We start from the raw sequence: 112,636 nt of genomic DNA, 5'->3' as shown, positions 1-112,636 counted from the left end.
TGAAGCTGGTGCTCGCGAACGGTGAGGCCGTGCAGTGCACGGAGTTCGAGCGGCCGGAGCTGTTCGCGGCCGCGCGGCTGGGCCTGGGCGCGGTCGGGGTGATCACGGAGGTGACGCTCCAGTGCGTGCCGGCGTTCCGGCTGCACGCGGTGGAGCGGCCCGAGCGGCTCGGGGCGGTCCTGGAGGGCCTGGACGAGCTGGTCGCGGAGAACGACCACTTCGAGTTCTACTGGTTCCCGCACACGGACCGGACGCTGACGAAGCGGAACAACCGGCACGCGATGTCGGAGCCGTCGCGGTCGCCGAGCCGCCTGTCGTACTGGTGGAACGAGACGTTCACGGAGAACGCGCTGTTCTCGGCGAGCAACCGGGTCGGGGTGCGGTTCCCGTCGATGGTGCCGGGGCTGAACCGGGTGGCGGGCCGGGTGTGGAGCGCCCGGGAGTACACGGACCGGTCGCACCGGATCTTCACGTCGCCGCGGACGGTGCGGTTCCGGGAGATGGAGTACGCGCTGCCGCGGGAGGCGCTGCCGTCGGTGCTGCGGGAGCTGCAGGCGCTGGTGGAGCGGGAGGGGCACACGGTGTCGTTCCCGGTGGAGGTGCGGTTCGCGGCGGCGGACGACATCTGGCTGTCGACGGCGCAGGGGCGGCGGACGGCGTACGTGGCGGTGCACCAGTTCCACCGGCACGACCACGTGCCGTACTTCCGGGACTGCGAGGCGGTGTTCGACGCGGCGGAGGGGCGCCCGCACTGGGGGAAGATGCACACGCTGGGCGCGGAGCAGCTGTCGCGGCGGTACAAGCACTTCGAGGACTTCCGGCGGGTGCGCGACGAGGTGGACCCGGAGCGGCGCTTCGCGAACGCGTACCTGGACGGGGTGCTGGGGGCCTGACGGCGGCGGGGCCGCCGCCAGGCGGCCCGCTAGCAGGAGCTCTGGGTCATGAGGCTCTCGGCGTCGTCGTTGAAGCCGACCTCTTTGAAGTTCTGGATCGGCTGGTACGCGTGGATGCAGTACGAGTCGCCCTGGGCGCCGTCGTCGGCGTAGACGACCACGGCCCAGCCGGTGCGGTTGAGGGCGGAGCTGATCTCGTTGTCGCCGTTCCAGCCGCCGATCTCGAAGATCTGGCCGGTGCCGGAGGGCTGCCAGTTGACCCACTTGTCGCCGCCGTACCCGGCGTCCTCCCACATGCAGACGTACCCGGCCTCGCAGGTCCCGGCCTCGGGGACGGGGGCGGCGGCGGCCGATCCGGCGGTGAGCGCGGTGGCGGCGGCCACGGCGGCCCCGGTCGCGGCGAGTCCGGTCCTGATCCGTCGTGCAGTGGACATCTTCGTCTCCTTCGTTCGGATGCGGTTGCGCCGGATGGCGACTCGTCGCTTTCCGCGATCGGGTCATGACACAACGCGAATGAGTTTACGGATTCCGGGGGGCGCCGGGCCGAGTTCGGGGATTCCGCTGTCGGAGGGGTGGGCTAGGTTTCAGCGGTGGCAGACGTGCTGTACCGAAAACTCGATGAACTGACCGATGACCAGGTCTACGAGGCGTATGCGCCGCCGGAGCCGGATTGGCTGCGGGTGAACTTCGTGTCCAGCGCCGACGGCGCGGCAACCCTGGAGGGCCTGTCGGGCCCGCTCTCGGGGGCGGAGGACAAGCGGGTCTTCAAGGTCCTGCGGGCGCGGTGCGACGTGCTCCTGGCCGGGTCGGGCACGGTGCGCGCCGAGGGGTACGGGCCGCTGGTGCTCTCGGAGGACCGGATGGCGTGGCGGCGGGCGCAGGGCCTGCCGGAGGTGCCGGTGATGGCGATCGCCTCGCGCACGGCGAGCCTGGACCCGGAGTCGGGGATCTTCACGGAGGCGCCGCGGAGGCCGATCCTCATCGTCCCGGCGGACCTGCCGGAGGAGGCGGTCGAGCCGTTCAGGGACGTCGCCGACGTGATCGCCGTCGGCACCGGCGAAGTGGACTTCACCGCGGCCGTCGCGGCGCTGCGGGCGCGGGGACTGCGGCAGGTCCTCTGCGAGGGCGGGCCGCACGTGTTCGGATCGTTGATCGCCGCGGGGCTCGCCGACGAACTGGACCTGACGGTCTCGCCGCTGCTCGTCGGCGCGGGCCCGATCCGCATCGCGGAGGGCGATCCGGCCGCGGAAGCGGTGCCGCTCCGGCTGCGACACGTCCTCGAAGCCGGGGGCAATCTCATCCTGCGCTATCTGCGAGGATCGTCAGATGAGTGAATCGGTGGGCCGCGTGCTGGGCACGGAGGACGCGACGCCCCTGTCGTTCTGGGTCGGGGTCGGGCCGGAGGCGTACGCGCAGCTGGACGACGTGCTCACCACCGAGCGGCAGGTCCCGGGGGTCGGCACGGTCCGCATCTCCGGGGTGGTCACGTCGGTGCGCAGCCGCCACGAGGGCGCCCAGTTCGACTCGGACGTGTTCGACATCGCCGGGGGGCTGCTCCCCGCGCAGGTGCAGGAGGCCGCCGAGGTCACGGTGACCCGCGTCGAGCCGGAGGTGTTCGTGCCGCCGCGGCCGGGCGCCGAGGTGCAGCGGGCCTCCGGTGAGGACCGCGACCGGGCCCTGTACTTCGACGGCATGGCCCGCCAAGTGCCCCTCGGGTTCTCGCGCGACGGCCAGCCGGTGTTCCTGAACCCGGACTTCCTCGACGGCACGCGCGGCGCGCACGTGTCGATCTCGGGCATCTCCGGCGTCGCCACGAAGACCTCGTTCGCGACGTGGATGCTGTACTCGCTGCTGCACTCCGGCGCCCTGGGCGCGGAGGCCGCGAACACGAAGGCGCTCATCTTCAACGTCAAGGGCGAGGACCTGCTGCTCCTCGACCACGACAACACGAAGATCGACGACACGGTGCGCGACTCGTACCGGCGCCTGGGCATGGAGCCCGGCGCGTTCAAGTCCGTGGAGGTGCTCGCGCCGCCGCGCGAGGGGGACTCCAACGGCATCCCGGACGTGGCGTGCCGGTCCACCGGCGTCGACGCGTTCTACTGGACGCTCGCCGAGTTCTGCCAGCTCAACCTGCTGCCGTTCGTGTTCGCCGACGGCGACGACGACCGCCAGCAGTACACGATGGTCGTCCACCAGGTGGCCGCGCGGCTGCGCAAGGAGGCCCGCCCCAAGGACAACGGCGCGATCAGCGTCGACGGGCGGCTCCTCACCAGCTACCGGGACCTCGTGGACCTCATCTGCGAGCGGCTCGCCGACGACGACACCCGCACCGAGTGGGCCGGGTCGGCGATCGGCCTGGGCACGGTGAACGCGTTCATCCGGCGGCTCATCGCCTCCGGGCGCGACATCGGCCGGCTCATCCGCGGCGACCTGCCGCCCCGCGGCGCGGCGCTCTCGTCGGACGCGCAGGTGACAGTGGTCGACCTGCACAACCTGCCCGACCGGGCGCAGCGGTTCGTCGTCGGCGTGGTGCTGCGCAGCGAGTTCGAGCGCAAGGAGAAGGCGGGCACGGCCCGGCCGCTCCAGTTCGTGGTCCTGGACGAGCTGAACAAGTACGCGCCGCGCGAGGGCACCAGCCCGATCAAGGACATCCTGCTCGACATCGCCGAGCGCGGCCGCTCGCTGGGGGTCATCCTCATCGGCGCCCAGCAGACCGCGTCCGAAGTGGAGCGGCGCATCGCGTCGAACTCGGCGATCCGCGTCGTCGGCCGCCTCGACGCGGCCGAGGCCACGCGCCCCGAGTACGGGTTCCTCACCCAGGCGCAGCGCATGCGCGTGCTCATGGCCAAGCCCGGCACCATGTTCGTGGCCCAGCCCGAGCTCCCCGTCCCCCTCGTGGTGAACTTCCCGTTCCCCGCGTGGGCCACCCGCCCCGCCGAGGCCGGGTCCGCCCCGGCCGCCACCGCACGGTCGGTTACCGCCAAGGTCGACCCCTTCGACCTCGCCGGAGACGACGAAGACGACATTCCGTTCTAGGGGTTCAAGCAATGCGGATTCTCCACACGTCCGACTGGCACGTCGGCGTCACGTTGAAGGGCCGCCCGCGGCTCGACGAGCAGCGCGCGGTCTTCAAGCAGATCGTCGACGTCGCCAAAGCCGAGGACGTGGACCTCGTGATCGTCGCCGGGGACCTGTTCGACACCGCCTCGCCCTCCAGCGAGGCGCAGAAGCTCCTGACCGCGGCCCTGTCCGCGCTGCGCCGCACCGGCGCCGAAGTGGTCGTCGTGGCCGGGAACCACGACAACGGCAAGGCCCTCGACGCCCTGCGCGAATGGGCCCACGCCGCTGGCATCCACCTGCGCGGCAGCCTCGGCAAGGCCGCCGACCACCTCATCACCGGGGAGACGAAGGACGGCGAGCGGTGGAAGTGCGCGGCCCTGCCGTTCATCGCCCAGCGCCACGCCGTGCGCGCCGCCGAGCTGTTCGAGCTGGGCGCGGCCGGGGCCGAGGCGAACTACGCCGACCACCTGCGGCGCCTCGTCGCCGCGCTCACGCAGGACTTCGGCGCCGACACCGTCAACCTGTTCACCGGGCACCTGACGGTGGTCGGGGGCAAAGTCGGCGGCGGCGAGCGCGAGGTCCACACCGTGGCCGACTACGCCGTCCCCGCCGCGATCTTCCCTCCCACCACTTCGTATGTGGCCCTGGGGCACCTGCACCGGGCCCAGTCGATCGTCGGGCCCTGCCCGATCCGGTACTCCGGCGCCCCGATCGCCGTGGACTTCGGCGAGGAGGACCACACGCCGGGCGTCGCGATCGTCGAGGTCAGCGCCGGGGTCCCCGCGAAGGTGCGGACCGTGCCGCTCACCGAGGCCGTGCCGCTCCAGACCGTGCGCGGGAACCTGGAGACCCTCGCGAAGACCGAGGCGGACGAACGGGCGTGGCTGCGCGTGTTCGTCACCGAGCCCGCCCGGGCCGGGCTGCGCGCCGAGGTCGCCGACCTGTTCCCGACCGCCGTCCAGATCCACATCGACCCGGTCATGCGCCTGGAGCAGAAGACGCCGCGCGAGCGGCGGTCCGGGAGGAGCCCCGGCGAGCTGTTCGGCACGTACCTGACCGAGAACGGGCACGACGACCCGGCGGTCGCCAAGCTGTTCTCGTCGCTGTACGAGGACACCCAGACCGTCTCCGAGGAGGCCTGATGCGCCCGATCCGGCTGGACCTCAACGGCTTCGCGTCCTACACGGGCTCGGAGACCTTCGACTTCACCGACGTGGACTTCTTCGCGCTCACCGGGCCCACCGGGGCCGGGAAGTCCACCGTGCTCGACGCGATCTGCTTCGCGCTCTACGGGCGCACGCCGCGGTGGCGGGTGAACACCACCCAGAACGCCCTCGCGCCGTCCGCAGTGGAGGGACGGGTGCGGCTCGTGTTCGCCGCCGCCGGGACCCACTACGTCGCCACGCGCATCCTGCGCCGCGACCGCAACGGCAAGGTCAAGACCACCACGGCCGCACTGGAGCAGCTCCCCGAAGGCGTCGACCCCGCCGACGACGAGTCGCTCGTGGAGGGCCTGGGCCGCGCGCTCGCGGGCAGCCCCAGCGAGGTCTCGAACGCCGCCGAGCGCGTCATCGGCCTGCCGTTCGAGCAGTTCACCAAGTGCGTGCTCCTCCCCCAGGGCGAGTTCGCGGAGTTCCTCCACGCCTCTCCCGCCGACCGCCGCAAGATCCTGGAGAACCTCCTCGGGCACAGCGTGTACCGGCGGGTCCAGCAGCTCGCGGGCGCCAAGCGCGACGCCGCCACGACCGCGATGAAGACCCTGGAGGCGCAGCTCGCCCGCGTCCCGGCCGTGGCCGACGCCGAACTCGCGGCCGCCGCCGAACGCGTCGAGCAGCTGGAGAAGCTCACCGAGCCCGTGCGCGACAAGGCGAACGCCCTCGACGGGCTCGCCGCCGCCGTGGACACGGCCCGCAGGCGCCTCGCCGAGGCGGAGGCGAACCTCGCGTCCCTCACGTACATCAAGCGGCCCGACGGCGTCGCCGACATCGCCGCGCAGGTCGCCGACGCCGCGACCGCGGTGGCCGCCAAGGCGGCCGAGGTGGAGGCGACCGAGACCGAGGACGAGCGGCTCCGCGGCGAACTCGACGGCCTCGACCTCGCGCTCATCGAACGCCAGCTCAAAGCCTGGGCCGAGCTCGCCGAGACCCAGTCGAAGCTGAAGACCGGCCTGGAGCTCACCGAGGAGCTGCGCGACCAGTACGCCGAGGCGAAGGAGCTGGAGGAGGCCGCCGGGGAAGAGGTCGAGATCCAGCACGCGTCCCTCCACAAGGTCCGGATGGCCGAACTCGCCGGGACCCTCCGGGCCGGGCTCGCCGTCGGCGACGAGTGCCCCGTGTGCGACCGGCCCGTCGAAACGGTGCCCGAGCACGACCTCTCCGAGTCCATGCAGCAGGCCGAGGAGGCCTCCCGCACGGCCACCATCGAGCACCGCGACGCGCAGGCCGCCGTCGTCGCGCTCCAGACGAAGCTGGAGAACTACGAGGAGCGGCTCACCGAGCTGCGCCTCGCCGAAGGGCGCCTGAAGAAACGCCTCGAAGGCGTCGACGAACCGCCTGCGCTGCAAGCGAAGCGCTCGTCCTCCGAGGAGGCGCGGCAGCAGCTCGCGGGCACCGGCGCGGCCCTCAAGGCCGCCCGGCGGGCCCTGCGCGAGGCCGAGAAGCGCAAGCAGGCCGCCGACGAGCGCCAGCAGCGGGCCTGGAAGGAGTTCCAGCACGCCCGCGACCAGGTCGGCGCGCTGGCCCCGCCCGCCGCCGGGGACGAGCTGGCCGCGAGCTGGGAGGCCCTCGTCGGCTGGGCCGCGGCCTCGCTGGAGCGGGCCGGGACCGAGCGCGAGGCGGCCCGGACCGAGCTGACCGGGCTCGACGGCCGCGCCGCGACCCTCCGCGGGGAGCTGCGGCTCTCCTTGGGCGAGTTCGACATCGACGTGCCGCGCACCGGCACCGGCGGCGACTACGTCGGCAAGCACGCCGCCGCCGTCGAATCCGCGAAGGCCGCGTCCGCGCGGCTGCGCGACGCCCGCGCCCAGCGCGTGGACCTGGAGGCCGAGACCCGCCGCTTCGCGCACGAGGCCGAGGTCGCGAAGGCCCTCGCGTCCCACCTGGAGGCGCGGCGGTTCATGGAGTGGCTCCTGTCGGAGGCGCTCGACGAGCTCGTGGCGGGCGCGACGGTGATGCTCAACCAGATCACCGCGGGCCAGTACGACCTGATCTACCGGGAGCAGGACTTCTGGGTCGTGGACCACCACGACGCGGACATGGCGCGCCCGGCGCGGAGCCTCTCGGGCGGCGAGACGTTCGCGGCCTCGCTGTCGCTGGCGCTCGCGCTGAGCGACCAGCTCGCGAGCCTCGCGCGGCACGGCGCGTGCCTGGAGTCGATCATCCTGGACGAGGGGTTCGGGACGCTCGACCCGGAGACCCTCGACGCGGTCGCCACGACCCTGGAGGCCCTGACGCTGTCGGCCGGGCGCACGGTGGGCCTGGTGACGCACGTGCCGGAGCTGGCCGAGCGGGTGCCCGTGCGGTTCCGGATCACGAAGGACGCCAAGGGGTCCCACGTCGAGAAGAGCTTCACCTGAGCGGCCGCGCGCACGTGCAGTAGGCTCATGTCCGCTAATTCGACAGCGACGGAGGGCACCGGATGACCGAGAAGCCGCACGGCCTTGAGCGGATGATCTTCTTCTCCGACGCGGTCATCGCGATCATGCTGACCCTCCTCGCACTCGAACTGCCCGTCCCCGAAGGGGACTCGCTGAAGGTGCTCCTGGCCTCGCTCGGCGGGCACGGGGACGAGTACCTCGCGTTCGGCGTCTCGTTCGCCGTGATCGCGGCGACCTGGGTGGCCCACCACATGCTGTTCTCGCACGTGGTCCGCGCGGACCAGGCGCTCATCACCCTGAACCTGGTCGCGCTGCTCGCGTACATCCTGGTGCCGTGGGCGAGCAAGACCCTCGCCGAGACCGACGGCGGCGCCGGGGTCGCGGTCTACTCCGCGGTCATGGCGTTCCTGGGTTTCGCGATGCTGATGGTGGTGCGCCACGTCGACAAGCGCGGGCTGCTCGCGCCCGACACGCCGCGGCCGGTGATCGCCGGAATCCGGGCCTGGACGCTCACGACGATGGCGATGTTCGCCGTCTCGATTCCGCTCTCGCTGCTCGTCAGCAGGTGGATCACGGTGTTCTGGGCGGTCGGCTACCTGGGGCTGCGCCTCGCCGCGGCCCTGTACACGCGAGCGGGGAGCAAGGCGGAGCCCGCCGCCGGGTAGCGGCCGGGCCCCGCGTGCCGGGGGCCACATCGGATTCGTTCATCTCCCGTTCGCTTGCGCGGCAGGAGTATCCCTGAATCGTGAAATCACTCCACGTTTCCGGCAATCGCCGCAAGCTGCTCACCGGCACCGCGTCCATCGGCGCCGCCTCCGCCCTCGTGCTCGCCCTCGACGCCTGCTCCACCGACTCCGGCGGCGCCGCCGCCTCCGAGACCGCCACCACCGCGACCGAAGTGCCCGACTTCAAGAGCCTGGAGACGGCCGAGGAGATCTGGGACGCCCTCCTCGAAGGGAACCAGCGCTGGGCCGCCGGCGAGTCCGCCCACCCCGGCGCCGACGCCGAGACCAGGCAGTCGCTCGTCGAGGGCCAGGCCCCGCGCGCCGCGGTCTTCACCTGCGTCGACTCCCGCGTCGCCCCCGAACTGGTCTTCGACACCGGCGTCGGCGACATCATGGTCACCCGCACCGCCGCGAACACCTTCGACCCGCTCGTGTCCGAGTCCGTCTCGTACGGGCCCGCGGCCCTGGAGGCCCCGCTCCTGGTCGTCCTCGGCCACCAGAAGTGCGGCGCCGTCACCGCCGCCCACGACGCCCTCGCCGCCGCCGAGAACGGCGAGGAGGCCGAGGACCACGGGTACGACCTGCCCGAGATCGTCGCGTCCCTCACCCCCGCCTACGAGGCCGCCAAAGCGGAATCGGGCGACCCGGTCGACGCGATGATCAGTGCGAACGTGGCCCTCACCGTGCAGGCGCTCAAAGAGCACCCGAACCTCGCCGAGCTCGTCGCCGACGGCGCGCTCACCGTCGTCGGCGCCGTCTACTCCCTGGAGACCGGCACCGTCACCGAGATCGAGGTCTGACCCGGGGCCGGGGCCCCGCGCCCCGGCCCGCCATGCGGCCCGCGGGTCTCGACGGCGGGAAGTAGGCTGGGCCGCAATCGACCTGAAAGCAGGTGCGCCTTGCAGATCACCGTCGACGCGTGGGACCCGTCCTTCGCCGACAACCCCGAGTCGCCCTCGCGCACCGGCGGGACCGTGCGCACCGAGATCGAACTCGACCCCGAGGACTGGCGCCCCATCGACGCCCCCGCGAAGGGCCCGCGCCGCATCGTCGTGGTCGACGGCGTGCGCCGCATCGACGCCCGCGTGGAGCTCCTGGACGGCGGGGAGCGCTGGCCGGGCCTGTGCGTCTCCTGGGCCGCCGGGGCGGTCGCCTGCGACCTCGACGGGCACGTGTCCGCGGTCGCCGAGGCGGACGTGGAGCGCGGCCTGTTCGCGGCCGTGGACCCCGGCGCGGACTTCGGGCGGTACCCCTACCGCAAGGTCGAGTCCGCGGACCCGGGCGAGCTGATCTCCGCGGCCCAGCACGCGATGACGTCGCTGGAGGCCAAGGTCGCCTCGATGGTCGCGATGGACGCCGAGCTGGCGGTCCTCGACGGGCCGCTGCGCGGGCGCGACCAGCTCTCGAACTCGGTGGGCTACATCAAGAGCCACTCCCGGTCCTACCTCAAGGGCGAGCAGAACGCCGTGGTCGAGAAGCTCGCCCCCGGCCAGCGCACCCCCGTGTTCCACCTGGTCTCGGGCTGGCCCCGCTACACCTGGTACCTGCGGCTGCCCGGGACGAGCTCCCGCGGCTGGTCGGGCGTGGCGCGCCTCGAAGCCTCCGACGACCTCACCGACGAGGCGGCGATCGCACTCGCGGACGCCACCGCGGCGGCGCTCCCGCCGCTCGGCTCGGCGGCCCACAAGGACGCCCGCGCGCCCCAGAACCTGACGCCGATCGCCGGCCTGGAGCGCCGCCTGAAGCGGATGCTCGGCGACCCGCGGCTGCTGCTGCGCTCGGTGCGCGCGGCGTCCATGGAGACCGGGGCCTAGCGACGACGGGAGGCCCCGGCGCGGATGCGCCGGGACCTCCCTGGGTCAGCGAACTCCGGGTTCGCGTAGTGGATCGAGACTAAGCGGGCGCTAGTACCAGCCGACCGACTCGCTGTGCGACCAGGCGGAGCAGGGGCTGCCGTAGGTGCCGTCGATGTAGCCGAGGCCCCACTTGATCTGGGTGGCCGGGTTGGTCTCCCAGTCGTCGCCCGCGGAGGCCATCTTGCTGCCGGGGAGCGCCTGCGGGATGCCGGTGGCGCCGGAGCCCGAGTTGTAGGCGTTCTCGTCCCAGCCGGACTCGCGGTTCCACAGGTCCACGAGGCACTGGAACTCGTTCATGTCCCAGCCGTAGTCGAGGGTCATGGTGCAGCCGATGGCCTGGTTGCCGGAGTAGTCGGAGCACTCGGCCGAGATGTCGACGCTGGTGCCGGAGGACTCACTGGAGGACTCCTCCTCGGCGGCGGGCTCCTCTTCCTCGGCAGGGACCTCGACGGGGTCGGACTGCGCGGTCTCGGGAGCCGCCTCCGCCTTCTCGGGGAGGATGCTCGTCATCGTGTCCACGTCGTCCCACTGGCGGTCGGCGTCCCCGGCGTCGGCGACGATCTGCTCGGCGAGCTGCTCTTCGGCCGTGGGGTCGTCGGTCGCGATGATCGCGGCGCTCGCGCTGCTCGCCGAGCCGACTGCGAGCAGTACGGCGGCCGAGGACACGAACACCCGGGTGCGCACCACGTGCCGGAGGCCGCGCGGGCGGGGCTCGTCGGACCGGTGCTTGGCTCGGGTCGTCTTCATGCGGGTAAACATCGGGGGTAACCCTAAGAGGCCCCGGAGCCGTTCCCGTACCGCTCGGTAACGGCGACATTACGGCACATCGACGCCTGTACCGCAAGGGCTTCCGTGCCCGTCTCGCCCGATAGCGCGAGTATCGCGACGCCCGCCCGAAAGGCCGGGAACCCCGGCCGTCCCGCTCATCCGAACGGGCCATTGACACCGGCCGGGCCGCCTTCACTTTCTTCCACTTAGGTCCACCGAGAGCAATGTCACACGAGGCAACGCACCGGCCCCGCCGCGGTGCGGACGGGGCCGGTGTGGCGGTTGTGGACTACTCGGTGGTGGGGTCCTGCGTGGTCGTCGGCTCGTCGGACGGGTCGCTCGGGCCCTCCTCCGGCGTCGTGGGACTCCCGCCCGCCTCGTCGGTGGGCGCCTCGCTCGCGGACTCGGAGGGGGCGGCGGACTCGTTCGACGAACCGGGGACGCAGAGCGGGTACTGGTAGCCGAGGTCCGGGTCGGGGCCGTACGGGTCGCTGCGGGAGTCGTTCAGCGGGTCGCCTCCGGCGCAGTAGGACGGGTCGCCGAGGTATATGGGCATCCCCCACTCGTCGAGCAGGTACACGTCGGTCAGCAGCTCGCCGTCCTCGTCGTACGGGTAGACGTCCGAGATGCCGCCGTACGGGTTCTCGTCGACCCCCGAGGCGTACGCGTCCGGGTACTGCACGAGGTAGGCCCGCAGGCCGACCGCGTCGACGGCGCTCCAGACCGCCCACAGCACGACGAGCGTGCCGCCGGCGGCCAGCGCGTACCGGTAGCCGGGGCGCCAGCGGGTCGAGGCGGTGCCCAGCCGCAGGGAGGCCCAGGTGCCGAGCAGCGCGACGGCGGCCACGGCCCAGAAGGTCGCCGCGAAGTGCCCGACCGAGGCTCTCGCGAACGCCGGGTCGGCGCGGAGCACGAGGTAGCAGAGCAGGACGCCTGCGGTAGCGCCGCGCAGGACCCACCAGCCGGGCCGGACCTTCTCGCGGAACTCGGCGAAGGTCCCCATGCCCGCCGAGCCGGTGATCCTGTCGGCGGTCCGGACCGCTGCCGCGCGCGCGGCCGCGAGCGGGTTCCGGGGCGGTGCGGCGCGCGGCGCGTCGCCCTCGACGAAGACGGTCTCCCGGAGTTCGGCGGCGTAGTCCTGCGGTGAGCCGAGGCGGCCGGCGAGGGTGGCGCCCGGTTCGAGGTCGGCGGCGACCTCGTTCAGGTGCGCTTCGAGGTCGGCGAGCAGGTCCTCGCGGGCGGCGGGCGGCAGGTCGGCGAGGTGGCGGCGGACCTCCGCGAGGTAGGTCGCCGCCTCGGGGCCGCGGGGGGAGTCGGTCATCGTCAGCCTTTCTCGGGGGGGTCGAGGAGGGCGCGCATCTTGGTGCTGACGTCCTCCCACGCTTCGCGCATGCCGCGCAGGTGGGTGCGGCCGGTCGCGGTGAGCGCGTAGTACTTCCGGTGCGGCCCGGCGTCGCTCGGCATCACGTAGGTGGACAGGTGCCCGGCTTTGAACAGCCGCCGGAGCGTCCCGTACACCGTGGCGTCCCCGAGCTCCTCGAACCCGGCCTTGCGCAGGCGGTGCAGGATCTCGTAGCCGTAGGCGTCCTCGTCGGCGAGGACGCGCAGCACGATGATGTCGAGCAGTCCTTTGAGCAGTTGCGATCGGTCCACACATGGAACAGTACCATGCATTGCACAGTAGTGCGCTACGCGGAGGTCCCCGATACGGCACCGGCCCCGCCCGAAGATCGAGCGGGGCCGGTTGCGGCGCTTGGGATTACAGGGTGGCGCGGGCGGCGCGCAGGCGCGCCAGGCTCACGTCCTTGCCGAGGAGCTCCATGGACTCGTACAGCGGCGGGGAGACGGTCTTGCCGCTGATCGCGACGCGGACCGGGCCGAACGCCTTGCGGGGCTTGAGGCCCATGCCGTCGACGAGGGCGGCCTTGAGGGCCTCCTCGATGCCGGCGGTGGTCCACTCGATGCCGTCGAGCGCGGCGATGGAGGCGTCGAGGACCTGCGCGGCGTCGTCCTTGAAGGTCTTCTTCGCGGAGTCCTCGTCGATGGCGACCTCGGTGCCGCAGAACAGGAAGCGGAGCATCTCCACGGCCTGCGCGAGCGTCGAGCAGCGCTCCTGCACGAGCGGCACGGCCACGTCGAGGACGTGCGCCTGGTCCGGGGTCGGGGCCTCGCCGATGAGCCCGGCGTCGCGCAGGCGCGGCAGCAGCAGGCGGGTCAGCTCCGCGGTGTCGGTCATGCGGAAGTGCTCGGCGCAGATCGCGTCGAACTTCTTCTCGTCGAACCGCGCCGGGTTGGACTTGACGTCGTGCAGGTCGAACGCCGACAGGAACTCCGCGACGGTGAACGTGTCGCGGTCGCCCGAGATGGACCAGCCGAGCGTCGCCACGTAGTTGAGGACGCCCTCGGGCAGGTACCCGGCCTCCTTGTACTGCAGCAGGTTCGAGCGGGGGTCGCGCTTGGACATCTTCTTGCCGCGCTCGTCGACGATGAGCGGCAGGTGCGCGTACTCCGGTTCGGCGTCGGCCAGGCCCAGCTCGATGAGCGCGCGCCACATGACGATCTGGCGGGGCGTCGAGGGCATGAGGTCCTCGCCGCGGGTGACCATGTCGACCTTCATGAGCGCGTCGTCGACCGGGTTGGTGAGCGTGTACAGCGGCGAGCCGTCGCCGCGCGCGATCACGTAGTCGGGGACGGTGCCCGCGGGGGTGCGGACCTCGCCGCGCACCGCGTCCTGGAACACGATGTCCTCGTTCGGCATCCGCATGCGGAACACGGGCTTGCGGCCCTCGGCGCGGAAGGCGGCCTTCTGCTCCTCGGTGAGGTCGCGGTCGAAGTTGTCGTACCCGAGCTTCGGGTCGCGGCCCGCCGCCTTGTGCCTGGCCTCCACCTCCTCGTTGGTGGAGAACGCCTCGTAGGCGTAGCCGCCGTCGAGGAGCCGCTTGATCACGTCGGCGTACACGTCGAGGCGCTGCGACTGCCGGTACGGCGCGTAGGGGCCGCCGATGTCGGGGCCCTCGTCCCAGGTCATGCCGAGCCACGAGAGCGCTTCGAGGAGCTGCTCGTACGACTCCTCGGAGTCGCGGGCGGCGTCGGTGTCCTCGATGCGGAACACGAACGAGCCGCCCTTGGCGCGGGCGTAGCCCCACGAGAACAGGCAGGTGCGCACCAGGCCGACGTGCGGGGTGCCGGTCGGGCTGGGGCAGAAGCGGGTGCGGACATTACTCACTGGCGATCACCTTGTTGGTCAGCGTGCCGATGCCGGCGACGGAAACGGAGACGGTCTCGCCGGCCTGGAGCGGCCCGACGCCCGCGGGCGTCCCGGTGAGCACCACGTCCCCGGGCAGCAGGGTCATGATCTGCGAGACGTACGCGATGAGCTGGGGCACGTCGAAGATCATGTCCTTCGTGGAGCCGAGCTGGCGCACCTCGCCGTTGACCTCGCAGCGGACCTCCGCGTCGGCCACCTCGGCGTCGGTCTCGATCCACGGGCCCAGCGGGCAGAACGAGTCGAAGCCCTTGGCGCGCGTGAACTGCACGTCCTGCTTCTGGAGGTCGCGCGCGGTGACGTCGTTCGCGCACGTGTAGCCGTAGATCGCGGACTTCGCGGCCTCGCGGTCGAGGCCGCGGGCGCCGTGCAGGCCGATGACGACCGCGAGCTCGGCCTCGTGCTCGACCTGGTCGGACACGGCCGGGATGCGGATCACCTCACTGGGGCCGATGACCGAGGTCGAGGGCTTGAGGAAGATCAGCGGCTCTTTGGGGACCTCGTTGCCGAGCTCGGCGGCGTGCTCGGCGTAGTTGCGGCCCACGCACACGACCTTCGACGGGAGGATCGGGGCGAGCAGCCGCACGTCGTCGAGCGACCAGCGCTGGCCGGTGAGCTTGATCTGCGCGAACGGGTGCCCCTCGATCTCCGCGGCGGTGGCCCCGGGCCCCTCCCCTTCGAGGACTGCGAACGACATGCCGGTGGGGTGAGCGATCCGCGCGATCCGCACAGTCGGCCCCTCTCTAAGACTGGATCCGAAACCTTGCGGGCCCAGCTTAGTTCGCGCGGCGTCCGCGGGCACGGCGCTCCCGCGCGCCGGACTCGCCGGTCACGCTAGCGCAGGAGCAGGAACAGCCCCGCGATGACGACGGCGGCGACGAGCGCGCCGACGACGATGCCCATGCCCATGCGGCGGACGCGGCCGAACATGCCGACGAAGAACCCCAGGACGCACGTGAGCGGCGCCGCGACCAGCAGCGACAGCGAGGTCGCGCCGAGGCGCACCCGGAGGGTCTCGCCCAGGCCGCCGACGAGCACGAAGCCCAGGGCGAAGGCGAGGACCACGACGATCACGAGGCCCAGGAAGAACCCGGCGCCGAAGCGGCGGCGTCCGTACACGGCCGAGTCCGCGGCGAGTGCTGCCGCGCGGGCGCGATCGGTCTTGTAGGAAGTCACACCTCAACTGTAGTACGGCGGGGCAATCCGGCGGGTCACCGCATTCGGGTGCTCCCTCCTGACGCGCCGTCACGAATCCGACGCGGCGCGCCGTACGCGTGCGAGACTGCCGCAATGCGCCGTCTGATCACCATCTCAGCACTGTTCGCGGCCCTGCTGTTCGTACAGGCGCCCGCCGGGGCGATCGACTCGAACCTGCCGCAGGCGACCGCCTCCTTCAACGACCAGGTCGTCAAGGTCGCCTACAACGGCGACACCGTCTACTCCGGCGGCCTGTTCACCCGGGCCAAGCAGACCGACGGGTCCTACGCGGACCGCACGTACCTGGCCGCGGTGAACTCGCGGACCGGGGCGCTCCTGTCGTTCGCGCCGGTCCTCAACGGCACCGTCCACGAGGTGAAGACCGGCGGCGGGTACCTGTACGTCGCCGGGAAGTTCACCGAGATCGACGGCGTCTCCATCTCCCGCGCCGCCAGGTTCAACCTGTCCACCGGGAAGCTCGACACCGCGTGGCGGCCCAACCCGAGCGCCACGGTCTACTCGATCGAACCGGTCGGGTCCACGGTGTACCTCGGCGGCACGTTCTCCAAGGTCGGCTCGTTCGCGCAGCCGCGCCTCGCCGCCGTCGACGCCTCCACCGGCGCTCCGGTCACCGCCTTCAAGCCCGCGATCTCCGAGGGCGGCGTGCGCGACGTCCAGGCCGGGCACGGCCGCATCTACGTCGCGGGCGTGTTCTCCGAGATCGGCGGCGACAAGAAGTACGGGAAGCTCGGCGCGGTCAACCCGGTCACGGGCGCGGTCGACACCGGCTTCTCCGCGAAGGTGTACGTCCTGACCCGCGAGGTCGTCGTCGCCGGGGACCGCGTGTACGCGGCGCTGGACGGGCGCGGCGGCGAGATCCGGGCGTTCACGACCACCGGCGAGACCCTCTGGTACCAGGCCGTGGACGGCGGGATGCAGACCGTCGCGGTGTGGGGCAACACCGTCATCGGCGGCGGCCACTTCGACGAGGCGTGCAACACCAACCACGCGGGCCCCTTGGGGCAGTGCGTGGACGGCGTCAAGGCGCACCGCGGGAAGCTCCTCGCGGTCGACATGGACGGGAACCTGCTGCCGTGGAACCCGGGCGCGAACGGCGTCGTCGGCGCGTGGGACGCGACGGTCCACCCGTCGGGCGCGAACATGACCGTCGGCGGGTCGTTCACGACCTTCGGCGGCGGCGCCATGGAGCAGAAGCGGATCGCGGTCTTCAACTGACGCAAGGCATGTGAAAGGGGCCCGATCCGCGGATCGGGCCCCTTTTCCTTCGCCCTCCCGCACGGTCGGCGCGGGCCGGGCAAGGGGGCGCGTCTCGTGGACCGCCCCCGGTCTGCGTGCCGCTCGTGGCGGACTAGCGGCGGTTCAGCCCGTAGGCGAGGCCGTCCGCGAGGGCGTTCCAGGACGCCTCGATCAGGTTGGGGGCGACGCCGACCGTGGTCCACTCCGCCTCGCCGTCGCTCATGGAGATGAGGACGCGGGTGACGGCGTCGGTGCCCTTCGAGCCGGCGAGGATGCGGACCTTGAAGTCCGAGAGCGTGAGCTCGGCCAGGCGCGGGTGGCGGGCGGCCAGCGCGGAGCGCAGCGCGGCGTCGAGGGCGTTGACCGGGCCGTTGCCCTGCGCGGTGGAGATGACGCGCTCGCCGTCGACGTGGACGCGGACGGTGGCCTCGGCGACGGTGGTGCCGTTCGGGTCGTGGTCGACGATGACGCGGTACGTGTCGAGGGCGAAGGGCCGGGGCAGGCCGCCCTCCACTTCATCGCGCACGAGCAGCTCGAAGGACGCGTCGGCGGCCTCGAAGGACCAGCCCTTGGATTCGAGTTCCTTGACGCGCTTGGTGATCCGGTCGAGGGCGGTCTTGTCGCCGGCGAGGTCGATGCCGAGTTCGCGGCCCTTGAGCTCGACGGAGGCGCGCCCGGCCATCTCGGTGACGAGGATGCGCATGTCGTTGCCGACGCGCTCGGGCTCGATGTGGTTGTACAGGGCCGGGTCGGCTTTGATCGCTGACGCGTGGATGCCCGCCTTGTGGGCGAACGCGGCGTGCCCGGTGTAGGGGGCGTGCTCGTCGGGGATCATGTTGGCGATCTCGGCGATGGCGTGGGAGACGCGGGTGAGCTTCTCCAGGCCGCCGTCGGGGAGGACCTTGCGGCCGAGCTTGGTCTCCAGGTTCGCGATGACGGTGAAGAGGTTCGCGTTGCCGGGGCGCTCGCCGTAGCCGTTGGCGGTGCCCTGCACGTGCATGGCCCCGGCTTCGACGGCGGCGACGGTGTTGGCGACGGCGCAGCCGGTGTCGTTCTGGGCGTGCATGCCGAGGCGGACGCGCTCGGGGGCGAGCCCGGCGCCGAGGAGGCGGGCGCGCAGGTCGGTGATCGCGGCGGTGATGTCGGAGGGGATGGACCCGCCGTTGGTGTCGCAGAGGACGACCGCTTCGGCGCCGGCGTCGAGGGCGGTCTTGACGACGAGGGTCGCGTAGACCGGGTCGTGGCGGTAGCCGTCGAAGAAGTGCTCGCAGTCGATGAAGACCTGGCGGTCGTGCTCGCGTCCGGTGCGGACGGAGTCGGTGATCATCGCGAGGTTCTCTTCGGGGGTGGTGCGCAGGGCCTGCTCGACGTGGCGCATGTCGGACTTGGCGACGAGGCACAGGACGGGCGCGCGGGAGTCGAGGAGGGCGCCGAAGCCGGGGTCCTCGGCCGCGGTGGAGGCGGCGCGGCGGGTCATGCCGAAGGCGACCAGCTTGGCGTGCTTGAAGTTCAGCTCGTCCGCGGCGCGGGCGAAGAATTCGGTGTCCGAGGGGATCGCGCCGGGCCAGCCGCCCTCGATGTAGTCGACGCCGAGCTCGTCGAGGAGCTCGGCCACCGCGAGCTTGTCGGCGACGGAGTAGCGCAGGCCCTCCATCTGGGCGCCGTCGCGGAGCGTGGTGTCGAAGACGTGGAAGTCCCCGGCGCCGGTATTGGTTGCGGAGTCTGCTTGCGTCACTTGGTGCTCCAAGTCCTGTATGCCGATGGGTCCTGTGCTGCGCGCTGGACCTGAACGTTCGTTTGCCCTGAACGAAAAAGACCCCCTGCGGGCGCAGGAGGTCTGGCGTTCGGCGATGGCATCTATTGCCCCGCGGAACGCCCGCAGCTAATCATGAGCTGAAAAGTCACGAGACGAAGTATGCCACCGGCGGGCAGGCCCGCCCAGCATTTCCCGCATCGTGGGAATCACTGTGTCGTTGTGGACGATGGGTCACCACTGGCCGCGCAGGGCCCGGCGGCGCTGCCACCACAGGACGAGGGCGGCGCCCCCGGCGAGGGCGACGGCGCCCGCGCCGATGGCGGCGCCGAGCCCGGCGCCGGTGGTCGGCAGCTGCGGCTGGGCGGCGGCCGGCGTGGTCGACGGGGCCTCGGAGGAGGAGACCTCCTCCGAAGGGGACGGGGAGGGCGTCTCGGGCGGGACGGCGGCGAACAGCCACTCCTGGAAGTGGCGGCTGGGGCTCGCGCCGTCCCCGAGCGCGACGGACACGACCTCGGCGCCCTCGACGGCGTCGGCGTCGTGGGCGAGGCCCAGGTAGTAGTCGTCGGTGGTGATGAACCGGAAGTCGGAGTTGGACGGCACGTCGTCGAAGATGACGGTCCAGGCGTCGGCGCCGGAGCATTCGGCGAGGAACACCGGGGCGGTCTCGCCGCCGCCGGAGGTGTCGGTGGACAGGCACTTGCCGTCGCCGTCGTGGACGATCTGGTACTCGCCGAGGTCCTGGAGGGCCTCGACGGGGCGGAGGGTCCACAGGTCGGCCTCCGCGGTGAGGCGGATGGCGCCGTCCTGCTGGGCGAGCGGGAGGTCCTCGTGGTCCTTGAGGTACATGCGGACCGGGCCCTCGGGGACCGGGTCGGCGGCCTGGGCGGGGGCGGCGGGCACGAGGGCGGCCGCTGCGAGCACGAAGGCGGGAAGAATAAGGGCTTTCACCCGGAAATTACACCAAATTAGGCTTTTTCACGTTCGCGGACTCAGGCGCGCTGCTCGCCGATCCGGCCGCGGATCTCGCTCGCCGCGTCCCCGGCGGCGCGCAGCCGGTCGGCCGCGTCGGTGAGGAGGTCGAGGGTCTCGTCCGCGCGGTGCGCGGTCAGCTCGTGCTGGAGGCCGATCGACCCGGCCAGGCACTCCCCCGCCGCGGTCACCATGTCCTCGTAAGCGGTCACCCCGGATTCGAGCCGCTCGACCATCCGGTCGAGGCCGTCCTGGAGGCCCGTGCGCTTCATCGACGGCGAGACCGCGAGCGCCTGCTCGACGTCCTTGACGCTCAGCGCGAGCTGGTACAGCTCCTGCCCGGCCCGGCTCGCACCGGCCAGGATCGCCACCGCTTCCTCGTTGCCCTGCAAGCGGTTCGCCATCTTCTCGGCCGCGATCGACGCCTGCTCCAGGCGCTCGTAGGGCCGCAGGGCGCGGCTGCGCTTGAACTGGTCCCTGATGCGGCCCCGGCGGATCGCCTCGGCGGCCTCGCCGAACAGGCCCTTCGCCTCGCTCGCGAGCCGCGCCGGGCCGTGCAGCTCCAGGGACGCGCGCTCCGACTCGGGCAGCGCCCGCGCCAGGCGCCGGTAGTCGAACCACCGGACCACCGCCATCGCGGTGGAGAACCCGGCCACGGTCACCCAGATCCCGTCCGGCGCACCGAGACCCGCATAAGGGATGAAAAAGGCACTGCCGGCGACGGCGCCGCCGGCAGTGGTGGTCCAGGACTTGGCGGAGGCCAGCCGGGACCGCAGGCGCTTGAACGCGCGCTTGCGGTCCTTGGCGTCCACCGGAAGTCCTTAGCTGTTGGTCTTGTCCGCTTCCGCGGTGCCGTCGTCGAGGGACGCGCGGATGTCGGCGAGGCGGGCGTTCGTGACCGACTCCTTGGACTCGATCTGCGCCTTCTCCTTGCCGCCCGAGAGCTGGTCGCCCTCAAGGGAGGCGCGGATCTGCTCCAGGCGGGAGGCCCCCGCCATGTCGCGGGTGGCGCGGTTCACTTCGAGGAGGCGGCCCTCGACCGAGTTCGAGGCGAGCTCGGCGCGGCCCATCGCGTTCGAGTACCGGCCCTCGATCTTGTCGCGGATCTCGTCGAAGTTCGGCGTGTTGCCCGGAGCGGCGGTCTGCGACATCTGCTCCAGGGACGAGGCGATCGTCTCCTGCATCTTCGCCTGCTCCAGCTGGCCGAGGAGCTTCGTGCGCTCCTGGAGCTTCTGCTGGAGGATCATCTGGTTGTTCTCGACGGCCTTCTTCGCCTGGTCGGCGGCGGTGAGCGCCTGGTCGTGCATCACCTTCATGTCCTCAAGGGACTGTTCAGTGGAGACCAGCTGCCCCGCGAGGATCTCGGCGGTCGACTCGAACTGCTGCGCCTTCCCCTCGTCGCCGTCCGCACGGGCCTTGTCCGCCAGCACCAGCGCCTGGCGCGCCTGCGCCTGGAGCCGCTCCACCTCGGACATCGAGCGGTTCAGCTTCATCTCCAGCTGCCGCTGGTTCCCGATCACCGAGGCGGCCTGCCCCACCAGTGCCTGGTGCTGCTTCTGCGCCTCCTCGATCGCCTGCTGGATCTGGATCTTGGGGTCGGCGTACTCGTCGATCTTCGCACCGAAGAGCGCCATCATGTATTTCCAGCCCTTGACGAACGGATTGGCCATTATCGGGGTCCTTCCGGTGCTCACGTGGCGAAGCTTGCGAGCCATAAGTTTTGCAACTGCAACGCCGACTTGCCTCTAGTGTCGGACATCGGCGCCAACCGTGCGGGACAGGGGTGACGCCTACATCGCAAAACTACATCATCGGGTACGACGTTCCGGTACGCAGTCAGGCGGCCGCGCGGACCACCGAATCGGACACCTCGCCACGGCGGTGGCGGGACCGGACCTGCGAGATGGCGCCCGCCGGACGGCGGCGCCGCGACTCCTCCGCGGCGGCCTGCTCGCGGGACGGCAGCAGCACCGGCACCTGCCTGGCCTGCGGGTTCTGCGGGGCCTCGTCGCCGCGCTCATGCGCCGCGACCTCACGGGACACCTCGGCGAGCACCTCCGACAGGCGCACCTGGAGCGCCCCGCACACCGACGCCAGCAGCTCGCTCGACGGCTCCTTGTGGCCGCGTTCGATCTCCGAGAGGTAGCCCAAGCTCACATTCGCCTGCTTCGACACGTCCCGCAGCGTCCGCTTCTGGGCGCGGCGGCGACGACGCAGGGTCTCTCCCAGCAGTTCCCTCAACAACACCATAGGGTTCTCCTCCACGCCGCGGTCGCTCATATGAGCCTAAACGGGTCCTGCAAGCCTAGCTCGACCGGTTCGGCTCGCTCTCCCTAGATTTGAATGCTTTCCAGAGGTAATCCATTCCCGTCAGGACCGTGAGGATCAGCGCCGCGTACATCAGCCACAGCCCCACCGCGTCCAGCGGCGACGGCCACGGGAACAGCATCCACGACACCGCCGTGATCTGCAGGACCGTCTTCAGCTTCCCGCCGCGGTCCGCCGCCACCACCGTCCGGTTGCGGATCGCCATGCGCCACAGCGTGATCCCCAGCTCCCGCGCCAGGATCACCACCGTCACCCACCACGGCAGCGCGTCGTAGTAGCTCAGCAGCACCAGCGCCGTCCCGATCAGCGCCTTGTCCGCGATCGGGTCCGCCAGCTTGCCGAAATCGGTCACCAGCCCGCGTGAGCGCGCCAGCCACCCGTCCACGAAGTCCGTCGCCGAGATGAACACGAACAGCAGGCAGGCCGCGACCCGCCACCCCGTGTGCTCCATCCCCGACAGGACCACGAACACCGCGAACACCGGGACCAGGAAGATCCGGGCCACGGTCACCACGTTCGCGATGTTCCACGGCGACACCGGGGGGTCGGCGGTCACCACGCCTCCTCGACGAGCTCCGCCACCAGGTCCACGCCGTGCGAGTCCACGACCTTCGCGGTCACGAAGTCCCCGGGCTCCAGGCCCTCGACCTCGCCGACCAGGGCCACCGTGCCGTCGACCTCCGGCGCCTGGTGGGCGCCGCGGCCGTCCACGCCGTCGTCCTCCACGGACTCGACGAGCACGGTCATCGTCTCCCCCACGCGGTCGGCGGCGCGCTGGCTCACCAGCTCGTCGACGAGCATCGCGACGCGGGTGTGGCGGTCCTGGACCTCGTCCTCGGGGACGTGGCCGTCGAGGGCCACGGCCTCGGTGCCGTCCTCGTCGGAGTACGCGAACACGCCCGTGGAGTCGAGGCGGGCCGCTTCGAGGAAGCCCATGAGCTCCTCCACGTCCTCCTCGGTCTCGCCAGGGAAGCCGACGATCACGTTGGTGCGGGCGCCCGCGAGCGGGGAGACCTCGCGGATCTGGTCGAGCAGCGCGAGGAAGTTCTCGGTGGAGCCGAAGCGGCGCATGCGGCGCAGGACCTTCGCCGAGGAGTGCTGGAACGACAGGTCGAAGTACGGGACGACCTTCTCGGTCCGGTGCATCGCCTCGATGAGGCTCGGGCGCAGCTCCGCGGGCTGGAGGTACGACAGGCGGATCCACTCGATGCCGTCGATCGCGGCCATGCCTTCGAGGAGGTGCTCCAGGGCCTGCGTGTCGGGGAGGTCCTTGCCGTAGGAGGTGGTGTTCTCCGAGACGAGGTTGAGCTCCTTGACGCCTTCGGAGGCGAGCCACGCGGCCTCGGCGAGGATCTCCTCGGGCGTGCGGGACACGAACGAGCCGCGGAACGTCGGGATCGCGCAGAACGTGCAGCGCCGGTCGCACCCGGAGGCGAGCTTCAGGTTGGCGACGGGGCCGTCGGTGAGGCGCTTGCGCACGACCGCGAGGTGCTGCGGGGCGCCCGCGTCGAGCGCGGCGCCGTCGGCCTGCGCGGCGCGCGAGTGGCCGGGGACGACCGCGGCGGCGGCCTGGCGGGCGGCCGGGGCGAGCGGCAGCAGCTTGCGGCGGTCGCCGGGCTGGTGCGACTCGATCTTGCGGCCCGAGAGGATGTCGTCGAGGCGCGCGGCCATGTCCGGGTAGTGGTCGAAGCCGAGGACGGCGTCGGCCTCCGGGAGGCTCTCGGCGAGCTCGCGCCCGTAGCGCTCGGCCATGCACCCGGTCGCGACGACCTTGGCGCCGGTGTTCGCGGCCTCCAGCAGGACGTCGATGGACTCCGTCTTGGCCTGCTCGATGAACCCGCAGGTGTTGACCATGACCACGTCGGCGTTCTCGCCGTCGTCGCTGATGCGCCAGCCCCCTGCGGACAGGCGCGCGGCCAGCTCCTCGGAGTCGGTCTCGTTGCGGGCGCAGCCGAGCGTCAGGAGCGCGACGCTCTTGGCGGCGCTTCCGGACTGGTCCCCGGCGGTCTGGTCGGCGGTCGAATGAGCTGATGACACCAAGAAAGCGTACCCAGGGGCGGCCGGTGAACGCCCGGGGCGGCGGGCAGCGTCACCGTGGCCCGCGGCGTAGAGTGGCCGACCCCACGTCCCGGGCCGTCCGGGGCCGGTCACGGACGGTATGCACCGATTGCGCCGCGGACGAATCCGGCCATTCGCGGCCCTCCTGCGCTGGGGCAACATCGGTTCACCGGACGTCGCACGCATACTTTAGGCTGGTTCCATGTCCCCCAAAGGCATCGCCCCAGCCGACAGGATCCCCGCAAGCAGCACCGCCCGCAGGGCCGCGTTCGCGGTGCTCGCGGCGGCGTCCGCGCTCACCGCCGCCGCGTGCGGCGCGGTGCCCACGGGCACGCTGAACACCCGCGCGGGCTACAGCCTCACCAGCGACGACGTGCCCGTCTCGATCTGCCCGAGTGAGGGCGAGACGCGCTTCGAGGGCGACGAGGGGCTGCTGCGCGGCGCGCACTTCGCGCTCCGCGTCGAGTGCGTGGCCTCGTTCGACGCCGTCCCCGAGGGCTTCCAGCTGGAGTACCTCGTGGGCGAGGCGCACCCGATCACGATGCCCCCGCCGCCCGGGTACGAGTTCACGCTCGTGCAGTTCGCGCCCGAGCCCGGCGTGGAGGCGCCGTACGCGGTGGACGACCTCACGGAGCTGACGGGGAAGCTGGTCATCGGCTCCGAGGAGTGGGAGTTCGCGGGCACCTCGCCCGTCCCCGGCGCCGCGTACCTCGCGGTGGTCGAGAAGGACGCCCCGGTGACCCTGGAGATGACCGACTCCGAGCGGACCCAGACCATGGACCTGCGGGCGCGCACCCGCGACGGGCTCGTCCAGGCCCTGTACAACGCGTCCACGGACTCGGTGACCACCGACGTCGTGGAGAACTCCGTCGACGGGTACACCTCGACCGGGTCGTACGAGTACTGGTTCGACGACTGGGTCTACTCCACGGAGTTCACCCTCACGCGTGAGGTGTACCAGCCCGGCGAGGGCTGGGTCGCCGAGAACGACGGCGCGGTCCTGGCCCTCCAGTTCGGGTGGCTCCAGTCCGGTTCGGGCCTGGAATGGGACATCGACCCGCAGGAGGCCCTTGCGGTCGCGGACGCGAACGGGGCCCTGACTGCGGCCTCGGTGGACTACACCGACGAGGAGTGGGGCGACGGGATCTGGCGCACGTACTTCCTGGAGTACGCCGTCCCGGCCGACAGCCTCGTGTTCACGCTGACGTTCCACCCCGAGGGCCCGGTCGAGTGGCCCGAGGAGGGCATCTCGATGCCGATCACCGGCGACAAGACCCACGAGCTGACCGCCAGCTTCGAGTAGCGGACAGGTCTGCTTCCGGTCACTCGCCCTGGATGGAGGCGATGACCGAGTCGAGCTCGTCGGGCTTGACGAGGACGTCGCGGGCCTTCGTCCCCTCCGAGGGACCGACCACGCCGCGGGTCTCCATGAGGTCCATGAGCCGCCCGGCCTTCGCGAAGCCCACGCGGAGCTTGCGCTGGAGCATCGACGTGGACCCGAACTGGGTGGTGACGACCTGCTCGATCGCCTGGATGAGCACTTCGAGGTCGTCGCCGATGTCCGGGTCGATCTCGCGGGTCGAACCGGGCGTCGCGGTGACCTCCTCGATGTACTGGGCGTCCATCTGCGCCTTCGCGTGCTCCACGACCGCCTCGATCTCCGCGTCGGAGACCCACGCGCCTTGGATGCGCTCGGGCTTGGACGCGCCCATCGGCAGGAACAGGCCGTCGCCGCGGCCCACGAGCTTCTCGGCGCCGGGCTGGTCGAGGATGACCCGCGAGTCCGCGAGCGAGGACGTCGAGAACGCGAGCCGCGAGGGCACGTTGGCCTTGATGAGGCCCGTGACGACGTCCACCGACGGCCGCTGCGTCGCGAGCACCAGGTGGATGCCGGCGGCGCGCGCGAGCTGCGTGATGCGCACGACCGAGTCCTCCACGTCCCGCGCGGCGACCATCATCAGGTCCGCCAGCTCGTCCACGATGACCAGCAGGTACGGGTGCGGCCGGAACTCGCGGCCCGACGCCGGGTGCTCCTTGATCTCCCCCGACCGGACCTTCCGGTTGAAGTCGTCCACGTGCCGCACGCCCGCCGAGGCGAGGTCCTCGTACCGCATGTCCATCTCCTTGACGACCCACTGGAGGGCGTCGGACGCCTTCTTCGGGTTCGTCACGATCGGGTGGACCAGGTGCGGGATGCCCTCGTAGTTGGAGAGCTCGACGCGCTTGGGGTCGATGAGCAGCAGGCGCACCTGCTCGGGCGTGGACCGCACCAGGATCGACGTCAGCAGCGTGTTGATGCACGAGGACTTGCCCGAGCCCGTGGCGCCCGCGATGAGCATGTGCGGGGTCTTCGTCAGGTTCGTGAGGACGTACCCGCCCTCGACGTCCTTGCCCAGGCCCACGATCATCGGGTGCGCGTCGGCCTGCGCGGTCGGCGAGCGCAGCACGTCGCCGAGCGCCACGTCGTCGCGGTCGGTGTTCGGGATCTCCACGCCGACCGCGCTCTTGCCGGGAATCGGGTTGATGATCCGGATCTCGGCGCTCTTGACGGCGTACGCGATGTTCTTCGAGAGCTGGATGATCCGCTCCACCTTCACCGCGGGGCCGAGCTCCACTTCGTACCGCGTGACGGTGGGGCCGCGCGTGAAGCCGGTGACGGCGGCGTCCACGTTGAACTGCGCGAACACCTCCTGGAGGGCCGCGATGACGACCTCGTTGGCCTTCGAGCGCTTCTTCGCGACCGGCCCGGTCGGGAGCATGTCGAGCGGCGGGAGGCGGTAGTCGCCGTCCATCGCGCCGTCCGAAAGGGTCGGCTGCTCGATCTTCTTCGGTGCGGGCGTGTGCTTCGGGGGCTCGCGCACCGGCTCGGGCTCCGCGATCGGGGCCGAACGGCGCGGCGGCGGGGGCTCCTCCTGGTTGAGCTCGGGGACCTCCTCGGGCGCGAGCCGCGGCAGGACCGTGGTGGGGCGGTGGACCCGGCGGGCCTCCTCCTCCTTGAGGCGCTTGGCCTCCCGGCTCTCGGCGCGGGTGAGGCGCGGCTCGGCCCCGTCCTCCTCCTCGCCGTCCTCATAGGTCTCCACCTTGCCGGTGGCGAGGCCCCACAGGTGCATGAGCTTCGTCGGCACCTGGTTCAGCGGCGTCGCGGTCACGACGAGGACCCCGAACAGCAGGAGCAGCACCAGCAGCGGGAACGCGACGTACGCCGAGACCGCGAGCGCGAGCCCGCCGCCGACGAGCCACCCGAGCTGGCCGCCCGCGACCATGCGCTCGCCCATGTCGGCGGGGAGGCCGGAGATGAGGTGGAGGAGGCCGAGGCTGGCGGCCCAGATGGCGGTCCAGCCGACCAGCGAGCGGCCGTGCGCGCCTTCGGGGGGTTCGAGGCGCATGACGCGGATGCCCCACAGCACCAGGAGGACCGGGAGCGCGCGGGTGGCGAGACCGAGGAGCCAGTCGAGGATGAACGCGAAGCGCTCGCCCACGGGCCCGGCGACGTCGAACCAGACGGCGCACGCGAGGACGATCGCGGTGGCGACGAGCAGCAGCCCGAGGCCGTCGCGGCGGTGCGCGGGGTCGATCTCGCGGGCCGTGGCGGCCTCCTTGCCGACGGAGCGGGCCATCCAGCCGGTCGTGCGCGCGGTGCCGACCCACAGGCCGCGGAGGCCCATCCCGAGGGCTTCGAGGGGGCCGGGGATCGCGTCGGCGCGGGTGCGCTTCTTGACGGCCTTCTTCGCGGTGCGCTTGGCGGCGCCCGCGGTGGTCTTCTTGACCGCGCGCTTCGCCGTCGTCTTCTTGGCGGCGGCCTTCTTGGCGCCGCCGGTCGAGGCGGCGGGCTTGCGGCGCGCCGCAGGCGCACCGGACCGGCGGGCGGTCCCGCCCTTGCCGCTCGTCCTGGCCATCATGGTGCATACGTTACCGCCCGCACGCCGGTCGGCGTTGACGCGAAGGGCTTCACGGGAGGGGCTAATGTGACGACATGTCAAAAACGATCCTGGTCACCGGCGCGGGGCGCGGCCTCGGCCGGACGCTGGCCGAGCGGTTGAGCGCGCGCGGCGACACCGTGATCGCGCACGCCCGCAGCGAGGCCGCGCTCGCGGGGGTGCCGCACGCGAAGGCCCTGGTGGCGGACCTCGCGGAGCCGGGGAGCCTGGCGGACGCCGTCGCCGCCGCCGGCATCGACCGGCTCGACGGCCTGGTCCACAATGCCGGTGTCCTCAATGTCAACGCGGTGGCGGACGAGACGCTCGAATGGTGGCAGCGGACGCTCGCGGTGAACGTGGTGGCGGTGGCGGAGCTGACGCGGCTGCTGCTGCCGGCGCTGCGGGCGGCGCGGGGGCACGTGGTGTTCCTGAACTCGGGCGCGGGCCTGAACGCGGCGCCGAAGCTGGCGTCGTACGCGGCGAGCAAGCACGCGCTCAAGGCGATCGCGGACGCGCTGCGCGCGGAGGAGCGCGGGAACGGGCTGCGGGTGACGAGCCTCTACCCGTCGCATTTCGACACGGACATGCAGCGGGGCCTGCGGGACCAGTACGACTCGGACTACGACCCGGCGCGGGCGATGAGCCCGGATTCGGTGGCGGCCCAGATCGCCGCGGTCCTCGACGCCCCTGCGGACATGGTCGTGAACGACCTCCGCTCGGAGCCCCCGAACCCGCTCCCGATCAGCCCGAAATCCTAGCAAATCCCACTTTAAGCCGATAAATCCCCCTTAAGGGACCCCTGGCGCAACAGTAGCGCGGGGGTACGACAGCGAGACGGGGCCGCTCCCTCCCGGGAGCGGCCCCGCCGCTTACATGAGACTCACTCAGACATCGGGGCGGAGCGCCCCGGTCGTTCTCTCATATGCCGAGGCCCTGCGGCCTCAAGTCCTTTCGCGCCGCGCCGAATGCACCGCCGTGGACCCACCGCCGAGGGGGACGCCTGACCGCGTCCCCTCGGACTCCGAGGCCGAACCTCGCGCGCCCTCAGACTTCGAGACTGCGCTGCCCCGTCCTCAGACTTCAAGGACGTGGGGAACGATCATAGGCCGTCGCCGGTACGTGTCGTTGACCCACTTCCCCACAGTGCGGCGCAGGATCTGCTGGAGCTGGTGCGGGTCGGTGATCCCGTCCTGCGCGGCGCGCTCCATGGCGTCGCCGATCAGCGGCAGGACCCCGTCGAACGCCTTCGGGTCCTCGGAGAACCCGCGCGCCGACACCGTCGGCCCGCCGACGACCTTGCCGTTCTCGGAGTCGATGACGACCGTGGCGGCGATGAAGCCGCCGTCGCCGAGGACGCGGCGCTCGTTGAGCACCGGCTCGCCGACGTCGCCGACCGAGAGGCCGTCCACGTAGATCAGGTTGTTCGGGATGTGCCCGACGAGGCGCGCGCGCCCGTCGACCAGGTCCACCACGTCGCCGTTCTCGATGACGATGACCTGGTCGGCCGGGACGCCCGACTCGATCGCGAGGCGCGCGTGCGCCTGGAGGTGCCGGGCCTCGCCGTGCACCGGGATCATGTTCGAGGGCTTCACGACGTTGAGCACGTACAGCAGCTCGCCCGCGGGGGCGTGGCCGGAGACGTGGACCTTCGCGACGTCCTTGTGGATCACCGTCGCGCCGGTGCGCGCCAGGCGGTTGATCACGCCGTACACGGCGGTCTCGTTGCCGGGCACCAGCGACGACGCGAGGATCACGGTGTCGTCGGGCTCCACGGTGATGTGCCGGTGGTCGCCGGAGGCCATGCGGCCCAGGGCGCTCATCGGCTCGCCCTGGGAGCCGGTGGACATGTACACGATCTCGTCGTTGGGCAGGCGCACCGCCTCGTCCATGCTCACCAGCAGCCCCTCGGGGACGTGCATGAGGCCGAGGTCGCGGGCGATCGCCATGTTGCGGACCATCGAGCGGCCCACGAACGCCACCTTGCGCCCGTGCGCGTGCGAGGCGTCGAGCACCTGCTGCACGCGGTGCACGTGGCTCGCGAAGGACGCGACGATGATGCGGCCCTTGACGTCCTCGAAGAGCTTGTCGAGGACGGCGCCGATCTGGCGCTCGGAGGTCACGAACCCGGGGATCTCCGCGTTCGTGGAGTCCGACAGGAGCAGGTCCACGCCCTGGTCGCCCAGGCGCGCGAACCCGGCGAGGTCGGTGATGCGCCCGTCGAGCGGCAGCTGGTCCATCTTGAAGTCGCCGGTGTGGAGCACCAGGCCGGCCTCGGTGCGCACCGCGACGGCGAGCGCGTCCGGGATGGAGTGGTTGACGGCGAGGAACTCGCACCCGAACGGGCCGAGCTGGAGCGTCTCGTTCTCGGCGACGACGATCCCGGCGGGCTTGATGCGCCGCTCGCGCAGCTTGGCCTCGACGAGCGCGACGGAGAAGCGGGAGCCGACGACGGGGATGTCGTTCTTGTGCTCCAGCAGGAACGGGATGGCCCCGATGTGGTCCTCGTGGCCGTGGGTGACGACGATGGCCTCGATGTCGTCGAGGCGGTCGAGGATCGGCGTGAAGTCCGGCAGGATCAGGTCGACGCCGGGCTGGTCGACGTCGGGGAAGAGCACCCCGCAGTCGACGATGAGCAGGCGGCCCTCGTATTCGAAGAGGGTCATGTTCCGGCCGATGGCGCCGAGGCCGCCGAGCGGGATGACCCGGAGGGCCCCGTCGGGGAGGGCGCCGGGTTCGCCGAGGTTCTTGGGTCGGGTCAGGCCCATCGGGCCTCCTTCAGGTCGGCGAGTCGGGCGGCGATGAGTGCGGAGAGGTCGGCGTCGGCGGGGAGCAGCGGCAGGCGCGGCTCCCCCGCGGGCAGGCCCGCGGTGGTGAGGCCGGACTTGACGGCGACGAGGCCGGGCCCGCTGAAGACCGCGTCGGTCAAGGGCAGGAGGGCGTCGTTGATCGCCTGCGCTTTGGCGGTGTCGCCGTCGTCGTAGGCGTCGAACATCGCGTTGATGTGGCGGCCGACGAGGTGGGCGGTCACGGAGACGACGCCGACCTGGCCGGTGGCGTACGCGGCGAGGTTGAGCTCGTCGACGCCGCAGTAGGCGGCGAGGCCGGTGCTGACGCGGACGCGCTGGGACTTGACGACGTCGCCGGTGGCGTCCTTGAACGCGATGATGTTCTCGTGCTTGGCGAGTCGCGCGAAGGTGTCCTCGGCGATGCCGAGCACGGAGCGCGGCGGGATGTCGTAGAGCATCACCGGGAGGGCGGCGGCGTCGGCGATGGCCTCGAAGTGGGCGGCGATCCCGGCCTGGGTGGGCTTGTTGTAGTACGGGGTGACGAGGAGGAGCCCGTGCGCGCCGGCCTTCTCGGCGGCCTGCGCGAGGCGCACCGAGTGGCGGGTGTCGTAGGTGGAGGCACCCGCGATGACGTGGGCGCGGTCGCCGACGGCTTCGAGGACGGTCTCGATGACCTGGGTCTTCTCCGCGTCGGTGGTGGTGGGCGACTCGCCGGTGGTGCCGTTGAGGACGAGGCCCTCGCAGCCCTGCTCGTCGACGAGGTGGCGCGCGAGGGCGGCCGTGCCGGGGACGTCGAGTTCCCCTGAGGGCGTGAACGGCGTGATCATCGCCGCGAGTGTTCGCCCGAAGGGGCGCGTTGCGTTGCGCATCTGCTTTCACCAATGCTGGTTGCGGCGGCGGGGGCGCTGCGCCCGCCGCTCGTTTCGTATAACTGTCTCAAGTTCATTGCGCCCGCGGCTCGGAACCGGACCCCGCGGCGACGCGGGGGCCGGAAGCTGCGGGCGGTGCGCCCTGCGGCTCTACCCCTCGGTGACGTAGGGGCTGGAGGCGACCTCGGTGCCGTCGTCGAGCTTCGAGATCTGGAAGTCGGCGAAGACGTTCGCGGCCTTGTCCTTGAGCTGCTTGAGGCACTCGACTGCCAGCGCCCGGATCTCGACGTCGGCGTGCTCGGAGGCGCGCATGGCGATGAAGTGCCGCCAGGCGCGGTAGTTGCCGGTCACGACGATGCGGGTCTCGGTGGCGTTGGGGAGGACCGATCGCGCCGCTTGGCGCGCCTGCTTTCGGCGGAGGGTGCCGTTCTTGACGTCGGCGAACTTCTTCTCCAGGCCTTCGAGGAGGTCGTCGTAGGCGCTCTGGGCGGCGTCGGCCGCGGCGAGGAAGCGGTCGTGGAGTTCGGGGTCGTTCGCGATCACTTCGGGCTCGACCATGTGCGCGTCGCGCTCGGGGACGTAGCGCTGCGAGAGCTGGGAGTACGAGAAGTGGCGGTGGCGGATCAGCTCGTGGGTGAGGGAGCGGGAGATGCCGCTGAGGTAGAAGCTGACGGTGCCGTGTTCGAGGACCGAGAGGTGTCCGACTTGGAGGATGTGGTCGAGGTAGCCGGCGTTGGTGGCGGTCTTGGGGTTGGGCTTGGTCCACGACTGGTAGCAGGCGCGGCCGGCGAACTCGGCGAGGGCCTGTCCGCCGTCGGCGTCGGTGTCCCAGGGGACGTCTGCGGGCGCCTCGAAGTGCGTCCAGGCGATGAGTCGGACGTCCATCGGTACGATTTCGGGCATCCCCGCTCCCCCTCGTTCGTGTTCGGTGGCTGTTAGTGCTGGTTCTCGACTCCCTGAGGGTACTCGGCGGGGGAGTGTGGTCCTGCACGCGCCCGGCCGCGGGTGCGTCCGGGTGTGCTCTGTGGGGCGGGCGGGGCGGGGTTGCGCGTCCCGGCTCCAGCGCGCCGCTTGACAGACGTCAGAAATGATGTCATCATGGTGTCATGGACTTGACGCCGTACATCGAATCGCTCCGCCGGAGCCTCACCGCCGCCGCCGCGCCGGGCGGGGAGGACGCCGCGCGGACCGCGGAACTGCTGTCAGAAGCGCTCGACGCGGGTGCGCGCCTGGCGCTCATGGAGGCCCTTTCTGAGGCCGCCGCCGAGATCACGGCCGGGTTGGACCAGGCCGGTTCCCCGGCGTCGGTCGATCTGCGGGTGCGCGGCAAGGAGGTCGACCTGCGCGTCAGCGGCGGCGAGACCGCCGAGGCCGCGCCGCCCCCGGCCCCGCCGGTGGACGACGACGTCGCCCGCATCACGCTGCGCCTGCCGGAGTCGCTCAAGGAGGACGTCGAGCGCGTCGCCTCCAAGGACGGCGCCTCGGTCAACGCCTGGCTGGTGCGCGCGATCAACAACGCGGTCCACGCCTCTCGCACGTCGGGGCAGCCCGCGGGCGCGAAGTACAGCCAGCGCATCACCGGCTACGCCCGGGCTTAGGAGCAGCAAGGATGAACGAGTACACCGAATTCACCCACGACGGGCCGGTCACGGCGGCGATCACCCTCGCCGACGGCTCGGTCACCGTCACCGCCCACGAGCTGAACACGGTCCTCGTCGAGGTGAAGCCCGCGCAGCGCCGCTCCGAGGGCGACTCCGACGCGGCCGACCTCGCGAGCGTGTCGTTCGAGAACGGGCACCTGCGCGTGGTGGCCCCCGAGAAGGCGCAGAACTGGTTCTTCCGCAAGGAGATCGGCGTGCACCTCTCGGTGCGGCTGCCGGTCCGGTCGGAGGTGTCGGTCAAGACGACGTCGGCGCCGATCAGCCTGCACGGCAAGCTGGGCGCGGTCTCGATCAACACGGTGGCCGGGTCGGCGACCGTGGAGAGCGCGACGAGCGTGAAGGCGAACACCGTGTCGGGTTCGATCAGCGTCATCGACGCGATCGAGGACTTCCGCGCGAACACCGCGTCGGGGCAGGTCAAGGCCGACCACGTCGGCGGGGACTTCTCGGCGAAGACGGTGGCGGGCTCGATCTCGGCCGAGCGGCTGGACTCGAACGCGAACGTGAACACCCTGTCGGGCGGGATCGAGCTGGGCGCGCTGCGCTCGGGCTCGGTCCGGGCGAACACGGTCTCGGGGCGCATCAGCCTCGGCGTGGTCCCGGGCACCGACATCTGGGTGGACCTGGACGCGAAGGCCGGTTCGGTGACGTCGGAGCTGGCGACGGGCGACACGTCCCCGGCGCCGTCGAGCGACGGGACGAGCCTTGAGGTGCGGGCGCGGTCGGTGTCGGGCGACATCTACCTGCACCGTGCGAGCGCGTTCGCTTAGGACTTCACTCAACACCCACTAGCGGGCCCGGTCGCGGAAGCGGCCGGGCCGCTTCGCGTTCAGACGTAGAAGAACGTGAAGGGCGGCCAGGGGAGGTTGCGGAGGACGAAGAACGCGCCCCAGGCGGAGAGGAAGACGGTGACGAGGCCGGGCGTGAGGTGGAACGTGGGGAGGCGCCAGGTGAGGCGGGGGAAGAGGCGCGGGACGGCCCAGGCGAGGTACATCCAGGCGATGAACGGGGCGGCGAAGACGGCCATCAGGTGGTGGCGGGCGGCTTCGGGCAGGTCGAGGGTGAGCACGTAGTAGAACGCGCGGGTGCCGCCGCAGCCGGGGCAGTCGAAGCCGGTGGCGAGTTTGAACAGGCACGTGGTGGGGCCGGTGTCGTCGGTGGGGTTCGTGGCGACGACGCCCGCGGCCGCGCCCGCGAAGCAGGTGAGGATGAGCAGGGGCGCGAACCAGGGGCGCCCGACGGCGCCGGTGACCCAGCGTTTGACGGGGTTGCCGCGCTTGCGCTGCGGCTGCTCGGGTTCGGGCCGCGACTCCAGGGTCGCCTCATCGACTGCGCACACGGGTCCTCCTCCCCCACAGACTAGCGGGCACGGCCAGAGCCGCAGGGGCCCGTTCGCGGCGCCCCACTCAAGGACCGTGACACGGGGGTATGACATTCCGGGGGTGCGGTGTGGGCGAAAGCACGGCTTCGTCCGTTTCGCGGGCTTAGGCTCCTTCCATGCTGGGAATTGCTCGCCGGGTGCTGACCGGTGCCGCCGCGGTGGGTCTGGTGGCCGTCGCCTCCGGGTGCGTCAGGCTCGACCTGGGGCTGGAGGTCCGGCCCGACGACACGGTGGGCGGGGAGTTCACGGCCGCGTGGAGCGACGAGTTCCTGGAGCAGGCGCAGGACGAGGGCCTGGGGCGGTCGGAGCTGGACGCGTTCCTGGACGCGCTCCTCGACGGCGTGCCGGGGACCGAGCGGGTGCCGTACGAGCAGGACGGGTTCACGGGGCAGACCGCGTCGTTCACCGACCGGCCGCTGTCGGACTTCGCGGAGTTCGGCGGCGACGAGTGGGGCTACCTGCGCATCGGGCACGACGGGCGCGAGTACGGGCTCGAAGGCTACTGGGACCTGCGGGCGGCCGGGTTCATCGACCCGGAGGCGTTCGAGGACGCCGAGATCCTCATCAGCGTCAACTTCCCGGCCACCGTGACCGAGCACAACGGCGAACTGGACGGGCGCACCGTCACGTGGCGGATGGTCCCGGGCCAGGACTACGACCTGCACGCGACGGCCGTGGAGAACAACGGCTGGGCGTTCCTCATCGCCGGGGTCGGCGCGGTCGTCGTCATCGGGGCGCTGCTGTGGCTGTGGCAGTGGTCCGCGCTGCGGCGCCACTCCACCGGCCGGATCAGCTGACGCCCCGGCCCCGTTAGTTCGCGCACAAACCGTAGTCGCTCCGTACACGGCCCGTATCCTGGTGAGTCCGTCCGCGTTGCGGAACGATAACGACCACGGGGAGGGCCGTTGACTCAGTACCGCTCGAAGAGCAAGGGCCGCAAGGACAAAGAGCCCGGCCTGGAACTGAGCATCGGACAGGTCCTGGCCGCCGCCGGCGCCACCGTCATCGGCGCGCTCCTTGCGAAAGTCCTCAACATCTGGGGCACCGTCGCGGGCACCGCGGTCCTCAGCATCTGCTCCTCGATCGGCGCGGTCCTCATCCTCCGGGCCATGCGCTCCACCGGCGAGCGCATCAAGTCGCAGATCGCGGCCATGGCCCCCACCGCCCGCGGCAAGGTCACCGCGGCGACCGTCGAGACCACCGTCGACGAAACGCCAGAAGGCGCCAGCGCGACCGCGAAGATCCCCGAGGCCGCGCAGCTCCACTCGACGCAGGACGAGACCGTCCCCATGGAGGTCCCCGACCTCGAACCCGAGGGCCACGTCACGGACGTGAACTCCCGCAAGAAGACCGTCCTCGCGATCGCGATCTCCAGCGTCCTCGTCTTCGGCCTCACCGTCGGCACCCTGCTCCTCCTCGGGGTCTTCACCGGCGACCCCGGACGGTTCATCCACGATGACAATCAGGCGACGGTCTCCGACGCCCCCGACGAGACCGCCGACCCCACCGAGACCACGACGGAGGACGCGGACGAGAGCGCCTCCGACGACCCCACGGACTCCGCGACCACCGATGCGCCGAGCGGCGACGCGACCCCGTCCGAGTCCTCCTCCCCCAGCGAGGAGACCACGACCCCCGGCGAGGACGCGACCACCGAGTCCGGTCAGGGCGGGTCCGAGCCGACCACGAGCGCCAGTCCGGAAGAGGAAGCGGTCTCCGAGAGTGCGAGCACGACAGAGTAAGACGACGCGAAAGGCGCCCGCCGATCCGGCGGGCGCCTTTTCGCTTGCAGTCCAGCAGGGTTCAGTCGAGGAGGTCGTCCAGGCCCACCGTCAGGCCCGGGCGCTTGACGACCTCGCGGATCGCCAGGAGCACGCCGGGCATGAACGACTCGCGGTCGAGCGAGTCGTGGGAGATGACGAACCGCTCACCGGGGCCGCCGAAGCGGACCTCCTGGCTCGCCACGTACCCGGCGGAGCGGACCGCGTGGACGCGGACGCCGTCCACGTCCGCGCCGCGGGCGCCCATCGGGTCGGTCTCGGTCGCGTCGGGCATCCCGTCGAGCCCGGCCTCGGCGCGCGCCGCGGCGATGAGCCGCGCCGTGTGCACGGCCGTGCCCGAAGGGGCGTCGACCTTGCGCGGGTGGTGCGCCTCGATGATCTCCGCGGAGTCGAAGTGCTTCGCGGCCTTGGCCGCGAACTGCATCATCAGGACCGCGCCGATCCCGAAGTTCGGGGCGATCACCGACCCCACCTCGGGGTCGGCGGCGAGGATGCCGCGGGCGGCGTCGAGGCGCTGCGCGTCGAACCCGGAGACGCCGACCACGGTGTGGATGCCGCGGTCGGTGCACCAGGCGAGGTTGTCCATGACGACGCCCGGGAGCGTGAAGTCAACGACGACGTCGCACCCGGCGACCTTGTCGAGGCTCTCGTCCCGGCCCACCGTCGCGGTCAGCTCCAGGTCGTCGGCGGCGTCGACCGCCTCGCACGCGGCCCGGCCCATGCGGCCGCGGGCGCCGAGCACCCCCACCTTGATCATCGGAAGTCCTTCTCGTCGAACGGCCCCACGGCCGCGATCGTCATCGGCTGCGACAGGATCTCCGCGGACACCGACCGGATCTGCTCCGACGTGACCGCCTCGATGTCCGCGAGCTCCCGCTCCAGCGACAGGTGCTCGCCGTACAGGAGCTCCGCGCGGCCCAGGGCGTTCATCCGCGAACCGGAGTCCTCCATCGACAGGACCATGCCGCCGCGGCTCATGCCCTTGCCGCGGAGCAGCTCGTCGTCGGTGACGCCGTCGGACGCCATCCGCTCCAGCTCCGCGAGCACCAGGTCGCGCACCTGGTGGACCTTGTCGGGGTTCGAGCCGGCGTAGACGCCGAACGAGCCCGTGTCCGCGAAGTACGACGTGAACGAGTACACGGTGTACGCCAGGCCGCGCTTCTCGCGCACGGACTGGAACAGCCGCGAGGACATGCCGCCGCCGAGGATGTTGTTCATGACCTCGAAGGCGTCCTTGCGGGGGTCGTGCCGCGAGAACAGGCGGCAGCCGACCACCAGGTGCGCCTGCTCGGTGTCGTGGCGCTCCACCAGGAGCGGCCGCGGCTCGGGCAGGACGGCCTCGTCGTGACGGCGCTGGCGCGGGACGGCCGTGCCGCCGAGCAGGGGCCGGAACGCCTCCTGCACGAGCTTCACGGTCTCGGCGTGGTCGACGCCGCCCGCGGCGCACACCGTCAGGTTCGGGGCCTGGTAGTGGTGCCGGTAGAAGTCGTTGATCTGCGCGCGCGTCAGGGCCCGCACGGTCTTCGGGTCGCCGGCGATGTCGCGCCCGAGCGCGCCGTCGCCGAACAGCGCCTGCGAGAACAGCTCGTGGACGACGTCCGCGGGCTCGTCGGCGGAGGCGGCGATCTCTTCGAGGATCACGTCCCGCTCGACCTCGACGTCGGCGGGCGTCACCAGCGACGCGCACATGGCGTCGCCGAGCACGTCCACCGCGATCGGCAGGTCGTCGTCGAGGACCCGCGCGTAGAAGCAGGTCAGCTCCCGCGCGGTGTACGCGTTGGATTCGCCGCCGACGGCCTCGATCGCCTCGGCGATCTCCGTGGCCGTGCGCTTCGCGGTCCCCTTGAACAGCAGGTGTTCGAGGAAGTGCGAGACGCCGGCGAGCTGGGGGGCCTCGTCGCGGGCCCCCACCCCGACCCACACGCCGACGGAGGCCGAGCGCATGGTCGGGACGGTTTCGGTGAGCACACGCAAACCGCCGGGCAGCACGGTCACACGGACCGTGCCGCCCAGCGGGTCGTCAATGAGCGTGCGAGTCTGGGGTCGACTCATCTACTCTTCCGAGCCTCCGGCGTCCTCGGTGCGGCGGGTGCGGCGACGGCGGCGCTCGCCGTCGCGGTCCCCGCCCTCGGAGCGCTCGCCCCGGTCGCGGCGCTCGCCGCCGCCGGAACGCTCGCCGCCGCGCTCACCGGAGCGCTCGCGGTCGCGGCGCGGGCCGCGGTCACCGCGGTCGCCCCGCTCGCCGCGGGACTCCTTGCGCTCGGCCGGGCGGCCCTTCTTGTAGCCCTCGGGCTCCTCGCCCTCCGGGTAGACCTTGTCGAGGTAGATCTTCCCGCGGTTGTCGATGTCGCCGATCTCGACCTCGATCTTGTCGCCGACGCCCAGGACGTCCTCGACCCGCTCGACGCGCTTGCCGTCGCCGACCTTCGAGATGTGCAGCAGGCCGTCGCGGCCCGGCACCAGCGAGATGAACGCGCCGAAGTCGGTGGTCTTGACGACCGTGCCCAGGAACCGGTCGCCCACGTTCGGGAGCGTCGGGTTCGCGATGGCGTTGATCGTCTCGACCGCGGCCTGCGCGGCCTCGCCGTTCTCCGCCGACACGTAGATCGTGCCATCGTCCTCGACGGTGATGTCCGCGCCCGTGTCGTCCTGGATCTGGTTGATCGTCTGGCCCTTCGGGCCGATGATCGCGCCGATCTTGTCGACCGGGATCTTCAGGGTCGTGATCCGCGGGGCGGACGCGGCCAGCTCGCCCGGCTCGCTGATCGCGTCGAGCATGACGTCGAGGATCGCGTGGCGGGCGTCGTTGGCCTGCTGGAGCGCCTGCGCCAGCACGTCCGACGGCAGGCCGTCGAGCTTCGTGTCCAGCTGGAGGGCCGTCACGAACTCGGCGGTCCCGGCGACCTTGAAGTCCATGTCGCCGTAAGCGTCCTCGGCGCCGAGGATGTCCGTGAGGGTCACGTACTTGGTGCCCTCCTCGGTCTCCTCGGAGATGAGGCCCATCGCGATGCCCGCGACCGGCGCCTTGATCGGCACGCCCGCGTTCATCAGCGACATCGTGGACGCGCAGACCGAGCCCATCGAGGTCGAGCCGTTCGACGCCAGCGCCTCGGAGACCTGGCGGATCGCGTACGGGAACTCCTCGCGGCTCGGCAGCACCGGCACGAGCGCCCGCTCGGCGAGCGCGCCGTGGCCGATCTCGCGGCGCTTGGGCGAGCCCACGCGGCCGGTCTCACCGGTCGAGTACGGCGGGAAGTTGTAGTTGTGCATGTAGCGCTTCTTGCTGACCGGCGACAGCGTGTCGATGGCCTGCTCCATGCGCAGCATGTTCAGCGTGGTGACGCCCATGATCTGGGTCTCGCCGCGCTCGAACAGGGCCGAGCCGTGGACGCGCGGCAGGATGCCGGCCTCCGCGCCCAGCGGGCGGATGTACGCGGGCAGGCGGCCGTCGATGCGGACGCCCTCGTTGATGACGCGCTTACGGACCAGCTTCTTGGTGAGCGAGCGCAGCGAAGCGGACAGCTCGCCCTCGCGGCCCTCGAAGTCGGCGCCGAGCTTCTCCAGCATGACGGACTTGACGCGGTCCAGCTCGTCTTGGCGGTCGGTCTTGTCGGCGATCTGGAGCGCCTGGTCGAGCTCCGCGGAGACCGCGGCCTCGACGGCGGCGTACGCGTCGTCCTGGTAGTCGAGGAAGCGCGGGTAGTCGGCGACGGGCTTCGCGGCGACCGCGGCCAGTTCGGCCTGGGCGCGGACCAGCTCGGCGATGACCGGCTTGACGGCTTCGAGGCCCTCGGCCACGACCTCCTCGGTCGGCTTGGTGCCGCCCGAGGCGATGAGGTTGAGGGTGTTGTCGGTGGCCTCGGCCTCGACCATCATGATCGCGACGTCGCCCGAGTCGAGGACCCGGCCGGTGACGACCATGTCGAACGTGGCCTTCTCGATCTGCTCCAGGGTCGGGAACGCGACCCAGGTGCCGTCGATGAGGACGACGCGGGTCGAGCCCAGCGGGCCCGAGAACGGCAGCCCGGCGAGCTGCGTCGACATGGAGGCGCCGTTCATGGCGACCACGTCGTACTCGTCCTTGGCGTCCACGGAGATGATCGTGCCGATGACCTGGACCTCGTTGCGCAGGCCCGACACGAAGGACGGGCGCAGGCCGCGGTCGATGAGGCGGCAGATGAGGATCGCGTTCTCGGACGGGCGGCCCTCGCGGCGGAAGAACGAGCCGGGGATGCGGCCCGCGGCGTACATCCGCTCCTCGATGTCGACGGTCAGCGGGAAGAAGTCGAAGTGGTCCTTCGGGTTCTTCGAGGCCGACGTGGTCGAGAGGACCACGGTGTCGTCCATCTGGACGATCGCGGAGCCTTGGGCGAGCTTCGCGAGGCGGCCGGTGCTGAAGTGGATCTTGCGGATGCCGTACTCGCCGTTGTCGATGACGGCGGTGGCGTGGTGATCCCCGAGGTTGAACGCCTCGGGTGTCCGGTCGTTATCGGACATAGAGTGTCGATCTCCTTGTGTAGTTCGGAACAGCGCGTCTCCCGCCACGCTTTCCGGTCTTCGATCGAAGCACTCGGATGTCCTGCCCCCTCGCGGGGTGATCCGGATGCCACTACCGAGGACCGGTGCGGTCTCAGGCGGGCCGCGCCGCGCCCCGTCCGGGGCGCTGCGGTGGAGCGTGTTGCTCTGCGCCCACCTTACGTTACCCGGCAGACGCGGCGGCAGCCGCGAAGCGAAAGTGAGGCGGGATAACGGCGGGTGCGGGTACGGCGAGAGGGAGCGTCCCGGATGCGGGGCGCTCCCTCTCGTCAAGCCGTGCTGATTAGGCGTTGTCGCGGATGCCGAGGCGCTCGATGAGGCCGCGGTAGCGCGCGATGTCTTCCTTCTTCAGGTACTTGAGGAGGCGGCGGCGCTTGCCGACCAGCAGCAGCAGACCACGACGCGAGTGGTGGTCGTGCTTGTGCGTCTGGACGTGAGCGGTCAGCTCCTTGATGCGGTGGGTCAGGATCGCCACCTGCACGTCGGTCGAGCCGGAGTCGCCCTCAGCGGTGGCGTACTCCTTGATGATCTCGGCCTTCTTGACAGCGTCGAGCGCCATGTGCGAACACCCTTCCATTTCGATTCAAGGCCAGTCCGCGGTGTCGTGCAGGCTGGTCGATTGCAACCCCGCCAGGTTAGCAGGGGCGTTAGCCCAGCTCCAAGGCCCGGCGGGTGTCTGCGACGTCCGTCTCGATCTGCTCGATGAGCGGTTCCGTGCCGGTGAACGCGACCTGCCCGCGCAGGCGGGCGGTGAAGTCGAGGCGCACGTGCTCACCGTAGAGGTCGCCGTCGAAGTCGAGGAGGTACGCCTCGACCGTGCGGGCCGAGCCCTCGAACGTCGGGTTCGTGCCGACGCTGATCGCGGCCGGGTGGCGCTGGGAGCCGCGGAAGAACCAGCCCGCGTAGACGCCGTCCGCGGGGACCGCCGTCCCCTCGGGGACGTCGAGGTTCGCGGTGGGGAACCCGAGCGCGGTGCCGCCGCGGCCCGCGCCGTGGACGACGGTGCCTTCGACCCCGAAGTCGCGGCCGAGGACTTCCGCGGCGGCGGCCACATCCCCTTCGGCGACGAGCTTGCGGACGCGCGTCGAGGAGTACACCTCGTCGTCAGCGGTCAACGTCTGCGGGAGCACCTCGAAGCCGTACTCGGCGCCGAGTTCGGTGAGCGTCTCGACGTTCCCGGCGGCCTTGTGGCCGAAGCGCCAGTTCTCCCCCACGACGACGGCCTTCGCGTGGAGGCCGCCGACGAGGACGTGGCGCACGAAGTACTCGGGGCTGAGCTGCGACAGCTCCTTCGTGAACGGCAGGACGCACACCGCGTCGACGCCGAGCGACCCGAGCAGTTCGATGCGGCGCTCCACGGACGCGAGCTGCGCCGGGACCGCGTGCGGCGCGACCACGGCCGTCGGGTGCGGGTCGAAGGTGACGACGACGCAGCGGGCCTCGCGCTCGGCGGCGGCCTTCGCGGCCGTGCGGACGAGCGCGGCGTGGCCGCGGTGCACGCCGTCGAACACGCCGATCGCGACGACGGATGCGGGCCAGCCCTCGGGAGTCGCGTCTATTCCGCGCCAGGTTTCCACGTGGACGATCCTCTCACTGCCGGAAGGCGACGGCCATCCGGACGCGACCGCAGTGAGGGTTCTCGCTCGGTGCCCGTCAGAGCATCATCGACGAGTCGGCGTTGCCGCCGGACGCGAAGATGAGGAGCATCAGGACGCCGACCGCGACCAGGAGGAGGATGCCCAGCATCAGCCAGGCGTTGCCGGCCAGTTCCGGCTGTCGGGGCTGGTCCTCCGCGAGGACCTGGGGTTCGGCGTGTTCGGGCTCCTGCTTCACCGACTCGGTGAGCGTCTGTCGGAACTCTTCTGGAAGTTCACTTGCCGCATACGAGCTCATGGGTCTCTCCTGACGACGAATTCCGGGTTGCCATTCAATTGTCGAGAGACCGTCGGCTATCCGACCGACGTTTCCCGGAATCCGCCTGACAACAACGCCATTTCGCCCTGGTGGAAATTACACGGCCGTGACCGCCCTACCTCGCCGAACGTCCTATAGCCGACAGAAGTCTCCCCGTGTCACGTAAGACGTGACATCTTCATGTCCAGTACGACCGACGGGAGTCCTGGCATGAACCGCAAGCTCCTCGCGCTGGCCGCGGCCGGCGCCTTCCTCATGGCCGCCGTCGTGCCCGCCCCGGCCCAGGCCGGGGTCACCGGGTGCGTGCGCACCGGCAGCTACACGGTGTGCCGCGCCAACCCGGGCGGCGACCGCAAGGACAGCACGATCATCGACGAGATCGTCAAGCAGATCAACGCGACCGGCAAGGGCGACACGGTGCGCGCCGCGGTCTACCAGTGGTCCCTCGACAAGCCCGTGACCCCGCTCGCCGAGGCGATGGTCGCGGCCGAGGGACGCGGCGTGGACGTGCGGGCCGTCGTCGGGCAGCTGAGCACCAAGCCCTCCGCGAACGACCCGCTCATCCGGAAGCTGAAGAACGCGGGCGTCCAGGTCAAGCAGTGCAAGGGCGGGTGCCTGCCGAACGCCGACGGGACCCGCAGCGGCCCCGACCACAACCGGTTCTTCCTCATCGACAAGGGCGGCCAGCCGACGGTGCTGGTGACGAGCCTCAGCTTCGTGCGCTCGCACACGACGCAGGCGAACAACATGCTCGGCGTCCACGGCGACCGGGAGCTGTTCGACTTCTACACGGGGTTCTGGAACCGCCTGTACTCCGGGAGCTGGGACGGGTGGACCGACAAGAACAAGGCGACCACCACCGACCTGGCGCGGGCGTGGGTGTTCCCGCGCGGCCCCGACCCCGTCGCCGAGCAGCTCGGGGAGATCACCAAGTGCGGGGACGGCGACCGGGTCCTGGTGGGGCACGCGAACTTCCAGTCGAACCGGCCCGCGGTCCGGGCCCAGCTCGACCGGATCCAGGGGCTCGGCTGCCAGGTGCGGGTCGTGGTCCTGGACGCCGCGACGAGCAGTCCCGGGTGGCTGGAGGACAAGCTCGGGGCGTCCAATGTGCGCGTCCACGACTCGATGCGCAGCAAGTTCATCGTCGCCGAGGCGTACTTCGGGGGCACGCACCGCGCGGTCGTGTGGACCGGGACGCACAACCTCCAGGGCAACGCGATGAAGCACGCCGACGACAACCTGCTGCGCGTCTCGAACCAGGAGGTCGCGGACCTGTACGCGGAGTTCTTCCAGGAGCTGTGGCGGGGGGCGGGATGACGGAGCGGGGAGGGGCCTCGGCCCCTCCCCGCTCCCAGATCCGTTCTAGCCCTTGACGGAGCCCGCGAGCAGCCCGCGCACGAAGAAGCGCTGGAGCAGCAGGAACACGACCAGGGGCACGATGATCGCGATGAACGCCGCGGCCGGGAGCCGCGTCCAGCCGAAGCCCCACGTGCCGGCCATGTCGCCGAGGACGGCGGTCAGCGGCCGGGTGGCCTCGCCGGGGGCGAACGTGCGGCCCACCAGGAAGTCGTTCCACACCCACAGGAACTGGAAGATCGCGATCGACGCGATCGCCGGGGTCACCAGCGGGAGCACGACCTTGCGGAAGATCTGCGAGTGGCTCGCGCCGTCGATGCGCGCGGCCTCCATGACGTCGGACGGCAGCTCCCGCATGAAGTTGTGCAGCAGGAACACCGCGAGCGGCAGGCCGAAGATCGAGTGGGCGATCCACACCTGGATGAGCGTGTTCACCCCTTCCAGGTCCCAGGCCGGGATGAGCGTCAGCCCGCCGATGTGGAGCCCGGAGCTGAAGATCGACAGCAGCGGGATCAGCGCCATCTGGAGCGGCACCACCTGGAGGGCGAAGATGCCCACGTACAGCACGTTGCGGCCGCGGAACTTGATCCACGACAGCGCGTACGCCGCCAGGGCCGCGAACGCGACCGGCACGACCACGCCCGGGATCGTGATGACGACGGTGTTGATCAGGTTGATGATCAGCCCGCCGCCCTGCGAGTCCGAGTACAGGACGTAGTTGTAGTTGTAGAGCGAGACCGAGCCCGGGTCGGCGAAGAAGTTCCACCACCCGGAGGTGCGGATGTCGTCGTCGGGGCGGAGCGAGGAGATGAACAGCCCCGCCGTCGGGATCGTCCACAGTGCGGCGATGAGGATCGCGACGACGCTGGCGACGCGGCTGGAGAGGATCCGCCGCAGCCGCTCGCCGCGGGTCTCGCCGATGCGGGCGGCGGACTGTGCGGCGGCCTGTTCGGCCGTGCGGGTGCTCATCGGGTCTCCATTTCCTGGCGGCGCATGTTCCGCACCTGGTAGATGACGACGGGGACGACGAGCAGGAACAGCAGGACGGCGAGGGTGGCGCCGCGGCCGCGCTCGAAGAGGCGGAACGCCTGCTCGACCATGTTGTGCGCGAGGACGTCGGTGCCGTGGTGGCCCTGGGTCATGGCGCGGACGATGTCGAACAGCTTCAGCGTGGCGATGAAGACCGTGACCGCCACGACGATGATCGCCGAGCGGATCGACGGGACCGTCACGTTCCAGAAGATCTCGCGCGGGTTCGCGCCGTCGATGCGGGCGGCCTCCACGATCTCCAGCGGGACGCCCTTGAGGGCGGCCGACAGGACCACGGTCGCGAAGCCGACCTCGATCCACACCAGGACGACCATGAGCAGCAGGTTGTTCCACGGCTGGGCGTTGAGCCAGTTGACCGGGTCGCCGCCGAGCCACACCATGATCTGGTTGAGCAGGCCGATCTGCTCGCCGCCGGCGCCGTTGTACTGGTAGACGAACTTCCAGATGATGGAGGCGCCCACGAAGGAGATGCCCATCGGGAGGAAGACGAGGGCCTTGTAGACCTTCTCGCCCGCGCGGCCGTCGATGAGGACGGCGTAGACGAGGCCGAGGGCGGTCGACACCAGCGGGACGATGACGATCCACATCGCGGTGTTGACGAGGATCTGGAGCGCGTCGGGGTCGGTGACGGCCCAGATGTAGTTGTCGAGTCCGACGAAGTTCTCGGTCTTGGAGTCGTAGAACGACATGACGACCGTGCGGATCGCCGGGTAGACGAGGCCGATGAGCAGGAAGAGCACGGCCGGGGCGAGGAAGACGAAGGCGACCGCGCGGTTGCGGTCGCGTCGCGAGGCGAGTTCGGCGAGGCCGTACAGGGCCAGCAGGACCGCCGCGAAGGCGACCAGGCCGAGACCGAGCAGGCCGAATCGGTCGAGATAAGCGGAGATGTTCACGTCGAGTGGCTCCAGTTGTGTCCGGGCAATGGGCCGAGCGGGGCCGGTGGACCCCGCTCGGCTTCTCGTTCACTTGCACGGGCCGGCTACGGCCAGGAGGCCTCGATGTCGTCGGCCATCTGCTGCGAGGTCTTGTCGCCGTCGACCCACTGGACGATGCCGGTCCAGAAGGAGGAGGCGCCGACGGCGCCGGGCATGAGGTCCGAGCCGTCGAAGCGGACGGTGACGGCCGGGTCGGTCAGGATCTCGGTCGCGAACACGTTGATCGGCGTGGTGGCGTTCGCCGGGTCCACGCCCTGGCGGGCGGTGCTCCACGGGCCGGTCTGGAGACGGGCGTTGTGGTACAGCTCGGAGGCCAGGAACTGGCGGAACGCCTCGGTGGCCTCGGAGTCGGAGAACGCGGCCACGAACTCGCCGCCGACGAGCATGGTGTTGTCGCCCTCGTTGGTCTCCGGGAAGCGGAACGCGAACACGTCCCCGTCCTCGGCGACGTTGGTGCCCGCGGGCCACATGGCGCCGTAGAAGGACGCCTGGCGCATGAACGCGCAGTCGCCGGTCTGGATCGGGAAGCCCGCCTCCTGGAACGCGGTGGCGCTGATGGTGTCGGTGCCGCCGTAGACGTAGTCCTCGTTCTGGAGGACGGTGCCGGCCTTGTCGATGGCCGCGACGATCCGCGGGTCGTTGAAGGGGATCTCGTGGCTGACCCACTGGTCGTACAGGTCGGTGCCCTCGCGGAGGACGATGTCCTCGATCCAGTCGGTGCCCGGCCAGCCGGTGGCCCCGCCGGACTCGAAGCCCGCGCACCACGGCGTGGTGCCGCTCGCGGCGATCGTGTCGGAGAGGGTGATCAGCTCGTCCCAGGTCTTCGGGACCTCGTAGCCGTTGTCGGCGAAGAAGGTCGGCGAGTACCAGATGAAGGACTTCGCGTTCGAGGAGTGCGGCGAGGCGTAGAGCGTGCCGTCGATGGTGCCGTAGTTGACCCAGTCCTCGGTCCAGCCCTCGGTGGTGAGCGCGGTGAGCTCCTCGGACGCCGGGACCAGCGTGTCGGTGAAGTTCGACATGAGGCCGGGCTGCGGGAACAGGGCCACGTCGGGGGCGTTGCCGCCGTCGACGCGGACGGCCATGTCGGACTCGAACTCGCCGGTGCCCTCGTACTCGACGGTGGCGCCGGTGCAGGACTGGAAGTACTCCCAGGCCTCGGTCATCTCGTCGGCCTCGGCGTCGCGGATGGACCCGAGGACGGTGACGGTCTCGCCCTCCAGGTCGCCGTACTGCTCGTAGTTGGCGCAGTCGGTGGCGTCGTCGGGGACGGCCCCTCGGTCGTTGTCCTCCTCCTCGGGTGCGCCGCACGCCGCCGCGGCGAGCGCGAGGACGCTGGCGGCAGCCGCTAGGCAGGAGATTCGTCGGGTCTTGCTCATCGGGGTTTCCCTCTCTTCGCAGGTTTCACGCGCCCGGCGGGCCGACTGCCTCCCTGCCCCCGGCCCTCGGTGAAACCGCTCTCATCGGTTCCACCCCAGGTAGGGGCTGCCTCACCCGCCGTGGGGGCGACGCTGGCAATGGTGCTCTGGGTAACAGTGAATGTCAAGTGTGCATTGCCGAATCGTTACCGGGCGCGATTGGATCGATATGTGTACCTACCCATTCGATGGGAGCGATTCCAATGGCGTATCATTCCGGAGCCCGGCAACTCGTTTCCATCCAGCGCCGCGCCGCGGAGGAACCCCCGGCTGCGCGGCGGAGAAAGGTGCCTTCCGATGACGCAGCTGACCTTCCCCGAAGGATTCCTGTGGGGGACCGCGACGGCCTCCTACCAGATCGAGGGGGCGGCGAACGAGGACGGCCGGGGCCCGTCCATCTGGGACACGTTCTCTGCCACGCCCGGGAAGACCTGGCGCGGGCAGTCCGGCGCCGTGGCCTGCGACCACTACCACCGGCTCGACGAGGACGTGGCGCTCATGGCCTCGCTCGGCGTCGACACCTACCGGTTCTCCATCGCGTGGCCGCGCATCCAGCCCGACGGCTCCGGCCCGGCCAACCCCGCCGGGCTCGACTTCTACGACCGCCTCGTCGACAAGCTCGTGGCGGCCGGGATCAAGCCCATGCCGACGCTCTACCACTGGGACCTCCCGCAGGGCCTGGAGGACCGCGGCGGCTGGCCCGAGCGCGCCACCGCCGAGCGGTTCGGCGAGTACGCCGCGATCGTGGGCGCCCGCCTCTCCGACCGCGTCCACACCTGGTGGACGCTGAACGAGCCGTGGTGCGCCGCGTACCTCGGCTACGGCAACGGCCACCACGCGCCGGGCCGCACCGAGCCCGCCGCCGCGCTCGCGGCCGTGCACCACCTCAACCTCGGCCACGGCCTCGCCGTGCAGGCGCTGCGCGCCGCCGGGGCCGACCGGGTGTCGATCGTGCTCAACCCGACGCAGGTCCGCGGCGAGGAGGAGGCCGTGCACACCGTGGACGGCATCGCCAACCGCGTGTTCTTCGACCCGATCCTGCGCGGCGAGTACCCGGCCGAGGTCATCGCGCGCACGCAGCACCACACCGACTGGTCGTTCGTGCAGGGCGGCGACCTCCAGGCGATCAACCAGCCGATCGACCTGCTCGGCGTCAACTACTACAGCCCGACCTGGGTGCGCGCCAAGGCGGGCGAGCCGGAGAGCCCGGTCGGCCCCGGCACCGTGGACGTGGAGACGTACACGCCGGAGGGCCTGGAGTCCACCGACATGGGCTGGGCGATCGACGCGACCGGCCTCACCGACCTGCTGGTGCGCCTGCACAAGGACTACGGCGTCGCCACGATGGTCACCGAGAACGGCGCGGCCTACCCGACCGGGCCCGGTGCGGACGGCGAGGTCGACGACGTCGAGCGCGTCGCGTACCTGCGCTCCCACATCGCGGCCGTCCACGACGCGATCGAGGCGGGGGCCGACGTGCGCGGCTACACCGCCTGGTCGCTCATGGACAACTTCGAGTGGGCCTTCGGGTACGACAAGCGGTTCGGCATCGTCCACGTCGACTACGCGACCCAGAAGCGCACGCCGAAGTCGAGCGCGAAGTTCTACTCGAAGGTCATCGCCGCCAACGGGCTCGACCGCTAGCGGCCGCGTTCCGAAGGCTCAGACGAGGGCGCCCCGGAGCGCGCGGACCGCGTGCTCCGGGTCGTCGGCGTGCATGACGGCGCCCATGACCGCGACGCCCGCCGCGCCCGCCTCCCGCGCGGCGAGGGCCCGGTCGGGGCCGTTGACCCCGCCGAGCGCGTACACCGGGACCGGGGTCGCCGCGCAGACCGAGGCCAGCGCCGCGGGCCCGATCGCGGGGCCGTAGCCGGGTTTGGAGTCGCTGGCCCACACCGGGGAGTACGTGCAGTAGTCCAGGTCCGGGTCGACGGGCTCCCCGGCGTGGACGGAGCGGCCGACGAGGACCGGGCGGGGTGCGGGGACGGGCCGGGCGGCGGAGAGGTGGGCCGCGGCGACGGGTGCGCCGGGGTCGGCGACGATGAGGACGCCGCCGTGTTCGGCGACGAGGATGCCCAGTCCGGCGGCGAGTTCGTGCCGCTCGTCCCAGGGGAGGTCCTTGTCGCGCAGGACGAGTGCGAAGGGTCCGCCGCGCAGCGCGAGCGCGACCTGGTCGGCCAGCGGGCGCGGGCACCCGTGCCGGTCGGTGACGACGATGAGCCGGTGCTGCATCCACTGAACTTACGCCCCGCACTGGAGTGCCCGGGGGACTCCCGTGGTGAACGGTCCCATTGATGTCCGACTCGCCGGTGCTGAACCGGTTTAACGCTTCTGTATCGGTCCACCCTCGAACTTGCGTAATTCACGACACAGGTGCGAAACTTCAGGGGATGAACATCGGCGACCAAATCAACGTGCTGCGCACCGAAGGGGAGCGGATCGCTGTCGCTGGTGGGGAACTCGCATTGAACGCGCTCGTGCCCACCTGCCCGGGCTGGATCGTCAAGGACCTCTTGACCCATATCGGGACCGTCCATCGCTGGGCGGCGGCGATCGTGGGCGGAGCCCTGCCCTACGATCCCCGCAAGCAGGACTTCCAGCGGATCGTGGGGCCCACGCCCCATGACGACCTGCTGGTCGACTGGGTCAGGGAGGGTCTCCTGCGGCTCGCCGCCGCGCTGGAGGCGGCTCCCGACGACCTTCAATGCTGGCAGGTGTTCCCCGCTCAGTCCTCACGGCGCTTCTGGGTCCGCAGACAGGCCCACGAGACGACCATCCACCGCGTCGACGCCGAACAGGCGCGAGGCGACGAGATATCACCGGTCGGCCCGGAATTCGCGGCCGACGGCATCGACGAGCTGCTGCTGGGGTTCCACGGCCGCCCGTCGAGCAGGGTGCGGGCACTGCGGCCTTCAGTGCTCCACATCCACGCCACCGATCTGCCGCCGGGACGCGGCGACTGGTACGTCCACCCCACCGACACGGGCCCGCTCGTGACGTTCAGCGAGGTCGAGTCCCCGCACTGCGTCATCGAGGGCCCGGTGGAGCTGCTGTACCTGGCGCTGTGGAACCGGCTGCCCTTCGACGACCTCGCCGTACACGGAGACCCGGCACTGCTCCACTTGTGGCGCAATTACTCCGCGGTCCGGTGGGTCGACCCTGTGGACGTCTGAGACCCTGACCCTCGGCGACTGGAGCGCTACAGGACGGGTCCGCAGGTGACCGGGGCGGTTCACGGCGTTTGTCCGCTGTGGGCGGCTCCGGGCGCGCTGCTGCGCGCCCGCGAGGGGGCGGGACCGTAAGCTCTCGGACGTGAACGACGATCCTGTGAAGCACGACGAGCCGGTGAAGCACAGTCACGGCCACGTCATCCCGAACGACGCCGTTCCCCGTGCGGCGCTGTGGATCCTGATCCCGGCGGCGATCGCGACGGTGGTCGGCATGCTCCTGCTGTGGCCGCAGGGGGTCGAGGACGCGGCGATCGACGAGTACGGCACGGAGGTCGACGGGCGGGTCATCGCCGTGACCGAGACCGAGTGCAGCGCCGAGGAGGCGGAGGTCGTCGACGCGTGCGGCGAGGTGGTCGTGACGATCACCAGCGGCGAGCTGTCGGGCGAGGAGGCGGTGGTGGACCTCCCGAGCGGGCCGGGCGCGCCGGTGGTGGCCGCGGGCGACGACGTCATCCTCATCTACACGCCGGAGTCGGTGTCGGGCCAGCAGTTCCACATCATCGACCACGACCGGGCCGGGGCGCTGTGGGCGCTGGTGATCGCGTTCGCGCTCGCGGTGGTGGCGTTCGGGCGGTGGAAGGGGCTGCGGTCGCTGGTGAGCCTGGGCCTGACGTTCGCGGTGGTACTGCTGTTCATGGTGCCCGCGGTGCTCGACGGGTCCTCCCCCGTGCTGGTGGCGATCGTCGGCGCGGCCGCGATCATGCTGGTGTCGCTGTACCTGGCGCACGGGTGGAACCGGACGACGACGGTGGCGGTGGTGGGGACGCTGGCGTCGCTGGTGCTGACGGTGCTGCTCGCGGAGGCGGCGGTGCAGCTGGCGGAGTTGAACGGGGTGCTCGACGAGAGCACGACGAACCTGGCGCTCCAGTACCCGATCGACATGTCGGGGCTGCTGCTGGCGGGCATCCTCATCGGCGCGCTCGGCGTCATCGACGACGTGACGGTCTCTCAGGCGGCGACGGTGGACGAGGTGGCGAAGGCGAACCCGAAGTGGGGGCCGGCGCGGCTGTACAAGTCGGGGATGCGGGTCGGGCGCGACCACCTGACGTCGGTGGTGAACACGCTGGTGCTCGCTTATGCGGGCGCGTCGCTGCCGCTGCTGGTGCTCATCGCGGCGGCGAACCGGCCGCTGGAGCAGGTGCTCACGAGCCAGACGATCGCCACGGAGATCGTCAGGTCGGTGGCGGGCACGCTGGGGCTGATCGCGGCGGTGCCGATCACGACGTGGCTGGCGGCGTACCTGGTGCGGTGGAAGCCGAAGTCGAAGGGCCCGAAGGAGCCCAGGGAGAAGGAGCCGAAGCGGCCCCGGCCGAAGCCGGAGGCGGCGGCCGACGGCTGGGAGGGCGACGAGTCGCCTTACCCGCCTTCGCATCTGCGCTGACGGCCCCCGCGGTCGGGTGTGTCGGAATCCGGGACCCCCCGGCTGCAAGGGTGCCCGGCGGGTGCGACATCCGGCGGTCAGAAGCGCTCGGCGGCGGTCATGAGTTTGCGGGCCGCCTGGTGGAGGGCCTGGAGGACCGTCATGACGGCGGGGCGGCCGATGGAGGCCGTGCGGTGGACGACGTAGACGTCGCGGCCGGGGAGCTCCTCGGCGATGGCGCGGACGGCGACGTCGCGGCGTTCGGCGGCGGCCATCCACGGGGCGACGGTGACGCCGAGGCCCTTGGCGACGAGGGTGAGGATCGTGTCGAGGCCCTCGAACTCCGAGACCGGCGCCGAGATGCCCTCGGCCCGCCAGAGCCGGTCGAGCGCCGTGCGCGACGGCTCGCCCTCCGGGGAGGCGATCCACGACTCCCCCGCGAGCTCGTGCGCCGACAGGACCTCCTTCGAGGCGAGCGGGTGCTTGGCGGGCAGGACCGCCACGAGCGGGTCCTTCACGAGGTGGTGGAAGGTCAAGGGCCCCACGGCGGCCGGGCGGCGCTGGCCCGACCAGTCGTCGATGAGGGCCAGGTCGATCTCCCCCGAGCGCACGCGCGCGAGCGACTCCGAGACCGTGTGCTGCTGGCGCAGGACCATCTGGAGCTCGGGGTGGCGGCGCAGGCGGCGCACGATCGGGCCCGCCAGCGCGACGGCGACCGTGGGGAACGCGGTGACGGTGACCCGGCCGCGGGGTTCGGCGGACTCGGCGGCGAGGTCGGTCTCGGCGGCGTCGATGGCCTCCAGGATGAGGGCGGTGTGCTCGACGAGGCGGCGGCCCGCGTCGGTGAGCTGCGCGGAGCGGGCGGTGCGTTCGAGGAGCGAGACGCCGGCCTCTTTCTCCAAGGCGGCCAACTGCTGTGAGACCGCGGAGGCGGTCTGGCCGGTGGCGACGGCAGTGGCGGATATCGATCCCTGGGCGGCGAACTCGTAGAGGAGGCGCAGGCGGCGAACATCGAGCATAAGACAATCTTATCCTCGGCGAAAGGTAGAAATACTTGCGATGATGCTCCTTGTGGAGGAGTCTGGGTCCCGTTCAGACAGTCTCCAACGAGGAGTCACCCGTGACCGTCTCCGCCACCCTCGCCGCCAACGAAGCCATCGCCGCCCGCCGCGCCGCCGGGCAGGAGGTGCTCGCGCTCGGGTTCGGGGAGGCGGGGATCCCCGTGCACCCCTTGCTGAGGCAGCGCCTCGCGCAGGCCGCCGGGCAGATCGCGTACGGCCCCGTCGCCGGGACCGACGCGGCCCGCGAGGCCGCCGCCGGGTACTGGACCCGCCGCGCGACCCCCACCGCCAAGGAGCAGGTGCTCCTCGGCCCCGGCTCCAAGCCGCTGCTGTTCGCGCTCCTCCACGCTGCCGGGGGCGACGTGGTCCTCCCCAAGCCCGCGTGGGTGTCGTACGGGGCGCAGGCCGAGATGCTCGGCCGCGAGCCGATCCGCGTCCCGGTCCCCGAGGGCGAGGGGGGCGTTCCCGACGCCGATGCACTGGACGCGGCCGTGCGCGCGGCCCGCGCCGCCGGGCGGGACCCGCGGATCGTCGTGGTCACCCTGCCGGACAACCCGACCGGGCGACTCGCCTCCGAGCAGTCGGTGAAGGCCCTGTGCGAGGCCGCGCGGGAGCTGGACCTCATCATCGCGGCGGACGAGATCTACCGCGACCTGGTGTTCGAGGCCGGGACGTTTCCGTCCCCGTCCGCTTGGGCACCTGAGCGGACCGTGACCACGACTTCCCTGTCGAAGAACTACGCGCTCGGCGGCTGGCGCATCGGCGCGGCCCGCTTCCCGGACTCGCCGCTGGGCGAGCGCCTGCGGGAGTCGGTGCGCGGCACGGCGTCCGAGCTGTGGTCCTCGACGCCGATGCCGATGCAGCACGCCGCCGCGTACGCGTGGTCGGACCCGCAGGAGCTGGTCGACCGGGTCGCGCTGGCGCGGCGCCTCCACGGGTCGGTGGCGAACGCGGTCGCGGAGGTGTTCGCGGGCGCCGGGTGCGAGGTGATGCCGCCGCAGGGCGGGTTCTACGTGTGGCCGGACTTCGGTCCGCTGCGCGCCTCGCTCGCGGCGGACTGGGGCGTGACGACGAGCGCGGACCTCGCGGAGGTGCTGCTGGAGCGGTTCGGCGTGGTGGTCCTGCCAGGCAGCGCGTTCGGGGACGACCCGGAGTCGCTGACGGTGCGCGTGGCGGTCCCGGGCCTGTACGGCGAGAACGACTCCGAGCGGCTCGCGGCGCTCGTCTCGGACGAGCCCGCTTCGATGCCGTGGATCGGCGACGCCTTGGAAGGGCTCGCCCAGAAGCTCCGGGCGCTCACCGCGCCCGAGTGAGACCCCGGGCGGCGCTGCCGAGGCCGATGCGGCAGCGCTGCCCGGTTCAATTCAGTTCACGTTGTCGGCGATGGCGACGACGCCCCAGACGACGATCGCGACGGCGATGATCGCGGCGACGAGGAACGCGATGCCGACGAACCTTTGGATCTCCAGTTCGCGGCCTTCGCGCACGGGCCTGCGCCAGCGCCCGTAGCGCCAGTGGTCGCGTCCCTGTTCGTAGTCGGTGGCGAAGTCCTCCAGGAGCGCCTGGAGGTCGGCGAGGGTCTCGGCGCGGCGCACGAGCTGGCGGCGGAGGCGGAACTCGGCGGTGTCGATCGCGCCGCGGCGCCGCGCCTGCGCGAGGCGGTAGAGGGCCATGCGGCGGTGGGCCCTGGTGGGGTGGATGGCGAAAGCGTCCATTGCGTCCATGACGTGTGCTCCCGTACGGCCGGTGTCCGGCGGGGTTCCCCGCCGGACCGGTCCGTACACCTCGGGACGCCTCCCGGATCGCATTGCGCGCCAGGGGCCTCGGCCCGCGGGCCGAGCGCGAGTCCTCAGTCGAGGAGGCCGAAGGCCGACCGAGCGCGAATGCTCAGTCGAGGAGCGCGCTCACTGCCCGGGCCAGGTCGGTGTCCTTCGCGGAGACCTTGCTGCCCGCCGAGTGGGTGGTGACCGAGACGGTGAGCCTGTCGTAGTTGATCGTCAGGTCCGCGTGGTGGTTGCGGCGCTCGGAGAGCAGGCCGACGCCGGTGGCGGCGGCGAGGGCCGCGAGGTGGCCGTCGAAGGTCCAGGTGCCCACGAGGTGGTCGGCCTCGTGGGTCCAGCCGGGCAGTTCGGAGAGGGCCAGTTCGATCTCGGCCCCGGTCAAGGGTTGGTCGCTCATACCCCGATTGTGACAGCCCGGGGCGGTCAGTTCTCCTCGATGAGCGTCACTCGGCCGGTGTCCAGGTCGTAGACGGCCCCGGCGATGAGGACGCCTTCGAGGTTCTCGCGGCGGCCGAGGTCGGCGACGGTGCGGCGGACCTGGAGGCGCAGGGCCTTCGGGGCCGCGTCCTCGCCGTCCGCGGTCTCCGAGAGCGCCTGGGACGCGGGCTGCCAGAGCTGCTCGACGAGGTAGTCGGTGCGCGGGTCGTGGGTGTCGTCCTCGACGGCGTGGAGGGCGGCGTTGATGGCGCCGCAGCGCTCGTGGCCGAGGACGACCACGAGGGAGACGCCGAGCTCGGCGGCCGCGAACTCCAGGGAGCCGACGGCGGCGCGGTCGGGCACGTGCCCGGCGGTGCGCACGACGAGGAGCTGCCCGAAGTCGCAGTCGAACACGGACTCGGCGGTGACCCGCGAGTCGATGCACGTGAAGACGGCGGCGGTGGGCTTCTGCCCGAGGGCGTGCTGGCGCGCGGACGTGATGTCGCGCTTGAAGCGGGGCTCTCCGGCGACGAATCGGCCGTTGCCCTCCAGGAGCGCGACGAGCGTCTTGGCGGCTTCGTGGTGCTCCATCAGCGAGGAGGCGGTCAGTTCAGGCACGCCCTGAATGGTGCCGCATGATCCGAGGCGGCGCAAGCGCGACGGGCGGGACGTCACGCACCTTTTACCGTCCGCACGTTACCGTTCCGAGATCTTGTGGTCATTTCCCAGGACTTGTCGCTCGCGGAACGGGACCATAGGATGAACGGGAACTACCGCGTTGCCGTTCACCTGCGGGTTCATTCCCTTTCCTGGAGGCCACCGTGCGCACCTACGGCGAAGGCTGCCCCGCGGCCCACGCACTCGACCTCGTCGGCGAGCGCTGGTCGCTCCTCATCGTCCGCGAGCTACTGCTCGGCCCCAAGCGCTTCACCGACCTCCGCTCGGGCCTGCACGGCGCCAGCGCGAACGTGCTGTCGCAGCGGCTGCGGGAGCTCGAAGCGGCCGGGGTCGTGGGGAAGCGGCGGCTGCCGCCGCCCGCGGCCTCCAAGGTCTACGAGCTGACCGAGTGGGGCCGGGAGCTGGAGGGCCCGATCGTGCTGCTGCTGCGGTGGGGCGCGCGGTCGGCGGCGATCCCGCTCGACGCGCCGATGGGCGCGGACGCGCTCATCCTGTCGATGCGGTCGCTGTTCATGCCGCAGGCGGCGCAGGGCTTCGACGCGGCGTTCGAGCTGTGGGTCGGGGACCGGCCGTTCATCGCGGAGATCATCGACGCGCAGCTGATCCTCGCCCCGGGTCGGCCCGAGCATCCGCACGCGGTCATCAGGACCGACGCAGAGACGCTCAAGCGCCTGACCCTGGGCGGGCGCAGCCTCGACGTGTCGATGCACGCCGGGCGCGTCACCGTCCAAGGGGACCAGGCTATGGCCGAGCGGTTCCTGGGAATGTTCCGCCTCCCGGAGCCGGCCGCGGCCTCGGCCTCGGCGGGCGCGGTGTGACCGTCCCGCCGCTCACCGGACGATCCTGAACTCGCCGGTGTCCGTCGCGCGGGCGCGGCGGTCGGTGATGAGCATGTGCCCGGGAGCGTGGGTGATCGCGAAGGGCAGCTTCGCCTTCACGACCGCTTCCTGGAGGGTCACGCCGCAGGCCCAGAACACGGGGACGTCGCCGTCGTGGAGGCGCACCGGGTCGCCGAAGTCGGGGCGGTCGAGGTCGCGGATGCCGATCATCGCGGGGCTGCCGACGTGGACGGGGGCGCCGTGGGCGAACGGGAGCTCCATGGTGATCTGGGCGGCGCGGGCGACGAGCTCGGTGGGGACCGGGCGCATCGAGACCACGACGGGGCCGCGGAAGCGCCTGGCGCCCAGGCACTTGCGGTCGGTGCGGTACATGGGGACGGCCGCGCCCTGCTCGTGGTGGCGCAGCGGGACGCCGGCGCGCTCCAGGAGCGGCTCGAACGTGAAGCTGCACCCCAGCAGGAACGTGACCAGGTCGCGGTCCCACAGGTCCGCGACGTCGGTGCGGCGGGCGACCATCTGGCCGCGGCTCCACACCTGGTAGGCGGGCAGGTCCCGGCGCAGGTCGGCGCCCTCGGCGAGGTCCGTGGTAAAGCGCCCGGCGCCCACCACGTCCAGGAGGGGGCAGGCCCTCGGGTTGCGCACCGCGAAGCGCCGCAGGGCGATCGCGTACCTGCGGGGCACGCTGACCAGGTTCGCCTGGACGTACCCGTGCGACCAGCCGCTGGTGTGGGCCACCAGCCCGTCCCTGAACCTGGCGCGGGCCTCGCGGGGGCTGGTCTGCGCTTCGGGACGTTGTCTCGTGAACATCGCTCCTCCTCGATCTGCTGCTCGATGTGTCGAGAATCCGATACAAGTAGGTCAACACGTTCACGAGTGCTTCACGAGCAGGATGCGGATGCAGGCCGCGCCGTGTGCGCTACCGCTTGTTCACTGAGCGGATGACCTTGCGAGCGTTCCCAAACGATCAAGAAATGCCCATAGACTAGAGCGAACCGCCAATTCCGGCCGGCCGCACCTCGACTCCCCGGGAGGTGGCGCCCTTGGACTTCGGCATCCTAGGCCCGCTGCAACTGGCATGGGACGGCCTGCCCGTGCCGCTGCCCGGCCGGACCCTGCCCAGGCTCTTCGCCGTGCTCCTCCTGGAGCCCGGCAGCGTGATCCCCCTGCACCGCCTGGTGGACGCGGTGTGGGACGACGACCCGCCCGCGACGGCGAAGCGGCAGATCCAGAACACCGTGGCGACCGCGCGCGGGCTGCTGCTGCGGGCCGGGACGAGCGAGCTGGAGACCGTCGGCGACGGCTACCGGCTGCGCGTCGGCCCCGAGAAGCTCGACTCGCTCAGGTTCCAGCGGGCGGCGCGGATCGCCCGCGAGCAGGTCGCCGCGTCCGAACCCGAAGCGGGCCTTGAGAGCCTGCGCGAGGCCCTGGACCTGTGGCGGGGCCCGGCCCTGGCGGGCCTGAACGGGCGGCTCATCGAGGCGGGCGCGCGGCGGTGGGACGAGGAGCGCGCCGCCGCCGAGGAGGCCCGCGCGGAACTGGAGCTGCAGCTCGCGACCGGCGCGCCGATCGTCGCGGACCTGCGGCGGGTCCTGGAGCGGCACCCGTACCGCCAGCACGCGGCCGAGCTGCTCATGACGGCCCTCTACCGGGAGGACCGGTCCGCCGAGGCGCTCGACGCGTACGACGCGATCCGGCGCCAGCTCGCCGACGAGCTCGGCATCGACCCGGGGCGGCGCCTCAAGGACCTGTACACGGCGATTCTCCGCGACGACGCGTCCCTCAGGGCCGCACCGAAGACCGCGTCCGCGCGGTCGCTCCCCGCGCCCGCGCAGCTCCCCGCGGACTCGATCCACTTCACCGGCCGCGCGGGCCAGCTCTCGGCCCTCGACGCGCTCACCGGGCCCGGCCCGCACGTCGCGGTCCTCTCGGGCATCGGCGGCTCCGGGAAGACCACGCTCGCCCTGCACTGGGCGCACCGGGTGCGCGAGCGGTTCCCCGACGGGCAGCTGTACGTGAACCTCCGCGGCTGGGACCGGACCGCGCCGCTCACCCCGCTGGACGTCCTCGCGGGGTTCCTGCGGGCCCTCGGCGTGCCCACCGAGGCCATCCCGTCCGACGCGGACGAGGCGTCGGCGCTGCTGCGCTCGCGCCTGGCCGACACGAAGACCCTCGTCATCCTCGACAACGCCCGCAACTCCCAGCAGGTGCTGCCGCTGCTCCCGGGCACCGACGGGTGCGTCGCGGTCGTCACCAGCCGGTCCCGCCTCCCCGACCTCGCGGCGCTGCGGGACGTGCGGCAGGTGACCGTCGGGACCCTCGGCACCGACGACGCCGTGCGGCTCCTGGAGAGCCTCATCGGCCCCGAGCGGGTCGCCGCCGAACCGGAAGCGGCCGAACGGATCGCGGAGCTGTGCGACGGGCTCCCCCTCGCCCTGCGGATCGTCGGCACCAACCTCGCCGCCCAGCACCTGACGCTCGCCGAGACCGCCGCTGCTCTTGCCGGGCGCGACCGGCTCGCGCACCTCGCCGTCGAAGGCGACCCCACGACCACCGTCGCCGCCGCGTTCGACCTGTCGTTCCAGGCCCTGGACCCCGAGGAGGAGCTGCTGTACCTCAACCTCGCGTTCCTGCCCGGCGCGGACTTCTCCAAGGGCCTGGCGATGTCCCTCGTGTCGTGGGACCCGACCGCCGCCGAGCGGCTCCTCGCGCGGCTCGTCACGGCCCACCGCATCGACGAGTACCGGCCCGGCCGCTACCGCTTCCACGACCTGGTCCGCGAGTACGCCCGCCGGAAGGCCGAGACCGTGTTCGACCCCGCTGCGCTGCAAGGGCTCCGGGAGCAGGTCGTGGAGTGGTACTGCCGCGGGTCGGCGCGGCTGCCGGTCGAGGAGTACCGGAACATCGTGGCGACGTTCCTCGAATGGAACGGGCACGCGAAGGTCTCGCGGCTCCTCGCGCGGCTCATCGCGTTCGCCGACGCCGGGTACCGCGAGGAGGGCCCCGACCGGCGCACCCTCACCGAGTCGCTGTACGAGCTGCCCGAGCTCGCGCACGTCGCCGAGCGCGGCATCGAGAGCGGCGTCAAGTCCGAGGACCCGATGGACGCGGTGCGCGCGTACGCGCTCGCCGACGCCGTCGCGTACGCCTCCGGGGAGCTGCACCAGTCGCTCGCGTACGCGCAGAAGACCCTCGAATACCTCAGCCGCACCCCGCACGGCGACCGGACGGGCAAGGCCCGCAACGACCTCGGCACCACCCTCACGCACCTGGGCCGGTACCGGGAGGCCGTGTCGCTCCTGCGCGAGGCCGTGGGCGCGGCCGAACGGTCCGGGAAGTGGTACGTCCACGTGGAGGTCCTCACCTCCCTGGGGACCGTGCTGCGGCGCATGGGCATCTTCGCCGAGGCCGAGACGCTCCTGCTCAAGGCCCGGGACCTCGACGCGGCCTCCCCCGAGGGCCCGACCACCGTGTACCCGCTGCTGTCGCTCTCGGAGCTGTACATCGACCAGGGGCGCGTCTCCGCCGCCGAGGAGCTGTGCCGCGAGATCGCCGAGCTGCTGCGCGACCACCCGTCGAAGTACTACCGGGCGCGCCTGTACTTCCGGCAGTCCGCGGTCCACCGCGCCGACGCGGACTTCGCGCGCGCCGAGGCCGCCGTCCTCCACGGCCTCGAACTCGTCGAGCAGGCCAACGGGTGGCGGCACGTCCTCGTGTACACGTACTGGCTCGCGGAGATGCACGTCGACTCCGGCCGCCTAGACCAGGCGCGAGAAGCGCTCGGCCGGGTCGAGCGCCTCAACCGGTTCCAGACCTCCGAGACCCTCGCGGTCAAGGCCCGCGTGCTGTGCAAGCTGCACACCGAGGACGGGAACCTGCGCATGGCCGTCAGGATGGGCCGCCAGGCGTGCGACGTGTTCGGGGCGATGCCCGACCCGCTGCGCCAGGCCCGGAGCCTGCGCGCGCTCGCCCGCGCGTACGAGGCGGCCGGGGCGCCGTACGAGGCCGCGCAGTGCGCCGCCGAGGCCCGGGACCTGTTCGAGGCGCTCGGCGTCGACCCCTCGCGCCAGGCGTGAGCGGGGTCCAGTCGGTCGACGGATGCGGTCCCAGTCGGCCCGTCCCTACTGTTGCGGCACACCCACCGACATGGAAGAGGCACGACATGCACGCGATCCGGCACCACGAATTCGGCGGCCCCGAAGTCCTCCGGTACGAGGAGGTCGCCGACCCCGAGCCCGGACCCGGCCAGGTCCGCATCGACAACCGGGCCGCGGGCGTCCACCTGCTCGACACGGGCTTCCGCTCCGGCGAGTCGGGCACGCCGTTCCCGCTGCCGGAACTGCCGACGATCCCCGGACGCGAGGCCGCCGGGATCGTCGACGCCGTCGGCGAGGGCGTCGACTCCTCGTGGCTCGGCAAGCGGGTCGTCACGCACCTCGGCCCCGCGTCCCAGGGATACGCCGAGAAGGCCGTGCGCGAAGTCGAGTCGGTCCACGAACTGCCCGAGGGCGTGGACTTCGGGGAGGCCGTCGCGATGATCGGGACCGGCCGGACCGCGCTGCTCATCCTCGCCGTCGGGCCCGTGAAGGAGGACGACGTGGTGATCGTCCCAGCCGCCGCGGGCGGACTCGGCACGCTCCTGGTGCAGGCCGCGAAGAACGCCGGCGCGTACGTGATCGGCCTCGCGGGCGGCGTCGACAAGGTCCGGCAGGTCGCCGCCAACGGCGCCGACGCCGCGATCGACTACCGGGCCGCCGACTGGACCGACGTCCTGGACCGGGCATTGGAGGGCCGCGAGGCGTCGCTGTTCTTCGACTCGATCGGCGGCGAGGTCGGGCGGGCCGTGTTCGAGCGGCTCGGGTTCGGCGCCCGCATGGTCGTGTTCGGGTGGTCCGCGGGGAAGGCCACCGAGGCGACGGTGGAGGAGATCGTCGGCCGCGGGCTCGCCGTCTCCGGCGCGCTCGGGCCGAAGCTCGTGCAGCGCATGGGCGGCATCCGGGCCCTCGAAGAGCAGTCGCTCGCCGAACTGGCCGCAGGGCGGCTGCGCCCGGCCGTGCACACGTTCAAGCTCGCCGAGGCCGCCGAAGCCCATCGCGCCCTGGAGAACCGGGGCACCACCGGCAAGGTCGTGCTGGTCCCCTGACCGACGCGAAAGGCCCCCGGCGGCGCCGGGGGCCTTCGTCGTGCGGTCTAGGAGGCGGTGACGAGCTCCGCGGGCTCGATGTCCGGGACCTGCGCCTCGGCGTGCGCGCGGGCCAGCGGGAACGACAGCACCAGGCCCGCGAGGGCCAGGCCGACACCGACGAGGATCGGCGCGGTCAGGCTCAGGCCGAGCGACAGCGCGAGGCCGCCGAGCCAGGCGCCGTTGGCGTTCGCGAGGTTGAAGGCCGCGTGGTGCAGCGAGGACGCCAGCGACGGGGCCGAGTGGGCGCCGTCGAGGAGCAGCCGCTGCATGATCGGGCCGACCAGCGACGAGGACGTCGCCATGAGCAGGACCCCGGTGATCGCCAGGGCCGGGTTGGACATGGAGAAGTACATCGCCAGGAGCACGGTCGCGATCGTGGCGAACGCCGCGAACAGGCCCTGGATCGGGGCGGCGTCGGCGATGCGGCCGCCCAGGATGTTGCCGAGCGTGAGGCCGACGCCGAAGACCGCGAGGGTGATCGCGATGGCGAGGGCGTTCATGCCGGTGACGTCTTCGAGGATCGGCGTCAGGTAGGTGTAGGCGGCGAACATGCCGCCGAAGCCGACCGCGCCGGTCACGAGCGGGAGCACGACGCGCTTGGAGCGGATCGCGCGGATCTCGTCGGACGCCTTGGTGGACACGATGACCCCGCGCGTGTCGGGGACGGTGGCCCAGATCGCGACCGCGGCGACGACGCCGAGCGCGGCGACGGCCGCGAAGATCCAGCGCCACGAGATCTGGCCGATGAGCAGGGCGCTCACGGGGACGCCGACGATCGTGGCCACGGTGAGACCCGACATGATCCCGGAGATCGCGCGGGCGCGGCGCTCGTAGGACACGAGGCTGGCGCCGACGACGGCGGCGGCCCCGAAGAACGCGCCGTGCGGCAGGCCCGCGACGAAGCGCGAGCCGAGCAGGAACCCGAAGTCGGGGGCGAGCGCGGTCGCGACGTTCGCGCCCGCGAAGGCCAGCATCAGGCCGATGAGCAGCGGCTTGCGGGGGACGCGGGTGGTGGCGACGGTGAGCAGGGGCGCGCCGAGGACGACGCCGACCGCGTACGCGGAGACGGCGAGCCCGGCCTGGGCGAGCGAGACGCCCTGGGAGGCGGCGACCTGGGGCAGGATGCCCATGATCGCGAACTCGGCGGTGCCGATGCCGAACGCGCCGATGGACATGGCGAAGAGAGGCATGCGCATGGTGTGCAGCTCCGGTGGGATGAGAAGGAGGGTGAGAACGCTGAGGCTGTCACCGGCTGCTTCCTTGCCGAACCGGTCGCTGTCATAACGGGGAGGAGGGCTCCTCCGCGTCCAAGCGTAATAACACTCGCCGCACGAGTAAAAGTCCCTGGAGTGAAATCCCGGCGTGATGTCCGTCGCCGCCGGGTTACCGAGATGAACCGGGGGTTGCGGGAGTGACCTCCGCCAATCTCAGGAACGCCTCGGCGGTGGCCGAACCCGGTTGCGGCACATACATCACCAGCCGCAGCCCCGTCCCGGGCACGTCCAGGACCTGGCAGTCGAACTCCAGCGGGCCCACCACGGGGTGGACGACGCGCTTGGTCTGGGCCCGGCGCGGGGCGACCCGGTGGTCGGCCCACAGCTCCCCGAACTCGGGGCTGGTGCGCAGTAGCTCGTCCACCAGGCCCTTGAGCTTGCGGTCCCCTGGATTCCGCGCGAGCGAGGCGCGCAGGTCCGAGACGCTGTCCCCCAGGAACCGGCGGATCGAGGGGTCCGCGAGGCGCGTGGCGACGTCGCCTTGGGAGAAGTTGGTGCGCAGGACGTTCCGCTGCTCGGGCGCGAGGGCCGACAGGTAGCCCATGAGGCGCTCGGCCATGTCGTTCCAGGCCAGCATGTCGTAGCAGGCGTCCATGACGTACGCGGGGAAGTCGTCGAGCCCGGCGAGGAGGTTCCGGATCGCCGCCGGGACCTCCTTGATCGCGGTGCGGCACTCCGACTCCGGCAGCTCGTCGACGAGGTGGAACAGGTGCGCCCGCTCGTCGTGGTCGAGCACCAGCGCCCGCGCCAGCGCCCCGAGCACCTGCCTTGAGGGCTTCGGTCCCCGCGCCTGCTCCAGCCGGATGTAGTACTCCACGGAGATACCGGCGAGCTGCGCGACCTCCTGGCGCCTGAGCCCGGGAGTCCTGCGCCGCGTCCCGCTCGGCAGCCCCACGCCCTCGGGCTTGATGGCGGCGCGGCGGGTGCGGAGGAAGTCGGCGAGCTGCTGGCGGTCCATGCGTCCATCCTCCCCCGGTTCGCGCCGCGCAGCCAGGTACCGGATGTACCACCATAAGCGGTGCTCTTTGCAGGTCGCGGGATCGGGCGCAGGCTCGTGGCATGGAACAGAGGACGGCGCTCGTCACGGGCGCGAACAAGGGAATCGGATACGAGATCGCCAAGGGCCTCGGCTCGAAGGGCGTCAAGGTGTGGGCGGCGGCCCGCTCGGAGGAAAGGGGCAAGGAAGCGGTTGAGAAACTCCGAGAAGAAGGAGTGGAGGTCGAATTCCTCCAACTCGACGTGACCGACGAGGCTTCAATCGCCGCAGCAGTGGCTCAGATGCAGTCGCTCGACATCCTGGTGAACAACGCCGGGATCGCCCTAGCCGATGGGGGCTGGAACACGAGCGAACTGACCGTGGCCACCACGCGGAAAGTCTTCGAGACCAACGTAATCGGCGTCGTGGCGGTGACGAACGCGTTCCTGCCGCTCCTCCGCAAATCAGAGGCCCCGCGCATCGTGAACGTCTCCAGCGAGGTCGGCTCCTTCGGCTTCATGACCGGCGACCACGAATTCGCGAAGATGCAGGGCGGCGCCTACGCCGCCTCCAAGTCCGCCCTCAACATGCTCACCGTCTCCTACGCCAAGGAGTTCAAGGACACCCCCATCAAGATCAACGCCATGACCCCGGGCTACACCAAAACAGACCTCAACCACAACCAAGGCTGGCGCGACCCCGCCCTCTCAGCAAAGGTAGCCATCGACCTCTCCCTCCTGGACGAAACCGGCCCCAATGGCGGCTTCTTCCAAGAAGGACTGGAGTACCACAAGGACACGACCGTCCCCTGGTAAACGGAGTCCGTTGGCGGACAAAGGAAGAGGAAATACGAAAGGCCCCGCAGAAGCGGGGCCTTCTGCGTAGGGCAGGCAGGACTTGAACCCGCGACCCAGGGATTATGAGTCCCCTGCTCTAACCAGCTGAGCTACTGCCCCGAGCGGGCAATATCCTCTCACACCCCGTGTCGGCGCGGTGGCCCCAGGGCAGCAAGGGGGGAGAAATCGGGGTGCGGCGGCGGGCCGGGGCGCGGGGAAGTGTTCGCTGGTGCCGAACGAGACCGAAACGACCGCGTGGCACGGGCGCCGAGTCGCAGGCGACGCGGCGGTAACATTCGCGCCACATTTGCAACGGTTCTATAACGACACGTGCTGTTGTCAGGCAGGTCTCTTTAAGATCCGACTCACTCCCGCCGTTCCGTGTTTCTCGAACGTTGCACACCCGGCGGGTTCCGACGCCCAAACCTCCCGAGGGGGCCCATTGAGACGAGCATTGTTGCTGCTGTCGGCTGCGCTGGCCGGCCTGTCGCTGTGTCTGGGGGTGAGCAGCAGCGCCGCCGCACAGGACGCGTTCGGCGTCCACGGCACACTCGACGACCAGACCGAGCAGCCCGTAGCAGGCGTGTCGATCACCGTGACCGACGCGGCGGGCGCGGAGATCGCCACCGTCACCACCGCCGAGGACGGCTCCTGGGCCGTCCCCCTGGACGCCGAGGGCGACTACATCGTCACCCTGGACGAGTCCACCCTGCCCGAGGGGCTCGTCGTCCGCAACTGCAAACCGCAGCTCGAAGTCAACGTCACCGGCGACCGCACCGCCCTGTTCCCGCTCGACACCCAGGTGGACGGCTGCACCCCGGGCGAGAGCCCCGGCGGTAGCGGCGAGACGCCCTCCGGCGACGCGAGCGGCGAGCCCGGCGAGGAGTCCTCCGAGAGCGAGGACGACGCCGCCGCGGACGACGCCGCCGCCGACGAAGTGGGCGAGATCGAAGGCGAGGGCGGGGCGACCCGCGCCATCAGCCTCCTGGTCTCCGGCCTGCACTTCGGCCTCATGATCGCCCTCGCGGCCGTCGGCCTCTCCATGGTCTTCGGCACGACGGGCCTCACCAACTTCGCCCACGGCGACCTGGTCACCTTCGGCGGCGTCATGGCGCTGCTGTTCAACGTCACGTTCGGCGTGCCCGTCTGGCTCGCGGCCATCGCCGCGGTCGTCCTGGGCGCCGCGTTCGGCTGGGCGCAGGACTGGGGCCTGTGGGCCCCCTTGCGCCGCAGAGGGACCGGCCTGGTCTCGATGATGATCATCTCGATCGGCGTGGCACTGCTCATCCGCAACGCGACGCTGTTCTTCGTCGGCGGCGAGCGCCAGCGCTACACCGAGTACGTGGGGCAGAAGCCCTGGGACTTCGGCTGGCTGGTGATCACCCCGAAGGAGGTCGTCACCGGCGGGATCGCGCTCGCGGTCTGCGTCGCGGTGGGCCTGGCCCTGGTGTTCACCAGGCTCGGCAAGGCGACGCGCGCGGTGGCGGACAACCCGTCGCTCGCGGCCTCCACCGGCATCGACGTGAACAAGGTCATCCGCCTGGTGTGGACGATCGGCGGCGCGCTCGCCGCGATGTCGGGCGTGTTCCTGTCGATCAGCGACGGCGTCAAGTTCGACATGGGCCAGCACCTGCTGCTGCTCGTGTTCGCGGCCGTGGTCCTCGGCGGGCTCGGCACCGCGTTCGGCGCGTTCGTCGGCGCGATGCTCATCGGCGTGTTCGTGCAGATGTCGACCCTCGTGATCGCGCCCGAGCTGAAGTACGTCGGCGCGCTGGTCGTCCTCATCATCATCATGCTCACCCGTCCCCAGGGCATCCTGGGCCGCCGCGAGCGAATCGGATAGGGGGGCCACGCGATGGATTGGCAATTCGTATTCAGCCAGGCGCTCACGCAGGCCATCGGCCCGACGATGCTCATTTACGCCCTCGGCGCGATCGGCCTGAACCTCCAGTTCGGATACACGGGCCTGCTCAACTTCGGCCAGGCGGCGTTCGCCGCCATGGGCGCGTACGGCCTGGCGCTCAGCGTGGTCGCGTGGGGCCTGCCGTTCTGGTGGGGCATCGTGGTCGGACTCCTCGCGGCGTGCGTCATGGCGCTGCTGCTCGGTATCCCGACACTGCGGCTGCGGGCGGACTACCTCGCGATCGTGACGATCGCGGCGGCCGAGATCGTGCGGCGCATCGCGCGCGCCACGGTCTGGGCGGACACCACCGGCGGCTCGGACGGCATGCGCGGCTTCTCGGAGCCGTTCTTCGAGATGATCCCGTGGGCCCGCGACACGACCTGGTCGTTCCTGTTCGTGTCGATGGACAACGGCCGCCTCGTGGTGGACTTCGGGATCTTCATGCTCCAGTACTCGTACCGGGACACGTGGGTCATGGTCGTGGGGTGGGCGCTGGTGGCGGTCATCCTGACGGTCATGGCGTTCCTGATCCACAGCCCGTGGGGCCGGGTCCTCAAGGGCATCCGCGAGGACGAGGAGGCCGTGCGCAGCCTCGGCAAGAACGTCTTCGCGTACAAGATGCAGGCGCTGGTCCTGGGCGGGATCATCGGCGCGGTCGCGGGCTTCGTGTTCGCACTGAGCCGCGCGAACGTCCAGCCGGACGGGTTCACCACGGACTTCACGTTCTACTTCTACGTGGTGCTCATCCTCGGCGGCGCGGCCCGGATCTTCGGGCCGGTGCTCGGCGCGGCGCTGTTCTGGTTCCTGTACAACATCCTCGCGCAGGGGCTCATCCAGGCGATCCAGGCCGAGGTGGTCCCGCCGAGCGTGATCGACTCGACGCAGGTGGGCCCGCTGGTGTTCTTCCTGCTCGGGCTGGGAATGGTCCTGCTGCTGATCTTCCGGCCGCAGGGGCTCATCGGCAACCGGAAGGAGCTGATGTTCGATGTCCGATAAGGAGAAGGCGGGGGTCGCCGCCGCGCGCGCGGCACTCGCCGGCGTCCCGGCCGAGCCGGGGGCGCCGAAGCAGGACGCGATCCTGGCGGCGACCGGGGTGCGGCGCGCGTTCGGCGGCCTCGTGGCCGTGGACGTCGAGCACATCGAGGTCCAGCGGGGCGCGATCACCGCGCTCATCGGCCCGAACGGGGCGGGGAAGACCACGTTCTTCAACCTGCTCACCGGGTTCGACCGGCCCTCGAAGGGCTCGTGGGAGTTCGACGGGCGCCGGGCCGACCGCATGCGGTCGTACCAGGTGGCCCGGTCGGGCATGGTCCGCACGTTCCAGCTCACGAAGGCGCTGTCGCGCATGACGGTGCTGGAGAACATGCTCATCGGCGCCGACAGGCAGCGCGGGGAGCGGCTGTGGGCGGCCCCGTTCCGGTTGCTGTGGCTGAAGGAGGAGGCGCAGAACGCCGCGCGGGCCCTGGACCTGCTGGAGCGGTTCAAGCTCGCCGACAAGCGCGACCACTACGCCGGGGAGCTCTCCGGCGGGCAGCGGAAGCTCTTGGAGATGGCGCGGGCGCTCATGCTGAAGCCGAAGATGATCATGCTGGACGAGCCGATGGCCGGGGTGAACCCGGCGCTGAAGCAGTCGCTGCTGGAGCACATCAAGGGCCTGCGCGAAGAGGGCATGACCGTGCTGTTCGTCGAGCACGACATGGACATGGTCCACGAGATCGCGGACTGGGTCGCCGTGATGGCGGCCGGGCAGCTGATCACCGAGGGGACGCCGGACCAGATCTCGGCGGACCAGCGGGTGATCGACGCGTACCTGGGCGCCCACCACGACGCGGCCCAGCATTAGGAGGCGGTATGAGCGACAACGAGACCGAGGGGATCGGCCCGACGGGCGCCCCGATCGACGAGACCGCCGATTCGTCCACCGAGGTGTGCAGCCGTGAAGGGCACCTGGCGGCCTCGGGGGACGCGCTGCTGCGCGCCGACGAGGTCACCGCGGGGTACATCCCGGGCGTGTCCATCCTGAACGGGACCGACCTGTACGCGAACGAGGGCGAGCTCGTCGGCATCATCGGCCCGAACGGGGCCGGGAAGTCGACGCTGCTGAAGGCCATGTTCGGGCTGGTGGGTATCTCGTCGGGGAAGGTCGTGCTGCGCGGGGAGGACATCACCAACCGCAAGGCGCACCAGCTGGTGCCGCTGGGCGTGGGGTTCGTGCCGCAGACGAACAACGTGTTCGCGGCGCTCACGGTCGAGGAGAACCTCGAAATGGGGGTGTTCCTGCGGCCCAAGGCGTTCAAGGAGCGGTTCGATTTCGTGACGGACCTGTTCCCGGTGCTCGGGGACCGGCGCGCGCAGCGGGCCGGGTCGCTCTCGGGCGGCGAGCGGCAGATGGTGGCGATGGGCCGGGCGCTCATGATGGAGCCGTCGGTGCTGCTGCTGGACGAGCCGTCGGCGGGCCTGTCCCCCGCGATGCAGGACGAGGTCTTCTTCAACACGAAGCAGATCAACCAGACCGGCGTCACGGTGGTCATGGTCGAGCAGAACGCGCGGCGGTGCCTCCAGATCTGCGACCGCGGCTACGTGCTGGACCAGGGCCGCAGCGCCTACACCGGCCCCGGTGACGGCCTGATCGACGACCCGAAGGTCGTGGAGCTGTACCTCGGCACGCTCGGCCGGGCCAGCTAGCAAGGCAGTGAGAAGCCCCCCGGGTCCTGTGGTCCCGGGGGGCTTTCGCTTGCGCGGCTTCGGTTAGCTCAGTTCGCCGAAGCTGTAGGTGAGGTTCTCGTAGGTGTTGTCGGGCAGGTACTGGTAGACGCCGATCGTCGCCGCGGTGACGTCGCCTTCAGGCGAGAACTCGATCGGGCCGGAGTAGCCGTCGTAGTCGATGTCGGCGGTGTTGTCCTCGGCGAGCAGCTCGGCGCACTCGGTGAAGCCGGTGCACTTGGTGCCGCCGCTGGAGACGTCGACCAGGTTGTCCTTGATGGTCTCGGAGTCGATGCTGTCGCCGGCGATCGCCGCGAGCGCGACGAGCGAGGTGGCGTCGTAGGACTCGGGGCCGTACGTGAAGTCGGTCAGCTCAGGGTCGACTTCGAGGAGGCGGTCGCGGATCTCGGCCGGGTCGGCGCCCGGGAAGGTGCCCTTGGCGCCCTCCATGAAGCCGGCCGGGAAGGTCTCGCTGTAGTCGGCCAGGTTGCCGTCCACGAGGTACCAGGGGACGTCCTGGGCGCTCAGGCCGCCCTCGGCGAGGGCCGGGCCGAGGTTGACGATCTCGTTGAAGGTGACGAGGACGATCGCGTCGGCGCCGGAGTCGGCGACGGCGCTGACCTCGGCGGAGAACTCGGTCGCGGTCGGGTCGTAGATCGTCTTGAGGACGACCTCGCCGCCGAACTCGGTGAAGTTCTCCTCGACGGAGGCCGCCAGGCCCTCGCCGTAGGCGTCCTGGAGGGCGAGGATCGCGATCTTCTCGTGGCCGTCCTGGATGATCGTGTCGGCGAGGACGCGGCCCTGGAGGATGTCGGAGGGCGCGGTGCGGAAGTAGTAGTCGCCGCGCTCGTAGTCCGTGAAGTCCGGGGACGTGTTCGCCGGGGACACCTGGACGATGCCCTCTTCGTACAGCTTGTCGATGAACTGGAAGGAGACGCCCGAGGACGCGGCGCCGATGACCGCGTGCACGCCCTGGTTGATGAGGGCGTCGGCGGACTGGCTGGCGATGTCGGTGGAGGTGTCGCCCGAGTCCTGGTCCAGGACGGTGACACAGCTGCCGAGCACGCCGCCGAACTCGTTGATCTCCTGCTGGGCAAGGTGGACGCCGGCGAATTCGGGCGGGCCGAGGAACGCGAGCGAACCGGTCTGCGGGAGGATCGTGCCGATCTTCAGCGCCTCGTCGCTCTCGGTGCATTCGCCGCCGGACGACGACGGGTCCTCGTCCTCGCCGCACGCGGCGAGCGAGAAGGCCGTGACACCGGCGGTGGCTACAGCGAGCAGTGCTCGGGGAAAGCGAGCCATGGTTTCTCCTATTGAGTGTTCGAGATGGATCCGCAGGTGGATATGGAGGTTGACGTGATCCGAGTTACAGCCTATGGCAGGCGGGGTGTCGTCGCCATACGCCGTGACCGGACCCGTTCCAGTTCGTGATGGCTCCGTGACCTTCCCGATCCGGTATTGCAATCGCTTTGCGGGGAAGGGAAGGCCGCGTTTCGCAACCGGGTCCCCCGAGCGGTTCCCCCGCGAGGGGGAGGCGGTTCGCCCGCGCGCGGGAGGGAACCGGGCCCGCCCGCGGCGAAGCTCAATGCATGACAACCAACACCGCCACCCAGCGCCGCACCGGACGCGCCGCCCTCGCGGCGTTCCTCTGGTCCCTCACCGTCATCCCCATCGGGCTCTGGCAGCTCCTCGACCCGGCCACCGGCCCGTTCTCGCACGAGCTGTACGAGCCGACGATCCGCCTCCCCGAGGCCGTCCCCGACTGGGCCGGGCCCGCCGCGCTCATCGCCGCCGGGGTCCTCGGGCTCCTCGCGTCCCGCGCCGCCCGCTGGGCCGTCCCGGCCCTGTTCGCCGTCGTCTTCGGCGTCCTCATGAGCACTTCCGCGCCGATGTCCTTCGCCGGGTACCTGTGCGCGCTGTTCATCCCGCTCCTCATCGCCGCGAGCCCGGTGCTCCTCGCCCGCGGCCCCGTCGCCAAGACCGTCGCGGGCCTGGTCGTCGCGGGCCTCCTCGTGGCCCTGGGGTTCAGCGGGGTTATCGACTACGCCGCGGCCGGGGACTTCCTGTCGATGCTCGGCGGCACCTTCGCCGACATCGCCGCCTACATGCTCGTGCAGGTGTGGATGACCGTCGGCGGCGGCATCTGGGCGGCCCTCGTCCTGCACCTGGTCCTCCACGGGCAGAGCGACAGGCCCGCCGCGGCCTGGCTCGCCCCCGAGCGCGCCGCCCGCTGGGGCCGCACCGCCGCGTGGATCGCGTTCGCCTGCTCGCTCCCCTACGGTCTGGTGCGCATGTCGTGGCTGACGCCGTGGGCGTGGGTCGGCGGCCCGCTCGACAGCTCCATGATCGACCCGGCCACCCGCGTGTGGGGCCTGTGCCTGGGCCTCGCGGCCCTCGGCGGCGGCGTCCTGTGCCTCGGCATGACCTACCGGTGGGGCACCCGCTGGCCGTTCTGGATGCCCGGCCTCAAGGGCCGCCCGGTCCCGCCGATGGTCGCGATCGTCCCCGCCTCGGTCATGGCAGCCATGTTCACGTTCATGTCGCTCCCCTTCGCGGCCTTGGCGATCCGCCAGGACGCCCCGGAGCTGATCTGGTCGTTCCCGTTCTACGTCTGGGGCCCGGCCCTGGGCGCGGCGACCCTCGCCTACGCGATCCGCCGCGGCGTCGTCCAGCCGAGCTAGAGACACGAGAAAGGGCCCCGGGGCGATCCCCGGGGCCCTTCGCCGTGCGTTCAGCCGTGCAGGCGCCTCGCGATCGACACCACGCGCTTGGTCTGGATCGCCACCGCCACCCGGTTCTTCTCCCCCACCGGGCCCATCAGCCCGATGTGGCTGGCGCCGTAGGGGTTCCCGATCTCCACGTCGAACTGGAGCGGGTCGGTGTAGCCGGGCGAGACGATGATCGCGCCCCAGTGGTAGAACGTGTTGTTCATCGCGAGGATCGTCGACTCCTGGCCGCCGTGGCTCGTCTGCGTCGACGTGAACGTCGACATCACCTTGTCGGCCAGCTTCCCCTGCTGCCACAGCGGACCGGTCGTGTCGATGAACTGCTTGATCTGCGCGGTCGGCAGCCCGTACCGCGTCGGCGTGCCCCACAGGACCGCGTCGGCCCAGTCGAGGTCGTCGAGCGTCGCCTCCTGCACGTCGGCGCTGGCCTCGAAGTGGTTGGCCCACGCCTCGTTCGAGGCGACGGCCTCGGGCGGGGCGAGCTCGCGCACCTTCCGCAGGCGCACCTCGGCCCCGGCGTCCTGGCCCTCCCTCGCGGCGGTGCGCGCCATCTCGTAGACGTTCCCGGTCTGCGAATAGTGGATGACGGCCAGCTTGACCATGGTGCCTCCCTGAGCGTGAGCATCGGTATTGACCCTGGCACAGTCGTTCCCATAGGGTTGCCCTCGCAACAGATTCCACACTTTCCTGCAAACTCTTTCAAAGGAAGCAATCACATGCTGGACATCCTGGTCGTCGGCGGCGTCGGCGTCGACACCATCGTGCGCGTCCCGGAGATCGCGATCGGCGAAGGCGACTCGCTCGGCGTGGAGCCGATCCTCGACTACGTGGCGCACACCGGGAACGGGGTCGCGCTCGGGTGCCTCCACCTCGGGCTCGCCACGCGGTTCATCGACTACATCGGCGAGGACGAGCAGGGCGCGCTCGTGCGCCGCCACTACGACGCGCACGGCCTGGACTTCCGGTACCTGATCTCCCCGAACGGCACCTCGCGCTCGGTGAACCTCGTCGACGCCGGGGGCCGCCGCTACTCCTTCTACGACTACCGCCACGCCCCCGAGCTGCGGATGCCCGCGTCGTTCTTCGGACCCCATGTGGCCGAGGCGAAGCACGTCCACGTCTCGATCCCCAACCACACCCGCGACGTGCTCGCCGCGATCCCCGAGGGCGTCACCGTCTCCACCGACCTGCACGGCTGGGACGGCGAGGCCGAGCACCAGAAGGACTTCGCGCGCCGCGCCGACCTCGTGACCCTCTCCGCGGCCCGCCTCGGCGGCGACCCGGAGAAGGCCATGCGCTGGATCATCGACAACGGCCGGGCCTCGGTCGTCATCGCGACCGACGGCGAGCACGGCGGGTACGTCCTCGAACGCGGCGGCGCCGTCGAGCGCTACCAGGCCATCGACCCGGTCGCCGAGCTCGGCGCAGTCTCCCCGGAGTGGGCCGAGTGGGCGCCGGTGGACTCCAACGGCGCCGGGGACGCGTTCGTGTCGGGCCTGCTGTGGGCCCGCGGCCGCGGCGAGGACCTCGCCGGGGCCCTTGCGGCGGGCCGGGTCGCGGGCGCGTACGCGTGCCGCTCGAAGGGCACGAGCACGGCGCTCATCACCGAGGCGCTGATGATCGAGAGCCTTGCGGCCCTGAAGTAATGCGAACGGCCGCCGACCCACGCGGGTCGGCGGCCGCACTGCTACTGCTGCTCGGGCCCGCGGTTGGCCGTCATGGCCTTCGCGCGGGCGATCACGTCGTCGAACGGGGACGGCTCGGCCGGGTTCGGGCGCACCGCGTCGCGGTGCTCGGGCTGGACCACCAGCATGAACAGGCACCCGACCGCGGCGGCCACGACGGGCGCGCCGAGGCCGATCTCGGCGACCGGCCAGTTCCCGGCGTGCGCGCCGGTCGCGATCATGAACGCCGCCCACACAGGGACCGCCCAGCCGCCCGCCAGGACCATGAGGTCGCGGCGGCGCCGCAGCTCGGGCCGGATGAGCCAGATCAGGAAGTCGAGCCACGCGCCCGACAGGAGCAGCACCCACACGTAGGCGCCGTTCTCGAAGCCGGTGAACGCCCCGGCCATGATGCACGGGTACGCGAACGCGACGGTGAAGAACCCGAGCGGCAGCCGGAACCGGCCGGTCGCGAACACCGCCAGCGCGAGCACCAGCACCGTCGTGAACACCATGCCCGCCACCGGGCCCGAGTCGAAGCCGAAGCGCCCTTCGAGGGCCACGCCGGTGGCGAACGGGGTGTCCGTGAACGGGACCAGGTAGTTGAGGAACAGCACGAGGGTCGCGATCGCGAAGCCGAGGGACAGCGCGGGCGCGGCGAGCCGCGCCTCGATGGGGATCGGCTCCGGTTCGACCGAGAGCACCTCGCGGCGCCACGCGGACAGCCACGGCGCCAGGGCGATGAGGCACCCGGCGACGGCGAGGCCGAGGTGGGAGGGGCTGAAGAAGATGTCGAGGTCGGCTTCGACGCCGAGCAGCTCGTGCCAGATCATGTCGGCGATCCCGGAGACCAGGAACAGCGGCACGCCGACGATCGCGGGGCCGTAGCCGTGGGGCACGGCGGCCATGCCGGTGCGGCCGTCGGCGCGGTGGGCCCGGACGAGCATCCAGGCGATCCATGCGGCGGTGGCGGCGAACCCGGTGTAGAACGCCAGGTGCCACCAGGTGAAGAAGGACTCCGCCCAGCCTTGGGCGTGGGCGTTGACGTCGAGGATCAGCCCGCCGATGAACCACGCCGAGAACGCGGCGGTGGTGAGGTCCTGCCACCAGGCGGCGAAGACACGGGGCTGCCGGGAGTCGGCCAAGAGGTGCATCTTGTACTCCAGCAATCGGTCAAGGGGTGTGAGGGCCATGAGGTCATCATGGCCCACCTCGACCAGCGGCGCAATCGCGGAATTGTCACGGTCTGCGCACTGTGCACACGGGTCAGACGAAGCGCACGAGGAACAGCTTCGGCCAGAGCTTCCCGGTGATGTAGAAGGTGCCCTCCTCTTCGGCGGCGGCGATGCCGTTGAGGACGTCGGCCCCGGCGGACTCGTCGCCGGTGAGGAGGCCCGCGGCGTCGACCGTGGCCTGGACGGCCCCGGAGTCGGGGTCGATCGCGACGATCTGGTCGGTCTGCCAGAGGTTCGCCCACACCGACCCGTTGCTGCATTCGAGCTCGTTGATCGAGTAGACCGGTGCGCCGTTCCGGTCCTGGACCTGGACGGTGCCGGTCTCCTCGAAGGTCGCGGGGTCGCGGAAGGTGAGGGTGTCGGAGCCGTCGCTCATGACGAGGCGCTCGCCGTCATAGCAGATGCCCCAGCCCTCGCCCTCGTACTCGACCGTTTCGAGGATGTCGAGGGTGACGGGGTCGCGCTTGTAGGCGTGGTGCTCCTGCCAGGTGATCTGCCAGACCGCGTCGTCGGTGAGGGTGAGGCCCTCGGCGAAGTCCTCGGCGGGGAGGTCCTGGGAGGCGAGGACCTCGCCGGTGGCGGGGTCGGTGATGCGGATGTCGGACTCGCCGTAGAGGCCCGCGGACTCGTAGAGGACGGTCCCGTATTCGGGGTGCTCGGCGAGTTCGAGCCCTTGCGTGAAGGACCCGGGGTCGTGGTCGTAGGTCTCCAGGATCTCGACCGACAGATTCATGTCGGCGTCCTGGTCGGGGAGCTCGAACCGGTCGCTCTCGTCGGCCGCGGCGTCGCCGGTCGAGCATCCGGCGAGTGCGAGGAGGCCCGCTGCCGTGAGGGCGAGGCCGTGCCGGGCCGCCCGCTTCTCATCGAACATTGAACTCGTCTCCAGGTGCTTCGGGGGTGATGCCTCGTACCGTATCGGTCATGGCAAACGAGGACAAGACTTCCGTGCGAAGCGTTTGCCGTGCAACGGGGAGTGCATCGGGGGCCGACCTCGTCCGCGGCACCGGAAGGGGTCGGCTCGCAGGCCGCTCTCAGCCCTTCGGGAGCCAGCGGGCGACGGTCGCCGCGACGGTGACGTCGATCCGCTCGGGGAGCGCGGCCACGGCCGCGTCGAGTTCGGCGGGGCCGTGGTGGCGGGCGCTCGGGCCCATGCCCACGAGCCGGCGCACGTCCTCGTGTCCGAGGCCAATCGAATAGGAGATCTCGTCGGCCCGCTCGGCCTCGAATGCCGAGCCGAGCTGGTCGGCGGTCCGCTGCGGTTTAGCGGGGTCGACGCTCAGCAAGTCCAAGGCGTCGACGAGTTCGCGGAGGTGGTCCAGCCGGGGGGTCAGGACCACTAGAGCGCCTCTTGGGTGGAGGACGCGTGCGAGCTCGTCGGCGTTGCGGGGGGCGAAGACGTTCAGCACCGCGGCGGCGGCGCCGTCGCGTACAGGGAGTCGATTCCACGCGTCGGCGAGCACCGCGGCGAGTCGCGCCTGAGTTCCGGCGGCTCGCCGCGGTTCGTCCGTGTCCGGCGCTTGTGCTTCGGGGACTTCGCGTTTGGCGCAGCGGCGCAGCGCGTACTTGGAGGTGTCGAGGCCGATGCCCTCGCGTCCGGGGGCGGCCGCGAGCGCGGCGGCGAGGTAGTGGCCGGTGCCGCAGCCCGGTTCGATCACGACGCCGGGGGCGTCGGTGAGCGAGGCTTCGGCGACGGCCTTCAGGAGCGGGTCGTAGAAGCCCGCGGAGAGGAACTCCTCGCGGGCGGCGACCTGGTCGGCGGTGTCGCCGGTGGTGGCGTTCGAGCCGGGCGCGAGCAGCGGCGCGTAGCCCTGCTTGGCGAGGTCGAAGGAGTGCCCGTCCGGGCAGGAGAGGCGCCGGTCGGCCTGGTCGAGGGCCTGGCCGCAGTTGGGGCAGGCGAGCGCGTCGAGCGCGGGCAGCGTCACGCGGCGGCCTCGGGGTCGATGAGGCGCAGGAACGCGCGGAATGATGCGGGCATGTCGACGCCTTCGGGTTCGTGGAGCCACTGGAACTGGAGACCGTCCATGATCGCGACGACCAGCGGCGCGGCCTCCTCCGGGGTGAGCCCGGAAGGGAGCCGGTCACCCCACTGCGCGCGCAGGGTGGAGGCCATCTCGCGGCGCACCCGCCGGTAGCGCTCGCGGAAGTAGGGCTCGGCGGGGTGGTCCTCGGTGACGGACTCGCCGAGCAGGGCCGAGAACGTGCGGATGATCGCGAGCCGGTGCGCGTTGGCCTCGACGACGCCGATGGTCTGGGCCACGGTCATGGGGTTGCTGTCGCCGGTGCGGTCGCCGCGGTCCCACTCGTCGCGCATGGTGAGTACCGCGACCAGAAGGTCCTCTTTGGACGGGAAGTAGTGGAGGAGGCCCTGCTGGGTGAGGCCCACCTTCTCCGCGACGGCGGCGAGGCTGGCGCCGCGGTAGCCGCGTTCGGCGATGACCTCCATGGCGGCGCGCACGATCTCCTCGCGGCGGGCCTGCCCGCGGGCGCCGTGGCGGACGCCGTGCGGTCTCGGCGGGTTCGGCATGGCTGGCCTCGATCTGGGGCTCGGTCTCGATGGCCCTCCAGCATAGATAATCACGATTCGGTAACATGCACTACCGGTCGCTCGGTAGAAGTGGCAGACTCCAAGGCGGACCCCTCCTTCCCCTCGACGCAGAGGAGCCCGAGCGATGGCGCTCGACTCGACCCAGGCCCCGCCTCCCGTCCCCCCTCCCCTGGCCCCCGATCCGACCCCGGCCCCGCCGAACGGGTTCGTGCTCCGCGCCGCCCTCTCCAACTGGAGCCTGTGGACCGCGCTCCTCACCCCCGGCGTCCTCACCCTCGCGATCCGCGTCCCCGAGCTCGTCGGGGACGACTACGAGGGCGCGTACTCCGTGGTCATCTCCACCGGCATCGTCGTCGGCATGCTCGGCAACCCGCTGTGGGGCCGCCTGTCGGACCGCACCCGGTCCCGGTTCGGGCGCCGCCGGCCCTGGATCGCGGGCGGGGCGCTCGCGGGCGTCGCCGGGACGAGCGTCGTGGCGTTCGCACCGGAGCTGTGGCTGCTGGTCGCGGGCTGGGTGCTCGCCCAGGCCGGGTTCAACGCGGCCCTCGCCGCGACCATGGCGACCGTCCCCGAGCGCATCCCCGCGGCCGACCAGGGCCGCGCCTCCGGCGCGTTCGGCGCCGCCATCACCGGCGGGTTCCTCACCGGCTCCGCGATCGCCGCGGCCACGCAGCACACCGCCGTCATGTTCCTGGTCCCGTGCGGCCTCGTCCTCGCCTTCACCGGGGCGTTCGCGCTGACGCTCCGCGACCCGGTGGTGGACGCGCCCCTGAAGCCGTTCTCGCTCAAGGAGTTCGCGGGCACCTTCGGCTTCGACCCGCGCCGCCACCCCCAGTTCGGGTGGGTGTGGCTGACGAAGTTCTGCTTCGTCTTCGGCGTCGCCGCGCCCTCGACCTACATGGTGTACTTCCTCGCCGCTCGGCTCGACCTCGCGCCCGTCGAGGCCGCCGCCCTGGTGGGACTGGTCTTCCTCGTGAACTTCTCCGTCCAGACCGGCGTCACGCTCGGGACCGGGTGGCTCTCCGACCGCCTCGGGCGCCGCCGCCCGTTCGCCGCGGCCGCGGCCCTGCTCGCCGCGACCGGCCTGCTCCTCATGGCGTTCGCCGACGGCCTCCCGCAGATCCTCGCCGGGCAGGCGTTCCTCACCGTCGCGGGCGGGCTGTTCGCCGCCATGGACGGCGTCCTCGTCTTCCAGACCCTCCCCGACCCGGGCGCGCCCGCCAAAGACCTCGGCGTCGCGAACCTCGCCAACGGCCTGCCGGGCGCGATCATCCCGCCCGTCGCCACCGGCCTGCTCGCCCTGGGCGACACCGACTACACGCTGCTCTTCGTCCTGTGCGCGGCCTTCTCCCTCGCGGCGGTCGCCGCGGTGGGCCGCGTGAAGAGCGTGCCGTGAGGCCCCGCGCCTCCGGCCCCCAGACGCCCCCACGAAGGAAACCGAGAGACCGAGAGAAAGGAAGGGCACGGAGATGAGCGACTGGACCGTCCCCGCCGACCGGCCCGACTACGACGAGGCCGTCGAGGCGGCGCTCGCGAAGCTGGACCTGGAGACCAAGGCCGACCTGCTGGCCGGCATCGACATGTGGCGCACCCTCGCCGCCCCCGACGCGGGCCTGCGGTCGATGACCGTCTCCGACGGCCCCATCGGCGTGCGCGGCCGCTTCTGGACCGCCGCCGACCCGTCACTGGCACTGCCCAGCCCCACCGCGCAGGCCGCGTCCTGGGACCCGGCCCTGGTGCGCCGCATCGGGAACCTCCTCGCCGCGGAGGCCCGCCGCAAGGACGTGGACGTGCTCCTGGCGCCCACGATCAACCTGCACCGCTCGCCCCTGGGCGGGCGCCACTTCGAGGCGTTCAGCGAGGACCCGTACCTGACCGGGCGCATCGCGGAGGCGTACGTCGCGGGCGTGCAGGAGCGCGGCGTCGGCACCACCATGAAGCACTACGTCGCCAACGACGCCGAGACCGACCGGTTCACCGTCGACAACGTCATCGGCGAGCGGGCCCTGCGCGAGCTGTACCTGCGGCCCTTCGAGATGGTCGCCGCCGCGGTCAACCCGTGGGGGGTCATGACCGCGTACAACACCGTCAACGGCACCACCATGACCGCGCACCGGGAGCTCATGGACGTCCTCCGAGAGGAGTTCGGCTTCGACGGCTTCAACGTCTCCGACTGGGGCGCCGCGCGCCACACCGTCGAGGACGTCGAGGCGGGCCTGGACCTCGCGATGCCGGGGCCGCTCACCGTGTTCGGCAAGGCCCTGGTCGACGCGGTCCGCGAGGGCCGCACGACCGAGGCGGCCGTGGACGCCAACGTCCGCCGCATCCTCAAGCTCGCCGCCCGCGTGGGCGCCCTCGACGGCGTCGACGCCGCGGTCACCGGCCGCCTGGAGGCGATCGAGGACCCCGACGCGCTGCTCCGCGAGATCGCCCGCCGCTCCTTCGTCCTCGCCAAGAACGACGTCCCCGCCGGCGACGAGACCAGGATCCTCCCGCTCAACAGCGACGTCGTCCACAGCCTCGCCCTCATCGGCCCCGCCGCAGACGAGGCCCGCATCCTCGGCGGCGGCTCCGCGACGGTGTTCCCGCCGCACGTGGTCTCCCCGCTCGACGGCCTGCGCGACAAGCTCGGCGACCGCGTCGTCTACGCCCAGGGCGTCGACCTGTTCGAGCAGATCCAGGCCGCGAACCGCGGCTTCACGCTCACCGCGCGGCCCGTGAGGAAGGACGGGACGCAGCTGCCCGCCGAGCCGCTCGCAAACGGCGACGTCAAGTGGATGGGGTACGTGCCCGGCGGCCTCACCGCCGACGAGTTCGGCCACGCGCTGGTCGAGGGCCGCTACACCGCGACCAAGACCGGCGAGCACGTCTTCGGCACCCGCGGCTTCGGCCACCACAAGCTCGTGATCGACGGCGAGACGGTGTTCGACGCCGATCACGACTTCGTCGGGGACGACCCCTTCGAAGCCTTCTTCGGCCCGGGGGTCGAACGGACCCGCCTCCACCTCGAAGAGGGCCAGGAGGTCTCGCTCCGCCACGAGTTCACGCCGTTCGACTTCCCGCCCGGCTTCCCGCCCTCGGTCCTGTTCGGGCTCATGCACACCGAGCCCCGGCCCGACGAGCAGACCCTCATCGAGGAGGCCGTCGCGGCGGCCCGCGCCGCCGAGATCGCCGTGGTCGTCGTCTCCACCACCGCCCTCACCGAGTCCGAGGGCTTCGACCGCGCCGACCTGCGCCTCCCCGGCCGCCAGGACGAACTCGTCGCCGCCGTCGCCGCCGCCAACCCCAACACGGTCGTCGTCGTCAACACCGGCTCCCCGGTCGAGATGCCCTGGGCCGACGACGTCGCGGGCATCCTCCTCACCTGGTTCCCCGGCCAGGAGGGCGGCAACGCCCTCGCCGAGGTCCTCCTCGGCGCCGAACCCGGCGGCCGCCTCACCACCACCTGGCCGAAGACCCTCGCCGACGCCCCCGTCACCCAGGTCGTCCCCGACGACGCCGGCAGGCTCCACTACGACGAGGGCGTCTTCATCGGCTACCGCGCCTGGCAGCGCCGGGGCACCGTCGAGCCGGCGTTCTGGTTCGGCCACGGACTCTCCTACGCGCAGTGGGAGTACGAGTCGATCGAGGCAGTCGACGGCGCGGTGAAGGTCAGGGTGAAGAACACGGGGGCCGTGACGGGCCGGGAGGTCGTCCAGGTCTACGTGTCCCCCGACGAGGCCGCAAGAGTGAAGGGCGGCATCGAGAAAGCCCGCCTCGCAGGCTTCGCGGCCGTTGAAGCCGCCCCCGGCGAACAGGTGGAAGTGGAAATCCCCCTGGAAGACCGCTCGTTCCAGTTCTGGAACGAGGAGAACCACGCCTGGGAAACCGTGCCGGGCACCTGGAAGGCGAAGGTGGGAAGCAACGTGGCGGACCTCCCGCTGGAGACCGTGCTGCCGTAGCGAAAGAGAAGGGCGGGACCTCCGGGTCCCGCCCTTCATCACGTCATCGCTAGAAACCCGGCGAGTCCTCGCGAAGGGCCCGCTCGCTTCGTGCAGGGGTGGTGACTCCGGCGGAGTCCCAGGGCTCGGCCTTCGGGGGCTCGTCGGCGCTGGTGGTGAAGTTCTCGATGATCTCGCCGAACTTCGTGTCCTTGATCTTGTCCTGCGCCGCGTTCACGGCCTTCCCCGCCTGGTTCCGCACCGACGAGGCGACCTGCTGCACCTTGTCGTTCCCGGTCACCCGGCGCGTGTAGTCGACGATCTGGTCGTACCGCTCCCGGCCCGCCTTCGCGCCCAGGATGTACCCGACCGCGAACCCGGCCACGAGATACCACTTCCGCATGTTTGCCTCCCCGGCCGACCCTCGGGCCGGACGCTGCCTCGTCATCCGTGCGTCCCCCGCACACAGCGGCCATTCTGCCGCATTCCGGGGTGCCCCGCCTGCCCAAGCACGAAACGCACCCCCGATTCCACCCACCCGAGGACCCACACCACACCGACCCCGGTGGCACCCGCTCCCTCCCCTCCTGTAGTCTCGTATCCGGTTCGCCACCACGGCAGAACCATTCCCCAATAGCTCAATTGGCAGAGCAGCCGACTGTTAATCGGCAGGTTCTTGGTTCGAGTCCAAGTTGGGGAGCCACTTCAGAATAGGCCGGTCCGCGGACCGGCCTATTCTGCTTCCCCGGGCCGGTTCGGGACGGGCCGGGAAATTCAGGTCGTGTCCGCTTGTGTCGATCTTTTGAATCGGGAGACGCGGGTTTGAATCCACAAACATGGTCGGAGAGCAGACCTTCCATGAGCGCGCCAAAGACCGGGACGACCGCTGCACCTAGCTGATCCACGATGTCGCCCTCGACGATCCGGACTGGACCGCGCGGTTCCTGTCCTGGCTCCGCACCGGCTCGAACCTGCGCTCGGCCTCGCTCGTCGGGGCGCTCGAGGCCGCGTACGCGCTCAACACCGTCGGACTCCCCGGCTGCCGCCAGATCGTCGACTCCGTGCTCCAACGCGCAGACGAGCCCGGCGAGGCACTCGCGTACTGGACCGCGACCTACAGGCGACGGATTCCCAAGCCAGTCAAGCGCGGCATCGCCGACGCCGCGGCGCGGCTGTACACCGAACAAGCGGCGCTCAAGTACGACACGGCGTCGGCGGGCTTCCGCTTCGGCGACGTGCTCAACTCGTGCACCCCGCCCCGCGACGACCGGCAGGGAGACCTCTTCGAGCACCTACTCGACCGCTGTTTCGGTCACGACGAGCAGGCCGACGGCTCCTGCGCGACGCGAGCAACAACTGGCGACTCCTCCTGGACACCGAGCGTATTGCAGCTGCCGGACTCACCTGGGTGGCCGCGAAGTCTTTCGCCGGGCCCCGCGCGAGTGCGGCACGCCTCTGGGAGGCCCTGATCCCGACCATGGGTTACATGGCGTGCCTTCGGAACTTGAGGAACTTCGACGAGGTGGGCGTCGCCGAGTGGGCGGCCGACCTGGTCATCGCGAAGCTCGCCGACCTCGAGGAGGTCACGAAGTCGCGGCAACTGCCGATGTGGTTCTTGTCGGCGTACCGGGCCGCGCCGTCGCTGCGGTGGGCGTACGCGTTGGAGCGGGCACTGGACGCGTACCTGGTCGGCGTCCCCGAGCGGCGCGGCAGGACCCTCGACCTGGTCGACACCTCCGGTTCGATGAACGCGGGCTTCTCCCGTGACGGCTCGCTCATGCGCTGGGATGCGGCGACCGTGTTCGGCCCGGCACTCGCGCGACGCTGCGAGCACGCGGACGTCGTGTCGTTTTCGAACAACTGGAACGGCCGCGACGCGTCCAAGGTATTCCAGCTCAAGCCGGGCGAGTCGCTGCTGCGCTCGATCGACCGATGGAAGTCCGACGAATTCTTCATCGGCGGCGGCACCGATACCGAGCAGGCCGTGCGGTGGCACTACCGGGACCACGACCGGCCTGACCGGCGAGCAGGCGCAGTTCCACGGTCGGCACGACGTGACCGCTGCGGTTCCCACGGACCGCATGGTCTTCACCTGGAACCTCGCGGGCTACAAGCGCGGCCACGCGCCCTCCAGCCTCGGGGGCCGGCACACTTTCGGAGGGCTGACCCGACGCCGGATTCGGCATGATCCCCTTGCCGGAGCGGGGTCGGAACGCAGACTGGCCGTTCTAATCGGTTGCGGCCCAATTTATTTGGCGGGTCGGCGGTGGTATTGCCAGAACCGAGGCTGCCTCGGCTCTGCAAGGAGGCGCCGTGAACTCCATAACCGAGACGATGACCCTGTGGCGGCCGTGCGGCCCCGCTGAACTCGCGCTGGTACGCGAATCCGGTTTCACCGCATGGCCGCCGCGTCTGCCCGACCAGCCGATCTTCTACCCGATCCTCAACGAGGAGCACGCGGTCAAGATCGCCCGCGACGGCGTCGGCTACGTGACCCGCTTCGACGTCGACAAGGAGTACGCTGAGCGCTACCCGGTCCAGCACGTCGGCGGCAGCACGATCCTCGAACTGTGGGTCCCCGCAGAGGAGTTGGCGGAATTCGACGGGCACATCGTCGGCCTGAACTCGTCCAGGTCGCCACCACGACCGGATCCGTGGATGACGCGTTCTCCTTGGCACGCAGTGCCGTAGAGCATCGCCTCGCCGCCCACGGGCTTCCCTCCAGTGACGCGCCTAGGCTAGAGCGCTTCTAAGTCAGAGGCATTCGGGCTTCGGCGGCGAGCCTAGCGGCTGCCAAGGCAATCAATCGACCTGATCCGCGCGGGTCAGACCGCGGTGGCCGAGACGCTGCGAAGCGATGCGACGACAGCGCTCGTCATCGGCCGACCGGTGTGGCTCTTGGCGATCGCCAAGAGCCACAAAACGGTCAGAGGTTCGGAAGTTCGATGGACGTCGTCAAACCGAGGAGTGCGATGGTTCTCGCGTCCAGGGCGCCGGAGTACACGCGGACATCGTCGATGGCTCCTGCGAAGTAAGAACCGTACTCGCCGTCAGAGAGCGACCTTCCGATATGGATTCCGCCCGTCGCAGTCCATGCTTCGACTGTGGTGTCCTCGATCGAGGCGCTCTCTACGCCGTTGACGTATAGCGCCCACTCACCGAGTGCCCCGTTGAAGACCACCGTGAGCGACTGCCCGGGGGTGTCGCCTTCCCAGGGGGCGAACCGGGATGCGGCGGCGACTTTCTCAGCGCCCTCGGCGTCGGCCGTGGCGAGGGCGAGCTCCCACAGCTTCGTGGTCGCGTTGAACCGGACTTCGACCAGGGACTGGTGCTGTCCCGAAATCGAGAGCACGGCCATGTCGTTCGCGACTGTCGTGGAGTCCAGTCGCGCCCGCACCGACAGTGAGAACGAGCCCGAGGTGTCGACGACGGGCGTCGTCACGGTCGCACAGTCGCCGTCGCCGTCGAAGAACAGGTCGCCGTCGCCAACCAGCGGGAACGGCGCGTCACCGACGGGGAAACCGTCCTCATCGAATTCGGGGCCAGTGTTGATCCGTGCGTCGCCGAGCAGCTGCGCGGCCTCGCCCCCGGTGTGCTCAGGGCTGAGGCCGTCGGATGCGGTGGTGAAGGTCCAGTAGCCTTCACGCCCGAAGGTCTTGTAGACGCCGAGGCCTGCGACCTCGCCGGGGGACACGACACGGTCGAAGACCTGGACTTCCGCGATGTCACCGTTCCACTGGTACGCCCATGCGTTCGCGGCACGCGCCCGTCCAATCTGGACGTCTCCTGCGGCGTTCCAGGTCGTCCCGCGGGTGGTGGACGCGGCTTCGACTCCGTTGACGTACAGCTTCATCGAACGACCGATGGAGTTGTACACGCCGGTGAGGTGAACCCATTCGTCCGCGGTGCCAGTCCGGACCGAACCGCCAGAGGCCTTCCATTCGCTGGTCGGGGAGAGTTTCGCGTCTGGGATCCAGAATGCCCACTCGCCCGAGGTCGCTGAGAGGGAGTCGTATCCGAGCACGAATCCGGATTCCTCCGCGCTCTTCACGCTGACGGCGGCCTGGTCGCGGGAGAGGTCGTCGACCCGGACCCAGGCGGACACGGCGAATCCCTCGTTGGTCCGGAGGAGGCCCGTGTCGGTGGTGTTGACGAATGCTCCCGCGCGGCCGTTGAAGGAGGCCGCCGTGGCGGCACCTGGGCCATCGACCCCGAGATCGACTCCGCCCCCCACCGTGCCGAGGTTGGCGCCGTTCGCGTCGGCGACCTGGAGCGATCCGGAGGGTTCGGCGAGCGTCCAGCTGCCGACCGGGTCCTTCGCGGTGACGCTGAAGATGTAGTCCGTCTCGACGGAGTATCCCGCGGTGTTGAGGGCGCGGACAGTGAGGACTTCGGAGCCGGGGTTCGTCGGCATGTACTTGAAGGAGACGGTCTCGCTGAGCGGGTCGAGTGTGATCTCCCGGTACAGGGATCCGGGGATCTCGAGCGTGTACTTCTTGATGTCGGGGTCCGCGGCGGTGATCGTGAAGGTGCCGATTTCGCCGACCATCGGAACATCAGCGTCGATGCCTTCGGGGAAATCGGTGCTGGTGATGGCAGGGGCGTTGGGGGTGTTTGCGAGCACGGGCGAGGCGATCCCGGCCGCTGTTAGGGCTCCCGCCAGCACGGCGAGAGCCATTCTTCGAATGAGGGGTTTCGAGGCTATGGACATCCTGTTGTCTTTCCACTTGGCGTCCATGGAGATCGTGGACGCGAGTTGAACAGGTTCAGTTTTTCCGAGCCTAGCTCATGTGGATCTTCGCTCGGAGCGCGGTCCGATAGGGGTACTTGCCGCCTCGGGCGAGAGGCGGTCGCTCTCCGAGGACTGCGCGAGGATGGGCTCATCGCAGACACAGAAAGGCCGGTCGTTTTCGACCGGCCTTTGCTTTTTCTCGCTTCTGGTCAGGGCTTGTCGGCGGGGGTGGACATGTCGAGGAGTTGGCGGTAGACCACGGCCGCGGTCCAGGCGAGGGCGAGGAGTGTGAGGCCGAAGCCGGCGATCGGGGCGCCGATGAACTACCCAGCAAGGTTGGACTCGTCCATGCTGGCCGGACGGGCTGGAAGCGCACGAACGGGCGAGCCGGGCCCCCCTTTCGCGGATCGCCGGGACCCCGAATACGGGCTGCGGTCCATATCGTGGGGACATGAGTAAATTCGACGATGAGATCGAGAAAGCGGTCAAGCGCGCGGGGAAGACTGCCGGGTGGATGTTCGCCATTGGCGTGGTGACCCTACTGCTGGGACTCTGGACGAGCTTCGGGACGTACGGGGTCGGGTTCGTGGTGGCGCTGCCCGGGGCGGGATTGATGTTCGCCTTGGGCGTGATCATCAACTTGCAGGGCATGCAACTCATGGAGACCTGGCGCCAGGGACGCCGGGACGTGGAGATCTCCGAGCGCTGAGAAGGCCGGGCGGGGAGATCGACCCGCCTTTCGTCTTCTTGTCATACGGCATTGCTAGCTTCCGAGAGGCAGTCGGGCACGAGTGGTTCGAGCGGGTTCATCTGCCCCTATTCTGCCGGTGTCCTGCATTGTTCCGAGGGCGTCCCCGCCGCCAGACTGATCAATGTGGCGGCGGCTCGTCTGGGTCGTCCCGCTCCGGGCGGTCGGCCGAGTCTCGAATCCTCCTGGGAAAGCGGATCGCACCACGATTGCAGCGGAAGGAACACCATGTCCCTCAACAGTGCCCGCAAAGGCAACATCCGAAGGGTCGCGGCGACGTTCGCCGGGCTCGCGCTGGCGGCGTCCTTCGCGGGAATCGCCGTCGCCGGCACCGCTTCGGCGGACCCCGGGGCCGACCGGGTCGAGACGTTCTCGTCCGTCACGGGCGAATACACGGCCCAGGTGCAGTGGTTCTACGAGTCCTTCTTCGCCCGCCGCGTCACCTGCGTGACGAAAGGCGAGATTTACGAGGACGAAGGCTATCTCTATCAGTGCCGGACGGCGGAACGCAACAACCGCGTCGTCTACGAACTGTGGCTCGGCATCGAGTGACGCCGCTCCCGCGCCGAGTCGTAGGCCCCGAGGCGGAAGCCTCGGGGCCCTCGGCCTGCCGCCGACGCGGTGGTACCGCCCAGGGCTCGAAGGGTGGGGTTTCGGATGGGAGACGGGGGTCAGTCTTGGCGGCGGCGGGTTCTCCAGGTTTTGGTGCCTCTGTAGAGCCAGGTGAGGGCGCCGAGCATGGCGGTGCCGAGGCCGGAGGTGAGGAGGCTTTGGCGGAAGGTGACGCCGTCGCCGAAGATCTGGTAGCGGAGGCCGGTTTCGGTGTTGCCGATGGTGAGGGCGACGACGGCGCCGAGGACGCCGAGGGTGGAGATGAGGGGCGCGCGGCTGACGAGGAAGTCGAAGGCCGTGAGGAGCCAGGTCGTCAAGCGCACGCCGTCGCGGTGGAACCCCTCGGGCGGCAGGGCGTTGCGCCAGGCCGCGAGGGCGACGATGATCTGGCCGGTGAGCCAGACGTGCCGCTGCGCGCCGTCGTCGTAGAGCTTCCAGGAGCCGCGGTCGGCGGCCGGGCCCGAGACGGTCTGGTCGCTGCCGATGAGGTAGTTGACGGCGCGGAGGCAGGCCGTGCGGGAGCGGTGGTCGCGCCGCTTCGCGAGGGCGAGCAGGGACCACGCGGTGCCGCTGTTGGCGCACTTGTTGGTGAGGCGCGCCGCCGCCCACTCGTCGAGGCTGTTGGGCCACCGGCCGCTGTCACGCTGCGCGTCCACGAGGTACTCGACCGCGAGCCGGTAGTCGTCCTCGGAGACCCGCGCGGCCTGGAACGCGACGAGGACCTGGGCGGTCGTCGCGGGGTTTGGCCGGGCCGAGCTGGTCACGCCCCAGCCGTGGCTGGAGTTGTCCTGGCAGCGCAGGAGGTAGGACACGATCTTCGCCCGGAGGTCCTCCTGGTGCCGCCAGAGCGCGAACGCCCAGAGGGTCAGCGCGGACGGCATGGTGCGCGGCAGGTCGCCGTGCGGGGCGGAGGAGACCGACCCGTCGTTCAGGTCGATGCAGGACTCCAGGTACGCGAGGGCCGACCTGACCTCGCGGCTCGGCTCGTCGGGGGTGATCTGGTGGAGCGCGATGAGCGTCCACGCGGTCGGCTCCGCGCCGGAGAACGCGAACTCGCCGCTGCGGAACGACCCGTCCCTGTTCTGCTGCGTCATGGCCCAGCGCTTCGCCGCGCCGAGGTCCACGTCGTCGAGGACGCCGACGTCGAACCATCCCGACCGCCGGAGCGCGGTGACCGCGCAGACCGCGTCCACGGTGCCGCCCCACAGGGACGGGTCCGATCCGCCCGCCGAGACCGGCCACGCCTGCATGCCGGGCATCCGGTGACGCCGGAGCCACATCGCCGCGAGCGTCAGGCTCCGGTTGAGTTCGGCCTCTGTGGGCCAACGCCTTCTGGGCATCGCGCACCTCCACGGAGAGGGCGGAAGCGGCACCGCAAATCGGGTGGATCAAGGCGCACTTCTGCCGTCGGGGTCGTTTGCTCAGTGCGCCATTGCAACTGAAACATGCGGACCTTCAATGATGGCAGAGGCGAATGCAATGCGCAGGTAAGGATCTACTTACTTCGATGCATAATGATCTTGAGACCGAGTTTCCGGGCATTGCCGAGATTCCTTGCGCGGCAATGGATTTCATCGCCACAGGCGGGTTGATCCGGTTATGGAATTTGTATTTATACAAGTAAATATGTAGGGTCGCCACAATGCCGGAAATGCCGATCCGCGGAGTCGGATACCTGACAGATATCGCGATCAGAGGCGGGAGAGGGCGTCTTCTACTGCTCGGTGGAACGTCGGGTAGGCGTAGATCATTTGGCGGAGGCGGGTGATCGGGGTGTGTTCGTGGACGGCGAGGGTGAGCATGGAGAGGACTTCGCCGCCCGTGGGGCCTGCGGAGGTGGCGCCGACGAGGATGCCGCGGTCGGTGTCGGCGACGAGTTTGATGAAGCCTTCGTTGCCGGTCTTGTGGATCCAGCCGCGGGAGGAGGACGGGATCTCGGACACGGAGGTCGCCACCTGGATGCCCTGGTCCCGGGCCTGCTTCTCGGTGAGGCCGACGGCGCCGACTTCGGGGTCGGTGAAGGTCACGCGCGGGACGGCGTGGTACTCGGCGCCGGGGTTGTCGTTGCCGAGGATGTGGTCGGTGGCGATCTTGGCCTGGTACATGGACATGTGGGTGAAGGCGCCCTTGCCGGCGATGTCGCCGATCGCGTAGACGCCTTCGGCGACCTGCATGTGGACGTCGGGAGACAGTGAACGGCCCGTCGCGTCGACCCCGACGGAGTCGAGTCCGAGGCCGCCGATGTTGGGCTTCCTGCCGGTGGCGACCAGGAGGCGGTCGGCCTCCACGGTCACGGTGCCCGCCTTGACGGCGAAGCGGCCGTCGTCGTGGGCGACGTGTTCGACGGCGGCGCCGGTGTGGAGGGCGATGCCCTCGGTGCGGAAGACGCCCGCGACGAGGTCGCCGGACTCGGGTTCTTCGAGGGCGAGGAGGCGGTCGGCGGCCTCGAAGACGGTGACCTGGGTGCCGAAGCGGGAGAACGCCTGGGCCATTTCGAGTCCGATGGCGCCGCCGCCGAGGACGATCAGCGAGTGGGGGGCCTCGGTGGCGGCGACGGCGTCGCGGTTGGTCCAGTAGGGGGTGTCGGCGAGGCCGGGGATCGGGGGGACGGCCGGTTCGGTGCCGGTGTTCAGAATGACCGCCTTGGCGACGGCGAAGTCCTGGTCGCCGACGCGCACGGCGCCGGGCCCGGTGATGACGGCCTCGCCGCGGACGAGGCGGCCGCCGGCGTCGGTGAAGCGGTCGGCGGCGACCTGGTCGTTCCAGTCGTCGGTGGCCTCGCCGCGGATGCGGGCGGCGACAGGGGCGAAGTCGGGGGTGACGTCGGCGGTGCCGGAGAGGGCGGGGACGCGGCGGGCCTCGGCGAGGGCGTCGGAGCCGCGGACCATCATCTTGGTGGGGATGCAGCCGTAGTAGGGGCATTCGCCGCCGACGAGGCGGCGCTCGACGCCGACCACGGTGAGTCCGGCGCGGGCCAGCGTCGCCGCGGCCGATTCGCCTCCGGGGCCCATGCCGACGACGACCACGTCCACTTGCTCCGCCATGTCCGGCTCCTCTCCGTTCGTTTGCGCCCCACCATACCGGCGCGGGCGGGCGGCGTACCCGAGTCGAACACTCTGTTTCGGAAAACGTAAGCGCGGAGGAAGCGTAGGGCTGGTGCAAATCGGGTAGTGTCGCGTGAGCGCCCGGACCCTAGGAGGAGCCCGATGATCGAGTTCCGCAACGTCACCAAGCGATTCCCCGACGGGACGGTCGCCGTCGACTCGTTCGACCTGGTGATCCCGTCGCGGAAGACCACGGTGTTCGTGGGCTCTTCGGGCTGCGGGAAGACGACGCTGCTGCGGATGATCAACCGGATGGTCGAGCCGACCTCCGGGACGGTCGAGATCGACGGCGAGAACGTCGCCGACAAGAAGGCCGTCGCGCTGCGGCGGAGCATCGGCTACGTCATGCAGAACAGCGGCCTCATGCCGCATTTCACCGTCGCCGAGAACATCGCCACCGTGCCGCGCCTGACCGGCGGGACGAGGCGGGCCGCGCGGGCCAGGGCCCTCGAACTCATGGACACGGTCGGGCTCGACGCCTCGATGGCCGACCGGTACCCGAGCCAGCTCTCGGGCGGGCAGCAGCAGCGCGTGGGCGTCGCCCGCGGGCTCGCCGCGGACCCGAACATCCTGCTCATGGACGAGCCGTTCGGCGCGGTCGACCCGATCGTGCGCGCGGAGCTCCAGACGGAGCTGATCCGGTTGCAGCAGGAGCTCGACAAGACCGTGGTGTTCGTGACGCACGACATCGACGAGGCGTTCCTCCTGGGCGACCAGGTCGCGATCCTCGCCGCGGGCGCGGAGCGCCTCCAGGTCGGCAGCCCCAGCGAGATCACCGAGAACCCCGCGGACGAGTTCGTGGCGGCGTTCATCGGCGCCGAGCGCGGCAAGCGGGCGCTGCGGGTGAAGCAGACCCCGCACGGCCCGGTGCTCGTGGACGCCGAGGGCCGCACGCAGGGCGTGCTCGTCGAAGGCGGGGCCTGAATGGACTGGGTGTCCGACAACCTCGACCTGATCGGCACCCTGACGCTCGACCACCTGCGGCAGAGCGTCATCGCCATCGTCGCCGGGTTCCTCCTGTCCCTGCCCCTGGGGTGGGTGGCGTGGCGGTACCGGCTCCTGCGCGGGTGGGTCATCACCGTGACCGGCCTGCTGTACACGATCCCGTCGCTGGCGCTGCTGATGATCCTGCCGGTCATCGCCGGTTATCCGGCGACGAGCGAGACGAACCTGGTGATCGCGCTGACTATCTACGCCATCGCGATCATGGTCCGGGCCGTCACCGACGGCCTCGACTCGGTCGACCCCGCGGTGCGCCGCGCGGCCACCGCCGTCGGGTACGGCGACGGGCGCCGGTTCTGGGCCGTGGACCTGCCGCTCGCCGGGCCCGTGATCCTCGCGGGCCTGCGGGTCACCGCGGTCAGCACGATCTCGCTGGCGACCGTGGGCATCCTCGTGGGCGTCACGAACCTCGGCTACCTGTTCACCAACGGCCTCCAGCGGCGCATCATCCCCGAGGTGCTGGCCGGGATCGTCGCGGTCGCGCTCATCGCGCTGCTCGTGGACCTCCTGCTCATGCTCGCCGGGCGCTCGCTGATGCCGTGGGCCCGGAGCAAGGCCCCGGCCAAGCGGAAGCCCGCCGCGGAGCCCGCAGTGGAGGCCGCCGCGTGAACCTCCTCTCCGAAGCCTTCGCGTGGCTCACCGACCCCGAGCAGTGGACCGGGCCGAACGCCCTGCAGCACCTGCTCCTCCAGCAGCTGTACTTCACCGCGATCGCCGTCGGCATCGCCGCGGTCATCGCCGTGCCGCTCGGCTGGGCCATCGGCCACACCGGGAAGGGACGCGAGGTCGCCGTGGCGTTCGCGGGCGCCGCGCGCGCCGTCCCGTCGTTCGGCCTGCTGGTGCTGCTCGTGCTCCTGTTCGGCGTGCTCCACAAGCCCGAAGCGGCCGTCGTGACGTTCGTGATCCTCGCGATCCCGCCGCTGCTCGCCGGCGCGTACGCGGGGTTCGAGGCCATCGACCGGCGCACCGTCGACGCCGCGCGCGCCGTCGGCATGACCGGGGCGCAGATCCTGTGGCGCGTGGAGGTCCCGCTCGGGCTGCCGCTGCTCGTCGGCGGGTTCCGCTCCGCGGTGCTGCAAGTGGTCGCCACCGTGACGATCGCGGCGTACGTCAACCTCGGCGGCCTGGGCCTGCCGATCATCACCGGCCTGAGCCTGCGCCGGTACGAGGTCGTGCTCGGCGGCGCCGTCCTCGTCGCCGTCCTCGCGCTCGTCCTCGACGCGCTCCTGGCCCTCGCCCAGCGGGCCGCCGTCCCCCACGGCGTGCTCGCCGCCCAGGGCCACGAACCCGTGCGGCGCACCGAATCCTGACCCGAAACCCACCACCCGAGCCAGACCCATCAGTGGAAGGAAGACCCATGTTCAAGATGCGGGGCATACGCACTGGACTCGCCGCCGCGGCGGTCCTCGGCACCGCGATCGCGATGACCGGCTGCTCCTCCGAGGACCCGCTCGGCGAGAACGAGTCGACCGGCGAGTCCGCGGACGGCGCCATCGTCATCGGATCACAGGCGTACTACTCCAACGAGATCGTCGCCGAGATCTACGCCCAGGCCCTCGAAGGCGCCGGGCAGGAGGTCGAGCGCCGCTTCAGCATCGGCCAGCGCGACGCCTACATCCCGGAGCTGGAGAGCGGCGCGATCACGCTGTTCCCCGAGTACACCGGGAACCTCCTCCAGTTCTTCGACGCCGAGACCGAGGCCCGCTCCCCCGAGGACGTCTACACCGCGCTCCAGGGCGCCCTGCCCGAGGGCCTCACGGTGCTGGACCAGTCGACCGCGAGCGACCAGGACTCGTACACCGTGACGAAGGCGTTCGCCGACGAGAACGGGCTCGCGTCGATCGCGGACCTCGCGGGCGTCTCCGACACGCTGACGCTCGGCGGCCCGCCGGAGCTCGCCGAGCGCCCGTACGGGCCGACCGGACTCGAAGAGGTCTACGGCGTGCAGGTCGAGTTCTCCGCGACCGGCGACACCACCGTCGAGGACCTGGTGGCCGGGACCGTGAACGTGGCGAACGTGTTCACCGCGGACCCGCGCATCCAGACCGACGACCTCGTGGTCCTGGAGGACCCGGAGTCGCTGTTCCTGGCGTCGAACGTGGTCCCGCTGGTGAGCGAGGACGTCGCCGACGAGGTGTCCGAGGTGATCAACGCGGTGAGCGCCGCGCTCACCCCGGAGGGCCTGGTCGGGCTGAACGTGCAGAGCACGGTCGACCAGATGTCGACCCCCGACATCGCGAAGCAGTGGCTCGCCGACAACGGGTTGAGCTAGGACGCAAGGGGAAAGGCCGGTCGCGATGCGACCGGCCTTTTCTCATGCGGTGAGCCGCGCGCGGGCCTCCATGAGGGCCTCGCCGAGGAGGTTCAGGCCGCGCCACGAGCGCGGGTCGGCGGCGCGGGGGTCGTCGCCGGCGAGGCCGATGCCCCAGATCCGGTCCTTGGGGCTCGCCTCGACGAGGACGCGGTTCCCGGTCGAGCGGAGGTAGTCGAGGAGTTCCGGGTTCTGACCGAACTTGAGCACGCTGCCGCGCACGACGATTCCGAAGCGCTCGGCCTCCCACACGTCCTGGGTGAAGCCGCGGACCTGGCGGCCGAGCTTCTGGGCCTGCGCCGGGTGGCCGGAGTCGAGGATCTTGTCGGCGGCCTCGGTGTCGCCGAACAGCCATGCCTTGTGGGCCATCATGTAGTGCTCGGCGGTGCCGTACCGGTGGCCGTCGTCGGTGAACACCGAAGGCCACCACTGACTCAGGCAGCCCCGGCCGGGGCTGCCGTCGCGCTCGGGTCTCTCGTTCCAGAAGCAGAGGTACTTGACGGACATCGGGCCAGCTTCGCACGGGCGCGGGCCGCGCGCAACGCGGTAAAGTTGAGGTCGGTGTCAAGATGAGGAGGGCGGCCGTGGGCGAGGCGCGGACGGTGCGGGCGGACGCCCGCCGCAACATCGAGAAGCTGCTGTGCGCCGCCGCCGAGGTCTTCGGGGAGCGCGGCCTGCACGCGCCGCTCGACGCGATCGCGCAGCGCGCGGGCGTGAGCACCGGGACGATCTACCACCGGTTCGGCAGCCGCGAGGGCCTCATCGACGCCGTGGTCCCCCAGTACGCGGAGGAGCGGCTCGACACCGCCGCGGGGCGGGCACTGGCGTGCGCGGACCCGTGGGAGGGGTTCGCGCAGTACGTGGAGCGGGTGTGCGAGCTCCAGGTGCAGAACCTGGCGTTGAACGACGTGATCTCGCGGAACCACCCGGGGACGCCGAAGCTCGCGGAGGTCTGCCACCGGTCGCAGGAGCAGGCGCGGCGGATCGCGGAGCGGGCGCAGGCCGACGGGTCGCTGCGGGCGGACTTCGCCGCGGAGGACCTGCTGTTCGTGTTCTGGTCCAACGCGATGCTGGTGCGGTTCACCAGCGGCGCGGCGCCTGACGCGTGGCGGCGGAGCCTGGCGTTCACGCTCGACGGGCTCAGGTCGGAGGGGGCGCGGCCGCTACCGACCGCGGCCCTGACGCCCGAGCAGGTCGAGCGGGTCATGGAGGGCCGCGGCCGGGCGGCTTAGCGGTTGTCCCAGGCGGTGTCGAGGGCCTGGAGGAACGCCTCGACGGGCTGGGCGCCGGAGACGCCGTACTTGCCGTCGATCACAAAGAACGGGACGCCGGTGACGCGCAGCTCGCGGGCCTGGCGGATGTCCGCGTCGACGGCGTCGTCGTAGTCGCCGTTCTTGAGCGCGGTCAGCGCCGCGGCGCGGTCCAGGCCGGTGTCGGCGGCGAGGTCGGCGAGCACGTCGTGGTCGGCGACGTTGAGGCCGTCGGTGAAGAACGCCTTGAACAGGCGGTGCACCAGGTCGGTCTGGCTGCCGTGCTCGGCGGCGAAGTGGGAGAGCCGGTGGGCGTCGCGGGTGTTGACCGCGAGGGCCCTGTCGAAGCGGTAGTCGAGGCCGAGGGCCTTGCCGCGCTCGGCGACCTGCGCGTTCATGGCCGCGGCCTGCTCGCGCGGGAAGCCCTTCTCCTTCTCCAGGATGTCGAGGACGTTCGCGGGCTTGTCGCTCGGCAGTTCCGGCATGAGCTGGAACGCGTGGTAGCGGGTGACGGTCTCGTGGGGGAAGCGTTCGAGGGCCTGGCCCAGGAGCGCGTCGCCCATGTAGCAGAAGGGGCACATGACGTCGGACCAGACGTCGATCGAGATGGGGGCGGCGCCGCGGCCGAAGACCTCGCCGGCCATCACTCGCACACTCCGTCCGCGCCGCACACGCCGTACGACTCGTCGGAGGTCACGAGCAGGAGCGGTGCCTTGAGCGCGGCCGGCCGCCGCGGCTCGGGCGCGTCGGTCTCGGGAGCCTCGGGCTCCTCCGTCGCCGTTGCGTTCTCATAAGTTGACGCCATAGTCAAAAACGGTACCGCAACTTGAGGCCGCCGCCAAGTTAGCCGGTCCCGGAACACTTGCTTGCCGGGCGGCTAGCGGGGGCAGTAGGGTCGGTTCACCTCGAACCGGAAGGATGCACGTGGGCGATCCGCAGCTCGCTGCGCTGGCGCAGCGGTACTTCGACTTTCATCTGGCCGACAACCCCATGTCGGCGAGCTTCTACGGGATTCCCGGCTACGACCACCTGCTGGGCGACCCGAGCCGGGACGGCGACGCGTCGCGCCTCGCCCACCACGCGGAGGTCCGCGAGGGCCTCGCCGCGATCGACGCGGCGTCCCTGGAGGGCCAGGACCGGATCACGCACTCGATGCTCGGGCGGCTCGTGGACGACCAGTCCGCGGTCATCGAAGCGCGCCTCGGCGAGGTCGCGCTCAGCAACACCATCAGCGGGCCGGTCACCTCCATGCTGTCCTCGCTGCCGCGCCAGAGCCTCGACACCGAGCAGCGCAGCCGCGACTACCTCGTCAGGCTCGGAAAGCTCGGCGACCACTTCGACACCGTGCTGGACCGGTACCGGCAGGCCGGGGCCGAAGGGCGGCACCAGACCCGGAGCGGCGTACTCGGGGTCATCGAGCAGGTGGGCGACTACCTTGCGACCGATATAGAACGGGACGTCCTCGCGGCGCCGGCGCCGTCCGGAGTGGACGCCGACCAGTGGCGGGCCGAGGCCCGGGCGCTCGTCGCGGAGCGGGTCCGGCCCGCGCTCGCGCGGTGGCGCGAGGCCCTGGAATCCGAGTTCCTGCCGGTCGCCCGCGGCGACGAGGCGGTCGGCGTGTGCAACGTGCCCGGGGGCCTGGAGGGGTACGCGGCGGCGTCGCGGCAGTTCACCACCACCGACCTCGACCCCGAAGCGGTGCACCGGATCGGGCTAGAAGAGGTCGAGCGGAACCGGGCCGAGTTCGCCGAGATCGGGGCCCGCGAGCTGGGCACCGGGGACGTCGCCGAGGTCGTGGACCGGCTGCGGAACGACGCCTCGCTGCGGTACGAGACGGCCGAGGAGATCGTGGCGGACGTGACCGGGGCGCTGCGCCGGGCCGAGGCCGCGCTCCCGGCGGCGTTCCTGGAGTACGACTTCGCGCCGTGCTCGGTCGAGGAGATCCCCGAGCACGCGGCCAAGGGCTCGACCCTCGCGTACTACACCGTCCCGGCCTCCGACGGGTCGCGGCCGGGCACGCACTGGGTGAACACCTATGCGCCGCAGACGAGGTCGCACTACGAGTACGAGGCGCTCGCGTTCCACGAGAGCGTCCCCGGGCACCATCTCCAGTTCGCGCTGGGCCAGACCCTCAAGGACCTGCCGCAGTTCCGGCAGTTCGGGTACGTGACGGCGTTCGGCGAGGGCTGGGGCCTGTACACCGAGCGGCTGTGCGACGAGATCGGGCTCTACAGCGGCGATCTGGCGCGGCTCGGGATGGTCTCGTTCGACGCGTGGCGGGCCTGCCGGCTCGTGGTGGACACCGGGATGCACGCGTTCGGATGGTCGCGGGAGCGGGCCGTGCAGTACATGCGCGACAACACCGCCCTGTCCGAAGTGAACATCGCCAACGAGGTCGACCGGTACATCGCCTGGCCCGGCCAGGCCCTCGCGTACATGATCGGCCGCAGGCACATCCAGAGCCTGCGCGCCAAGGCGCAGCAGGAGCTGGGGGCCGGGTTCGACCTGCGGCACTTCCACGACCGCATCCTGAGCAGCGGGTCGATCCCGCTGGAGACGATGACGGGCGTCGTGGACGCGTGGATCGCGGAGGCCCGGTAGGCCGGGTCCCCCGACCGCTGTCGGATCGCTGACAGACAGCGACCGGACGGTCCTAGATGATGTGAACGCGGCGGCGACTCCCCCCGGGCGCCGCCGCGACATTATTTCACCGCCGCCGGACGGGCGGCGGATCTACTGCGGCGCAGCATGTCCCGTCACTCCATAATGGAGGTAAGACGGCGTTGGCCGCAATTTCACGCAAAAGCCGATTAGCGGTCGTTCAGGCGGAGAACCGTGGAGAACATCACCATTCGGGATGAGCCCTTTCGCTCATCGTGAGCTTAGGTTAGCCTAACCTACACGCTCCCCGGGTTCCCATCCGCGTCGTTCCACTACGCCGCCCACCGCACCGTCCCTGCCATGAAAGGTGACCCTCCGTGCTGACAAGCGCCGACCTCCGTCCGGCTCCCGCGCCGCTCGACCGCACCCCTCCCCCGGCCCTCCTCGGCCGCGACACGGCGGCCGCCTACCGCGGCCTCGTCGCCGACGTCGCCGCCCGCCTGGCCGAGCGGTTCGCAACGGTCGAGAAGCCTTGGACCGGAGCCGCACCGGCGGACCTCGCGCCCGCCGTCGCGGCCGTCGACCTCGACCGGCCCCTGGAGTCCTTCGAGGCCGCGTTCGAGGAGGTCGGGGGCCTCTACCTCGACGACGCGGTCTGGTTCCACCACCCGCGCTACCTCGCGCACCTCAACTGCCCCGTCGCGCTCCCGGCCGTCGCCGCCGAGACCGTCCTCGCGGCCGTCAACACCTCCGTGGACACCTGGGACCAGAGCGCCGGGGGCACCCTCATCGAGCAGCGGCTCGTCGAGTGGACCGCGCGGCGCATCGGCTTCGGCGCCGGCGCCGACGGCGTGTTCACCTCCGGTGGGACGCAGTCGAACCTGCACGCGCTGCTCCTCGCCCGCGAGGAGGCCGTGGAGGCCGTGCTCCTCAAGCACCGCGTCGAGTCCGGGACCCCGCTGCGGGGCGTCGAGGTCCTGCCGCGCCTGCGGTTCTTCGCCTCCCCGCACTCGCACTTCTCGGTCGTCAAGGCCGCCAGACTCCTCGGGCTCGGCGAGGAAGCCGTGGTGACCGTGCCCGCCGACGACTGGTTCCGCATGAACCCCGCGGCCCTCGACGCCGCGATCGAGACCTGCCGCGAGCAGGGGAACGTCCCCGCCGCGGTCGTCGCCACCGCCGGGACCACCGACTTCGGGTCCGTCGACCCGCTCGGGCCCGTCGCCGAGATCGCAGCGGCCCACCGGGTCTGGCTCCACGTGGACGCCGCGTACGGGTGCGGACTGCTCGTCTCGCTGGAGCACCGCGCGCTCCTCGACGGCATCGCGCACGCCGATTCCGTGACCGTGGACTACCACAAGTCGTTCTTCCAGCCCGTCAGCTCGTCGGCACTCCTAGTCAAGGACCGGGCCGCACTGCGCCACGTCACGCACCACGCCGACTACCTCAACCCCGCCGAGGGCGCCCTGCCGAACCAGGTCGACAAGAGCCTCCAGACCACGCGCCGCTTCGACGCGCTGAAACTGTGGATGACGCTGCGCACCTTGGGACCCGACGCCCTCGGCGCCATGTTCGACCGCGTCTGCGCGCTCGCGGACGAGACCTGGGACTGGCTCGCCTCCGACCCGCGCTTCGAGGTCGCCGCGCCGCCCTCGCAGCTGTCCACTGTGCTGTTCCGGCTCGCGGGCGCCGACGACGACGGGCACCGCCTCGCCCGCGAGGCCCTCGCGGCCTCCGGTGAGGGCATGGTCGCCGCGACCCGCGTCGAGGGCCGCATCGCCCTCAAGCTCACGCTGCTCAACCCCGAGACGTCCCTTGAGGACGTCGTCCCGGTGCTGGAGGCGCTCGCGCGCCACGGCAAGACCGCGCAGGAGGAGGCCAAGTGACCGTCCGCGACTTCATCGGCATCGGCCTCGGGCCGTTCAACCTCGGCCTGGCCGCGCTCACCGGCCCGCTCGACCTCGACGGGCTGTTCCTGGAGCGCAAGCCCGACGTCGACTGGCACCCCGGGATGCTCATCGAGGGCACCACCATGCAGGTCCCGTTCATGGCGGACCTGGTGACGCTCGCCGACCCGACCTCGCAGTACTCGTTCCTGAACTACCTCAAGGAGACCGGGCGGATCTACCCGTTCTACATCCGCGAGTCGTTCTTCCAGCTGCGCGCCGAGTTCCAGGACTACCTGCGCTGGGCCGCACGGGGCATGGACAACCTGGAGTTCGAGCGGGAGGTCACCGACGTGGCCTGGGAGGACGGCGCCTACGCCGTCACCTCCGAGGGCCCGGGCGGGACGCGCACCGACCTCGCGAAGCGCCTGGTGCTCGGCACCGGGACGCCGCCGTGGGTGCCGCCCGCGTGCCGGGAGCTGGAGTCGGAGACCGTCTGCCACGCGTCGTCCTATCTGGAGAACCGCGAGAAGCTCAAGGGCTGCAAGTCGATCACCGTGGTGGGCTCGGGCCAGAGCGCCGCCGAGATCTACCGGGACCTCCTGGGCGGCATCGAGGAGGGCGGGTACGAGCTGAACTGGGTGACGCGCTCGCCCCGGTTCTTCCCGCTCGAATACACGAAGCTGACGCTGGAGATGACCAGCCCGGAGTACGTGGACTACTTCCACGGGCTGCCCGCGGCGAAGCGCGACGAGCTCAACCAGGCCCACAAGGGACTGTACAAGGGCATCAACGCGGAGCTCATCAACGACATCTTCGACGTGCTGTACGAGAAGAAGTTCACCATGGGCTCGGTGCCCACGCGCCTGTTCACCAATTGCACGGTGGAGAAGGCCGCGGGTTGCGGGAGCGTGAGACTCGGTGTGCGCCAGCACGAGCAGGACCGCAGCTTCGAACTGGTCACCGAGGGCCTGGTGCTCGCCACCGGCTACAGTTACCGCGTTCCGGCCTTCCTCGACCGCGTCCGGGACCGGCTCCGCTTCGACGCGACCGGCCGCCTGGAGCCCCGCCGCGACTACAGCGTCGACAGGGCGGGCGAGGGCGAGGTCTTCGTGCAGAACGCCGAACTCGCGACCCACGGCTTCACCGCCCCCGACCTCGGCATGGCCGCCCACCGCAACTCCTGGATCATCCGGTCGATGACCGGCCGGGAGGTCTACCCCATCGAGCAGCGAATCGGCTTCCAGGAGTTCGGAGCACCGACACCATGATCACCGCGACCGCCCCCAAGTCCTTCTACCACCTGCACCCGAGCCTCGGCGACTTCGGGCTGCGCCCGGTCGACCCGCCGACCGACTCCCCGCTGCTGCACGAATGGGTCACGCACCCGAAGGCCCGCTACTGGATGATGCAGGACGCCTCGGTGGCCGACGTGCTCGCCGAGCACGAGTCCATCCAGGACGACCCGCACCACTTCGCGTACATGGGGCTGTACCACTACCGGGCCCGGTTCCTCGTGGAGGTCTACGACCCGGCGCACTCGGAGCTGGCCGCGGTGTACGACCCGCAGCCGGGCGACATCGGCATGCACGTGCTCACGGCGCCGACGGACAAGCCGATCCCCGGTTTCACGCGCGGCGTCATGACCGCGGTGATGCACCTGCTGTTCGACGGCTTCCGCGCCGCCCGGGTCGTCGTCGAGCCCGACTCCGGCAACGGGGCCATCCACCGGCTCAACGAGTTCGCCGGATTCCGTCCCGAGAGGACGGTGGCGCTCAAGGGCAAGGAGGCCCTGCTGAGCTTCTGCACCCGGATGGACTTCGAGCGGTCCGAAGCCAAAGGAGTGAACGCGTGAGCGCGATCGACCACCTGACCCCGGCCCTGTGGACCCGTGCCACCCGGAACCTGCTGGCCAAGGCCGTGGGCGAGTTCGCCCACGAGCGGCTGCTCGTGCCCGTCAAGGACGGCGAGTCCTACGTGCTCAACGCGGGAGGGGAGCGGTACCGGTTCACCGCGCGGCGGTTCAAGCTCGACCACTGGGTCGTGGACCCGGACTCGCTGGAGCGCACGGATGCGGACGGGACGGTCCTCGAACCGGACGCGGCCGCGTTCTTCCTGGCGTTCAAGGGCGAGCTCGGCCTGAGCGACGCCGTGCTGCCGGTCTACCTCGAAGAGGTCGCCGCCACCGTCAACCGCGGGGCGTTCCAACTCGCGGAGGACCAGCCGACCGCCGCCGCGCTCGTCGGCGCGGGCTTCCAGGCGATCGAGGCGGCCATGACCGGCGGGCACCCGTGCTTCGTGGCCGGGTCGGGGCGGCTCGGGTTCACCTCCGAGGACTACCGGGCCTACGCGCCCGAGGCCGGTGCGGGCGTGCGGCTCATGTGGCTCGCCGCGAAGCGCGAGCACGCGATGTTCGCGGCCTCGCCGGAGCTGGACTTCCAGTGGCTCCTGGACACCCAGGTCGACGCCGACTCCCGCGAGTACTTCGCGTCGGTCCTCACCGACCGCGGACTGTCCTATGAGGACGTGTACCTGATCCCGGTCCACCCGTGGCAGTGGCGCAACAAGATCTCCGTGACGTTCGCGCCCGAGATCGCCGCCGGGCGGCTCATCCCCCTCGGCGAGGGGCACGACGAGTTCCAGGCGCAGCAGTCGATCCGCACGTTCTTCGACCGCACCGAGCCCGGCCGCGACTACGTCAAGACCGCCCTGTCGGTCCTGAACATGGGGTTCATGCGGGGCCTGTCGACCGAGTACATGGAGGTCACGCCCGCGATCTGCGACTGGGTGGCCGACCTCGTCCACGGCGACCCGACCCTGAAGCGCCACGGCGTCACGGTCCTGCGCGAACGCGCCGCCGTGGGCTACCGGCACCCCGCCTACACGGCCGGGGCGCCGAAGGGCTCGCCGTACCGGAAGATGCTCGCGGCCCTGTGGCGCGAGAGCCCGGTCCCCAAGCTGGCCAAGGGGGAGCGCGCCGCCACGATGGCCTCGCTGCTGCACGTGGACGGCGAGGGGAGGCCGTTCGCGTCGGCGCTCATCCGCCGCTCGGGCCTGCGCCCGGCCGACTGGCTGCGCGGGTACCTCGACGCGTACCTGGTGCCGCTCGTCCACTGCCTGTACCGGTACGGGCTGGTGTTCATGCCGCACGGCGAGAACATCATCCTGGTGCTCAAGGACGGCGCCGTGGAGCGGGTGTTCCTCAAGGACATCGGGGAGGAGTGCGCGGTCCTGGAGCCGACCACCGAGGTGCCCGAGGCGATCGGGCGCATCAAGGTCGAGGTCCCGGACGGGGTGCGGGCGCTGTCGATCCTCACCGACGTGGCCGACTGCTTCCTGCGGTTCCTCGCCGGAATCCTGCACGTGGACGGCGTGCTCAGCGAGGACGAGTTCTGGCGGGTCGCCGCCGAGGCGCTCAAGGACTATGAGAAAGCCCACCCCGAGCTGGCCGACGCGTTCAGCCGGTACCCGCTGTTCGAGGACGCGTTCCCGCTCTCGTGCCTGAACCGCTTGCAGCTCAAGAACAACCAGCAGATGGTGAACATCGAGAACCAGGAGGAGTCCCTGATCTACGCGGGCCGCCTCGATAACCCGCTCTCCGCCTGGCGCTGAAGGTGACCGGTCCGACCGGCGGGGCGGCCCCCGCCGGTCGGACGTGGACCGGACGAGACACGGCAGGTCAAAATGAACGGCATGCAACTCAACAGCCCTGTCCTCATCACCGGAGCGAGCCACGGCCTCGGCCAGGCCACGGCCGAGCTCCTGGCCTCCCAAGGCGTCCCGCTGGCATTGTGCGCGAGGAACGCCGCCCCGCTGCACGAGTTCGGGGCGAAGCTGCGCGCCGAGCACGACGTGCAGGTCGCCACCCGCGCGCTCGACGTCAACGACGCGGAGCTGCTGGTCGACTTCGTGCACGAGGCGGGCCGGCGCCTCGGGGACCTCGGCGGGGTCGTCGCGAACGTCGGCGGCGCCCGCGGCCGCAGCCTCACCGACACCGAGCCCGACGACTGGGCCTACACGCTCAACGTCAACGTCGTGAACGCCATGACCGTGCTCAAGGCGGCCCTGCCGCAGCTGCGGCGCCGCGGCGGCGCGGCCGTGCTGGTCTCCTCGATCTCCGGGTCCAAGCCCTCCCCCGGCCTCGCGTACGGCTCCACGAAGGCCGCGCTCAACCACGCCGCGACGATCCTCGGCCGCGAGCTGGGGCCGACGGGCGTGCGCGTCAACGCGGTCGCGCCCGGGTCGATGCTCATCCCCGACCGCAACTGGGACCGGCTGCGCGTGGCCGACCCCGGCCGCTACGAGGCGTTCCTCGACGAGTTCCCCGCGAAGGAGCTGGTGGACCCCAAGGACGTGGCCGAGGTCATCGCGTTCCTCTTGTCGGACAAGGCGAGAGCGGTGAACGGCGCCGTCGTGCCGGTCGACGGCGGCCAGAACGCGCCCAGCGCCTACGGCTACTAGACGGCCTCTTCGGCGGGCTTCGGCCCGGCGAAGCCGCCCATGAGGAACGGGACGACGCACAGCGCGACGACGGCGCAGAAGACGCACAGGATGCCGTAGCCCCAGTACTCGACGATCGGACCCGAGGCGATGCCCGCGCCCATGGCCGCCAGGCCCATGACGAGGTCCGAGAAGCCCTGCGTGGACGGGCGCTGCGCCGGGGTGACCGCGCCGGTGACGAGCGCGGCCGAGCCGACGGTCATCGCCGACCAGCCGAGGCCGAGCAGGACCAGCCCGATGCTGATGCGCACGTGGTCGTCCGCCGGGGCCGAGCCCGCGACGGCGCACGCCGCGACGAGGACCGCGGTGCCGCCCACCAGGACCGGGCGCGAGCCGTGGCGGTCCACGAGGCGCCCGACGACCGGCGCGAGCGCGTACATGCCGCCGATGTGCAGGCCGAGGATGACGCCGACGACGGTGAGGGCCTGGTCGGGGTCGGCCATGCCGTGCCGGATGTGCAGGGCCGTCATCGCCATGACGCCGACCATGACGAAGTGGCCGAGGGCAGCGGCGACGACGCCGGTGCGCACGGCCGGGTTGGCCTTCGCGGTGCGGTACCCGTCGGCGATGGAGCGGCGCGGGGCGTCGGCCTCGCCGCTGATCCTGCGGGCGGTGAGCAGCGGGTCGGGGCGCAGGAACACGCCGATGACGGCGGCCGTGACGACGCACAGGACACCGATCGCGGCCATCGAGCCGACGTACTCGGGGCCGCCGAACCAGTCGGCCCAGGCGCGCTCGGCGAGCCCGGCGACCGAGGGGCCGACGACGGAGCCGAGCGTGGTGGCCCACACGACGATCGCCAGGTGCGAGCCGCGGCGCGCCTCGGGTGCGAGATCGGCTGCGGCGTAGCGGGACTGGAGTCCGGCGAACGAGGCCGAGCCGAGCAGGAAGTAGCCGAGGACGGCCACGACGGCGTTGTCGAGGTGGATCGCCGTGATGATGACGATCGTGCCGAGGACGGCGCACGCGTAGCCGAAGGCGAGGCCGCCGCGGCGCCCGTAGCGCTCGGTGATGCGCACGGCGGGGACCACGACGAGCGCGGAGCCGCCGACGAAGAGGCTCTGGGCGAGGCCCGCGTACGTCGAGGAGTCCGTCATGTCCTCGATGAGGAGGGCGCCGACGGCGATGCCGATGCCCACGGCGAGGCCGCCGAGCACCTGCGTGGCGAAGAGGGTCCGCAGGACCCGCTTCTGGATCTGGGTCGTGTCCGGTGGTGCAGTCGCGGTCACGGGGTGTCCTTTCTGGAGTTGTGCGCGGGCCGCTGAGGTCGGCCCGGTCCCGGTCAGACCGGCGGTGCGGCCGGACCGGAGGCGTAGGCGATCGCGTCGGCGACCGCGGGGGCGGCGTCGGGTTCGAGGCGGGCCGTGCTCACCCGGATGCCCTGGGCGCCATGGAAGGAGAAGCCGCGGCCGGGGGCGACGGCGTACCCGGCGTCGCGCAGGGCGACGACCGCGGCCGTCTCGTCGGCGACGGGCACCCACAGGTTGAGGCCGGAGGTCCCCCACGTCGCGATCCCGCGGGCGGCGAGGGCCTCCCGCAGCGCCGTCTGGCGCTCGGTGTAGACCGCGCCCGCGCGGCGGACCTGGGCGTTCACCCCGTCGTCCGTGAGGGCCGCGATGACGAAGTGCTGGAGGATGCACGAGACCCAGCCGTGGCCGATCGCCATGCGGCCCTGGACGCGGGCCTTGGTCTCGGCGTCGGCGGCGACGAGCGCGGTGCGCAGGTCGGGGCCGTAGGGCTTGGACGCGGAGCGGACGAACATCCACTGCTCGGCGGCGTCGGCGACGAAGTGCAGCGGCGTCGGCGACAGCTCGGCCCAGTGGTCGTCCTCGATGACGAAGACGCCGGGATGGCGGCCGATGACGTCGCGGAGCTGCTGCGCTCGTTCGGCGGAGACCGTTGCGCCCGTGGGGTTCTGGCCCCGGGAGGTGAGGATGAACGCGCGGGCGCCGGAGGCGAGCGCCGCTTCGAGCTCGGCCGCGACCGGGCCCTCGCCGTCGATCGCGACGGGCGTGATCTGGTATCCGGCCGACAGGAGCAGGTCGCGGCCGTTGGCCCAGGTGGGCTCCTCCACGGCGACGGTGTCGCCGGGTTCGAGCCGGGCGGCGAGGCCCCGCTCGAAGGCGTCCAGGGCGCCGGAGGTGACGGTGAGGTCGCCGTGGACGCCGTCGGCCGCGAACCGCTCGCGGGCGAGGTCGAGCAGGTCGGGGCAGGGGCCGCCGTCCCGGTAGTTGCCGTGGGTGATCTCCACGATCGGCTTGAGGGCGCCGAGGTCGGGCAGGAGCGCGGGGTCGGGCTCGCCGGAGACGAGGTCGCGGACCCCGGCGGGGACGGTGAGCGTGCCGACGGGCGTGAACGCGGACCGCTGGCGCACGAAGGTGCCGGCGCGGCCGCCGGTCTCGACCACGCCGCGCTCGCGCAGCCGCCGGTAGGCGGAGGCGACGGTGCCGGGCGCGACGCCGAGGTCGGCGGCGAGTTTGCGGACGGGGGGCAGGGTGCGGCCCGGCGCGAGCTCGCCGGAGCGCACGCCGGCCTCGACGCTGGCGGCGATCTCGGTTGCCGCGGAACCGGTGATCTGATACTGTACCGACATAACTCAAGCATTGTATCAGTACATATTTTCAGATGGGAGCCCCCCTCGATGTCCACCCTCGAATGCCCCTCCGCCGGCCGGTTCGAGCAGACGGAGCGGACGACGCCGAAGCGCTCGCGCGAGCGGGTCACCTACGAGCGGGCCGAGTCCTACCGGGTCCTCGACGAGGCGCTCTTCTGCGACCTCGCGTTCGTCGGCCCCGACGGTGCGCCGCGCATCCTGCCGACGTTCCATGTGCGCGTTGGCGACACGCTCTACGTCCACGGCTCCACCGGCGGCAGCATGGGCCTCGGCGCGCGCGGGCCGTTCCCGGTCACGGTGAGCGCCACCGTGGTCGACGGGCTCGTCTTCTCGAAGTCCTGGTTCCACCACTCGATGAACTACCGCAGCGTCGTCGTGCACGCCGAGGCCCGGCTGGTCGAGGACGAGGACGAGCGATGGAACACGTTCAAGTCCCTCATCGACCGGTTCGCGGAGGGCCGCTCCGAGCGGTCGCGCGAGGCCAGCGAGAAGGAGAACGCGATGTCGGCCCTGCTCGCGATCCCGCTCGAAGAGGTCTCCATCAAGCAGCGCGCAGGCGGCCCCGTCGAGGAGCCCGAGGACGAGGACCTGCCCTTCGACAACGGCGTCGCCAATGTGCGGACCCTTGTGACCGGGCGGTTGTAGACTCCGATCCGCGCGGTGCCGGACGCGGCTCGGCCCCTTGGGCCGTATGGGCGCTCCGGGGGTGTGAGCGGGTCGTGGGAACTTCTTGCTCCGAGCGGTCCGGCACCGTCGCGTGGGACGAGAAAAGGGCGGGCCAGTTGGCCCGCCCTTCTTGCTTGCGGTGCTTACGTTCCGGAGCTCACGGCGCGGTCGGCCTCGGCCTCTTCCTCACGCTGCGTCTCGTCCTTGTCCAGGCGCCACACGGCGATCGAGCCGCCTCCGGCGACCGCGATGACGAAGAACGCGAACGTCCAGGTGTAGGGCCATTCGGGGGCCGCGTCGTCGGAGTTCTGGAGCAGCACGCCCTCTTCGCCCGCGGCCCACCAGATGGCCTGGCGGATCAGCTGGAGGAAGTCGCGGTCGCCCCAGGTCTTGCCCTCGCCGCCCGGAGAGGCGTAGAACGCGCGGTGCTCCTCGGAGCTCCAGGCGACCGGGTCGCCCGAGCCGAGCTGCGCGAGGATCGTCGAATCCGGTTGCACGGGTTCGGGATCGAAGAAGTACCAGCGCTCGTTCAGGGTGAGGTCCTCGTCGAGGCCGTCGGTGATCGGCGAGCCGGAGTTGAACGAGACGTCCTGCTCGGTGGCGGGCTCCTGCGGCGGCGCGAGCGCGGTGGCGCCGATGAGCTCGCCGTAGAAGTTCCAGTCCGGTTCGCTGAGCGCGGCCGAGTTCGTGGCGACGAACCCGCCCCCGCGCGTCATGAACGACTGGAGCGACGCCTCCTGCGCCTGGTCGAGGATGTCGACGCCCGTGTTGACGAACACGACCACGTCGACGTCGTCGCCGAGGTCCTCCAGGTCGGCGGGCTCCCCCTCGGTGAGGGTGAACCCCCACCGCCGCGCCTCCATCTGGAGCCGCTCCACGGCGTAGTCCGCCACGTCCTCGGCCTCGGCCCCGGTCGTCAGCACCAGCACCTGCGGCCCCGACGCGGCGAAGGCGGCCGAAGGGGCGAAGGCGGGCGCGCAGGCCAACACAACGACGATGCACAGTCGCAGGAGGGTTCTCACGTCAACTCCAAGATGCCGGTCCGGTTCGCCTCATAGCGAATCACGGCGGTCCGAGGGATCGGAAGGCAGCTCGGCCTCATTCCTCAGACTGCTCTCCAGACGGTAGACGATCTCGGCGTTGAGCGATCGCCGCGCGGTCTTGGCCTTGTCCGTCAGCCGCGTGTGCACGTCGGACGGCAACCGAAGGGTGAGGCGCGTTTCAGGTTCCATGATCGATGATCATAGTGGTAATCTGGTGTCATGACGACACCATCGTCGAAGCCGGAGACCGGATACGCCCGGTACACCTACAGGCTCCGGGTGTCGTCGACCGCGGAGACGGCTCTGCGCGAGGAGTGGGACCGTTGCCGGTGGGTCTGGAACCAGTGCGTCGCCGATTCCCGTGAAGCGCATCGGGTCGGGAACACCTGCGGACCCGCACAGCTGGACAGGCGCCTCACGGGTTGGCGCTCCGCGCAGCCCTGGCTCGGAAGCGGCGCATCGGTGCCGCAGCAGCAGACCGTCCGCGACTTCGCCGCGTCCCGGGCCAAGGCGATGAAGGACGTCAAGGAGCGGCTCCCGGTCCGGCTCCGAGCGGGCATGCCGCGGTTCAAGAAGCGGGATGTCGCCGCGCCCACGCTCAACTACACGTTGCGCGGCTTCCGGATCAAAGAGGGGCGGCTCAACCTGGCGGGCGGCATCTCGGTGCCCGTCGTGTGGTCGCGGCCGCTGCCTGCGGCGCCGTCGAGCGTGCGCGTCCATCTCGACCGCCTCGGCCACTGGTACGCGTCGTTCGTCGTCCCCTCCAGCACCGAGCCGCTGCCGGCCACCGGAGCGGCGATCGGCATCGACTGGGGCGTGACCGTCACCGCCACGACCACGTCCGACGACCACGATCTGCCGCATGCCGGGCACGGCAAACGGGCGTCCGAGAAACTCGCCCGCTACCAGCGCATGATGGCACGACGGCGTCGGCCGAGGGGGAAGGCGCAGACCCGCGGCTATCTCCGGGCCAGGGAGCAGGCGGCGAAGGCGTTCAAGAAGGTCGCCAGGCAGCGGTCCGACACCGCCCGAAAATGGGCGAAGCGCGTCGTGCGCGACCACGATCGGATCGCGGTGGAGGATTTCCGCCCGAAGTTCATGGCCCGATCCACTCTGGCCGGGAAGGCCGCGGACGGTGCGATCGGTGCCGCCAAGAGCGCGCTCATCGAGATGAGCCGCAAGCACGTCCGGGATCTGCGGCTGGTCCATCCGGCCCACACCACCACGGACTGCTCGCAGTGCGGAGCGAGAGCCAAGCACGCACTTCCACTCTCCCAACGGATCTACGCCTGCACCGCGTGCGGAGCCGTCTCACCGCGAGACAAGAACTCCGCACGCGTGGTGCTGGCCCGGGCAGGTCTCGACCCGGATGGTGTTGATCGCGTCAGACTCGTTCACCCGCAGGGTGATCGAGCAGCGTGAGCCTGAAATCCCCTCCCTCGCGGGAGGGGAGGATTCAAGCGCCCACCTTAGCGGGCTTCATTCAGTGGCGGGTCAGCCGCAATGGCTCCAGCCGCTCGTCCAGGTGGTCGAGCCGACCGAGCCTCCCCATTTGACGCAGGTGTTGGGGGCGGACTTCTTCACCGGCCCCGCGTAGTACGCGAAGCTGCCGGAGTCCTTCGATACCGTGCCCCCTTCGGCCTGGAGGGTGGCGGAGACCGCGGAGGCGGTGCCGACGCTGGTGTACTTCAGGGTCACGACGCAGTTGTAGCCGTTGGAGCTGTTGTACATCAGGAAGATCGCGCCGACCGAGCCGAGCGCGTGCTGGTTGATCTGGGAGTAGCCGGAGCCGCAGACCTCGCCCGGGGTGTACGGGTTGCCGCCGCCGGAGCAGCCGTTGGTCGAGGTGATGGCCTTCTTGGTGCCCTGGGGGACCGAGACGCCCTCGACGACCGGGCTGACGACCGTGCCGCTGGCGTTGCGCTGCTCGTAGTGGAGGTGCGGGGCGTTGGAGCCGCCGGTGGAGCCGACGGTGCCGATGATGGTGCCCTGCGAGACGGACATGGAGGAGCCGGGGGCCTTCACCTGGGTGGCGAGGTGGGCGTAGCGGGTCTGGGTGCCGTCGGAGTGGACGACCTTGACCCAGCGGCCGTAAGAGGTGTTGCCCTCGTTGTAGAAGTAGGCGGTGCCCGCGGCGGTGGCCCGGACGGTCTCGCCGTTGATGGCGTCGGAGCCGTACGTCTGCCAGTCGATGGACTTCGCGGGGTTGTGGGCCGGGGTGCCCAGCCAGTTGTTCGCGTAGAACGTCTTGTTGCAGTTGAACGGGCTCTTGTGGGAGACGGCCTGCGCCGTGAAGTCGTCGGCGTTCGAGACCAGGGTCGGCACAAAGGAGGCTGCGACCGCGGTGAGGAGCGCCGCGACGAGGAGTGCGATTCGTCGGTTTCGGTGTCTCATAAGGGGAACGTACCGAAGATTTCCTTCGTTGTGAAGATCACACATGAAGAAAACTTTCTTACAAATAGGTCAGCCGCGCCCCCGCGGACGGGGACGCGGCCTGCTGCTTGACCACTGCTACTTATACAGAGCCCGTGCAAGTCGGCGCTGCGCGATCCACATCCCGCCCACCGCGAGCGCCATCAGGTACCCGATGTGCACCAGCATCATCGGGCCGAGCTGGCCCAGGCTGATGCCGCGGACCAGCTCGATCCCGTGGTAGAGCGGCATGACGTAGACGACCGGCTGGGCGAACGCCGGGTACGCCTCGACCGGCGTGAACGTGCCGCCGAAGAGGAACATCGCGAACACGACCGCGTTCATCCAGTCGAAGTCGGTCCAGTCGCGGAAGAGCGTCGCGAGCGTCAGGCCGATCCCGGCGAACGCCAGCGCGATGAACACGCACGCGGGGATCGCCAGGAGGGCCCACCAGGAGTCGAGGAGTCCGAAGAGCCCCATGACGACCACGAACGCGCCGATGTAGGTGAAGCCGCGGATGAGGGCCCACCAGACCTCGCCGAGGGCGACGTCCCAGGGGCGCAGCGGGGTGTTGAGGATGCCGTCGTAGACCTTCATCCACTTGAACTTGGCGAACACGTTGATGGAGGTCTCGGCGAGGACGCCCATCATGGCGGCGTTCGCGAGGATCGCGGGTGCGACGTAGGCGGTGTAGGAGACGGTGGTGCCGTTGGGGAGCGTGATGTCCCCGACGAGGGCGCCGACGCCGAATCCGAAGGCGAACAGGAACAGCAGTGATTCGACGGCGCCGGAGAGGACGAGGATCCAGGCGCGGCGCATGGCGACCCAGTTGCGGTTGAGCAGGGCCCCGGAGTTGCGGAGGCCGGCGCGGGCGGCGCCGTAGGCGATGACGGACACGCGGGCTCCCTAGAAGTTGAGGCGTCGCTCGATGACGCGGCGGGCGGCGAACCACCCTGTCACGGCGAGCAGCGCGAGGTAGGCGATGTGGGCGTAGGGCGGGAGTGCGGGCGCGACGTCGGCGGTGGCGGCGCGGGCGAGTTCGGTGCCGTGCCACAGGGGCGAGACCCACACGAGCGGCTGGAGGAACGCCGGCATCTGGTCGGCGGGGAAGAACACCCCGGAGAACAGGGAGATCGGCATGACGGCGAACCGGAAGATCATGTTGAGGTTCGAGTCGTTCTTGAGGGTGGAGGCCCAGGCGTGCATCCAGGGGGCCATCGCGGCGGAGACGAGGGCGGCGGCGATGACGGCGAACGCGGCCCACCAGGAGGCGTAGACGCCGAAGAACGCGAGGACGACGGCGACGATGGTGCAGTTCGTGAAGGGGCGGAACAGGACCGCGTACGCGAGGTGGCCGTTGAGGATGTCGACGGGGCGCAGGGGGGTGGCGCGCTGGGCGAGGTAGCCGCCGCCCCAGTCGGCGTAGCCGCCGAAGACGGGGAAGACCATGTCGTTGCCGAGCATCATGACGGCGACGGAGCAGATGAGGCCGGGGGC

Annotated in this window: 106 protein-coding genes and 2 tRNA genes (2 of these 108 cut by a window edge); 51 read left to right on the top strand and 57 right to left on the bottom strand. The window is 70.9% G+C overall.

The window, feature by feature from the left end; all coding sequences use genetic code 11:
• A protein-coding gene (locus tag AB0A65_RS20445; RefSeq protein WP_359953327.1) for a D-arabinono-1,4-lactone oxidase crosses the window boundary here: on the top strand, positions 1-893 show its 3' portion. The gene continues 430 nt to the left of window position 1, outside the view; 893 of the gene's 1,323 nt are visible here — the last part of the coding sequence; its start codon lies beyond the left edge, outside the window; the stop codon is at positions 891-893.
• A 29-nt stretch (positions 894-922) separates the two neighbouring features.
• Here the strand turns inward: AB0A65_RS20445 and AB0A65_RS20440 are convergent, their stop codons facing one another.
• Positions 923-1,327, bottom strand: coding sequence for a peptidase inhibitor family I36 protein (locus AB0A65_RS20440; protein ID WP_359953325.1), 405 nt, complete (start codon positions 1,325-1,327; stop codon positions 923-925).
• Between the two features lie 156 nt (positions 1,328-1,483).
• Here AB0A65_RS20440 and AB0A65_RS20435 point away from each other — a divergent pair, with 156 nt between their 5' ends.
• The 7 genes from AB0A65_RS20435 (at position 1,484) to AB0A65_RS20405 (ending at position 10,090) form a co-directional block, all read left to right on the top strand.
• The gene (locus AB0A65_RS20435; protein WP_359953324.1) at positions 1,484-2,227 is read left to right on the top strand and encodes a pyrimidine reductase family protein; all 744 of its coding nucleotides are present in this window, start codon (positions 1,484-1,486) and stop codon (positions 2,225-2,227) included.
• On the top strand, positions 2,220-3,932 hold the full coding sequence (locus AB0A65_RS20430; RefSeq protein ID WP_359953322.1) for an ATP-binding protein: 1,713 nt from the start codon (positions 2,220-2,222) through the stop codon (positions 3,930-3,932). The genes AB0A65_RS20435 and AB0A65_RS20430 overlap by 8 nt, the downstream gene beginning before the upstream one ends.
• 11 nt (positions 3,933-3,943) lie before the next feature.
• Positions 3,944-5,098: an exonuclease SbcCD subunit D gene (locus AB0A65_RS20425; protein ID WP_359953320.1), complete on the top strand. Its 1,155-nt coding sequence runs from the start codon at positions 3,944-3,946 to the stop codon at positions 5,096-5,098.
• On the top strand, positions 5,098-7,530 hold the full coding sequence (locus AB0A65_RS20420; RefSeq protein WP_359953318.1) for an SMC family ATPase: 2,433 nt from the start codon (positions 5,098-5,100) through the stop codon (positions 7,528-7,530). The genes AB0A65_RS20425 and AB0A65_RS20420 overlap by 1 nt, the downstream gene beginning before the upstream one ends.
• A gap of 62 nt (positions 7,531-7,592) precedes the next feature.
• Complete coding sequence (locus AB0A65_RS20415; RefSeq protein ID WP_359953316.1) at positions 7,593-8,216, top strand: TMEM175 family protein; 624 nt, start codon at positions 7,593-7,595, stop codon at positions 8,214-8,216.
• Between the two features lie 80 nt (positions 8,217-8,296).
• A complete protein-coding gene (locus AB0A65_RS20410) occupies positions 8,297-9,076 on the top strand; it encodes a carbonic anhydrase (RefSeq protein WP_359953314.1) in 780 nt (259 codons plus the stop codon).
• A 99-nt stretch (positions 9,077-9,175) separates the two neighbouring features.
• Complete coding sequence (locus AB0A65_RS20405) at positions 9,176-10,090, top strand: hypothetical protein (protein WP_359953312.1); 915 nt, start codon at positions 9,176-9,178, stop codon at positions 10,088-10,090.
• Between the two features lie 90 nt (positions 10,091-10,180).
• On the opposite strand, the gene AB0A65_RS20400 is transcribed toward AB0A65_RS20405, so the two are convergent.
• From AB0A65_RS20400 to AB0A65_RS20375, 6 genes are all read right to left on the bottom strand, one after another.
• Positions 10,181-10,879, bottom strand: coding sequence for a lytic transglycosylase domain-containing protein (locus AB0A65_RS20400; RefSeq protein WP_359953310.1), 699 nt, complete (start codon positions 10,877-10,879; stop codon positions 10,181-10,183).
• Between the two features lie 310 nt (positions 10,880-11,189).
• On the bottom strand, positions 11,190-12,221 hold the full coding sequence (locus AB0A65_RS20395) for a hypothetical protein (RefSeq protein ID WP_359953308.1): 1,032 nt from the start codon (positions 12,219-12,221) through the stop codon (positions 11,190-11,192).
• 2 nt (positions 12,222-12,223) lie between these two features.
• Positions 12,224-12,553 carry a PadR family transcriptional regulator gene (locus tag AB0A65_RS20390; RefSeq protein ID WP_359953306.1) on the bottom strand — a complete coding sequence of 110 codons (330 nt, stop codon included), beginning with the start codon at positions 12,551-12,553 and terminating at the stop codon, positions 12,224-12,226.
• 106 nt (positions 12,554-12,659) lie between these two features.
• Positions 12,660-14,126 (bottom strand): glutamate--tRNA ligase, encoded by a 1,467-nt coding sequence (gene gltX / locus AB0A65_RS20385; protein WP_359953304.1) that lies wholly within the window; start codon positions 14,124-14,126, stop codon positions 12,660-12,662.
• Complete coding sequence (locus AB0A65_RS20380; RefSeq protein ID WP_359953302.1) at positions 14,119-14,895, bottom strand: fumarylacetoacetate hydrolase family protein; 777 nt, start codon at positions 14,893-14,895, stop codon at positions 14,119-14,121. The genes gltX and AB0A65_RS20380 overlap by 8 nt, the downstream gene beginning before the upstream one ends.
• 104 nt (positions 14,896-14,999) lie before the next feature.
• Positions 15,000-15,341 (bottom strand): hypothetical protein, encoded by a 342-nt coding sequence (locus AB0A65_RS20375; protein ID WP_359953301.1) that lies wholly within the window; start codon positions 15,339-15,341, stop codon positions 15,000-15,002.
• A 114-nt stretch (positions 15,342-15,455) separates the two neighbouring features.
• Between AB0A65_RS20375 and AB0A65_RS20370 the strand changes: the two genes are divergently transcribed.
• The gene (locus AB0A65_RS20370; protein WP_359953299.1) at positions 15,456-16,598 is read left to right on the top strand and encodes a hypothetical protein; all 1,143 of its coding nucleotides are present in this window, start codon (positions 15,456-15,458) and stop codon (positions 16,596-16,598) included.
• A gap of 133 nt (positions 16,599-16,731) precedes the next feature.
• Here AB0A65_RS20370 and cimA read toward each other — a convergent pair whose 3' ends face one another.
• From cimA to rimO, 7 genes are all read right to left on the bottom strand, one after another.
• Positions 16,732-18,354 carry a citramalate synthase gene (cimA, locus tag AB0A65_RS20365; RefSeq protein ID WP_359953297.1) on the bottom strand — a complete coding sequence of 541 codons (1,623 nt, stop codon included), beginning with the start codon at positions 18,352-18,354 and terminating at the stop codon, positions 16,732-16,734.
• A gap of 252 nt (positions 18,355-18,606) precedes the next feature.
• Positions 18,607-19,296 (bottom strand): LPXTG cell wall anchor domain-containing protein, encoded by a 690-nt coding sequence (locus AB0A65_RS20360; protein ID WP_359953296.1) that lies wholly within the window; start codon positions 19,294-19,296, stop codon positions 18,607-18,609.
• A 68-nt stretch (positions 19,297-19,364) separates the two neighbouring features.
• Complete coding sequence (locus tag AB0A65_RS20355; protein WP_359953294.1) at positions 19,365-20,156, bottom strand: hypothetical protein; 792 nt, start codon at positions 20,154-20,156, stop codon at positions 19,365-19,367.
• A 9-nt stretch (positions 20,157-20,165) separates the two neighbouring features.
• Complete coding sequence (locus tag AB0A65_RS20350; RefSeq protein ID WP_359953292.1) at positions 20,166-21,014, bottom strand: PspA/IM30 family protein; 849 nt, start codon at positions 21,012-21,014, stop codon at positions 20,166-20,168.
• Positions 21,015-21,180: 166 nt separating this feature from the next.
• Positions 21,181-21,594, bottom strand: a complete 414-nt coding sequence (locus AB0A65_RS20345) for a helix-turn-helix transcriptional regulator (RefSeq protein WP_359953290.1) — start codon at positions 21,592-21,594, stop codon at positions 21,181-21,183.
• Between the two features lie 55 nt (positions 21,595-21,649).
• Positions 21,650-22,228, bottom strand: coding sequence for a CDP-diacylglycerol--glycerol-3-phosphate 3-phosphatidyltransferase (gene pgsA / locus AB0A65_RS20340; RefSeq protein WP_359953288.1), 579 nt, complete (start codon positions 22,226-22,228; stop codon positions 21,650-21,652).
• Positions 22,225-23,709, bottom strand: a complete 1,485-nt coding sequence (rimO, locus tag AB0A65_RS20335; protein WP_359953286.1) for a 30S ribosomal protein S12 methylthiotransferase RimO — start codon at positions 23,707-23,709, stop codon at positions 22,225-22,227. Before rimO ends, pgsA begins: the two co-directional genes overlap by 4 nt.
• A 223-nt stretch (positions 23,710-23,932) precedes the next feature.
• Between rimO and AB0A65_RS20330 the strand changes: the two genes are divergently transcribed.
• Positions 23,933-25,033, top strand: coding sequence for a hypothetical protein (locus tag AB0A65_RS20330; protein ID WP_359953284.1), 1,101 nt, complete (start codon positions 23,933-23,935; stop codon positions 25,031-25,033).
• Between the two features lie 19 nt (positions 25,034-25,052).
• Here the strand turns inward: AB0A65_RS20330 and AB0A65_RS20325 are convergent, their stop codons facing one another.
• Positions 25,053-27,395 carry a DNA translocase FtsK gene (locus AB0A65_RS20325; protein ID WP_359953493.1) on the bottom strand — a complete coding sequence of 781 codons (2,343 nt, stop codon included), beginning with the start codon at positions 27,393-27,395 and terminating at the stop codon, positions 25,053-25,055.
• A 308-nt stretch (positions 27,396-27,703) separates the two neighbouring features.
• On the opposite strand from AB0A65_RS20325, the gene AB0A65_RS20320 reads away from it, so the two are divergent.
• On the top strand, positions 27,704-28,405 hold the full coding sequence (locus AB0A65_RS20320) for an SDR family oxidoreductase (protein WP_359953283.1): 702 nt from the start codon (positions 27,704-27,706) through the stop codon (positions 28,403-28,405).
• Between the two features lie 315 nt (positions 28,406-28,720).
• On the opposite strand, the gene AB0A65_RS20315 is transcribed toward AB0A65_RS20320, so the two are convergent.
• The 3 genes from AB0A65_RS20315 to thyX form a co-directional block, all read right to left on the bottom strand.
• The gene (locus AB0A65_RS20315; RefSeq protein ID WP_359953281.1) at positions 28,721-30,412 is read right to left on the bottom strand and encodes a ribonuclease J; all 1,692 of its coding nucleotides are present in this window, start codon (positions 30,410-30,412) and stop codon (positions 28,721-28,723) included.
• Positions 30,403-31,302, bottom strand: a complete 900-nt coding sequence (gene dapA / locus AB0A65_RS20310) for a 4-hydroxy-tetrahydrodipicolinate synthase (protein WP_359953276.1) — start codon at positions 31,300-31,302, stop codon at positions 30,403-30,405. The genes AB0A65_RS20315 and dapA overlap by 10 nt, the downstream gene beginning before the upstream one ends.
• 150 nt (positions 31,303-31,452) lie before the next feature.
• Positions 31,453-32,205: an FAD-dependent thymidylate synthase gene (gene thyX / locus AB0A65_RS20305; protein ID WP_359953274.1), complete on the bottom strand. Its 753-nt coding sequence runs from the start codon at positions 32,203-32,205 to the stop codon at positions 31,453-31,455.
• A 203-nt stretch (positions 32,206-32,408) separates the two neighbouring features.
• Here thyX and AB0A65_RS20300 point away from each other — a divergent pair, with 203 nt between their 5' ends.
• Together AB0A65_RS20300 and AB0A65_RS20295 are read left to right on the top strand one after the other, a co-directional pair.
• Positions 32,409-32,900: a hypothetical protein gene (locus AB0A65_RS20300; RefSeq protein WP_359953272.1), complete on the top strand. Its 492-nt coding sequence runs from the start codon at positions 32,409-32,411 to the stop codon at positions 32,898-32,900.
• 11 nt (positions 32,901-32,911) lie between these two features.
• On the top strand, positions 32,912-33,733 hold the full coding sequence (locus tag AB0A65_RS20295) for a DUF4097 family beta strand repeat-containing protein (RefSeq protein ID WP_359953270.1): 822 nt from the start codon (positions 32,912-32,914) through the stop codon (positions 33,731-33,733).
• 59 nt (positions 33,734-33,792) lie between these two features.
• Here AB0A65_RS20295 and AB0A65_RS20290 read toward each other — a convergent pair whose 3' ends face one another.
• The gene (locus AB0A65_RS20290; RefSeq protein ID WP_359953268.1) at positions 33,793-34,302 is read right to left on the bottom strand and encodes a DUF2752 domain-containing protein; all 510 of its coding nucleotides are present in this window, start codon (positions 34,300-34,302) and stop codon (positions 33,793-33,795) included.
• A 158-nt stretch (positions 34,303-34,460) separates the two neighbouring features.
• On the opposite strand from AB0A65_RS20290, the gene AB0A65_RS20285 reads away from it, so the two are divergent.
• Both AB0A65_RS20285 and AB0A65_RS20280 read left to right on the top strand, forming a co-directional pair.
• The gene (locus AB0A65_RS20285; RefSeq protein WP_359953266.1) at positions 34,461-35,141 is read left to right on the top strand and encodes a hypothetical protein; all 681 of its coding nucleotides are present in this window, start codon (positions 34,461-34,463) and stop codon (positions 35,139-35,141) included.
• 108 nt (positions 35,142-35,249) lie between these two features.
• Positions 35,250-36,086 carry a hypothetical protein gene (locus tag AB0A65_RS20280; protein WP_359953264.1) on the top strand — a complete coding sequence of 279 codons (837 nt, stop codon included), beginning with the start codon at positions 35,250-35,252 and terminating at the stop codon, positions 36,084-36,086.
• Between the two features lie 61 nt (positions 36,087-36,147).
• Here the strand turns inward: AB0A65_RS20280 and dapB are convergent, their stop codons facing one another.
• The 6 genes from dapB to AB0A65_RS20250 all read right to left on the bottom strand — a co-directional run bounded on the left by dapB (position 36,148) and on the right by AB0A65_RS20250 (position 42,554).
• Positions 36,148-36,882 (bottom strand): 4-hydroxy-tetrahydrodipicolinate reductase, encoded by a 735-nt coding sequence (dapB, locus tag AB0A65_RS20275; protein WP_359953263.1) that lies wholly within the window; start codon positions 36,880-36,882, stop codon positions 36,148-36,150.
• Positions 36,879-38,177 (bottom strand): pitrilysin family protein, encoded by a 1,299-nt coding sequence (locus AB0A65_RS20270; protein WP_359953261.1) that lies wholly within the window; start codon positions 38,175-38,177, stop codon positions 36,879-36,881. Before AB0A65_RS20270 ends, dapB begins: the two co-directional genes overlap by 4 nt.
• Positions 38,178-40,622 (bottom strand): polyribonucleotide nucleotidyltransferase, encoded by a 2,445-nt coding sequence (locus AB0A65_RS20265; protein ID WP_359953259.1) that lies wholly within the window; start codon positions 40,620-40,622, stop codon positions 38,178-38,180. It lies immediately after the preceding gene.
• A 322-nt stretch (positions 40,623-40,944) separates the two neighbouring features.
• Entirely contained in the window at positions 40,945-41,220 is a 276-nt protein-coding gene (gene rpsO, locus AB0A65_RS20260) for a 30S ribosomal protein S15 (protein ID WP_359953257.1), read from the bottom strand.
• Positions 41,221-41,308: 88 nt separating this feature from the next.
• Complete coding sequence (locus AB0A65_RS20255) at positions 41,309-42,238, bottom strand: bifunctional riboflavin kinase/FAD synthetase (protein WP_359953255.1); 930 nt, start codon at positions 42,236-42,238, stop codon at positions 41,309-41,311.
• Positions 42,239-42,314: 76 nt separating this feature from the next.
• Positions 42,315-42,554, bottom strand: coding sequence for a hypothetical protein (locus tag AB0A65_RS20250; RefSeq protein ID WP_359953253.1), 240 nt, complete (start codon positions 42,552-42,554; stop codon positions 42,315-42,317).
• A gap of 231 nt (positions 42,555-42,785) precedes the next feature.
• Between AB0A65_RS20250 and AB0A65_RS20245 the strand changes: the two genes are divergently transcribed.
• Complete coding sequence (locus AB0A65_RS20245; protein ID WP_359953251.1) at positions 42,786-43,892, top strand: phospholipase D-like domain-containing protein; 1,107 nt, start codon at positions 42,786-42,788, stop codon at positions 43,890-43,892.
• A 45-nt stretch (positions 43,893-43,937) separates the two neighbouring features.
• On the opposite strand, the gene AB0A65_RS20240 is transcribed toward AB0A65_RS20245, so the two are convergent.
• The 3 genes from AB0A65_RS20240 to AB0A65_RS20230 all read right to left on the bottom strand — a co-directional run bounded on the left by AB0A65_RS20240 (position 43,938) and on the right by AB0A65_RS20230 (position 47,292).
• Positions 43,938-44,900 (bottom strand): carbohydrate ABC transporter permease, encoded by a 963-nt coding sequence (locus AB0A65_RS20240; RefSeq protein ID WP_359953249.1) that lies wholly within the window; start codon positions 44,898-44,900, stop codon positions 43,938-43,940.
• The gene (locus AB0A65_RS20235) at positions 44,897-45,874 is read right to left on the bottom strand and encodes a sugar ABC transporter permease (RefSeq protein WP_359953247.1); all 978 of its coding nucleotides are present in this window, start codon (positions 45,872-45,874) and stop codon (positions 44,897-44,899) included. Before AB0A65_RS20235 ends, AB0A65_RS20240 begins: the two co-directional genes overlap by 4 nt.
• A gap of 86 nt (positions 45,875-45,960) precedes the next feature.
• Positions 45,961-47,292 carry an ABC transporter substrate-binding protein gene (locus AB0A65_RS20230; RefSeq protein WP_359953245.1) on the bottom strand — a complete coding sequence of 444 codons (1,332 nt, stop codon included), beginning with the start codon at positions 47,290-47,292 and terminating at the stop codon, positions 45,961-45,963.
• A gap of 336 nt (positions 47,293-47,628) precedes the next feature.
• On the opposite strand from AB0A65_RS20230, the gene AB0A65_RS20225 reads away from it, so the two are divergent.
• Entirely contained in the window at positions 47,629-48,975 is a 1,347-nt protein-coding gene (locus AB0A65_RS20225; protein WP_359953243.1) for a GH1 family beta-glucosidase, read from the top strand.
• Positions 48,976-48,993: 18 nt separating this feature from the next.
• Here AB0A65_RS20225 and AB0A65_RS20220 read toward each other — a convergent pair whose 3' ends face one another.
• Positions 48,994-49,563, bottom strand: coding sequence for a thiamine phosphate synthase (locus AB0A65_RS20220; protein ID WP_359953241.1), 570 nt, complete (start codon positions 49,561-49,563; stop codon positions 48,994-48,996).
• Positions 49,564-49,721: 158 nt separating this feature from the next.
• Between AB0A65_RS20220 and AB0A65_RS20215 the strand changes: the two genes are divergently transcribed.
• Positions 49,722-50,504: a maleylpyruvate isomerase family mycothiol-dependent enzyme gene (locus tag AB0A65_RS20215; protein ID WP_359953239.1), complete on the top strand. Its 783-nt coding sequence runs from the start codon at positions 49,722-49,724 to the stop codon at positions 50,502-50,504.
• 139 nt (positions 50,505-50,643) lie between these two features.
• Complete coding sequence (locus AB0A65_RS20210; RefSeq protein WP_359953237.1) at positions 50,644-51,942, top strand: YibE/F family protein; 1,299 nt, start codon at positions 50,644-50,646, stop codon at positions 51,940-51,942.
• A 77-nt stretch (positions 51,943-52,019) separates the two neighbouring features.
• On the opposite strand, the gene AB0A65_RS20205 is transcribed toward AB0A65_RS20210, so the two are convergent.
• A complete protein-coding gene (locus AB0A65_RS20205) occupies positions 52,020-52,940 on the bottom strand; it encodes a LysR family transcriptional regulator (RefSeq protein ID WP_359953235.1) in 921 nt (306 codons plus the stop codon).
• Between the two features lie 101 nt (positions 52,941-53,041).
• Between AB0A65_RS20205 and AB0A65_RS20200 the strand changes: the two genes are divergently transcribed.
• On the top strand, positions 53,042-54,295 hold the full coding sequence (locus AB0A65_RS20200) for a pyridoxal phosphate-dependent aminotransferase (RefSeq protein WP_359953233.1): 1,254 nt from the start codon (positions 53,042-53,044) through the stop codon (positions 54,293-54,295).
• A 51-nt stretch (positions 54,296-54,346) separates the two neighbouring features.
• Here the strand turns inward: AB0A65_RS20200 and AB0A65_RS20195 are convergent, their stop codons facing one another.
• The 3 genes from AB0A65_RS20195 to AB0A65_RS20185 form a co-directional block, all read right to left on the bottom strand.
• A complete protein-coding gene (locus AB0A65_RS20195) occupies positions 54,347-54,697 on the bottom strand; it encodes a hypothetical protein (protein WP_359953231.1) in 351 nt (116 codons plus the stop codon).
• A gap of 172 nt (positions 54,698-54,869) precedes the next feature.
• The gene (locus tag AB0A65_RS20190; protein WP_359953229.1) at positions 54,870-55,160 is read right to left on the bottom strand and encodes a 4a-hydroxytetrahydrobiopterin dehydratase; all 291 of its coding nucleotides are present in this window, start codon (positions 55,158-55,160) and stop codon (positions 54,870-54,872) included.
• A gap of 26 nt (positions 55,161-55,186) precedes the next feature.
• Entirely contained in the window at positions 55,187-55,798 is a 612-nt protein-coding gene (locus tag AB0A65_RS20185) for a carbonic anhydrase (RefSeq protein WP_359953227.1), read from the bottom strand.
• A gap of 203 nt (positions 55,799-56,001) precedes the next feature.
• Here AB0A65_RS20185 and AB0A65_RS20180 point away from each other — a divergent pair, with 203 nt between their 5' ends.
• Positions 56,002-56,676, top strand: coding sequence for a winged helix-turn-helix transcriptional regulator (locus tag AB0A65_RS20180; RefSeq protein WP_359953225.1), 675 nt, complete (start codon positions 56,002-56,004; stop codon positions 56,674-56,676).
• A gap of 12 nt (positions 56,677-56,688) precedes the next feature.
• Here AB0A65_RS20180 and AB0A65_RS20175 read toward each other — a convergent pair whose 3' ends face one another.
• On the bottom strand, positions 56,689-57,504 hold the full coding sequence (locus AB0A65_RS20175) for a putative hydro-lyase (protein WP_359953223.1): 816 nt from the start codon (positions 57,502-57,504) through the stop codon (positions 56,689-56,691).
• A 233-nt stretch (positions 57,505-57,737) separates the two neighbouring features.
• On the opposite strand from AB0A65_RS20175, the gene AB0A65_RS20170 reads away from it, so the two are divergent.
• Both AB0A65_RS20170 and AB0A65_RS20165 read left to right on the top strand, forming a co-directional pair.
• On the top strand, positions 57,738-60,770 hold the full coding sequence (locus AB0A65_RS20170; protein WP_359953221.1) for a BTAD domain-containing putative transcriptional regulator: 3,033 nt from the start codon (positions 57,738-57,740) through the stop codon (positions 60,768-60,770).
• 86 nt (positions 60,771-60,856) lie between these two features.
• A complete protein-coding gene (locus AB0A65_RS20165; protein ID WP_359953220.1) occupies positions 60,857-61,837 on the top strand; it encodes a zinc-binding dehydrogenase in 981 nt (326 codons plus the stop codon).
• Between the two features lie 47 nt (positions 61,838-61,884).
• Here the strand turns inward: AB0A65_RS20165 and AB0A65_RS20160 are convergent, their stop codons facing one another.
• Positions 61,885-63,075 (bottom strand): MFS transporter, encoded by a 1,191-nt coding sequence (locus AB0A65_RS20160; protein ID WP_359953218.1) that lies wholly within the window; start codon positions 63,073-63,075, stop codon positions 61,885-61,887.
• A gap of 187 nt (positions 63,076-63,262) precedes the next feature.
• Complete coding sequence (locus tag AB0A65_RS20155) at positions 63,263-64,111, bottom strand: helix-turn-helix transcriptional regulator (protein WP_359953216.1); 849 nt, start codon at positions 64,109-64,111, stop codon at positions 63,263-63,265.
• A 101-nt stretch (positions 64,112-64,212) separates the two neighbouring features.
• Between AB0A65_RS20155 and AB0A65_RS20150 the strand changes: the two genes are divergently transcribed.
• Positions 64,213-64,944, top strand: coding sequence for an SDR family oxidoreductase (locus tag AB0A65_RS20150; RefSeq protein WP_359953214.1), 732 nt, complete (start codon positions 64,213-64,215; stop codon positions 64,942-64,944).
• A 67-nt stretch (positions 64,945-65,011) separates the two neighbouring features.
• Here AB0A65_RS20150 and AB0A65_RS20145 read toward each other — a convergent pair.
• A tRNA-Ile gene (locus tag AB0A65_RS20145) sits at positions 65,012-65,085 on the bottom strand.
• 382 nt (positions 65,086-65,467) lie between these two features.
• Here AB0A65_RS20145 and AB0A65_RS20140 point away from each other — a divergent pair.
• From AB0A65_RS20140 to AB0A65_RS20125, 4 genes are read left to right on the top strand one after another with little or no spacing between them, the layout of a single operon-like run.
• Positions 65,468-66,808, top strand: a complete 1,341-nt coding sequence (locus tag AB0A65_RS20140; RefSeq protein ID WP_359953212.1) for a branched-chain amino acid ABC transporter permease — start codon at positions 65,468-65,470, stop codon at positions 66,806-66,808.
• Positions 66,809-66,820: 12 nt separating this feature from the next.
• Positions 66,821-67,864: a branched-chain amino acid ABC transporter permease gene (locus AB0A65_RS20135; protein WP_359953211.1), complete on the top strand. Its 1,044-nt coding sequence runs from the start codon at positions 66,821-66,823 to the stop codon at positions 67,862-67,864.
• Positions 67,854-68,711 carry an ABC transporter ATP-binding protein gene (locus tag AB0A65_RS20130; RefSeq protein ID WP_359953209.1) on the top strand — a complete coding sequence of 286 codons (858 nt, stop codon included), beginning with the start codon at positions 67,854-67,856 and terminating at the stop codon, positions 68,709-68,711. Before AB0A65_RS20135 ends, AB0A65_RS20130 begins: the two co-directional genes overlap by 11 nt.
• An 8-nt stretch (positions 68,712-68,719) precedes the next feature.
• Positions 68,720-69,553 (top strand): ABC transporter ATP-binding protein, encoded by an 834-nt coding sequence (locus tag AB0A65_RS20125; RefSeq protein ID WP_359953207.1) that lies wholly within the window; start codon positions 68,720-68,722, stop codon positions 69,551-69,553.
• A gap of 63 nt (positions 69,554-69,616) precedes the next feature.
• Here AB0A65_RS20125 and AB0A65_RS20120 read toward each other — a convergent pair whose 3' ends face one another.
• A complete protein-coding gene (locus tag AB0A65_RS20120) occupies positions 69,617-70,873 on the bottom strand; it encodes an ABC transporter substrate-binding protein (RefSeq protein ID WP_359953205.1) in 1,257 nt (418 codons plus the stop codon).
• A gap of 287 nt (positions 70,874-71,160) precedes the next feature.
• Here AB0A65_RS20120 and AB0A65_RS20115 point away from each other — a divergent pair, with 287 nt between their 5' ends.
• A complete protein-coding gene (locus tag AB0A65_RS20115) occupies positions 71,161-72,252 on the top strand; it encodes a hypothetical protein (RefSeq protein WP_359953203.1) in 1,092 nt (363 codons plus the stop codon).
• 50 nt (positions 72,253-72,302) lie between these two features.
• Here the strand turns inward: AB0A65_RS20115 and wrbA are convergent, their stop codons facing one another.
• Positions 72,303-72,899, bottom strand: a complete 597-nt coding sequence (wrbA, locus tag AB0A65_RS20110) for an NAD(P)H:quinone oxidoreductase (protein WP_359953201.1) — start codon at positions 72,897-72,899, stop codon at positions 72,303-72,305.
• Positions 72,900-73,013: 114 nt separating this feature from the next.
• Between wrbA and AB0A65_RS20105 the strand changes: the two genes are divergently transcribed.
• Positions 73,014-73,943 (top strand): carbohydrate kinase family protein, encoded by a 930-nt coding sequence (locus AB0A65_RS20105; RefSeq protein WP_359953199.1) that lies wholly within the window; start codon positions 73,014-73,016, stop codon positions 73,941-73,943.
• A gap of 41 nt (positions 73,944-73,984) precedes the next feature.
• Here the strand turns inward: AB0A65_RS20105 and AB0A65_RS20100 are convergent, their stop codons facing one another.
• The 4 genes from AB0A65_RS20100 to AB0A65_RS20085 form a co-directional block, all read right to left on the bottom strand.
• Positions 73,985-75,154, bottom strand: coding sequence for a hypothetical protein (locus AB0A65_RS20100; RefSeq protein WP_359953195.1), 1,170 nt, complete (start codon positions 75,152-75,154; stop codon positions 73,985-73,987).
• 73 nt (positions 75,155-75,227) lie between these two features.
• Entirely contained in the window at positions 75,228-76,067 is an 840-nt protein-coding gene (locus AB0A65_RS20095) for a glutaminyl-peptide cyclotransferase (protein ID WP_359953193.1), read from the bottom strand.
• 160 nt (positions 76,068-76,227) lie between these two features.
• The gene (locus AB0A65_RS20090; RefSeq protein WP_359953191.1) at positions 76,228-77,118 is read right to left on the bottom strand and encodes a putative RNA methyltransferase; all 891 of its coding nucleotides are present in this window, start codon (positions 77,116-77,118) and stop codon (positions 76,228-76,230) included.
• Positions 77,115-77,720 carry a helix-turn-helix domain-containing protein gene (locus AB0A65_RS20085; protein ID WP_359953189.1) on the bottom strand — a complete coding sequence of 202 codons (606 nt, stop codon included), beginning with the start codon at positions 77,718-77,720 and terminating at the stop codon, positions 77,115-77,117. The genes AB0A65_RS20090 and AB0A65_RS20085 overlap by 4 nt, the downstream gene beginning before the upstream one ends.
• A 145-nt stretch (positions 77,721-77,865) precedes the next feature.
• On the opposite strand from AB0A65_RS20085, the gene AB0A65_RS20080 reads away from it, so the two are divergent.
• Together AB0A65_RS20080 and AB0A65_RS20075 are read left to right on the top strand one after the other, a co-directional pair.
• On the top strand, positions 77,866-79,137 hold the full coding sequence (locus AB0A65_RS20080; protein WP_359953187.1) for an MFS transporter: 1,272 nt from the start codon (positions 77,866-77,868) through the stop codon (positions 79,135-79,137).
• A 73-nt stretch (positions 79,138-79,210) separates the two neighbouring features.
• Positions 79,211-81,682, top strand: a complete 2,472-nt coding sequence (locus AB0A65_RS20075; protein WP_359953185.1) for a glycoside hydrolase family 3 C-terminal domain-containing protein — start codon at positions 79,211-79,213, stop codon at positions 81,680-81,682.
• Positions 81,683-81,731: 49 nt separating this feature from the next.
• On the opposite strand, the gene AB0A65_RS20070 is transcribed toward AB0A65_RS20075, so the two are convergent.
• Entirely contained in the window at positions 81,732-82,064 is a 333-nt protein-coding gene (locus tag AB0A65_RS20070; RefSeq protein WP_335985899.1) for a YtxH domain-containing protein, read from the bottom strand.
• 224 nt (positions 82,065-82,288) lie between these two features.
• On the opposite strand from AB0A65_RS20070, the gene AB0A65_RS20065 reads away from it, so the two are divergent.
• The 4 genes from AB0A65_RS20065 (at position 82,289) to AB0A65_RS20050 (ending at position 84,352) form a co-directional block, all read left to right on the top strand.
• Positions 82,289-82,364, top strand: a tRNA-Asn gene (locus AB0A65_RS20065).
• A 358-nt stretch (positions 82,365-82,722) separates the two neighbouring features.
• Positions 82,723-83,130, top strand: coding sequence for a hypothetical protein (locus AB0A65_RS20060; protein ID WP_359953183.1), 408 nt, complete (start codon positions 82,723-82,725; stop codon positions 83,128-83,130).
• Positions 83,131-83,138: 8 nt separating this feature from the next.
• Complete coding sequence (locus AB0A65_RS20055; RefSeq protein ID WP_359953181.1) at positions 83,139-83,849, top strand: TROVE domain-containing protein; 711 nt, start codon at positions 83,139-83,141, stop codon at positions 83,847-83,849.
• A gap of 134 nt (positions 83,850-83,983) precedes the next feature.
• Positions 83,984-84,352: an ADP-ribosylation/crystallin J1 gene (locus tag AB0A65_RS20050; RefSeq protein WP_359953491.1), complete on the top strand. Its 369-nt coding sequence runs from the start codon at positions 83,984-83,986 to the stop codon at positions 84,350-84,352.
• A 235-nt stretch (positions 84,353-84,587) separates the two neighbouring features.
• Here the strand turns inward: AB0A65_RS20050 and AB0A65_RS20045 are convergent, their stop codons facing one another.
• Positions 84,588-86,399 carry a LamG domain-containing protein gene (locus AB0A65_RS20045; RefSeq protein WP_359953179.1) on the bottom strand — a complete coding sequence of 604 codons (1,812 nt, stop codon included), beginning with the start codon at positions 86,397-86,399 and terminating at the stop codon, positions 84,588-84,590.
• Positions 86,400-86,844: 445 nt separating this feature from the next.
• Here AB0A65_RS20045 and AB0A65_RS20040 point away from each other — a divergent pair, with 445 nt between their 5' ends.
• Both AB0A65_RS20040 and AB0A65_RS20035 read left to right on the top strand, forming a co-directional pair.
• Positions 86,845-87,102, top strand: a complete 258-nt coding sequence (locus AB0A65_RS20040) for a hypothetical protein (protein ID WP_359953177.1) — start codon at positions 86,845-86,847, stop codon at positions 87,100-87,102.
• A gap of 267 nt (positions 87,103-87,369) precedes the next feature.
• Positions 87,370-87,693: a hypothetical protein gene (locus AB0A65_RS20035; RefSeq protein WP_359953176.1), complete on the top strand. Its 324-nt coding sequence runs from the start codon at positions 87,370-87,372 to the stop codon at positions 87,691-87,693.
• A 119-nt stretch (positions 87,694-87,812) separates the two neighbouring features.
• Here AB0A65_RS20035 and AB0A65_RS20030 read toward each other — a convergent pair whose 3' ends face one another.
• The gene (locus AB0A65_RS20030) at positions 87,813-89,093 is read right to left on the bottom strand and encodes a prenyltransferase/squalene oxidase repeat-containing protein (RefSeq protein WP_359953175.1); all 1,281 of its coding nucleotides are present in this window, start codon (positions 89,091-89,093) and stop codon (positions 87,813-87,815) included.
• A 351-nt stretch (positions 89,094-89,444) separates the two neighbouring features.
• Complete coding sequence (locus AB0A65_RS20025; RefSeq protein WP_359953174.1) at positions 89,445-90,797, bottom strand: NAD(P)/FAD-dependent oxidoreductase; 1,353 nt, start codon at positions 90,795-90,797, stop codon at positions 89,445-89,447.
• A gap of 162 nt (positions 90,798-90,959) precedes the next feature.
• On the opposite strand from AB0A65_RS20025, the gene AB0A65_RS20020 reads away from it, so the two are divergent.
• The 4 genes from AB0A65_RS20020 to AB0A65_RS20005 are packed head-to-tail and all read left to right on the top strand — an operon-like array spanning position 90,960 to position 94,131.
• Positions 90,960-91,781 carry an ATP-binding cassette domain-containing protein gene (locus tag AB0A65_RS20020; protein WP_359953173.1) on the top strand — a complete coding sequence of 274 codons (822 nt, stop codon included), beginning with the start codon at positions 90,960-90,962 and terminating at the stop codon, positions 91,779-91,781.
• Positions 91,782-92,468: an ABC transporter permease gene (locus AB0A65_RS20015; RefSeq protein ID WP_359953172.1), complete on the top strand. Its 687-nt coding sequence runs from the start codon at positions 91,782-91,784 to the stop codon at positions 92,466-92,468. It abuts the gene before it with no gap.
• Positions 92,465-93,169, top strand: a complete 705-nt coding sequence (locus tag AB0A65_RS20010) for an ABC transporter permease subunit (RefSeq protein WP_359953171.1) — start codon at positions 92,465-92,467, stop codon at positions 93,167-93,169. Before AB0A65_RS20015 ends, AB0A65_RS20010 begins: the two co-directional genes overlap by 4 nt.
• A 47-nt stretch (positions 93,170-93,216) precedes the next feature.
• On the top strand, positions 93,217-94,131 hold the full coding sequence (locus AB0A65_RS20005; RefSeq protein WP_359953170.1) for an ABC transporter substrate-binding protein: 915 nt from the start codon (positions 93,217-93,219) through the stop codon (positions 94,129-94,131).
• Positions 94,132-94,173: 42 nt separating this feature from the next.
• On the opposite strand, the gene AB0A65_RS20000 is transcribed toward AB0A65_RS20005, so the two are convergent.
• On the bottom strand, positions 94,174-94,677 hold the full coding sequence (locus AB0A65_RS20000; RefSeq protein WP_359953169.1) for an NADAR family protein: 504 nt from the start codon (positions 94,675-94,677) through the stop codon (positions 94,174-94,176).
• A 77-nt stretch (positions 94,678-94,754) separates the two neighbouring features.
• Here AB0A65_RS20000 and AB0A65_RS19995 point away from each other — a divergent pair, with 77 nt between their 5' ends.
• Positions 94,755-95,402, top strand: coding sequence for a helix-turn-helix domain-containing protein (locus AB0A65_RS19995; RefSeq protein ID WP_359953168.1), 648 nt, complete (start codon positions 94,755-94,757; stop codon positions 95,400-95,402).
• On the opposite strand, the gene AB0A65_RS19990 is transcribed toward AB0A65_RS19995, so the two are convergent.
• Positions 95,399-96,064, bottom strand: coding sequence for a DsbA family oxidoreductase (locus tag AB0A65_RS19990; protein ID WP_359953167.1), 666 nt, complete (start codon positions 96,062-96,064; stop codon positions 95,399-95,401). The two genes, AB0A65_RS19995 and AB0A65_RS19990, sit on opposite strands and share 4 nt — an antisense overlap.
• Positions 96,064-96,225: a hypothetical protein gene (locus tag AB0A65_RS19985; protein ID WP_359953166.1), complete on the bottom strand. Its 162-nt coding sequence runs from the start codon at positions 96,223-96,225 to the stop codon at positions 96,064-96,066. The genes AB0A65_RS19990 and AB0A65_RS19985 overlap by 1 nt, the downstream gene beginning before the upstream one ends.
• A 119-nt stretch (positions 96,226-96,344) precedes the next feature.
• Here AB0A65_RS19985 and AB0A65_RS19980 point away from each other — a divergent pair, with 119 nt between their 5' ends.
• The 6 genes from AB0A65_RS19980 (at position 96,345) to AB0A65_RS19955 (ending at position 104,365) form a co-directional block, all read left to right on the top strand.
• Positions 96,345-98,021, top strand: coding sequence for a DUF885 domain-containing protein (locus tag AB0A65_RS19980; protein ID WP_359953165.1), 1,677 nt, complete (start codon positions 96,345-96,347; stop codon positions 98,019-98,021).
• 377 nt (positions 98,022-98,398) lie between these two features.
• Entirely contained in the window at positions 98,399-99,904 is a 1,506-nt protein-coding gene (locus AB0A65_RS19975; RefSeq protein ID WP_359953164.1) for an aspartate aminotransferase family protein, read from the top strand.
• Complete coding sequence (locus tag AB0A65_RS19970; RefSeq protein ID WP_359953163.1) at positions 99,901-101,175, top strand: lysine N(6)-hydroxylase/L-ornithine N(5)-oxygenase family protein; 1,275 nt, start codon at positions 99,901-99,903, stop codon at positions 101,173-101,175. The genes AB0A65_RS19975 and AB0A65_RS19970 overlap by 4 nt, the downstream gene beginning before the upstream one ends.
• Positions 101,172-101,759 (top strand): GNAT family N-acetyltransferase, encoded by a 588-nt coding sequence (locus AB0A65_RS19965; RefSeq protein WP_359953161.1) that lies wholly within the window; start codon positions 101,172-101,174, stop codon positions 101,757-101,759. Before AB0A65_RS19970 ends, AB0A65_RS19965 begins: the two co-directional genes overlap by 4 nt.
• The gene (locus AB0A65_RS19960) at positions 101,756-103,516 is read left to right on the top strand and encodes an IucA/IucC family siderophore biosynthesis protein (RefSeq protein ID WP_359953159.1); all 1,761 of its coding nucleotides are present in this window, start codon (positions 101,756-101,758) and stop codon (positions 103,514-103,516) included. Before AB0A65_RS19965 ends, AB0A65_RS19960 begins: the two co-directional genes overlap by 4 nt.
• Positions 103,517-103,597: 81 nt before the next feature.
• The gene (locus tag AB0A65_RS19955) at positions 103,598-104,365 is read left to right on the top strand and encodes an SDR family oxidoreductase (RefSeq protein WP_359953158.1); all 768 of its coding nucleotides are present in this window, start codon (positions 103,598-103,600) and stop codon (positions 104,363-104,365) included.
• Here AB0A65_RS19955 and AB0A65_RS19950 read toward each other — a convergent pair.
• Together AB0A65_RS19950 and AB0A65_RS19945 are read right to left on the bottom strand one after the other, a co-directional pair.
• Complete coding sequence (locus tag AB0A65_RS19950; protein WP_359953156.1) at positions 104,362-105,633, bottom strand: MFS transporter; 1,272 nt, start codon at positions 105,631-105,633, stop codon at positions 104,362-104,364. The two genes, AB0A65_RS19955 and AB0A65_RS19950, sit on opposite strands and share 4 nt — an antisense overlap.
• Positions 105,634-105,686: 53 nt before the next feature.
• Positions 105,687-106,997 carry an aminotransferase class I/II-fold pyridoxal phosphate-dependent enzyme gene (locus tag AB0A65_RS19945; protein ID WP_359953155.1) on the bottom strand — a complete coding sequence of 437 codons (1,311 nt, stop codon included), beginning with the start codon at positions 106,995-106,997 and terminating at the stop codon, positions 105,687-105,689.
• Between the two features lie 48 nt (positions 106,998-107,045).
• On the opposite strand from AB0A65_RS19945, the gene AB0A65_RS19940 reads away from it, so the two are divergent.
• On the top strand, positions 107,046-107,663 hold the full coding sequence (locus AB0A65_RS19940) for a pyridoxamine 5'-phosphate oxidase family protein (RefSeq protein ID WP_359953153.1): 618 nt from the start codon (positions 107,046-107,048) through the stop codon (positions 107,661-107,663).
• Between the two features lie 164 nt (positions 107,664-107,827).
• Here AB0A65_RS19940 and AB0A65_RS19935 read toward each other — a convergent pair whose 3' ends face one another.
• Complete coding sequence (locus AB0A65_RS19935) at positions 107,828-108,706, bottom strand: ThuA domain-containing protein (protein WP_359953151.1); 879 nt, start codon at positions 108,704-108,706, stop codon at positions 107,828-107,830.
• A 30-nt stretch (positions 108,707-108,736) separates the two neighbouring features.
• The gene (locus AB0A65_RS19930) at positions 108,737-108,916 is read right to left on the bottom strand and encodes an Arc family DNA-binding protein (RefSeq protein ID WP_359953149.1); all 180 of its coding nucleotides are present in this window, start codon (positions 108,914-108,916) and stop codon (positions 108,737-108,739) included.
• 30 nt (positions 108,917-108,946) lie between these two features.
• Between AB0A65_RS19930 and AB0A65_RS19925 the strand changes: the two genes are divergently transcribed.
• Positions 108,947-110,149 (top strand): transposase, encoded by a 1,203-nt coding sequence (locus tag AB0A65_RS19925; RefSeq protein ID WP_359953147.1) that lies wholly within the window; start codon positions 108,947-108,949, stop codon positions 110,147-110,149.
• A 72-nt stretch (positions 110,150-110,221) separates the two neighbouring features.
• Here the strand turns inward: AB0A65_RS19925 and AB0A65_RS19920 are convergent, their stop codons facing one another.
• From AB0A65_RS19920 to AB0A65_RS19910, 3 genes are all read right to left on the bottom strand, one after another.
• Positions 110,222-111,121 (bottom strand): M23 family metallopeptidase, encoded by a 900-nt coding sequence (locus AB0A65_RS19920; protein ID WP_359953145.1) that lies wholly within the window; start codon positions 111,119-111,121, stop codon positions 110,222-110,224.
• Positions 111,122-111,238: 117 nt separating this feature from the next.
• Entirely contained in the window at positions 111,239-112,036 is a 798-nt protein-coding gene (locus AB0A65_RS19915; protein WP_359953143.1) for an ABC transporter permease, read from the bottom strand.
• 9 nt (positions 112,037-112,045) lie between these two features.
• Positions 112,046-112,636, bottom strand: partial view of an ABC transporter permease gene (locus tag AB0A65_RS19910; protein ID WP_359953141.1) — the 3' portion only. It continues 237 nt past the right edge of the window; 591 of the gene's 828 nt are visible here — the last part of the coding sequence; its start codon lies off the right edge, out of view — the gene reads right to left on this strand; the stop codon is at positions 112,046-112,048.

It is taken from the genome of Glycomyces sp. NPDC047010 (assembly GCF_040644205.1).
Taxonomy (GTDB): Bacteria; Actinomycetota; Actinomycetes; order Mycobacteriales; family Micromonosporaceae; genus Glycomyces.
The sequence above is the reverse complement of the archived record's forward strand: the minus strand, read 5'-3'. Positions and strand labels throughout refer to the sequence as shown.

Bases quoted from the DNA above. Each gene is read 5' to 3' on its own strand.
- AB0A65_RS20165 (WP_359953220.1), top strand. From the start codon at position 60,857: ATGCACGCGATCCGGCACCACGAATTCGGCGGCCCCGAAGTCCTCCGG.
- AB0A65_RS20190 (WP_359953229.1), bottom strand. From the start codon at position 55,160: ATGAGCGACCAACCCTTGACCGGGGCCGAGATCGAACTGGCCCTCTCC.
- AB0A65_RS19920 (WP_359953145.1), bottom strand. From the start codon at position 111,121: ATGAGACACCGAAACCGACGAATCGCACTCCTCGTCGCGGCGCTCCTC.
- AB0A65_RS20330 (WP_359953284.1), top strand. From the start codon at position 23,933: ATGTCCCCCAAAGGCATCGCCCCAGCCGACAGGATCCCCGCAAGCAGC.
- AB0A65_RS20230 (WP_359953245.1), bottom strand. From the start codon at position 47,292: ATGAGCAAGACCCGACGAATCTCCTGCCTAGCGGCTGCCGCCAGCGTC.
- AB0A65_RS20425 (WP_359953320.1), top strand. From the start codon at position 3,944: ATGCGGATTCTCCACACGTCCGACTGGCACGTCGGCGTCACGTTGAAG.
- AB0A65_RS19940 (WP_359953153.1), top strand. From the start codon at position 107,046: ATGTCCACCCTCGAATGCCCCTCCGCCGGCCGGTTCGAGCAGACGGAG.
- dapB (WP_359953263.1), bottom strand. From the start codon at position 36,882: ATGATCAAGGTGGGGGTGCTCGGCGCCCGCGGCCGCATGGGCCGGGCC.
- AB0A65_RS20020 (WP_359953173.1), top strand. From the start codon at position 90,960: ATGATCGAGTTCCGCAACGTCACCAAGCGATTCCCCGACGGGACGGTC.
- AB0A65_RS20240 (WP_359953249.1), bottom strand. From the start codon at position 44,900: ATGAGCACCCGCACGGCCGAACAGGCCGCCGCACAGTCCGCCGCCCGC.
- AB0A65_RS20025 (WP_359953174.1), bottom strand. From the start codon at position 90,797: ATGGCGGAGCAAGTGGACGTGGTCGTCGTCGGCATGGGCCCCGGAGGC.
- AB0A65_RS19945 (WP_359953155.1), bottom strand. From the start codon at position 106,997: ATGTCGGTACAGTATCAGATCACCGGTTCCGCGGCAACCGAGATCGCC.
- AB0A65_RS20440 (WP_359953325.1), bottom strand. From the start codon at position 1,327: ATGTCCACTGCACGACGGATCAGGACCGGACTCGCCGCGACCGGGGCC.
- AB0A65_RS20040 (WP_359953177.1), top strand. From the start codon at position 86,845: ATGAGTAAATTCGACGATGAGATCGAGAAAGCGGTCAAGCGCGCGGGG.
- AB0A65_RS19930 (WP_359953149.1), bottom strand. From the start codon at position 108,916: ATGGAACCTGAAACGCGCCTCACCCTTCGGTTGCCGTCCGACGTGCAC.
- AB0A65_RS20070 (WP_335985899.1), bottom strand. From the start codon at position 82,064: ATGCGGAAGTGGTATCTCGTGGCCGGGTTCGCGGTCGGGTACATCCTG.
- AB0A65_RS20265 (WP_359953259.1), bottom strand. From the start codon at position 40,622: ATGTCCGATAACGACCGGACACCCGAGGCGTTCAACCTCGGGGATCAC.
- AB0A65_RS20400 (WP_359953310.1), bottom strand. From the start codon at position 10,879: ATGAAGACGACCCGAGCCAAGCACCGGTCCGACGAGCCCCGCCCGCGC.
- AB0A65_RS20160 (WP_359953218.1), bottom strand. From the start codon at position 63,075: ATGCGCATGCCTCTCTTCGCCATGTCCATCGGCGCGTTCGGCATCGGC.
- AB0A65_RS20095 (WP_359953193.1), bottom strand. From the start codon at position 76,067: ATGTTCGATGAGAAGCGGGCGGCCCGGCACGGCCTCGCCCTCACGGCA.
- AB0A65_RS20415 (WP_359953316.1), top strand. From the start codon at position 7,593: ATGACCGAGAAGCCGCACGGCCTTGAGCGGATGATCTTCTTCTCCGAC.
- AB0A65_RS20175 (WP_359953223.1), bottom strand. From the start codon at position 57,504: ATGTTCACGAGACAACGTCCCGAAGCGCAGACCAGCCCCCGCGAGGCC.
- AB0A65_RS20045 (WP_359953179.1), bottom strand. From the start codon at position 86,399: ATGGACGCCAAGTGGAAAGACAACAGGATGTCCATAGCCTCGAAACCC.
- thyX (WP_359953274.1), bottom strand. From the start codon at position 32,205: ATGCCCGAAATCGTACCGATGGACGTCCGACTCATCGCCTGGACGCAC.
- AB0A65_RS20125 (WP_359953207.1), top strand. From the start codon at position 68,720: ATGAGCGACAACGAGACCGAGGGGATCGGCCCGACGGGCGCCCCGATC.
- AB0A65_RS20300 (WP_359953272.1), top strand. From the start codon at position 32,409: ATGGACTTGACGCCGTACATCGAATCGCTCCGCCGGAGCCTCACCGCC.
- AB0A65_RS19990 (WP_359953167.1), bottom strand. From the start codon at position 96,064: ATGGCCGGCGAGGTCTTCGGCCGCGGCGCCGCCCCCATCTCGATCGAC.
- AB0A65_RS19925 (WP_359953147.1), top strand. From the start codon at position 108,947: ATGACGACACCATCGTCGAAGCCGGAGACCGGATACGCCCGGTACACC.
- AB0A65_RS20395 (WP_359953308.1), bottom strand. From the start codon at position 12,221: ATGACCGACTCCCCCCGCGGCCCCGAGGCGGCGACCTACCTCGCGGAG.
- AB0A65_RS20005 (WP_359953170.1), top strand. From the start codon at position 93,217: ATGTTCAAGATGCGGGGCATACGCACTGGACTCGCCGCCGCGGCGGTC.
- AB0A65_RS20295 (WP_359953270.1), top strand. From the start codon at position 32,912: ATGAACGAGTACACCGAATTCACCCACGACGGGCCGGTCACGGCGGCG.
- AB0A65_RS20085 (WP_359953189.1), bottom strand. From the start codon at position 77,720: ATGCCGAACCCGCCGAGACCGCACGGCGTCCGCCACGGCGCCCGCGGG.
- AB0A65_RS19965 (WP_359953161.1), top strand. From the start codon at position 101,172: ATGATCACCGCGACCGCCCCCAAGTCCTTCTACCACCTGCACCCGAGC.
- AB0A65_RS20215 (WP_359953239.1), top strand. From the start codon at position 49,722: ATGAACATCGGCGACCAAATCAACGTGCTGCGCACCGAAGGGGAGCGG.
- dapA (WP_359953276.1), bottom strand. From the start codon at position 31,302: ATGCGCAACGCAACGCGCCCCTTCGGGCGAACACTCGCGGCGATGATC.
- AB0A65_RS20270 (WP_359953261.1), bottom strand. From the start codon at position 38,177: ATGAGTCGACCCCAGACTCGCACGCTCATTGACGACCCGCTGGGCGGC.
- AB0A65_RS20250 (WP_359953253.1), bottom strand. From the start codon at position 42,554: ATGAGCTCGTATGCGGCAAGTGAACTTCCAGAAGAGTTCCGACAGACG.
- AB0A65_RS19985 (WP_359953166.1), bottom strand. From the start codon at position 96,225: ATGGCGTCAACTTATGAGAACGCAACGGCGACGGAGGAGCCCGAGGCT.
- rpsO (WP_359953257.1), bottom strand. From the start codon at position 41,220: ATGGCGCTCGACGCTGTCAAGAAGGCCGAGATCATCAAGGAGTACGCC.
- AB0A65_RS20325 (WP_359953493.1), bottom strand. From the start codon at position 27,395: ATGGGCCTCCGCGGCCTGTGGGTCGGCACCGCGCGCACGACCGGCTGG.
- AB0A65_RS20195 (WP_359953231.1), bottom strand. From the start codon at position 54,697: ATGGACGCTTTCGCCATCCACCCCACCAGGGCCCACCGCCGCATGGCC.
- AB0A65_RS20120 (WP_359953205.1), bottom strand. From the start codon at position 70,873: ATGGCTCGCTTTCCCCGAGCACTGCTCGCTGTAGCCACCGCCGGTGTC.
- AB0A65_RS20245 (WP_359953251.1), top strand. From the start codon at position 42,786: ATGAACCGCAAGCTCCTCGCGCTGGCCGCGGCCGGCGCCTTCCTCATG.
- AB0A65_RS20350 (WP_359953292.1), bottom strand. From the start codon at position 21,014: ATGGCCAATCCGTTCGTCAAGGGCTGGAAATACATGATGGCGCTCTTC.
- AB0A65_RS20345 (WP_359953290.1), bottom strand. From the start codon at position 21,594: ATGGTGTTGTTGAGGGAACTGCTGGGAGAGACCCTGCGTCGTCGCCGC.
- AB0A65_RS20285 (WP_359953266.1), top strand. From the start codon at position 34,461: ATGCTGGGAATTGCTCGCCGGGTGCTGACCGGTGCCGCCGCGGTGGGT.
- AB0A65_RS20030 (WP_359953175.1), bottom strand. From the start codon at position 89,093: ATGCCCAGAAGGCGTTGGCCCACAGAGGCCGAACTCAACCGGAGCCTG.
- AB0A65_RS20115 (WP_359953203.1), top strand. From the start codon at position 71,161: ATGACAACCAACACCGCCACCCAGCGCCGCACCGGACGCGCCGCCCTC.
- AB0A65_RS20135 (WP_359953211.1), top strand. From the start codon at position 66,821: ATGGATTGGCAATTCGTATTCAGCCAGGCGCTCACGCAGGCCATCGGC.
- AB0A65_RS20105 (WP_359953199.1), top strand. From the start codon at position 73,014: ATGCTGGACATCCTGGTCGTCGGCGGCGTCGGCGTCGACACCATCGTG.
- AB0A65_RS20075 (WP_359953185.1), top strand. From the start codon at position 79,211: ATGAGCGACTGGACCGTCCCCGCCGACCGGCCCGACTACGACGAGGCC.
- AB0A65_RS20155 (WP_359953216.1), bottom strand. From the start codon at position 64,111: ATGGACCGCCAGCAGCTCGCCGACTTCCTCCGCACCCGCCGCGCCGCC.
- AB0A65_RS20130 (WP_359953209.1), top strand. From the start codon at position 67,854: ATGTCCGATAAGGAGAAGGCGGGGGTCGCCGCCGCGCGCGCGGCACTC.
- AB0A65_RS20220 (WP_359953241.1), bottom strand. From the start codon at position 49,563: ATGCAGCACCGGCTCATCGTCGTCACCGACCGGCACGGGTGCCCGCGC.
- AB0A65_RS20000 (WP_359953169.1), bottom strand. From the start codon at position 94,677: ATGTCCGTCAAGTACCTCTGCTTCTGGAACGAGAGACCCGAGCGCGAC.
- wrbA (WP_359953201.1), bottom strand. From the start codon at position 72,899: ATGGTCAAGCTGGCCGTCATCCACTATTCGCAGACCGGGAACGTCTAC.
- AB0A65_RS20315 (WP_359953281.1), bottom strand. From the start codon at position 30,412: ATGGGCCTGACCCGACCCAAGAACCTCGGCGAACCCGGCGCCCTCCCC.
- AB0A65_RS20080 (WP_359953187.1), top strand. From the start codon at position 77,866: ATGGCGCTCGACTCGACCCAGGCCCCGCCTCCCGTCCCCCCTCCCCTG.
- AB0A65_RS20205 (WP_359953235.1), bottom strand. From the start codon at position 52,940: ATGCTCGATGTTCGCCGCCTGCGCCTCCTCTACGAGTTCGCCGCCCAG.
- AB0A65_RS19955 (WP_359953158.1), top strand. From the start codon at position 103,598: ATGCAACTCAACAGCCCTGTCCTCATCACCGGAGCGAGCCACGGCCTC.
- AB0A65_RS20100 (WP_359953195.1), bottom strand. From the start codon at position 75,154: ATGGCCCTCACACCCCTTGACCGATTGCTGGAGTACAAGATGCACCTC.
- AB0A65_RS20420 (WP_359953318.1), top strand. From the start codon at position 5,098: ATGCGCCCGATCCGGCTGGACCTCAACGGCTTCGCGTCCTACACGGGC.
- AB0A65_RS20320 (WP_359953283.1), top strand. From the start codon at position 27,704: ATGTCAAAAACGATCCTGGTCACCGGCGCGGGGCGCGGCCTCGGCCGG.
- AB0A65_RS20430 (WP_359953322.1), top strand. From the start codon at position 2,220: ATGAGTGAATCGGTGGGCCGCGTGCTGGGCACGGAGGACGCGACGCCC.
- AB0A65_RS20055 (WP_359953181.1), top strand. From the start codon at position 83,139: ATGGGTTACATGGCGTGCCTTCGGAACTTGAGGAACTTCGACGAGGTG.
- AB0A65_RS20150 (WP_359953214.1), top strand. From the start codon at position 64,213: ATGGAACAGAGGACGGCGCTCGTCACGGGCGCGAACAAGGGAATCGGA.
- AB0A65_RS20225 (WP_359953243.1), top strand. From the start codon at position 47,629: ATGACGCAGCTGACCTTCCCCGAAGGATTCCTGTGGGGGACCGCGACG.
- AB0A65_RS20370 (WP_359953299.1), top strand. From the start codon at position 15,456: ATGCGCCGTCTGATCACCATCTCAGCACTGTTCGCGGCCCTGCTGTTC.
- AB0A65_RS20015 (WP_359953172.1), top strand. From the start codon at position 91,782: ATGGACTGGGTGTCCGACAACCTCGACCTGATCGGCACCCTGACGCTC.
- AB0A65_RS20035 (WP_359953176.1), top strand. From the start codon at position 87,370: ATGTCCCTCAACAGTGCCCGCAAAGGCAACATCCGAAGGGTCGCGGCG.